This window comes from Streptomyces sp. NPDC041713 (assembly GCF_055591085.1).
The window spans coordinates 1-114,577 of the sequence record NZ_JBVIZY010000001.1 but is presented as its reverse complement, the minus strand read 5'-3'; the positions used below and the strand labels follow the sequence as shown (position 1 = coordinate 114,577).

Sequence of the window (114,577 nt, the reverse complement as noted above, 5' to 3'; positions counted from 1 at the left end):
CCGAACTGACCGCCGTCGGTGAAGCGCGTCGAGGCGTTCACGGCGACCGTGGTGGAGTCCACGAGCTGGGTGAAGCGGCGCGCGGCCCGCTGCGAGGTGGTGACGATGGCCTCGGTGTGCCCGGAGGTCCACAGCCGGATGTGCTCGACGGCCTGCTCCAGGGTGTCGACGACGGCGGCCGCGATGTCGTACGAGAGGTACTCGGTCTCCCAGTCCTCGGTGGTCGCGGGCACGACGGTGGCCTTGGTGCCGTCCGCGTAGGTGAGCACCCGCTCGTCGGCGTGCACAGTCACCCCGGCCTCGGCGAGGGCGTCCAGGGCGCGCGGCAGGAACGCGTCGGCGATGTCGCGGTGCACGAGGAGCGTCTCGGCGGCGTTGCAGACGCTGGGGCGCTGCGCCTTGGAGTTGATCAGGATGTCGACGGCCATGTCGATGTCGGCCTCGGCGTCGACGTACACGTGGCAGTTGCCGGTGCCGGTCTCGATGACCGGGACGGTGGACTCCTCGACGACGGTCCTGATCAGCGAGGCGCCGCCGCGCGGGATGAGGACGTCGACGAGGCCGCGGGCGCGCATCAGCTCGCGGACGGAGTCGCGGTTCTCGCCGGGCACGAGCTGGACGGCGTCCGCGGGCAGGCCCGCGCCGTGCACCGCGTCGCGCAGGACCCGCACCAGGGCGGTGTTCGACGCGTACGCCGACGACGAGCCGCGCAGCAGCACGGCGTTGCCGGACTTCAGGCAGAGGGCGGCGGCGTCCACGGTGACGTTCGGGCGGGCCTCGTAGATGATCCCGACGACGCCGAGCGGGACGCGGACCTGGCGCAGGTCGATGCCGTTGGGCAGGGTCGAGCCGCGGACCACCTCGCCGACCGGGTCGGGCAGGGCGGCCACGTCGCGCACGTCGGCGGCGATGGCGCGGACCCGCTCGGGGGTGAGGGTGAGCCGGTCGATGATGCCCTCGTCGGTCCCGGCCTCGCGGGCCCGCGCGATGTCCTTGCCGTTGGCCTCGACGATCTCGGCGGTGCGCACCTCGAGCGCGTCGGCGATCGCGAGCAGCGCGTCGTCCTTGGCGGAGCGCGGCAGGGGCGCGAGGGTGGCGGCGGCGCCGCGGGCGCGGTAGGCGGTCTGGGCGACCGGCGAGAGGTTGTCGTAGGGCGAGACGGGAGAGAGCGACGTCATGCCCGCAGGGTAATCGCCGCGCGCCGGGCGTCCACCCGGTGTTCCAGTCCCCGAGACCGGCGGAAGGCCCCTTCGCGCCTGTCCGGACGTCGGCTCAAAACGGGTGTACGCCCACGGGGGCGGCCGGTAACGGACCGTAGCCCTCGGCTATCCGCTGGTGATAGGTGTCGCGGCCGATCACCTCGAGCCCCACGATCTCCCACGGCGGCAGCTGCGCGCTCTGCCGGTGCTCGCCCCACAGCCGCAGCGCCACCGCGGCGGCGTCGTGCAGGTCGCGGGCCTCTTCCCAGTAGCGGATCTCGGCGTGGTCCGGCGCGTATCTGCTGGTGAGCAGAAAGGGATGGTCGTGGGCGAGCTGTTCGAGGCCCCGCCTGAGCTCGTCCAGCGGGGCCGCCGCCCCGGAGACGCTCAGCGTGACGTGCCACAGCCGGGGCGTCGGCACCGGCTCACTCTCCCGGCCCTCGCCCTGGTCGCCCTCCCGCGCGCGGTGCGCCTCATTCTCGTACCCCGCACCTGTGGCGACGCTCGTCAGTGCCCGCTCGGCCGGCCCGCGGGACGCCGCCCCCGGACGCACTCGTCTCACGACGGCCTCCCTTACGCATGGTGATGCGGATACGCAATGGTCGTGCGGAACTGTCTTCAACAAAGTTGAGCAGGCCAAGCGGTGCCGCGGGGCGGTTTTGGGGAGTTTCACCTCGCGGGGGCCGGTCCCCGCGGGCCGTGCGCGACGGTTTTCGGCCGGGGCGTGCGGGGCTCGTGGGGCGGGCGGTACGAGCCGACCTGGGCTTTTCCGGCGCTACCCGTGGAGCAGGACCAAGTCGTCCCGGTGCACGACCTCCCGCTCGTACGCAGGTCCGAGTTCGCGTGCCAGATCGCGGGTGGAGCGCCCGATGAGCATCGGCACCTCCTTGGCGTCGAAGTTCACCAGACCGCGCGCCACCGCCCGCCCGTCGGCGTCCCGCAGCTCGACCGGGTCGCCCGCGGCGAAGTCGCCCTCGACCCCGGCGATCCCCGCGGGCAGCAGCGACTTGCGCCCCTCGACCACCGCCCGCACCGCGCCCTCGTCGAGGATCAGGGCGCCCCGCGGCTCGGAGGCGTGCTGCAGCCAGAGCAGCCGGTCGGCGGAGCGCCGTCCGGTGCGGTGGAAGTACGTGCCCGTGGCGCGGCCCGCGAGGGCGTCGCCGGCCTGGCTCGCGGAGGTCAGGACGACCGGGATGCCGGCGGCGGCGGCGATCCCGGCCGCCTCCACCTTGGTGACCATCCCGCCGGTGCCGACGCCCGCCTTGCCCGCGCTGCCGATCTCCACGTGCGCCATGTCGGCGGGTCCGGTGACCTCGTCGATGCGGGAGGAGCCGGGCCGCGCGGGGTCGCCGTCGTAGAGGCCGTCCACGTCGGAGAGGAGGACGAGGAGGTCGGCGTGGACGAGGTGGGCGACGAGGGCGGCGAGCCGGTCGTTGTCGCCGAAGCGGATCTCGTCGGTCGCCACGGTGTCGTTCTCGTTCACGACCGGCAGCGCGCCCATGGCGAGCAGCTGGTCGAGGGTGCGCGAGGCGTTGCGGTGGTGGGCTCTGCGGGCCATGTCGTCGGAGGTGAGGAGCACCTGTCCGACGCGTACGCCGTACCGCGCGAAGGAGGCGGTGTAGCGGGCCACGAGCAGCCCCTGGCCCACGCTGGCCGCGGCCTGCTGGCGGGCCAGGTCCTTGGGGCGCCGCACCAGGCCCAGCGGGGCGAGTCCCGCGGCGATGGCGCCGGAGGAGACGAGCAGGATCTCGCGCTCACCGCCGCCCCGGCTCTTGGCCAGGACGTCGACGAGCGCGTCGACGCGGTCCGCGTCCAGGCCCCCCGACGCGGTCGTCAGGGACGACGACCCGACCTTGACGACGACCCGCCGGGCCTCTGCCACTGACTGCCTTGCCGCTGCCACGCTCTTCCCCAAGTGCTCCCGATGCCCCGGACCGGCATGCTCCGGACCGGACCAGCATGCTCCGGACCTGCAATCTACGTGAGCGCATGGGCGGGGCGCCCACGCGTTTCGAGGAACGGACCCCACCATGGAAAACACATGAGCGTATTCGAGTCAGAGGCAGAAACCGGCCTCGAGGTTCAGTCCCTTTGCCCCTTTATCCGGTGATTGACGTCACGGAAGATTGCTAGTAGGCCACTGCACGTCATACGGTCAGTGGTCGACTTCCCCCCACTCCCCCTTCATCCCCTCCATCCCCGCCAGGAGCCCAAGCCCGTGCCCTCTGCCGGACTCGCCCCCCGACGCATCGTGCAGCTGACAGCGCTGTTCGCGATGTTCGCGCTCTTCGCGACGCAGCTCGCGACCGCGCTGATCCCCTATGTCCCGGTGTTCATCGCCGCGGCGGCCGCGAATCTCGCGCTCGACATCTATCTGCAGTACAAGCAGCCGGGCCTCCTCTCCCTCCTTGGCAAGATCCGCTTCGACGTCACGGTGCGCCAGCTGCTCCGCGACATGCTGATCCTGGTGGGGCTGCTGCGCATCGACGGCATCGAGCCGCTGGCCGAGCAGTCCCCGCTGACCATCGCGCTGCTCGCCTTCTACGCCCTGCACTTCGCCTGCCAGGCCGTCGCCGTCCTGGTGCGCAGGACCCGCTCGCTGCCGATCGTCACGCGCAACATCGACACCTCGAAGCTGCACCTCACGGCCGCGCCGCCGCGCATCCTCTCGCGCCGCCAGGCCCACCGGCTGCTGACCTTCTCGGTCCCGGCGACGGCCGGCCTGCTGGTCACCGCGGGCACCACCGACGCGTACTGGGGCGGCATCGGGCTCGCCGTCTCCCTCGTGCTGATCGGCGCCGGCGCGCTCTACCTCGCCACCTGGCTGCTCCCGAAGAAGCGCGCGAAGAACGACGAGAAGGTCATGGAGTGGCTCGACGCGTGGCTGGCGCAGTACAAGCCGACCGTCGCCATGTACTTCTCCGGCGGCACCACGTCCGCGTACCAGGCCAACATGTGGCTCTCCACCCTCGCCCAGCTCGACGGCAAGCCGCTGATCGTGCTGCGCGAGCGGTTCATGGTGCAGAAGATCGACGCGACCGACGTCCCGATCATCTGCTTCCCGAAGGTCGCGACGATGTTCTCCCTGGAGACCTCGACGCTGAAGATGATGCTGCACCCGGCGAACGCCGCGAAGACCTCGCAGGTGCTGCGCATCCCCACGATCAAGCACGCCTTCATCAACCACGGCGAGAGCGACAAGCTCTCCTCCTGCAACCCGTACGCGAAGGCGTACGACGAGGTGTGGGTGGCGGGCCCCGCGGCCCGCGACCGCTACCAGCTGGCGGACATCGGCGTCGAGGACAAGGACGTGGTCGAGGTCGGCCGCCCCCAGCTGTCCCCGATCCGCCCGTACTCCGGCGCGCCCACCGGTGCGTTCACCACCGTCCTGTACGCCCCCACCTGGGAGGGCTGGGACGGCAACCCGGGCAACACCTCGGTGGTCCTCGCGGGCGAGAACATCGTCCGTGAGCTGCTCGCCGACCCCGGCGTGCGCCTCCTCTACAAGCCGCACCCGATGACCGGCTCGCAGAACCCTGCGGCGGGCGCCGCGAACGAGCGCATCAAGGCGATGATCGCCGCGGCCAACACCAAGCGCTCCGGCGCCCGGCCCGGCGCCGAGGCCGCGGCCGAGCTGGCCCGGCGCACCGAGGAGCTGGACCGGCTGACCGCCCGCTCCTTCCGCAAGAGCGCGGACGAACAGGAGCGCATGATGCTCCAGGGCTCCCCGGACGGCGACCAGCAGGCCGCGGTGGCCGCGGCGACGGCCGCGTGGGAGACCGCGTTCTGGGCGTCCTTCCCCGAGTGGGAGCACCAGATCGTCACGGCGGCGCGCCCCGCGATCTTCTCCTGCTTCAACCAGGCCGACGTCCTCATCAGCGACGTCTCCTCGGTCGTCTCCGACTGGCTGAGCAGCGAGAAGCCGTACGCGGTCGCCAATACGGCCGGCATGTCCGAGGCGGAGTTCCGCGCGAGCTTCCCGACGGCCTCTGCGGCGACGATCCTCACCCCCGAGGCGGACGGCGTGGCGGCCCTCCTGAAGGCCGTGCGCGCCCCGGAGCTCGACTCCCACGCGGAGGCCCGCGCCGAGCTCAAGGAGCACCTCCTGGGCCCCTCGGACCCGCCCTCGCTGGTCCGCTTCAACGCCGCCGCGCTCGCCCTGTGCGCCCAGGCGGACGCCCGCCGCGCCCGCATGGACCAGCGCGTCGACGCGGACATCCCCGGCCAGCGCGCCGCGGAGGAGGCAGCCGAGGAGGCCGAGCAGGAGGCGTCGGAGCAGGCCGAGCAGAACGGCGCGGAGGACTCGGTCACCGCGTGACCTGATACGACACATGAGAGGGCCCCCGAGCTGCTGCTCGGGGGCCCTCTCATGTGTCGGGGCGACCGCTCGCGGTGCCGGGCGCCTTCCCTCGGGAGACGCCACAGCACACGCCGAGCGCGCGACGCCGTCTAGAACGGTTCGAAGTCGTCGTACTCGCGCTGCGCCTCGTCGCGCTCCGCCTCGCGGTCCTTGCGGCGCTGCGCGGCGGGCCGGGGCGCCTCCAGGCGGTGGTCCTCGCCGCGGCGGCCCAGCATCTCGGCGCCGGCCATCATCGTCGGCTCCCAGTCGAAGACGACCGCGTTCTCCTCCGGACCGATGGCCACGCCGTCGCCGTTGCGGGCGCCGGCCTTCATCAGCTCGTCCTCGACGCCGAGGCGGTTGAGGCGGTCCGCGAGGTAGCCGACGGCCTCGTCGTTGTTGAAGTCGGTCTGGCGGATCCAGCACTCCGGCTTCTCACCGCGCACGCGGTACAGCGGCTCGCCGTCGACCTCCTCGCGGGTGACCGTGAAGCCGCTGTCGTCGACGGCCTTGGGCCGGATGACGATGCGGGTCGCCTCCTCCTTCGGCTTCGCCGCACGCGCCTCCGCGACCAGCTCGGCGAGGGCGAAGGAGAGCTCCTTGAGGCCCTTGTGCGCGACGGCGGAGACCTCGAAGACGCGGTAGCCGCGCTCCTCCAGGTCGGGCCGGACCAGGTCGGCGAGGTCCTGGCCGTCCGGGATGTCGATCTTGTTGAGCACAACGATGCGGGGGCGCTTCTCCAGGCCCGCGCCGTACTCCCGCAGCTCGGCCTCGATGACGTCGAGGTCGGAGACGGGGTCGCGGTCGGACTCCAGGGTCGCCGTGTCCAGGACGTGCACGAGCACGCTGCACCGCTCGACGTGGCGCAGGAACTCCAGGCCGAGGCCGCGGCCCTGGCTGGCGCCGGGGATGAGGCCGGGCACGTCGGCGACGGTGTAGACGGTCGAGCCCGCCGTCACCACGCCGAGGTTGGGGACGAGCGTCGTGAACGGGTAGTCCGCGATCTTCGGCTTCGCCGCGCTCAGCACGGAGATCAGCGAGGACTTGCCGGCGCTCGGGTAGCCCACCAGGGCCACGTCGGCGACGGTCTTGAGCTCCAGGACGACGTCCCGCTCCTCGCCCGGCACGCCGAGCAGCGCGAAGCCGGGGGCCTTGCGCCGCGCGGAGGCCAGCGCGGCGTTGCCGAGGCCGCCGCGGCCGCCCTGGCCCGCGACGAAGGTGGTGCCCTGGCCGACCATGTCGGCGAGGACGTTGCCGTCCCGGTCCATGACGACGGTGCCGTCCGGTACGGGCAGGACCAGGTCCTGGCCGTCCTTGCCGGAGCGGTTGTCGCCGGCGCCGGGCTGGCCGTTGGTGGCCTTGCGGTGCGGGCTGTGGTGGTAGTCGAGGAGCGTGGTGACGTCCTGGTCGACGACCAGGATCACGTCACCGCCACGGCCGCCGTTGCCGCCGTCCGGGCCGCCGAGCGGCTTGAACTTCTCACGGTGAACGGAGGCACAGCCGTGGCCCCCGTTACCCGCGGCGGCATGCAGCTCGACGCGGTCCACGAAGGTGGTCATGGTTTGGTGCCTCCTGGGGGTCCCCCCACGCCGTCTAGGCAGAGGGGCGTACGGAAATGTCTTACGTCTAACACGCGAAAGGCGGACCCGCTTCCCGGTACACCGGGAAGAGAGGTCCGCCCTCGCAGAACTCGCTCGACGAGCGACTGGTCAGTCAGTGAAGACGGACTCAGGCGACCGGAACGATGTTCACGACCTTGCGGCCGCGGTGGGTACCGAACTCCACCGCACCGGCGTCCAGCGCGAACAGGGTGTCGTCCTTGCCGCGGCCGACGCCCGAGCCCGGGTGGAAGTGGGTGCCGCGCTGGCGGACCAGGATCTCACCGGCGTTGACGGTCTGACCGCCGAAGCGCTTCACGCCGAGCCGCTGAGCATTGGAATCGCGCCCGTTCCGAGTGGACGATGCGCCCTTCTTGTGTGCCATCTTGTCTCAGTCCCTTACTTCGCAGCCGTGGGGATACCGGTGATCTTGATCGCCGTGTACTGCTGACGGTGACCCTGACGACGGCGGTAGCCGGTCTTGTTCTTGTAGCGAAGGATGTCGATCTTCGCGCCCTTGTGGTGGTCCACGACCTCGGCCTGGACCTTGATGCCGGCCAGCACCCACGGGTCGCTCGTCACGGCGTCGCCGTCGACAACGAGCAGGGTCGAGAGCTCGACCGTGTCGCCAACCTTGGCAGTGGAAATCTTGTCAACCTCAACGATGTCGTCGACAGCAACCTTGTGCTGGCGACCACCGCTGCGCACGATGGCGTACACGCGGATCTCTCTCTCGCTCGGAACGGTGCCCCCGCAGTCCAGCCGCCTGCTCGAAGAGCGGAACGGCCTCTCTCCCGGAACGGGCCGACACGGCCCGGACCACGAGAGGAAAAAGGTTTACAGGGGGTGGCGGTGCATAGGAACACGCCGACGGTCAAGGTTACGGGGCCCACCCGGAAGGGTCAAACCGGCCCCGTCCCTCCTCCGTCCCCGGACGGCCCGGGTCACCTGACGGTGGGCTCGCCGTCCGGCGGCAGCGGCTTGACGCCCTTGCACAGATCCGTCTTGTCGGCGCTGCCCGGCCAGGCCACCGCCCGGGTCCGGTCGAAGTGCGAGCGGTACGTGTCGTGCACCGAGTCGTCGTCGATCTTGACGATCGCCTCGTCGTTCTCGCGCAGCGCGGGCGCCGTGTAGTTCTGCGAGCCGGTGAAGGACATCTTGTTCCGCTTGCCGTCGTACATGCCGTCGATGAGCAGGTACTTCGAGTGGATGATGTAGGGCGTCGTGAGCGGGGTGCCGGGGTGCAGCGGGTCCCGGTCGTCGTTGAAGCAGCGCACCGAGGGGCCGCCCGACGTGTGCAGCTGCTCCCAGGTGCCCGGGGTGCCGCCCTGGCTCTTGGCGCTGTCGGTCTCCGCGTACAGGATGCTCACCGAGCAGCCCGCCTTCTTCAGGGAGACGAGCTTGTCGGCGATCTGCTTGCGGGTGATCTTGAAGATCGCGGCGCGGACCTGGGTGTGCTTCGTGGCGCCGGTCGCGTCCTTGTACGTGCACTGCACGTTGTTCAGGACCGAGTACATGGTGTCGGTCTCGTTGACCGTGCCGTTGCGCGGGAAGAAGTACGACTTGTAGCGGCCGCTGCTGACCGTGCGGTAGTCCCAGTCCTGCCAGCGCTTGCCGACCATGTCCGTGAAGTACTCCGCGTACGCGTCGTACATGGCGGGGTTGTCCGGCAGCAGCAGCGCGTCGTTGTAGAACTTCGTGTGCGCCGACGGCGTCGAGTTCGACGTGGTCTGCACGACCACGTCCCTGGCGCCCTCGACCTCGGAGAACAGCCAGAACTTGTTGTGCATGATCGACTTGCCGTACGCCGGGTTGCCCAGGCAGGACTTGTCGGTCGGGCAGAGCGAGACGAACGACGACTTGGTCGTGTTGGTGCCGAGCGCCGTCCTCAGCTCGTTGTACGAGGTGTTCGTCGGCCGGTCCGTCTTGCTGGTGGAGTCCAGCAGGATCTGCACGTGCACGCCGCGGTTCTTGGCGTCGATCAGCGCGTCGACGACGGTGGCCTCCCACACGTGGTAGACCGCGACCTTGATCGTCGAGCCGGGCACCGCGGAGTTGGTCAGCTCGACCAGCCGGGTGCGGACCGCGTACTGCTCGTCGACGGAGCCCTTGGGGTCGTTGAAGATCGGCCCCTCGGTCCAGGTGGGCCCGGTGTCCGCCGACGCGGTCCCCACGGAGCCCGCGGCCTGGATGCCCGCCGCGGAGAGCACCGTGGCCAGGGCCACGGCCTGGCGGCCGCCCTTGACCGGTTTCACGGCACGGTGTCGTCCCGTGCCTCGCAGGCGCGCGTGCGCCATCTGTCATCCCTCCCCTGACGCGACGCGCGGTCTCCCCAACCGCACGTTCACGTCGCTGTTCACTTATCAGACCGCATGAGTTTTACAGGTATCCCCCGGCACTCCAAGGGAGGGGGCCCCACTTCACGCTTTCGTGCAGCGGAACCCGTTTTTCCGGACAAGCCCCGTACGGGCCCCTACAGACCGGTGCCCCCTGCCCCGCACGGATGCGGAACAGGGGGCACCGGGCCGTGAAGGTCAGCCCTCGTCGCCCGCTCCGGCGGAGACACCGGACGGCGACTGCTCCGCCGCCGCGGTCTTCTTCGCCGTCGCCTTCGACGTCTTCTTGGCCGTCGTCTTCTTGGCGGCCGTCTTCTTGGCCGCGGTCTTCTTGGCGGCCGTCTTCTTCGCCGGCGCCTTCTTGGCGGCCTTGCGCGCCGTCTTCTTGGCCGGGGCGGCCTCCGCGGCGGGTGCCTCGGCCTCCGTCCCGGTCTGCTCGACGGGCTGGTCCGCGGGCTTCTCCGCTGCCTTCTCCGCGGGCTTCTCCGCCGACGGGACGACCATGACGGCCGCCTCCGCGGAGGCGGTCGGCGCGGTGGCCTTGCGGACCGCACGGCGGCGCGGGCGCGGCGGCGCGGCGTCGGCGGCGGGCGCCTCGGCCACGGGCTCGGCCACCGGCTCGGCGACCTGCTCCGCCTTGGGCGTCTCCGCCACGACCACCTCGGCGGCCTCGGGCGCGGTGCCCTCGGCGGCCTTCGGCGAACCGGCCGGCGACGTCGCCTTGCGGACCGCACGACGGCGCGTACGTCCCTTGGGCGCGGCGTCGTCCTGCGCGGGGGCCTCGGCGACCTCGGCGTGTGCCTCCTGGGCCGCCTCGACGGCCTGGGGGGAGCCCACCATCGGGTCCTCGACGGCCGGGGCCTCGGTGCGTGCGACGTCGGACTCGACGACCGGGACCTCGGCGGCCTCGGCCTCCGCCCTGGCGGCGCGCTCGGCCTTCTCGGCCGCCTTCTCCGCGGCCCTGGAGCGACGTCCCGACTTCTTCGCCGACGCCTTCGGGGCGTCCGGCTGGGCGTCCTCCGCCTGCGGGGCCTCCTCGGGAGCGGACTCCGCGCGGGGAGCGCCCGCCGGAGCCGACGCGCGCCGGGTCGCACGGCGCCGCGAACGGCCACCGCGCGAAGCGGCCGCCTCGGCCTCGGCCGCGCTGCTGTACAGCTCCTCGTCGGGGACGAACTCAGGCGCGGGCAGCGCCACCGGGGCGGCGACCTCGGCCTCGACCTCGGCCGCGGTCTCGGTGCCCTCGGCGGCGTCGTCCGTCTCGTGCTCGTGGGTGTGGTCGTGACCGTGGTCCTGCTGGTCACCGCCGCGCCCGCGCTTCTTGCGCTTGCCGCCGCCACCGGCGGAGGACGGCTGCTCCATGTGCACGATGACGCCGCGGCCGTTGCAGTGCACGCAGGTCTCGGAGAAGGACTCCAGGAGACCCTGGCCGACCCGCTTGCGGGTCATCTGGACCAGGCCCAGCGAGGTGACCTCGGCGACCTGGTGCTTCGTACGGTCCCGCCCGAGGCATTCGAGCAGGCGCCGCAGGACCAGGTCCCTGTTGGACTCCAGGACCATGTCGATGAAGTCGATGACGACGATGCCGCCCAGGTCGCGCAGCCGCAGCTGGCGCACGATCTCCTCGGCCGCCTCGAGGTTGTTCCTCGTGACGGTCTCCTCGAGGTTGCCGCCCTGGCCGGTGAACTTGCCGGTGTTGACGTCGACGACGATCATCGCCTCGGTCTTGTCGATCACCAGCGAACCACCGCTCGGCAGCCAGACCTTGCGGTCCAGCGCCTTGGCGAGCTGCTCGTCGATCCGGTACGTCGCAAAGACGTCGACCTCGGAGGTCCACCGCGAGAGCCGGTCGGCCAGGTCGGGCGCCACGTGCGAGACGTAGCCGTGGATGGTCTGCCACGCCTCGTCGCCGCTGACGACGACCTTGGAGAAGTCCTCGTTGAAGATGTCGCGGACCACCCGGACGGTCATGTCCGGCTCCCCGTACAGCAGGCTCGGGGAGCTGGTGGTGGACATCTTGGCCTTCTTCTGGATGTCCTCCCACTGGCCCTGGAGCCGCTCGACGTCACGGCGCAGCTCGTCCTCGCTCGCGCCCTCGGCCGCGGTGCGCACGATGACGCCGGCGTCCTCGGGGACGATCTTCTTGAGGATCGTCTTCAGACGCGCGCGCTCGGTGTCGGGCAGCTTGCGGCTGATCCCGGTCATCGAGCCCTCGGGCACGTACACGAGGTAGCGGCCCGGCAGGGAGACCTGGCTGGTCAGGCGGGCGCCCTTGTGGCCGATCGGGTCCTTGGTGACCTGTACGAGGACCGACTGGCCGGACTTCAGGGCGGACTCGATGCGGCGGGGGCCGTTGGCCATCCCGAGCGCCTCGAAGTTGACCTCACCGGCGTACAGGACGGCGTTGCGGCCCTTGCCGATGTCGATGAAGGCGGCCTCCATGGACGGCAGCACGTTCTGGACCTTGCCCAGGTAGACGTTGCCGACGTACGAGGTGGCCTGCTCCTTGTTGACGTAGTGCTCGACGAGCACGTTGTCCTCGAGGACGCCGATCTGGGTGCGCTCGCCGTTCTGGCGGACGACCATGACGCGCTCGACGGCCTCGCGGCGGGCCAGGAACTCGGCCTCCGTGATGATCGGCACGCGGCGGCGGCCCTGCTCGCGGCCCTCGCGGCGGCGCTGCTTCTTGGCCTCCAGGCGGGTCGAGCCCTTGATGGACTGGACCTCGTCGGCGCCGGTGCCGAGCTCGCGCTCTTCCTTCTTGCGCGGCTCGCGGACCTTGACGACCGTACGCTCCGGGTCGCCGTCGCCCGGCTCGCCCTCGGCGGAGTCACCGGCGCGGCGACGGCGGCGGCGCCGGCGACGGCTGCTGCTGGAGCCGGAGCCGCCCGACTCCGACGCCGACTCGTCGTCCTCGGAGTCGTCCTCGGTCTGCTCGGCGGCGGAGCCGTCCTCGTCGGCGTGGTCCGCCTCGTCGGCGGCGGTGTCCTCGGACTCGCCCGAGGCGTCGTTCTGCTCGCCGTCCTGGTCGGCGGAGTCACCGCGGCGGCGGCGACGGCCGCCACGACGACGGCGGCGGCCCTGGCGCTCGCCGGACTCCTCCGTGTCGGTGTCCGTGTCCTCGTCGCCCTGCTCGCTGGTCTCGGCGGCGGCCTCGTCGTCGGCCGGCCGCTGCTCGGCGGCCTTGACGGGCTCGCGCTCCTCGGCGGCCGCGGGCTGCTCGTCGGCGGCGCGACGGCGGCGGCGACGGCGCGGGGTCTGCTCCTCCTCCGCCACGGGGGCGGCGGGCTCGGCGGGCTCCGGCTCGGCGGCCTCGGCGGCGGCCGCCGCCGCGGCGCGCTCCGGGGTCTGGAACATCGGCTCGGCGAAGACCGGGGCCTGGAAGACGGCGACGGCCGGACGGGCGGGCTTGCGGCCGTCCTCGCCGGACTCGTCACCTGCGGCCTGGGCCTTGCGGGCCTTGTGTCCCGCCGGGGCCGAGAATCCGGCGGCGGCGGTCTTGCGGGTGGCGCGGCGGCGGCGCGGGGCCGGGGCCTCGGTCTCGGCGGCGGGCTCCTCGACGGGGGCCTGCTGCTCGGCGACCGGCTCCTGGGCCTTCTTCGCGGCCTTCGCGGCCTTCGGGGCCTGCTCGTCGGCGGCTGCCTTCGGCTCGCCCGCGGGGGCGGACGCGCCGCGGGTGGCGCGGCGGCGGGCGCGGCGCGGGGCGGGCTCGTCGGCGACCGGCTCGGGCTCGGCCGCGGTCATGTTCTCGACCTCGGTCCTGGCCTCGGCGGCCTCCTCGACGGCGGCCGTCGCCTCGACGGCGGTGCCCTGCGGGGCACCGGCCGGTGCGGAGGCGCGACGGGTCGCGCGGCGGCGGGCACGGGGCGCGGGAGCGGCCTCCGGCTCGGCCTCGGTCTCGGCGGGCGCTTCGGCCGCGGCGGGGGCGGGGGTCTCGGCGGGGGCCGGGGTCTCGGCGGGCTCCGTCACCTGCGCGGCGGCGCCCTGCGGGGCACCGGCGGGGGCGGAGGCGCGACGGGTCGCGCGGCGGCGGGCGCGGGGCGCGGGAGCGGGCTCCGGCTCGGTGACCGGAGCCTCGGTGGCCGCGGCCGCCTCTTCGGTCTCCTCGACCTCGTCGGCGTCGACGGCGTCCTGGGGGGCGGGGGTGGCCGGTATGGCCGGAGCCGCGGCTTCGGCGGCGCCCGTGGGCGGGCCCGCGGGACGCGACGCGGCGCGGCGCCTGCGGCGCGGCGGCAGGGTGTCGCTGGGGGTGTCGTTCTGCGAGCCCTCAGTGGGGTCGTTCGGCTCAAGCATGCGGGCGGTTCTCCCGTCACGCTCCCGGGCGCCGCGCCTGGTCCGGTGATGTCCGCGGCTCGCGCTGTGTGCGCGGGGCCGCCATCCGGGGGCGTGGGCGCCGCACGGGAGCTCTCTGTCTTGTCTCGCCGGTTCCGTACGCCCAAATGCGGACGGCCTGGCGAAAGTCTCGGTCAGTGCGCTGCCCGACCCAGGTGGCTCCCGAGTACGAGGGCTGCGCGGTGACGTACGTCCTTAACGGGGGCCTTCCGGCGCCGGCGCCTTCGCGGCGGCAGTTACGGCGGCCGTGGTTGATGCGGCCGTGACTGCCTCGCGGTCGGGCGCGAGCGGGTCGGTCACCGTGCCGGTCTCTTCATCGAAAAGCCCCTGCGCCAGCCTGGTCACCGCTGCGGGGACCGGCGGCGCCAGGTCGGCCACGGCTCGGAGACCGGACAGGACGTCGTCAGGTCGTACGGCAGGTGTCACGTGCCGAACAACCAGCCGCAGTATCGCACAGGGCTTGTCGGTCGGCCTATCGGCGTCGGCGGCGATCGGCGCTCCGTCGGTGCCCGGGGCCTGGCTGTCGGTGACCGGGACCAGGCTCACGACGGCCTCGCGCGCGTCGAAGGTGCGCATGCCGTTCTTGGTGCGGCGCTGGACCTCGACCTGCTCGGCGGCCGTGAACAGCTCTGCGGCACGCCGGGCCTCGGCGGGTTCCACACCGTCCAGACGCAGTTCCCAGACGGACGCCGTCAGCCGGTCGGCGAGGCCCGAGGTGTGGGACTCGACGGCGTCGACGATGTCGAGGCCGGTGGGCATCGACTCGTCGAGGAGCTCACGGAGCTTGTCCGGGTCGCGCGGCGCGGTGAGCGCGATCTCCAGGTACTCCGCCTCACTGCCCGTGCCGGTGGGTGCGGCATTGGCGTACGACACCTTCGGGTGCGGGGTGAACCCCGCCGAGTACGCCATGGGCACCTCGGCGCGGCGCAGCGCCCGCTCGAAGGCGCGCTGGAAGTCACGGTGGCTGGTGAACCGGAGGCGGCCGCGCTTGGTGTAGCGCAGGCGGATGCGCTGCACCGCGGGTGCGGGCGGCGGGCCTACGGGCTGTCGCTTGCCCAGTGTCGCTCAGTCCTTCGTGAGTGCGGTCGTACTGCTACCTAGAGTACGTGCCTGCGGCGTGTCAGGTTCCCGCCGGGCCACCGGAACGGGTGCGGGCTCGCCGGGCGCCGCCGCCACCGGCACGGGTTCCTTCGGTGCTCCGAAGAGCATCCGGCGTACGTCGGCGCGGGCCTGGCGCACGCTCTGCCGGGCCGTGGCGAGGGCCTGCCGCGTGGTGCGGCCGACGCTGCGGGCGGCCTCGGCGGCGGGGCGCCACACCGCGTCGCGGACGACGTGCCCGAGGGGCGTGAGCACCGAGCGGTACGCCCAGCGCACCGGCTCGACGAAGATCCACCGAAGGAGTCTGCCGAGGAAGCGGCCGACGACGAGGGAGATGTGCCCGGCGACGCGCCAGGCGTGGCCGAGCGCGTCGATGACCTCGCGGGCGACGACGGCGATCGCCCGGCCGACGGGGGCGAGCACCCACCGCCACAGGGCGACCGCGGGGACGACGAGGATCCAGCGGCACAGTGTCGTGACGACGGTCCCCAGGCCGCGCGCCAGCAGGGCGACGCCCGCGCCGATCCCGCGCGCCAGCCAGGCGATCCCGCGCGCCACCCAGGCGATGCCGTGCCCGATGGGCGTCAGCACGCGCGCGTACAGCCACACTGCCGGGATCACGAGCAACACCCGTCCCAGCCAGGCCAGTCCGAGCCCGACCGGGACGACCACGTACCGCCACAGGCCCACCCACGGCCAGACGAAGAGGGCCTTGAAGAGCCAGACCAGGGCGCGCCCCACACCGCGCCCCGCCACCACGGCCCCGGCGCCGATCCCCCGGGCGAGCCAGGCGATGCCGTGCCCGATGGGCGTCAGCACATGCGCGTACAGCCACACCGCGGGGACCACGAGCAGCATCCGCCCCAGCCAGGCGATGCCCGCGCCGATGCCGAGCACCACGGCCGTGGTCCCCCGCCCCAGCAGGCCGATGCCGGCACCGATTCCGCGCGCCACCCAGGCGATGCCGTGCCCGATCGGCGTCAGCACGCGCGCGTACAGCCACGTCAGGGGGACGACGAGCAGGACGTGGCCCAGCCAGGCGAGGCCCTTGCCGACCGGCACGAGCGCATACCGCCACAGGCCCACCCAGGGCCAGACGAAGACCGACTTGAACAACCAGGTCAGCACGGTGGTGACGGCGCGTCCGGCCGGGCGCAGGGCCTTGAGCCACAGGAAGCGGCCGCACACGGCGAGCGCGTCCCACACCAGGCGCACGGGCACGACGAGCACGAGCACCACGATCCGCACCGGGACGCGGATCGCGACGGCGAGGCAGCCCTCGGCCTGCGGCGGGGGTGCCGCGGGCGGCCGCGCGGCCACCGGCTCGGCGGGCTGCTGCGGCTGAGGCCGCTTTTCCAGGTCCATGGTGTCCTAGACGCGCGGGGCGCCGGTTCGGATCCGGGCGGTACTGATCCAGTACCGCAGTTTGCCGCCCCGCTCGTCCTCGAACGTGCCGCCGGCCGCCTCGATGACCTTGCGCGAACCGGTGTTGTCGGTGTCGCAGGTCACCAGGACGGATTCCAGGCCGAGTTCGGCGGCGTACGGGAGGCAGCCGCGCAGCATGTCGGTGGCGTGCCCGCGACGGCGTGCGGTGGGGCGCACGTCGTAGCCGATGTGGCCGCCGTACTCGCGCAGGAAGCGGGTGCCGATGGTGTGCCGGACGGTGAGCCGCCCGAAGTAGTCGGCCCCGTCGACGTACCAGAGGGTGGTGACGGGGACGGAGTGCGGCCCCGCGGGGTAGGCGGCGGCACGCACCTCGGCGACGTACGACGCGAAGACGGCCCGGTCACGCCAGCGGCCCCCGTAGCGGCGCAGGGTACTGCCGAACGCCGTGTCGTCGTCGGGCCCGCCCTGCCCCTCGGCCCGGAGCTCCTGCACAGCGGCGAGGTAGGAGCGGTGCACCCGGACGGTGGGCAGGACGAGATGCGGCATCCGCTCGCGCCGAAGCGCTACTTGACGACCGTCAGCGGCAGAAGCTTCTTGCCGGTCGGGCCGATCTGGATGTGGGTGTCCACCTGCGCTCATACGGACACGGCCCCAGACCCCGCCCTCCGGTCGCTCGACATGAGGGAATCGTACGTGGCGCCCCCGCACCCCGGCCGACCGCGCCTGCCGCAGAACACTGCGGCTCCCCCCGCCGCCTCAGATCTTGCTCAGAAGATCCACCCAGTGATCGACTGCAAGCACCGAGTAACTGTACGTTTCTCCCGACCCGCCTGACCAGGCGAAAATTGCACGAGGGGGACTCATGCGCAGCGCCAAGCCGCCTACCAGGTCGACCGGTTGGCGGTTCTGGAGCACGGGCTCATGAGCGTCCGTCCGCAGCGGGTGGCGTCCGCACTGCTTGTCTGTGCCGCGCTGTCCCTCACGTTGGTGACCGGGTGCACGGGCGACTCCGACGGGTCGGATGAGCCGGCCGGGAAGACGCGTCCGACGGCCGGCAAAACCGCACCGGCCCACGACGAGCAGAAGTTGGGCCGGCGGGTGAAGGAAGCGCTGGGTACGGAGACGATCGACGACAGCGATCCTTCGTTCGTCGAAGCCGGCCTGGAGCGCGTCAGTGATGGCCTTCATGCCCGGCCGGAGCTGGCCAAGGGGACCGCGTACGAGGTGGCGGTCGCGTGTGCGGGGACGGGGAGGATCAGCCTCTCGGTCCGAGGAGTCCGCGGAGGCGGACCCGCCCGGCGAACCGTGGAGTGTGACGGTGTCCCGGCCACCCGGCGGACCGTGGGGACACCGGGACAGCTGGAGATCGACGCCGAGCGGCTGTCCGGCGCCACCGGCATGGTCGGCTGGCGGATCAGCAAGGCCCAGAAGTAGACGGCGCTTGTTGCGCGACGAACGTGCCGGGGACGGTGCGGTGCCCCCGTCCCCGGTACGTCCCGCCAAGGGGCGGGAAGTCGCTACTTGACGACCGTCAGCGGCAGGAGTTTCTTGCCGGTCGGGCCGATCTGGATGTGGGTGTCCATCTGGGGGCACACGCCGCAGTCGAAGCACGGGGTCCAGCGGCAGTCCTCGACCTCGGTCTCGTCCAGGGAGTCCTGCCAGTCCTCCCAGAGCCAGTCCTTGTCGAGGCCGGAGTCCAGGTGGTCCCAGGGCAGGACCTCCTCGTAGCCGCGCTCGCGCGTGGTGTACCAGTCGACGTCGACGCCCACCTCGGGCAGCGTCTTCTCGGCGCAGCGCATCCAGCGCTCGTAGCTGAAGTGCTCGCGCCAGCCGTCGAAGCGGCCGCCCTCCTCGTAGACCGCGCGGATGACGGCGCCGACGCGGCGGTCGCCGCGGGAGAGCAGGCCCTCGACGATGCCGGGCTTGCCGTCGTGGTAGCGGAAGCCGATCGAGCGACCGTACTTCTTGTCGCCGCGGATCTTGTCGCGGAGCTTCTCCAGGCGGGCGTCGGTCTCCTCGGCGGAGAGCTGCGGCGCCCACTGGAAGGGGGTGTGTGGCTTGGGCACGAAGCCGCCGATGGAGACCGTGCAGCGGATGTCGTTGGAGCCGGAGACCTCGCGGCCCTTCTGGATGACGTTCATCGCCATGTCGGCGATCTGCAGCACGTCGTCGTCGGTCTCGGTGGGCAGGCCGCACATGAAGTACAGCTTCACCTGGCGCCAGCCGTTGCCGTACGCCGTCGCGACGGTGCGGATGAGGTCTTCCTCGGACACCATCTTGTTGATGACCTTGCGCATGCGCTCGGAGCCGCCCTCGGGGGCGAAGGTCAGGCCCGACCTGCGGCCGTTCCTGGTGAGCTCGTTGGCGAGGTCCACGTTGAAGGCGTCGACGCGGGTCGAGGGGAGGGACAGGCCGATCTTGTCCTCCTCGTACCGGTCGGCGAGGCCCTTGGCGACGTCGGCGATCTCGCTGTGGTCGGCGGAGGAGAGCGAGAGCAGGCCGACCTCCTCGAAACCGGTGGCCTTCAGGCCCTTCTCGACCATGTCGCCGATGCCGGTGATGCTTCGCTCCCGCACGGGGCGCGTGATCATGCCGGCCTGGCAGAAGCGGCAGCCGCGGGTGCAGCCGCGGAAGATCTCCACGGACATCCGCTCGTGGACGGTCTCGGCGAGCGGGACGAGCGGCTGCTTGGGGTAGGGCCACTCGTCGAGGTCCATGACGGTGTGCTTGGACACGCGCCACGGCACGCCGCTGCGGTTGGGCACGACGCGGCCGATGCGGCCGTCCGGGAGGTACTCGACGTCGTAGAAGCCCGGGATGTACACCGAACCGGTGCGCGCGAGGCGGAAGAGGACCTCCTCGCGGCCGCCGGGGCGGCCCTCGGCCTTCCACTCCCGGATGATCGCGGTCATGTCGAGGACGGCCTGCTCGCCGTCGCCGATGATCGCGGCGTCGATGAACTCGGCGATCGGCTCGGGGTTGAAGGCCGCGTGGCCGCCGGCGAGCACGATCGGGTCGTCCAGCGTGCGGTCCTCGGCCGCCAGCGGAATGCCCGCGAGCTCCAGGGCGGCCAGCATGTTGGTGTAGCCCAGCTCCGTGGAGAAGCTGAGGCCGAAGACGTCGAAGGCGCCGACGGGGCGGTGCGAGTCGACCGTGAACTGGGGGACCCGGTGCTCGCGCATCAGGGCCTCCAGGTCCGGCCACACGCTGTAGGTGCGCTCGGCGAGCACGCCCTCGCGCTCGTTGAGGACCTCGTAGAGGATCTGGACGCCCTGGTTGGGCAGTCCGACCTCGTACGCGTCCGGGTACATGAGCGCCCAGCGGACGTCGCAGGAATCCCACTGCTTGACGGTGGAGTTCAGCTCACCGCCGACGTACTGGATGGGCTTCTGCACATGCGGGAGCAGAGCTTCGAGCTGTGGGAAGACCGACTCGGCAGACATCGCGAACCTTCATGAGCGGGCAGGGGTGACCATCAAGCGTACCCCGGCGTTCACTCGCCCAGCGCCGCCCGCACTTTCCGCCGGGACGCCTCGGCCCACACCGGTGGCAGCTCCCGCTGCCGGTCCGCGCCCGCCGCCTCCTCCTGCCCGTACAGAAGCCCCCAGGTGAAGGCGGACTCCCCCGCCATATGGGCTTGGATGGCGAGGGCCCGCAGCTCCTCGCGGGCGACCACGCTGTCCTGGTGGTCGCCGAGGACGCCCTGCACGGCCTTCATCCGTTCGGCGAACCGGCGGGCGGGCTTGCCGAGCGCCGGGACGGCGGACTCGCCGGCGTACCGGGCGCGCTTGGCGGCCTTGCGGGCGGCGTGCAGGGCGAGGTCGCGCTCGTGGCCCGGGGGCAGGGCGAGCGCGTGGTCGATACGGGCGGCGAGGCGCGCGTAGTCCTTGCGCGCCGCCTTGGGCAGCGCCTTGGCCGGCTTCTTCGCGGCGGCGGGGCGCAGCGGGGGCGCGGCGAGCAGCGCGTCGAGGGTCTCCAGGAGGGCGAGGTAGCGCTTGGACTCCAGGACGGCGACGGTGCGGCCGCGGGCGCCGGTGCGCCGGGCGACGTCCCAGACGCGCAGCCGTCCGCGCACCGGGCCCAGGAGCAGGGTGGCGGGCAGCGCGTCGACGCGGTCGGTGAGGCGCGCGGCCAGGACCTCCTGGTCGCGGGCGACGCCCAGCTCGCCCGCCAGCCACTTGAGCTCGTCGCCCACCGGATCGGTGACGGTGCGGTCGAGGATCTTCCGGTACGACTTGAAGGCGCTGCGCAGCCGGCGGGTGGCGACGCGCATCTGGTGCACGGCGTCGGGCAGGTCGCGGCGGACAGCGGGGTCGAGGGAGACGATCGCGTCGCACTGGGCGCGGAGGTAGCCGAGGACGTGGTCCCCCGCGCTGCCGGAGCCCGCGGCCGCGGCCGCGCGCACCGCTTCGGCGACGGCCTCCTTCTTGCCGGCCTTCTTGGCGCCCTTCTTGCCGCCGCCCACGGCGGTCTCGGTACGGGCCCGGCCGGGGTCGCCGTCCGGCGGGGCGGTCTCCGCGAGCGCCCTGGCCAGCTTGGACGGCGAGGCGGAGCGGCGGGCGCCCGCCTTCCTCAGCTTCTTCTCGACCTTGTCGAGGAGCGCGGGGTCGGCGCCGTCGGCGAGCTCCACCTCGGCCTCGGTCCACTCGGCGGTGCGGGTGCCGGTGTCGGTGCCGGTGTCAGTACCGGTGCCGGTATCGGTGGTGAGCCGTTCGGCGAGCACCCGGTCGACGGCGACCTCGGCGAGCAGGGTGCCGTCCGCGTCCACGAGGTGGCTCAGCGTCCGGGCGGACAGCAGCCGGACGACGGGGACGAGGTCGGCGCCGCGCACCCGGGAGCGCACGAGGCCGGCGAGGTCCGGGGGCACGGTGTCGGAGAGCGGCGCGTGGATCTCGTCGCGCACGCCGTCGGCGAGGGACACCGGCAGCTTCAGGTGCCAGCCCTCGTCGGCGCCGCCGGTGCGGCGCCGCAGGGTGACCGATCCGGCGGCCAGGCGCTGGTCGGCCGTGTCCCAGTAGACGGCGTCGAGTTCCACGACGCCTCTGTCGACGACGTCCGCGACCCCGGCCACACCGGTCAGGTCGGGCAGCGTCGCGTCCGCCCCGACGTCGTACTTCCGCTCGATCTCGCGCTTCGTCTCCGCCATGAATTGAATCTAGACGCGAAAGGGAGCGGCAAACATGGCCCGGACGGACCAGGGTCACTTCTAGGCCGACAGCGGCCGTTGCACCTTGATCGACTGGAGCAGGCCGACGGCCACCCAGACCGCGAACATCGACGAACCCCCGTAACTGACGAAGGGCAGCGGAAGGCCCGCGACCGGCATGATGCCGAGGGTCATCCCGATGTTCTCGAAGGACTGGAAGGCGAACCACGCGATGATCCCGGCGGCGACGATCGTGCCGTACAGCTCGGTCGTCTCGCGGGCGATGCGACACGCGCGCCACAGCACGACGCCGAGCAGCAGCAGGATCGCGCCCGCGCCCACGAAGCCGAGCTCCTCGCCCGCGACCGTGAAGACGAAGTCCGTCTGCTGTTCGGGGACGAACTGCCCGGTGGTCTGGGAGCCCTTGAACAGGCCGGTGCCGGTCAGACCGCCGGAGCCGATCGCGATGCGCGCCTGGTTGGTGTTGTAGCCGACGCCCGCCGGGTCGAGCGCGGGGTTGGCGAACGCCGCGAACCGGGCGATCTGGTAGTCGTCGAGGACGCCCAGCTGCCATATGGCGACGCCACCGGCGACGCCCGTGCCGAGCAGCCCGAACACCCAGCGGTTGGAGGCGCCCGAGGCGAGCAGCACGCCGAGCACGATCATCGCCATCACCATGACCGAACCGAGGTCGGGCATGAGCATCACGATCGCCACGGGCACGGCGGCGAGGCCGAGGGCCTGCAGCACGGTGCGGTGGCCGGGGATGTCCTTGTCGCCGGCGTCGACGCGGGCCGCGAGCAGCATCGCCATGCCCAGGATGATCGTGATCTTCACGAACTCGGACGGCTGCAGCGAGAAGCCGCCGCCGAGCACGATCCACGCGTGCGCGCCGTTGATCGTCGCGCCGAGCGGGGTGAGCACGAGCAGCACCAGGAAGACGGAGATGCCGTAGAGGATCGGCACGGCCGTGCGCAGCGTGCGGTGGCCGAGCCAGACGGTGCCGATCATCAGGGCGAAGCCGATGCCGGTGTTCAGGAGGTGCTTGAGCGCGAAGGAGTACGGGTCGTCGCCGACGAGCTCGGTGCGGTTGCGGGTCGCGGAGTAGACGAGGGCGGTGCCGATCCCGGAGAGCGCGATCGCCGCGAAGAGCATCGGCCAGTCGAGCCGGCGCACTATCGAGTCGCGGGCCAGCAGCCGCGAGACGCCGGAGCGCTCGGGTCCGTACCCGGAGACGGAGAAGCCGTTGCCGGTCATCAGTCCCGCCTCCACTTCTCGGCCGGGGGCCCGGCCAGCTGCTGCTCCTCGGCGGGCGGCTTGGGCGCCGCCGGCTTGTACGGCTTGATCTTCGGGGACTTGATGGAGCCGTCGGTCTCGATCTTCGGCAGCTTCTTCTGCGGCTCGGGCAGCAGCGCCTTCTTCGCGTCCTGCTTGCCCTCGTCGTCCAGGCCGTAGATCGCGTTGTAGATCTGCCGCACGGCGGGTCCCGACGCACCGGAACCCGTACCGCCCTGGGAGATCGTCATGACGATCGTGTAGTCCTTGGTGTACGTCGCGAACCACGAGGTGGTCTGCTTGCCGTAGACCTCGGCCGTACCGGTCTTGGCGTGCATCGGGATCTTCTTCTGCGGCCATCCCTGGAACCGCCAGGCCGCCGTGCCGCGCGTGGCGACGTCGGCGAGGGCACCGTCTATGTCCTTTTGCAGCGCGGCGTCCATCGGCAGCTTGCCGTGGGACGTGGGCGGGATCTCCTCGACCCGCTTGCCGTCGGCACTGACGATCGCCTTGCCGACGGTGGGGTCGTGCAGGGTGCCGCCGTTGGCGATGGCGGAGTAGATGGTGGCCATCTGGATCGGCGTGACGAGGGTGTCGCCCTGGCCGATGGAGTAGTTGACGGAGTCACCGGCGCGCATCTTCATGCCTTCGAGGCAGTTCTCGTAGGCGATGCGCTCGGCGTAGTCGCCGCCGGTCTTCTTGCCCTGCTTGCACCAGGCGTCCTTGTTGGCCTTCCAGTAGTCCTTCTTCCACTGGCGGTCGGGGACGCGTCCGGTGACCTCGTTGGGCAGGTCGATGCCGGTCTCCTTGCCGAGACCGAACTGGTGGGCGGTCTTGTAGAACCAGTCCTTGGGGTGCTTGGCCGGCTTGTTGCCGCCGTCCTTGTTCCACTGGTCGTGCGACAGCTTGTAGAAGACGGTGTCGCACGAGACCTCGAGGGCCTGGCCGAGGGTGATGTTGCCGTGGCCCTTGGACTCGTAGTTCTGGAAGGTCTGGCCGCCGATGGAGTACGAACTGGGGCACGGGTAGCGCCCGTTGAAGTCGTAGCCCGCGTTGACCGCCGCGGTGGTCGGGATGACCTTGAAGATCGAGCCGGGGGCGGCCTGGCCCTGGATGGCGCGGTTGAGCAGCGGGTAGTTGGACTGCTTGCCGGTGAGCCGGGCGTAGTCCTTGCCGGAGATGCCGCCGACCCAGGCGTTCGGGTCGTACGTCGGGTTGGACGCCATGGAGACGACGCGGCCGGTCTTGTTCTCCATGACGACGACGGCGCCCGCGTCGGCCTTGTAGTTCTCGCCGGTGTTCTTGTCGAACTCCTGGCGGGCCTTCTTCATCGCGTCGTTCAGCCAGTACTCGGAGACGGCCTGCACGCGCGCGTCGATGCTGGTGACCACATTGGCCCCGGGCTGGGCCTCGTCGGACTTGGCCTTGCCGATGACGCGGCCGAGGTTGTCGACCTCGTAGCGGGTGACGCCGGCCTTGCCGCGCAGCTGCTTGTCGTACGTGCGCTCCAGGCCGGAGCGGCCGACCATGTCGGAGCGCAGGAACGGCGAGTCGGTGTCCTTGGCCTTGTTGATCTCGTCGTCGGTGACGGGCGAGAGGTAGCCGAGCACCTGGGCGGTGTTGGACTTGCCGGGGGCCGCGTAGCGGCGGACGGCGGTGGGCTCGGCCGTGATGCCGGGGAAGTCCTCGGAGCGCTCGCGGATCTGCAGCGCCTGCTTGGGCGTGGCCTCGTCGGTGATCGGGATCGGCTGGTACGGCGAGCCGTTCCAGCAGGGCTGCGGCGTCTTGGCGTCGCAGAGCCGGACCTTGCCCTCGACCTCTTCGGGCTTCAGGTCGAGGACGTCGGCGAGCTTGGCGAGGACCGCCTTGCCGTCGTCCTTCATCTTCATCAGGTCGGTGCGGGACGCGGAGACGACCAGGCGGGTCTCGTTGTCGGCGATCGGCACGCCGCGGGCGTCCAGGATCGAGCCGCGCACGGCGGGCTGGACGACCTGCTGGACGTGGTTGCCGGAGGCCTCCTCGGCGTACTCGTCGCCGTTGCGGACCTGGAGGTACCAGAGGCGGCCGCCGAGGGTGAGCAGGAGGGAGAAGACGAGGATCTGGATGACGATGAGACGGATCTGGACGCGTGGGGTCCGTCCGGTCTCCGGAATGTTGGTCACTTCTCCCCTCCCCGGGGTGTGCCGTCGAAGTGAGTCGCCGTCACAGGCGCTTGACCCCCTTGATGCGCCCGGCGCGGGCGACCCGGGCCTTGGCGGCCTTGGCCCGGAACCCGCCGCCGCGCTGGTTGCCGATGCGCAGTCCGGTGCCGGAGGAGAGCCAGCCCGCGGAGACGTCGGCCGCCTTGTTGGCGGGCGAGCCCTCCCCCAGCGGGTCGTTCTCGGCGCGCCGGGCGAGCGCGATGATCAGCGGCACCGTGAAGGGCGCGAGCAGCAGGTCGTAGAGGGCCGCGGTGAACAGCAGGCCGACCAGGCCCACATGGCGGGCCGCGGTGTCTCCGACGAGCGAGCCGACGCCCGCGTACAGCAGCGTCGAGCCGATGGCGGCGCTGACCACCACGACGAGCGGTCCGGTGGCGGAGCGGAGTCTGCCGTGGTCGGGCTTGGCGAGCCCCGCGAGGTAGCCGACGACGCAGAGCACGAGCGCGTACCGCCCGGCGGCGTGGTCGGCGGGCGGCGCGAAGTCGGAGAGGAGCCCGGCGCAGAAGCCGACGAGGGCGCCGCCGACGTGGCCGTAGACCAGGGCGAGGCCGAGGACGGTGAGCAGCACCAGGTCGGGGACCGCGCCGGGCAGCTGGAGCCGGGCGAGCACACAGACCTGGATGACCAGGGCGACGACGACCAGGGCGGTGGACAGCAGGATTCGGTTGAGGCGCATGGATCCGGTCTCCTACTGCTCGTTGCCGTCGTCGGCGCCGTCGGCCGGGGGCTGGCCGGACGGGGTGGCCGTGACGGTCACCGTCGGCGTCGGCTTGGGCTTCTCGGGCTTCTTCGGCAGGACGGTGTCGCGCGGGTCCTCGCGCGGCGCCTCGACGACGACACCGACGATGTCGAGCTTGGTGAACCCGACGTACGGCTTCACGTAGACGGTGCGGGTGAGGTCGCCGCCGGAGGGGTCGACGCGGACGACCTCGCCGACGGGCACGCCGGGCACGAACGGCTTGTCCTTGCGGGAGCCGAAGGTGACGAGCCGGTCGCCCTTCTTGACCTCGGCCTTGCCGTTGAGCAGCTGGACGGACAGGTTGCGGTCGCCCTGGCCGGTGGCGAAGCCGAGCTCGTCGGTCTTCTCCATGCGGGTGCCGACGGTGAAGTCGGGGTCGTTGGCGAGCAGGACGGTCGCGGTGCCCGGGCCGACCGTGGTGACGCGGCCGACCAGGCCGTCGCCGTTCAGGACGGTCATGTCGCGCTTGAGTCCGTCGTTCGCGCCGGCGTCGATGGTGACGGTCCAGGAGAAGCCCTGGGCCGCTCCTATCCCGATGACCTCGGCACCCTTGATGCCGTACTGTCCGGCGCCCGCCTTCTTCAGCATGCTGTCGAGCTGCTGCACCCGGCTGCGGTTGCGGTCGTCGCTGCCGAGTCTCGCCTTCAGGGCGGCGTTCTGACGCTCCAGTTCGGCGATGCGGCTGTGGCGCTCTCCGGAGTCGCGTACCGCGCCGATGGCGTTGCCGATCGGGTCGACGGCGGAGGACATGCCCTCCTCGACCGGACCGAACACCGTCGCGGCGCCCCGGCGGGCACCGTCGACCGGTGAGTCCTCGCCGCCGCGGATGTCCACCGTGATCAGTGCGAACGCGATGGCGACCAGCAGTACCAGGAGCAGCCGACTCTCTCGTGTGTCCCTCACGTGCGGCGGCGTGCCTTCCTCAATCGATTCCGTGGACTCTGCGGGATCCACGGGTTTCTGGGGAATTCTTCTGCTGTGCCTCTATATCAACGATCCGCCGCACGAGAGGGCAGGCACTCGTACGGCGGATGTCGGCGCGTCAGATCATCTGCGCGGCTGGGCGTCAAGCACCTGCTGCAACGCCTCGAACTCCTCGACACACTTTCCGGAGCCCAGCGCCACGCTGTCGAGCGGGTCCTCGGCGATGTGGATCGGCATGCCGGTCTCCCGGCGCAGCCGCTCGTCGAGGCCGCGCAGCAGGGCGCCGCCACCGGTGAGAACGATGCCGCGGTCCATCACGTCACCCGACAGTTCCGGCGGGCACTTGTCGAGGGTGGTCTTGACCGCGTCCACGATCGCGTTGACCGGCTCCTCGATGGCCTTGCGGACCTCGGCGGCGGAGATGACGACGGTCTTGGGCAGCCCGGAGACCAGGTCGCGGCCGCGGATCTCGGTGTGCTCGTCGGCGTCCATGTCGTACGCCGAACCGATGGTGATCTTGATCTGTTCGGCGGTGCGCTCGCCGAGGAGGAGGGAGTACTCCTTCTTGATGTGCTGGATGATCGCGTTGTCCAGCTCGTCGCCGGCGACGCGGATCGACTGTGCCGTGACGATTCCGCCGAGCGAGATCACGGCGACCTCGGTGGTGCCGCCGCCGATGTCCACCACCATGTTGCCGGTGGCCTCGTGGACCGGCAGGCCGGAGCCGATGGCCGCGGCCATGGGCTCCTCGATGATGTGCACCTGGCGCGCGCCGGCCTGCGAGGAGGCCTCGATGACGGCGCGGCGCTCGACGCCCGTGATGCCCGAGGGCACGCAGACGACGACGCGCGGGCGGGCGAGGTAGCGGCGCTTGTGGATCTTCAGGATGAAGTAGCGCAGCATCCGCTCGGTGATCTCGAAGTCGGCGATGACGCCGTCCTTCAGCGGGCGCACCGCGACGATGTTGCCGGGCGTGCGCCCGATCATCTTCTTCGCCTCGGCGCCGACCGCGAGGATGCCACCGGTGTTGGTGTTGATCGCGACGACGGACGGCTCGTTGAGTACGATCCCCCGACCCCTGACGTACACCAGCGTGTTGGCGGTCCCGAGGTCGACAGCCATGTCACGGCCGATGAACGACATGTTGTTCCCCATGAGGATGCGTCTGGCCTTCCCTATTGGAGCGTTTGATGGCTTTTTAGGTAGGCGAGGTGGGTGCTGTGTGGCAGTGGAGGCTTCCATCGTAGTCTCGGCTGCGCGAACACGGCGCTAGGGTCTTCGCCATTGTCAGCAGATGATGCGGCGCCTCGCCTTTTCAGACGTGCCATCGGTGGCACGGGTTCCCCCGATCGGGGCTGCATATGCCAGAGGACGGCCGAAATCCCCCGGCCGTCCCCGCTCCGCCGCGCCCCCGTTCTGACGCCACGTCAGAAAATCCTGACGAAGTCTTTCCGTTCCGGGGGCGCGCCGCCTCGGCGGTCTCCCGGCGGGTCAGACGAGACCCGGGAAGAAGATCTTCAGCTCGCGCTCGGCGGACTCCTCGGAGTCCGAGGCGTGGATCAGGTTCTCCCGGACGATGGTGCCGAAGTCGCCGCGGATGGAGCCGGGGGCGGCCGCGATCGGGTCGGTCGGTCCCGCGAGCGCGCGCACGCCCTCGATGACCCGCTCACCCTCGACGACGAGCGCGACGACCGGCCCCGACGACATGAAGGCGACCAGCGGCTCGTAGAAGGGCTTGCCCTTGTGCTCGCCGTAGTGCTGCTCCAGGGTCTCCTGGTCCAGCGGGCGCAGCTCCAGCGCGGAGATCGTCCAGCCCGCCTTGCGCTCGATGCGGCCGATGATCTCTCCGATCAGACCACGACGGACGGCGTCGGGCTTCAGCAGGACGAGGGTGCGCTGGCTCATGTGCGGCTCCAAGAGGTGTTCTCGCGGTCTTCGCGTTCTGTACGACCGCGGGGGTTGCCCGGCACGATACCGAGCCGCTCCGGGCCCGCGTGCCGCAGGGCTGCGGGCTCAGGCCGTCTCGGCCTCGGCGGCCTGCGCGGCGAACCGGGCCTTCGCCTCGTCGACCTTGCGGCCGAAGTGGACCGACGCCCACCACAGCGCGGCGAAGACGGCGCCGAGGAAGAACATCGTCGGCACCACGAAGCCGCTCGCGATCAGCGCGATCTGCAGGGCCCAGCCGAGCTGCACCCCGCCGGGCCGGGTGATCATTCCGCAGAGCAGGAGGCTCAGCAGCATCGCGACGCCGCATACCGTCCAGACCGTGCCCATGGACAGGTCCTCGTCCTTCATGGCGACCAGACCCGCGAAGCCGATCACGAAGAACTCGCCGATCAGCGTCGAAGCACAGAGCATACGCACAGGAATCAGCCCCTCCCCAGGAGCAGTCGGGCCTCGCCGACCGTGATGACGGAACCGGTGACGAGGACTCCACCGCCGGCGTACTCCCCCTCCTCTTCGGCGAGGGTGATCGCCGCCTCCAGGGCGTCGTCAAGGCGCGGCTCGACCTGTACGCGGTCGTCGCCGAAGACCTCGACGGCGAGACCGGCGAGCTCGTCGGCGTCCATCGAGCGGTGGCTGGAGTTCTGCGTGACGACGACCTCGGCGAAGATCGGCTCGAAGGCCTCCAGGAGGCCCCGCACGTCCTTGTCGCCGCTCGCGCCGACCACGCCGATGAGCCGGCTGAAGTCGAAGACCTCGCTGATCGCGGCGGCGGTGGCGCGGGCGCCGGCCGGGTTGTGCGCGGCGTCCAGGACGACGGTGGGCGAGCGGCGCACCACCTCCAGGCGGCCGGGCGAGGCGACCGTGGCGAAGGCCTTGCGGATCGTGTCGATGTCCAGCGGGCGGGCGTGCTGCGAGCCGATGCCGAAGAACGCCTCGACGGCGGCGAGCGCCACCGCGGCGTTGTGCGCCTGGTACTCGCCGTGCAGCGGCAGGAAGATCTCCTCGTACTCCCCGCCGAGGCCGCGCAGCGTCAGGAGCTGGCCGCCGACCGCCACCTGGCGGGAGACGACGCCGAACTCCAGGCCCTCGCGGGCGACCGTCGCGTCCACGTCGACGGCCTTCTTCAGGAGGACCTGCGCGGCGTCCACCGGCTGCTGGGCCATGATCACCGTCGAGTCCGGCTTGATGATGCCGGCCTTCTCCTTGGCGATCTCGCCGGGCGTGGAGCCCAGGCGGTCCGTGTGGTCCAGGTCGATGGGGGTGATGACGGCGACCGAGCCGTCGATCACGTTCGTCGCGTCCCAGCTGCCGCCCATGCCGACCTCGACGACGGCCACGTCGACCGGGGCGTCCGCGAAGGCCGCGTACGCCATGCCGGTGAGGACCTCGAAGAAGGAGAGGCGGTACTCCTCCCTGGCGTCGACCATCTCCACGTACGGCTTGATGTCCTGGTAGGTCTCGACGAAGCGCTCGGCCTCCATCGGGGCGCCGTCCAGGCTGATCCGCTCGGTGATCGACTGCACGTGCGGCGAGGTGTACCGGCCGGTGCGCAGGTCGAAGGCGGAGAGCAGCGCCTCGACCATACGGGCCGTGGACGTCTTGCCGTTGGTGCCCGTGATGTGGATCGAGGGGTACGCGCGCTGGGGCTCGCCGAGGACGTCCATCAGCGCGGCGATGCGGCGGACGGAGGGCTCCAGCTTGGTCTCGCCCCAGCGGCCCGCGAGCTCCGTCTCCACCTCGCGCAGCGCCTTGTCCACCTCCGGGTCGGTGGGGCGGGCGGGGATGTCGCCCTCGGGCGGGCCCGCCTGGGTGCGCAGGGTGCGGCTGCCGGCCTCGATCACCGCGAGGTCGGGATCGCGGTCCGTCTCGGCACCGACGATCTCATCGAAGGGGTCGCCGTCGGCGGGGCGGTCGGCGCTGTCGTCGTGCGGGGGGAACTCACTCACGTACGTCAGTCTACGGAGCGCCACCGACACGCGCCGTCAGGACCTCCGAGTCGGCCCCCGCGGCCTTCGTCGGGACCTTCGGCCCGTCCGATTCGGGACCTTGGTCCCTCCGCTTTCGCGGGTCGCCGGGCAAACTTGGCGATCATGGACATAGGCATCGACCTCGGCACTGCGAACACCCTCCTCTACGTGCGCGGCAAGGGGATCGTGCTCAACGAGCCGTCCGTGGTCGCCGTGCGGGCCGACCGGGGCGGCAAGAGCGGCGTGCTCGCCGTGGGCACGGAGGCCAAGGAGACGATCGGGCGCACGCCCGGGTCCATCACCGCCATCCGTCCGCTGCGGGACGGTGTGATCAGCGACTACGAGGCCGCCGAGGAGATGATCCGGCACTTCGTGCGCAAGGCCGTGCCGGGGCGCAGGCCCCGTACCCGGATGGTCGTGTGCGTGCCGAGCGGGGTCACGCCCGTCGAGCGGCGCGCGATCGTGCACGCGGCGCAGCGGGCCGGGGCGCGGGCCGTGCACATCGTGGAGGAGCCGATGGCGGCGGCCATCGGGGCGGGCCTTCCGGTCGCCGAGCCGCGCGGCTCGATGGTGGTCGACATCGGCGGCGGCACGACCGAGGTCGCGGTGATCTCCCTGGGCGGCATCGTCACGGCCCAGTCGCTGCGGGTGGGCGGCGACCGGCTGGACACGGCCATCACCGACTACGTGCGCAAGGAGCACTCCCTGCTCATCGGGGAGCGCACCGCCGAGGACATCAAGGTCGGCATCGGCTCGGCGTGGCCGGTGCCGGGCGAGGACGCCCTGGAGATGCGGACGTTCACCGTGCGGGGCCGGGAGAAGGTGGCGGGCCTGCCGAAGACCGTCGACCTGACGGCGCGTGAGGTGCGGGCGGCTCTGGACGAGCCGGTCGAGCAGATCATCGCCGCGGTCAAGACGACGCTGGAGGAGTGCCCGCCGGAGCTGTCCGGCGACATCATGGAGCACGGGATCGTGCTCACGGGTGGCGGTGCGCTGCTCCCCGGACTCGACCTGCGGATCGCCTCCGGCACGGGGATTCCCGTCTTCGTCGCGGAGGACCCGCTGGACAGCGTGGCCTTGGGGTGCGGGAAGTGTGTGGAGGACTTCGACGGGCTGGAACGGGTGATGTCAGCGGCGTAGGCCTCCAGGCCGGGGGGACGGTTTCGTCTGCGGGTTGGTGGGGGCTGGTCGCGCAGTTCCCCGCGCCCCTTAGGTAGGCCTCGCGTCCGTCGTCCTCAGGGGGCTGCCCCAGGGGGCGATGCGGTGGACCACCCAGGGGCGCGGGGAACTGCGCGACCAGCCCCCGCCGGGCCGCAGACAAAAACACCCCCAGGGGCGCGGGGAACTGCGCGACAAGCCCCCGCGGCCCGCAGACGAAACGCACCCAGGTGGCCCCCACCCGCAGCAAACGCCACGTCGTCACGTGGGCGTCAGTTCGCCCGGTGAGAGGGTGGCCCGCACCTCGTACACGTCCCCCCGCGGCCCCGCCGCGAACGTGCCGCCCACCGCGCGGATCCGTTCCGCCATCCCCGTCGTGCCCGTGCCCGCCGAGACCGGCGCGGCGGCGGGGGCCGCCGTCGGGAGCGGGTTGCTGACCATGATCCGCAGACGCTCACCCCGCAGCGCCACCCGCACCGTCACCTTCTCCCCCGGCGCGTGCTTCGCCGCGTTCGTCAGGCACTCCTGGACCACCCGGTGCACCGCCGCCTGCCGCAGCGGCGAGAGACGGTGCGCCGCGTCGTCGATCACCAGGTCGACGGGGCTGCCCGCACGGCCACTGCGCTCCGCCAGCTCCGGCAGCGCGTCGAGCCCGGGCGTCGGCGCTCCGTCGGCGGAGCGCTGCACGATGATCTCGTTCAGCATCTGGTGCGCGCTGCGCGCCGTCTCCGAGAGCTCCTCGAACTCGTTCTCGAAGGCGCCGCCCGTGGCCCGCCGCGCCAGCACCTGGGACCGCACGCTCAACAGGGTCAGCTCACGGCCCACGAAGTCGTGCACGTCCCGCGCGATGCGCACCCGCTCCTGCTGGACGGCGTGCAGCGCGTCCGTCTCGGCGCGCTGCGCGGCCAGCGCCTGGACCAGATCCTGCCGGTTCGCCGCGACACCGACGCCCGCCGCGAGCACACCGATCGGGACGACCAGGCTCAGGAAGGAGCCGATCGTGGCCCCCCGGTGCACCGGCCAGCCCGGCAGGTTGAACATCACGAAGGCGAACCCGACGTAACCGATCACTCCGAGCGTGCCCGCGAGACGCCCCCGGTAGCGGCCCAGGGAGTACAGCACGAACTGGGCCAGCGTCAGCTCGTGCAGCCAGCCCAGGAAGAGCAGCGCGATCCCGTACGTCAGCCAGGGCAGCCTGCGCCGCACCAGCAGGGTGGCGGCGCCGGCCGCCAGGGCCAGGACGGCGAGCGGGCCGTTGAGGGAGTTGTCCGCCTCGGCGAGACCGGGGACGTCCAGGCTCATCAGGGCGAAGGCGCTGAGCGCCGTGAGCACGTCCAGCGCGCGCGGTGCCCGGGACCAGCGGTCGACGAGACGGCCGGCCGGGGCCGCCGCCTGGCGTATCGCCTGGGCGGCGGACAGGATGCGCATGCCTTCCATCATCCAAGGTCTTTCGGCCCGTTCCACCGGACTTAGGTCCTTGTTTTGGTGATATGACGCACCCCGGCCGTTTGTGGGTGATAGTGCCGGTCCCTGCACACAACGGGTGTCCTTTCGGCGCGGCTGCCGCACCCAGACCCCACAAAGGGGTCAAATCGGACCATGTGGTATGCCCAGAATCCCGCCAGGCGCACCCATCAGCTCGCCGGCGACGCCGGGGTCCTCCTGTGGACCGCGCTGTGGGCCGCCGCCGCCGTGATCACGTACCGGCTGGCCTGTCTGCTCGCCCTCCCCCGCGCCCTGCAGCAGCACCGTGCGCCGTTGCCGCTGGTCGGCGGCCGGGTGGACCTCGCCCTGCGGCGCGTCGCCGACGCCGTCGACGCGATGGATCCCGTGGCCGTGCGGACCGCCGTGGCCGTGGGCGCGGTCGCCCTCTTCGTCCTGCCCGTCGGCCTCGTCCTGGCCGCCTGGCTGCCGCGCAGGCTGCGCTGGATCCGGCAGGCGGGCGCCGCCCGTGACCTGGCCGCCTCCGACGACGGCCGCGAGCTGCTCGCCCTGCGCACCCTGCTCAGACCGCTCCACGAGGTGGCCGCCACCGCGGCCAACATCGCGGGCGCGACCCCCGGCAGCCTCGCCGAGGGCTGGCGCAACGGCGACCCGCAGACCCTGGACGCGCTGGCCGAGGCGGAGCTCGAACGGCTCGGCCTCGATCTGGTGCCGCAGCCCCCGGAGGAGCTCGGCCCCATCGGTCGGCAGGCCACAGGACCGATGGCCGAGTCCATCACCTGAGCTCGTTCTCCACGGCCTGAGGCCGCGACGGGACACACGAAGGCCCCGGGACCGCTGCCGGTCCCGGGGCCTTCGTGCGCGTACGCGGAGCTACGCGGCCGGCAGGGCCTCCAGCTGCGCCTGCAGGCGGGCGATGTCGGCCTCGGCCTTGGTGAGGCGGCCGCGGATCTTGTCGACCACGTTGTCCGGTGCCTTGGCGAGGAACGCCTCGTTGCCCAGCTTCGCCTCGGCCTGCGCCTTCTCCTTCTCGGCGGCGGCGAGGTCCTTGGCGAGGCGCTTGCGCTCGGCCGCGACGTCGATCGTGCCGGACAGGTCGAGCGCGACCGTGGCGCCGGAGACCGGCAGCGTCGCCGTCGCCGTGAAGGCGTCACCCTCCGGCTGGAGGCGCAGGAGCTGGCGGATGGCCGCCTCGTGCGGGGCAAGCGTCGTGCCGTCGAGGGTCAGGCGGGCCGGGACCTTCTGGCCCGGCTGGAGGCCCTGGTCGGCGCGGAAGCGGCGGACCTCGGTGATGACCTGCTGGAGCGTCTCGATCTCGCGCTCGGCGGCGGCGTCACGGAAGCCGCTGTCGGCGGGCCAGTCGGCGATGACGAGCGACTCGCCGCCGGTCAGGGCCGTCCAGAGCGTCTCCGTGACGAACGGGACGATCGGGTGGAGCAGGCGCAGCGTGACGTCGAGGACCTCGCCGAGGACGCGGGCCGAGACCTTGGCGCCCTCCCCGCCCGCCATGAACGTCGTCTTGGAGAGCTCGACGTACCAGTCGAAGACCTCGTCCCACGCGAAGTGGAAGAGGGCGTCGGAGAGCTTGGCGAACTGGAAGTCGTCGTAGAGCGCGTCGACTTCGGCGACCGTCGCGTTCAGGCGCGAGAGCACCCAGCGGTCGGTGGCGGACAGCTGCTCGGCCGGGGGCAGCTCGCCCTCGATCGTGGCGCCGTTCATCATCGCGAAGCGCGTGGCGTTCCAGATCTTGTTGGCGAAGTTGCGCGAGCCCTGGACCCAGTCCTCGCCGATCGGCACGTCGGTGCCGGGGTTGGCGCCGCGGGCCAGGGTGAAGCGCAGGGCGTCCGAGCCGTACTTGTCCATCCAGTCCAGCGGGTTGACCGCGTTGCCGAAGGACTTCGACATCTTCTTGCCGAACTGGTCGCGGACCATGCCGTGCAGCACGATCGTGTGGAACGGCGGGGTGCCGTCCATCGCGTACAGGCCGAACATCATCATCCGGGCGACCCAGAAGAAGAGGATGTCGTAGCCGGTGACCAGGACGGAGTTCGGGTAGAACTTCGCGAGGCTCTCGGTCTGCTCGGGCCAGCCGAGCGTGGAGAACGGCCACAGGCCCGACGAGAACCACGTGTCGAGCACGTCGTTGTCCTGCGTCCAGCCCTCGCCGGTGGGGGCCTCGTCGTCCGGTCCGACGCAGACGACCTCGCCGTTCGGCCCGTACCAGACGGGGATGCGGTGGCCCCACCAGAGCTGGCGCGAGATGCACCAGTCGTGGAGGTTGTCGACCCAGTCGAAGTACCGCTTCTCCATCTCCTGCGGGTGGATCTTGACCTTGCCGTCGCGGACCGCGTCACCGGCGGCCTGCGCGAGCGGGCCGACCTTGACCCACCACTGCATGGACAGGCGCGGCTCGATGGTGGTCTTGCAGCGCGAGCAGTGGCCGACGGAGTGGGTGTACGGGCGCTTCTCGGCGACGATGCGGCCCTCGGCGCGCAGCGCGCCGACGATCGCGGAGCGGGCTTCGAGGCGGTCCAGGCCCTGGAAGGGGCCGGGGACCGTGATGACCGCGTGCTCGTCCATGACCGCGATGTTCGGCAGCGAGTGGCGCTGGCCGATCTCGAAGTCGTTCGGGTCGTGCGCGGGGGTCACCTTGACGGCGCCGGTGCCGAACTCGGGGTCGACGTGCTCGTCGGCGACGACCGGGATCGTGCGGTCGGTCAGCGGCAGCTTGATCTGCCGGCCGACCAGGTGCTTGTACCGCTCGTCCTCGGGGTGGACGGCGACGGCGGTGTCACCGAGCATCGTCTCGGCGCGGGTGGTGGCGACGACGAGCGTCTCGTCCCCCTCGCCGTACTTGATCGAGACCAGCTCGCCGTCGTCGTCCTGGTACTCGACCTCGATGTCCGAGATCGCCGTGAGACAGCGCGGGCACCAGTTGATGATGCGCTCGGCGCGGTAGATCAGCTCGTCGTCGTAGAGCTTCTTGAAGATGGTCTGGACGGCCTGCGAGAGGCCCTCGTCCATGGTGAAGCGCTCGCGCTCCCAGTCGACGCCGTCGCCGAGGCGGCGCATCTGTCCGGAGATCTGGCCGCCGGACTCGCCCTTCCACTTCCAGACGCGCTCGATGAACGCCTCGCGCCCGAGGTCGTGGCGGGACTTGCCCTCCTTGGCGAGCTCGCGCTCCACGACGTTCTGCGTGGCGATGCCGGCGTGGTCCATGCCCGGCTGCCAGAGCGTCTCGTGGCCCTGCATGCGCTTGCGGCGGGTGAGGGCGTCGATCAGCGTGTGCTCGAAGGCGTGGCCCAGGTGGAGCGCGCCGGTGACGTTGGGCGGCGGGATGACGACGGTGTACGGCGGCTTCTCGCTCTTCTCGTCGGCGGAGAAGTAACCGCGTTCTACCCAGCGCTCGTACAGCGGCCCCTCTACCTCGGCCGGCGCGTACTGGGTCGGCAGTTCGGGAGTGGTCGCTGGGGGCTGCTGCTGAGCGTTCTCGGTCACGCGGTCAGTTTAGGGGGGCCGGGGAGCGGTGCCGAAACCGGAATCTTCGATAACAGTTGCCCGCCGGGCTCCCCATGGGGTCACGGCTTCGTTCAGGATGTCCGGGACACGTCAGCATTACGAGGGGGACCCACGCCATGAGCCACCAGCCAGGCCCGCACGACGGACAGCAGCCGGGCCCGTACGGGGGCGGGCAGCCGGGCCCCTACGGGAGTGGGCAGCCCGGCCCGTACGGGCCGCCCCCGCAGGGCCCCTACGGGCAGCAGCCCTACGGCCAGGTGCCGCCCCCGCCGCCGGGGCCGCCGGCCGGTGGCAGGAAGAAGACCGGACTCGTCATCGGGGTGGTCGTCGCCGTGCTCGCCGTCGCCGGGATCGGTTTCGGCGCGTACGCCGCGTTCGGCGGGGGCGGTTCGGCCTCCGTCGAGGACGACGGGGCGCACAAGCTGGTGCCGCCGGCCTCGGTGGGCGCGTACGAGAAGAGCGACGAGGCGGGTGCCCCCGACGGCGGTCCGCTCGGCTCCGGCGACAAGAAGAACGCCGAGGAGATCGGCATCGAGAACCCGCACAACGTGTCGGCCACGTATGAATCCGGCGCGGCCCTGAAGGGGAAGCAGATGAGCTTCCAGGGGATGTACGGCGACATCGACGACCCGGAGCAGGCCGTCGACGACGGCTTCGTCAAGGCCGACGAGAACACCGAGAAGGAGTCGGCCAAGTCCACCGACGAGGGGGACGAGGTCGATCTCGTCGGCAGCCCCGAGAGCGTCGAGCCGGACGGCCTCGACGGCGCCGTCATGAAGTGCCAGACCGCCCGCATCAAGGACGGCGGCGACGAGACGAAGCTGCCGATCTGCATCTGGGCCGACCACAGCACGTACGGCATCGTGTTCGGCGTCGACGTGGCGGCGATGGCGAAGGGGGATGGTGGCGGCATGGCCGTGGACGACGTCGCCGACTTCGCCGCCGACCTGCGCAAGTCGGCCCGGGTCAAGGCGTAGCGGCGCATTCAGGGGGAAGGCCCGGGGCGGTGCGCCGCCCCGGGCCCTCGTACGTCCGCCCCCTGGCACAACCGTTCAACAACTCCGCATCGATCCCGCCCGGCCGTCCCGCCCCCCGCGCCCATCCGACAGGATGTTCGCCATACATAAGCCTCGGGAGGGACCCCCAGTAATGAGCTACAACCAGCCGGGCCCGTACGGCGGGCAGCAGCCCCAGCAGCCCGGTCCGTACGGGCAGCAGCCCCAGGCCCCGCAGCCCGGCCCCTACGGGCAGCCGCCGCAGGCCCCCCAGCCCGGTTACGGCTACCCCCCGCAGGCGCCGCAACAGGCCCCGCAGCAGGGCGGATACAGCCAGCCCCAGCAGCCCGGCCCCTACGGGCAGCAGCCGCAGGCCCCTTACGGCCAGGTCCCCCCGCAGGCCCCCTACGGGCAGCAGGCCCCGTACGGGCAGGTCCCGCCCCCGCCTCCGGGTGGCGGCAAGAAGAAGACCGGGCTCATCATCGCGGCCGTCGCCGTGGTGGCCGCCGCGGCCGTCGGCGGTTACTTCCTCCTCGCGGGCGGCGACGACAAGGACAGCAAGGGCGGCGGCCCGTCGAGCGTCGCGGGCGGCGGCGTCAAGGACGACGGCCCGCACAAGCTGACCACGCCGCAGACCGTCATGAGCGAGTACGAGAAGAACGGGGAGGGCGACGGCGCCCCGAGCAGCATCGACCTCGACAAGGCCGAGGCGGCCGGGGTGAAGAACCCCAAGGACGTGCAGGCCAGTTACAAGTCGGGCAGCGAGGACAACCCGATGTCGCAGAAGATCCTGAGCTTCGGCGGCGTCTACGGCGACATCGACGACCCGGAGGGCGTCGTGGACCACATGTTCACGAACGCCAAGGAGAAGGACGGCTCGTCGTCGGAGAGCGGCGGCCGCAAGATCACGCTGGTCGGCGAGCCGAAGCAGTACGAGCCCGCCGAGCTCGACGGCGCGGTCCTGAAGTGCCAGGAGATGAAGATCGCCATGGGGTCCGGCACGGGCTCCACGGACACCTCCGCCGGCGCGGCCGGCCCGAGCGAGATGTCCGCGGCGACCTGCATCTGGGGCGACCACAGCACCATCGGCTACGTCGTCACGACGGACGTCGCGGGCGCGGTGTCCGGCAAGTCCGCCGACCTCGACGAGGCCGCGACCACCACGGCCAAGTTCCGCGGCGAGGTGCGTGTGAAGCGCTGACGCCGCGCGGGACGGGCCCCTCCCCCCGTCCCTCACACACCTGACACCTCAGGTCCACGGGGCCCGGTCATCGGACCGGGCCCCGTTGCGTCAGGATGTCAGGAACACATAAGCATTTCGGAGGGGGAACCCCATGAGCCACAACCAGCCGGGCCCGTACGGCGGGCAGCCGCCCCAGCAGCCCGGGCCGTACGGGCAGCCCCCGCAGGGTGTTCCGCCGCAGCAGCCCGGCCCCTACGGCCAGCCGCCGCAGGCCCCCCAGCCCGGTTACGGCTACCCGCAGCAGGCTCCCCCGCCGCAGCCCGGTTACGGCTACCCCCAGCAGGCCCCGCAGCCCGGCCCTTACGGGCAGCCGCAGGCCCCGTACGGACAGCCGCAGGCCCCCTACGGGCAGCAGGCCCCGTACGGGCAGTTCCCGCCCCCGCCTCCCGGTGGCGGGAAGAAGAAGACCGGGCTCATCATCGCCACTGTCGCCGTGGTCGCCGCGGCGGCGGTCGGCGGCTACTTCGTCCTCGCGGGCGGTGACGACGACAAGGGCGGCAAGAAGGACGACTCCACGAACGTCGCGGATGCGGGCATCAAGGACGACGGTCCGCACACCCTCACCACCCCTGCCACCATCCTCGGTGACTACAAGAAGAGCGACGACGACAGCGGCGGCTTCAACGCCAGCGACCTGGCGGCCGCCGAGAAGGCCGGTGTGAAGGACCCGCAGGACGTCAGCGCCGCCTACCAGTCGGGAGACGACAGCAACCCCCTGGGACAGAAGGCCATTCAGTTCATGGGCGTGTACGGGGAGATCGAGAACCCCGAGAAGGTCGTCGACGACATGTTCGCCAAGCTGAAGCAGGACTCACAGGGCAAGGCCTCGGAGACCGGTGAACTGGTCGGCAGCCCCAAGGACTTCAGCACGAGAGCCGCGGCCCTCAAGTGCCAGGAGTCGGTGATCCAGAACGACAACGCCGGCTCCGGCACGTCGTCGGGGCCGAAGGAGATCCACATGCCGGTCTGCATCTGGAGCGACCACAGCACCCTCGCCGTCGTGGTGCCCGTCGAGGTCGTCGAAGCCATGGCGGGCAAGGTGTCGTTCGACAAGGCCTCGGCCACGACGCTCAAGGTCCGCAAGGAAGTCCGCGTCAAGGCCTGACCGACGGGCCGACGAACCCCGCACACGCCGAAGGGGCGCCCCGCGATCACTCGCTGGGCGCCCCTTCGGCGTACGGGTCGAACTGCCTTACGGCTAGGCCGACTTCTGCTCTCCGGCGCCGCCACCCCGCGCCTCGCGCGGCACCAGCGTCGGGTTCACGTTCGAGCGGACGACGTCCGCCGTGATGACGACGCGGGCCACGTCCTTGCGGGACGGCACCTCGTACATCACCGACTGCAGGACCTCCTCCATGATGGCGCGCAGACCGCGCGCGCCGGTCTGGCGGAGGATCGCCTGGTCCGCGATGGCCTCCAGGGCCTCGCGCTCGAAGTCCAGCTCCACGCCGTCGAGTTCGAACAGGCGCTGGTACTGCTTCACCAGGGCGTTGCGCGGCTCCACCAGGATCTGGAGCAGGGCCTCGCGGTCGAGGTTGTGGACCGAAGTGATCACGGGGAGGCGGCCGATGAACTCGGGGATCATCCCGAACTTCACCAGGTCCTCCGGCATGATGTCCTCGAACTGGTCCTTCTCCTCCATCTCGCGCTTGGAGCGGATGGTGGCGCCGAAGCCGATGCCCTTCGCGCCCGCCCGCGACTCGATGATCTTCTCGAGGCCGGCGAAGGCGCCGCCCACGATGAAGAGCACGTTCGTCGTGTCGATCTGGATGAACTCCTGGTGCGGGTGCTTGCGGCCGCCCTGCGGCGGGACGGAGGCCGTGGTGCCCTCCAGGATCTTCAGCAGGGCCTGCTGGACGCCCTCACCCGAGACATCGCGGGTGATCGACGGGTTCTCGCTCTTGCGGGCGACCTTGTCGATCTCGTCGATGTAGATGATCCCGGTCTCGGCCTTCTTGACGTCGTAGTCGGCCGCCTGGATCAGCTTGAGCAGGATGTTCTCGACGTCCTCGCCGACATAGCCGGCCTCCGTCAGCGCCGTCGCGTCCGCGATGGCGAACGGGACGTTCAGCATGCGCGCGAGCGTCTGCGCGAGGAGCGTCTTGCCGGATCCGGTCGGGCCGAGCAGCAAGATGTTGGACTTCGCGAGTTCGATCGCGTCGTCGCGGCCCTGCGCGCCGCCGTTCTCTCCGGCCTGGACCCGCTTGTAGTGGTTGTACACCGCTACCGAGAGGGCCTTCTTCGCGGGCTCCTGGCCCACGACGTAACCCTCAAGGAATTCGTAGATCTCGCGAGGCTTGGGGAGTTCCTCCCAGCGGACCTCGCTCGTCTCCGCGAGCTCTTCCTCGATGATCTCGTTACAGAGGTCGATGCACTCATCGCAGATGTACACACCGGGGCCTGCGATGAGCTTCTTGACCTGCTTCTGACTCTTTCCGCAGAACGAGCACTTGAGCAGATCGCCGCCGTCACCGATGCGTGCCACGAGGTGCTTCCCCTTCGCCTGGGAGACGCCACGTTCAGCGGCTCCTGGTGCCTCATATCCGACGGTACCTTGCCGGGCCCCCCGTTCGGGCCCCCCTTGGCACGGTTCACTTCGACGCGAGTCGTGCACAAACCGTGCCAAGGAGCGGCAGATGCTACAGCCCTGCGCTAGGCGACCGCGGAATTGTTCATCTTCCGGGTGGAGATGATCTGGTCGACCAGGCCGTACGAGAGCGCGTCCTCGGCCGTGAGGATCTTGTCGCGCTCGATGTCGTCGCGGATCTTCTCGATCGGCGTCGTGGAGTGCTTGGCCAGCATCTCCTCCAGCTGCGAACGCATCCGGAGGATTTCGTTGGCGGCGATCTCCAGGTCGGAGACCTGACCGCGGCCGGTCTCGCTGTAGGGCTGGTGGATCAGGACGCGCGCGTTCGGCAGCGCCATGCGCTTGCCCGGCGTACCGGCCGCGAGGAGCACGGCGGCGGCGGAGGCGGCCTGGCCCATGCAGACGGTCTGCACGTCGGGCTTCACGAACTGCATCGTGTCGTAGATGGCCGTGAGGGCCGTGAACGAGCCGCCCGGGCTGTTGATGTAGATCGAGATGTCGCGGTCCGGGTCCATCGACTCCAGGCACAGGAGCTGCGCCATGACGTCGTTGGCGGACGCGTCGTCGATCTGCACGCCGAGGAAGATCACGCGCTCCTCGAAGAGCTTCGCGTACGGGTCGTACTCGCGCACGCCCTGCGAGGTGCGCTCGACGAAGCGCGGGATCACGTAACGGGACTCGGCGGTGGCGCCGGTGAACTCGGCCTGGCCGCTCTCGGCCTGCGCGCGCCCGAGGAGGCCGCTGCCGGGGAAGTTGTTCATCTCTGGTTTCTCCTGAGAAGGGAGGGGCTTGGGTGCTGGCTTCGGGGCGCTGAGCACGGGGCTCAGGCTCCGGTGCCGCCCCCGCCCGGCATGCTGGCGGCGCTGGACATGATGTCGTCGATGAGGCCGTACTCCTTGGCCTCCTGCGGGTCGAACCAACGGTCGCGGTCCGAGTCGCGCGTGACCTGCTCGACGGACTGGCCGGTGTGGTGTGCCGTGAGCTCGGCCATCTTCTTCTTGGTGAGCAGCAGCCGCTCGGCGTGGATCTTGATGTCCGACGCGGAGCCGGCGAGGCCGGCGGACGGCTGGTGGATCAGGATCTCGGCGTTCGGCAGCGCGAAGCGCTTGCCGGGCGTGCCCGCGCTGAGCAGGAACTGGCCCATGGAGGCCGCCATGCCCATCGCGATCGTCACCACGTCGTTCTTGATGTACTGCATGGTGTCGTAGATCGCCATGCCGGCCGTGATCGAGCCGCCGGGGCTGTTGATGTAGAGGAAGATGTCCTTGTCCGGCTCTGCGGCGAGAAGCAGCAGCTGCGCGGTGATCTTGTTGGCGATGTCGTCGTCCACGGCCTGGCCGAGGAAGATGATCCGCTCGCCGAGCAGCCGGTTGTAGACCTGGTCGCCGAGGCCACCACCGATGGAGGGGTCGCCGGCGGCGGAGGGCATCAGATTCGTCACGTATCCACCTGCTCGTCTTACGACGGCGCCGGGCCGTCTCACGTCTTCTTGGGACCTGGGACCCCGCGTGCTCGCCGCTCCGGGGCGGCTTCGGGGACTCCCCTGCCCTCGTATTCATGGACCCTAACGCTCAGCCCCGTCCGGGGAATCCCGCGAAGGCGACTGTTCGCTGTGAGCGCAGGTTCTGGCGGGGGCGCCTTGGGCGGTACGGGGCGGCCCCGTCTGGGCCGCGGGGGGCGGTGGGGGGTGCGCCCCTTCGGGGGCGCGGGGAACTGCGCGATCGGGCCCCGCCGGGCCGCAGACGCGTCTGCCGGGGCCGGGACCACGGCGGGTGCGGGCTGTTTGTGGCTGGGCGCGCAGTTCCTCGCGCCCCTAAAAGCGAGCCCGCCGGCCGGGGCGCGACGAGGCCCCCGGGACTGGTCCCGGGGGCCTCGTCGGGCATGCGTCAGAGCGAAGCTCAGGCTTCGGTCTTCTCCTCGGCGTCAGCCGACTCCGTGGCCTCGACCGTCTCGGCGGTCTCATCCTCGTCGTCCAGGTCGACGACCTCGCCGTTCGTGTCCTTGACCGTGGCCGCCTCGACGACGACCGCGAGGGCCTTGCCGCGGGCTACCTCGCCGACCAGCATCGGGACCTGGCCGCCCTCGACGACGGCCTGGGCGAACTGGTCGGGGGACATGCCGGAGGACTGCGCGCGACGCATGAGGTGCTCGGTGAGCTCCTCCTGGTTCACGTTCAGCTTCTCCTTGTTGACGAGCTCGTCCAGGACGAACTGCGTCTTGATGCCCTTCTCGGCCTGCTCCTTGGTCTCGGCGTCGAACTCCTCCTCGCTCTTGCCCTGGATCTCCAGGTACTTCGCGAGGTCGAGGCCCATCTGGCCGAGCTGGTGGTTGACCAGGTTGTGCTTGCGGGTCTCGATCTCGTCCGCGAGGAGCTTCTCGGGGACGGGGACCTCGACCAGCTCGAGCAGCTTCTCCAGGACGCGCTCCTGGGCCTGCGTGGCCTGGTCGTACTGCTTCATGTTCTCGAGGCGCTTGCGGCTGTCCGCCTTGAGCTCGTCGAGGGTGTCGAACTCCGACGCGAGCTGCGCGAAGTCGTCGTCCAGCTCCGGCAGTTCACGCTTGGCGACCTGGGTGACCTTGACGGTGACCTCGGACTCCTTGCCGGCCGCCGAGCCGCCCTTGAGCTCGGAGGTGAAGGTGGCCTCGCCACCGGCCTCCAGGCCCTTGACGGCGTCGTCGATGCCCTCGAGGAGCTCGCCGGAGCCGATCGTGTAGGAGACGCCGGACGCGACGCCGTCCTCCAGGACCTCGCCCTCGACCTTGGCCTCCAGGTCGATCGTCACGACGTCGCCGTCCTCGGCGGCACGCTCGACCGGGGACGTGGAGGCGAAGCGCTCGCGCAGCTCCTCGACGGCCTTGTCGACGTCCTCGTCGCTGACCTCGACCGCGTCGACCTCGACCTCGATGCCGGAGTAGTCCGGGATCTCGATCGCGGGACGGATGTCGACCTCAGCGGTGAAGTTGAGGGTCTCGTTGTCCTTCAGCTCGGTGATGTCCACCTCGGGCTGGCCCAGGACGTTGAGCTCGGCCTCGTTCACGGCCTCGGTGTAGAACTTCGGGAGCGCGTCGTTGACGGCCTCTTCGAGGACGGCGCCGCGGCCGAACCGCTGGTCGATGACTCGGGCCGGGATCTTGCCCTTGCGGAAGCCCTTCACCGTGACCTGCTGGTTGATCTTCTTGTAGGCCGCGTCGAGGCTGTCCTTGAGCTCCTCGAAGGGCACCTCAACAGTGAGCCGAACCCGGGTCGGGTTCAGGGTCTCCACGGCGCTCTTCACGGTTCGGTCTCCTTGGGGCTGACTTCTTGGGATTCTGCCCGGCTCAGAGACACACGGGCACACAGCTTGCATAGTAACGGCAAGCGGGAGCCGAGCCACAATGCGATCTTGGAGAGGGGTCCCGCGGAGGGGACGGAGAGGCATCCCGTGGGGGACGACGAGCGCGAAGAACGACGAACAAGGTGGTCGGGGTGGCGGGATTTGAACCCACGGCCTTCCGCTCCCAAAGCGGACGCGCTACCAAGCTGCGCCACACCCCGTCGGTGCGACACGTAGGGTACATGCCCGCAGGCCGAACGGCCCCCGGTTATCCGGGGGCAGGTGAGGGGGGCGTGCGGCGAAGGCCCACGACCCGCTACGATGCCTCTCGTGCCGCGGCGTCCGCGCCGGTGGCGCGATCCGTGCGGGCGTAGCTCAATGGTAGAGCCCTAGTCTTCCAAACTAGCTACGCGGGTTCGATTCCCGTCGCCCGCTCTGAATGCCGAAGGCCCAGGCGAGAAGGTGAATCCCTCTCCCTGGGCCTTCGCCGTGCTCGGGGCCGGATCAGGGCTCCGTGTCCCCCGCGTGCCCCTTCAGGCCGGGGCGGCGTTTCAGGGCCTCGATGATCTGGCTGTCGATGCCGTCGGCGATCTCGCGTTCCCGTTGCCGTGAACCGTGCTGGTAGATCAACGCGGCACGGGTCGAACTCTGCCCGAGCCGGATCATTAGCTCACGTGTGCTCGCGTCGGTATAGGACGCCATCGTGTTGCCCGTGTGCCGGAGATCATGGAAACGCAGGCCCTTGATCCCCACATCGGCGCACGCCTTGTGCCACAGCCCATTGAAGTGGTTCCGGCGCGGGATGGCGCCCTTCGCGCCGACGAAGACGCTGCCGTCCCGCCCCGGTTCGGCGAACTGCTTCATGTGCGCGACGATCACCGGCAGGACCGACTTCGGGATGGCGACGGTGCGCTTGCCGGCCTCGCTCTTGGGGGCCTTGTAGATACGCTCCCCGTTGTTCAGCTCGGAGACCGAGCCCCGTACCCGGATCATGCCCGCGTCCAGGTCAACATCCTGCCGGCGGAGCGCGACGAGCTCACCCCAGCGCAGTGCGCAGAACGCCCCCAGCAGCACCAGCGCCCGATAGCGGGGCTGCACGGCGTCCGCCAAGGCGAAGACCTCAAGAACGCTCGCGGTGGGCCGCTCCGGGGTGACGACCGTGCCGCCGTTGCGGATCTGGCACGGGTTACGGCGGATCAGCCCGTCGTCCACGGCCGTACCCAGGATGGTCCGCAGCAGCGAGTAGGCCTTCGCCACCGTGGTCGGGCCGATGCCGTCGTCGAGTCGGGCACGGCGCCAGGTGCGGACCGCAGCCGGCGTGATGTCGGCGACGGACAGCCGCCCGAAGGTGGGCACCAGGTGCACCCGGACCAAGATCCCGTAGAGCTCGCCCGTGCTGCGGGCCAACGGCCGTTCGGCGACCCAGGCCAGCGCGTACTTCTCGAAGGGAACCTTGGCGGCGTCCGGGTCGCGCCAGTCACCCTGACGAAGCTCGGTCTGCACGTCGGCGAGCCAGTCATCCGCCTCACGCTTGGTGCGGAACGTCTCCGGAGCGGGACGGAGCTGACCGTCAGGGCCGACGTAGCGGGCCTGGTAGCGGCCGGACGGCAGCTTACGGACACGACCGAACTGGCGACGCTTGCCGGCCATCAGGCAGCCACCCCCCGCAGGACAGCGCCCCGCCGACGCGGCTCGACCGTGTGACTGGCAATGAACTCACGGACCGCACTTTCGGGGATACGGACATGCCGCCCGACCTTGACGTAGGTGATGCGCCGCTCTTCGATCAAGCGCCGAGGGAAGCGCACCGTCGTACCGAGGATTTCCGCGACCTGATCCACGCTGAGGTACCGCTCATTCATGGTCGAGCTCTCCTTCCTGACGCAGTTCGTCACGTGCTTCACGTGCTGCCTCACGGCCCAGTGCGATGTCGCGGCGGATGTTGGCGGCGAGCCAGGACTCACCCGGGGTGTGGCCGTGGCCGGCGTAGGTCCAGTGGGCGAGCGTGAGCGTGGTGGCCTCGGGGTGCTCGTCGGGGTCGGGCAGGCCGAGGGCGGCGCGTTGTTGGGCAGCGCGGTAGTCGGCGCGGACCTGTCGCAGGGCGCCGAGGGTGGTGGAGTAGCGGCGGGACTTTGAGCTGAAGTGGCCGCGGAAGCCGAGCATGTGCGCCCAGCGGCCCAATGCGCGCTCGGGGTAGTGCGCCTGGAGGTCAACGCAGGCGGTCATGAGTCGCCGGGCATGCGCGGAGATCTCCAAGCGGTCAAGGTCTTCAGCCAGTCCGGTGCCATGACAGCCCGCGCATCGACTGAGCAGCGATCCAAGGCGTGCGTACACGGAGGAGCGGCCTGATCCCTGGCACTTGCGGCAGTGGACCGGAGCGTCAGCGGCGCCGGTGGTCTCGGCGGCCTTGGTGGCGTACTTGGCGACGTAGGAGGCCACGGCCTGTTCGGTGAGGTCTTCGCCGTTGCCGAAGGCGCCGATGGGCTGGACGTCGAGCTGAGTTCCCCATCGCAGGACGCGGGCGGGCTGGTCTCCGACCGGAAGAACGTCGACCTGGACGCGGGCGGCGGCGGCCTGGATGGCATCCGTCAAGAGCCCGAGCGTGGCCCACGGCGGGGGCGGGGAGTCGGGACCGTCGGGTCCGTCGAAGCGGATCACAGCGTGGAAGTGCACGGCTCCGCGCTTTTGGTACTCAGCGACCTTGCCGAAGGAGACGCAGGACTCTTCCCGAGCAGCCTTCTGTGTGAGTCCGGCCCGGTGCGCGATCTGCCGGCGGAGGTAGATCGTGAAGTAGCGCCACAGGTCGGAGGCGTGGTTGTTCCACAGGACCGCGCCCGCGTAGTCGTACGTGCTCGGGTTGAGCGGGGTGCCGAGCTCCGGTGCGGTCTCGCCGTGGTGGGTGCCGCAGCGGCAGGGTCGGTTGCCGGGGCGGTTGTGGACGGGGCCGAAGGACGGGGCGGTGAGGGTGGCGAAGACGCGGGGGTGATCGCGGATGGTGTGCGGGGTTCCCTTGTCCGGGTCGCCGACGAGTCCGGCGCGGATCAGGTGGTAGGTGTCGCCGGCGTAGGTCCAGGCGCAGGAGGGGCAGCGCGAGGCACGGCGGTTGCCGCAGGCGATCCGTAGCCGACCGCCGGGTTCGTTCTCGTTGGAGTAGGAGAACAGTGCCTGTCCGGTGGCGCGGTCGCGGGTGACGGTGGTGCCCTGGAGGTGAATCGGGTCGGAGCAGCCACCGGTACGGCGGATCTGGTCTTGGAGGCGGTCGAAGCCGGGGGCCCCGGCCACCCGCAGAATGTCGGTGAGGGTGGCCGGGTCCAGGCCCGCCAGGGTGGCGGTGTCGCTCACACCAGCACCTCCTGACGGGAAGTCAGGAAGGCGGTGCCGATCCACTGTGTGTAGGCCGGGGGGATCGCCTCCGTCAGTTCCTCTCGAACGTCGGTCCAGGTGATGCCCATGGCGGCCTGCATCTCGGGGACCGTCGCCTTGCCACCGCCGTTGCCGTAGGCGGCGACATAGGGGCCTTCGCGGCGGACACCGTGACGGTAGCCGCGCACGTAGCCACGATGCTTGGGGTGGGCCGGCGAAGGCGTCGACCACCTGCCGAGCTCGAAGTTGCGGTGCCGCAGCACACCGAGCCCGAACGCCTCCCCGCACAGCGACACGTCTTTGCGGATCTTCGCCTTGCCGTTGGGCTGTTCCAACACGTACGGCAGACCGGTCGCGTCCAGCAGCTCACGGGTGGCGGCCACGAGGTCTTCATGAGTTCCGCCCCAGCCCTGCGAGGCGTTCGTGCCGACGGTCAGGGCGCAGCCGGCTTGGCAGGGCGGGGAGGCGTGCACGAGCGTGTAGCGGCTGATCTCGTCGGTGGCGATCAGGTGGGCGAGGTATTCGAGGGCGTCACCGTGGTGGTACGGGAAGGGGTAGCGGGGGCGGTCGGCGATGTCGCAGCCGTCGACCTGGAAGCCGGCGAGGTGGTACCCCCACCCGGCGCCCCCGGAGCAGGAGAACAGATCCAGTACCCGTGTCACGGCGGTCACCGCCCGGTCCGGACGAGCGCGGCGGCCGGGGCGATGTGCCCGGCGCCGTTGCAGGTGCGGCAGGTGGCACGGACGATCACGCGGGAGCCGTCGTGGTGGCGGTCGCCGGTGGTGATCGCCACGACCGGGAACCCGTCGCAGTGGTGGCAGACCGGCATGTTCGAGGCGCGGACAGGCATGATGAGTACAGCCCTTTCGGATTGGAAGATCGGGAAGAGGCGAGCCGTCCGGGGCGGCGGAAACTTGGCGGTTGAGGCCGCCCCGGAGGGCCCTAGTACTTGCGGTAGCGACTCCGTGACCGAACGGGCCGGGAGCGGACCGGAGACTTGCGCCGCGAGCGGGTGCGTCCCTTGACGGCACGGCCGGAAGAGCTGCCCCGCTTGGCGCGGCTGAACGTGTAGCTGAGTCCGCAGCTCGCGGAGAGAACCGCGATGATCGACGCGGCGATGATCTGGACGACGAAGGCGATCACCAGCAGGACGAGCGCGGTCCCGGCGGTGATAGCCAGGGTGAGCAGGATCGGACCCTTGTAGGAGCGGGGGGCTTCCTGGACGATCACGACCTTGGCCTTGTCGGCGTCGGGCGGGATCTGCCGATACAGCTCGGTGGGGATGTGTCCGGCGCGGAACTGCTCATCAGGCAGTTGCATGGGAGGACGCTCCTTCTCAGGCCGTGCAGCGGTGGGTGTTGGCGGCGAGTTCGGCAGCCGCGCGTCCGTGGTAGTCGGTGGAGAAGCCGCAGTTCGGGGCCGTGCAGGCGGCGGTGTGCTTGGTGCGTCCGCGTCCGTCGTTGTAGCTGGCGACCTGGACGGGTCCGATGCGGATCACGTCGAAGAAGCGGTTCGGGCGGGGCATGGTGGATCTCCTTTCGTGTCAGGTGAGTTGGGCGGCGAGCGTGGTGGCGAGTGCTTCGGGCACTCCGAGCCGTATGCGCAGGGTGGCCGCGTCGATGGCCGTACCGGTCCGTGCGTGGTGCTCGGTGGCGACCTTCCGGGCGTGCTCCACCAGCGCCGGCGGAACCCCGGGCGACGCGGTTTCGGGAAGTTCCGGTGCCGAGACCGGCTCCGGGGCGGGCGCGGCGATTTCCTCGCGCTCCGGCGCCGGAACAGGGGCAGACGCGGCGGGCGCGGCGGCCGGAGCGGCGGGCGCCGGCGGGACCGGGGCGCCATCTACGGCAGTTGTGGGTGAGTGGGCCAGGAGCGTGCCGCCGAGGAAGGCCAGCGCGGGCCAGCCGGCGACACCGAACCGCAGCCAGGCCGGGGGGTGTTGCATGTCGAGGAACCCGGCGGTGGCGACGTTGGCGCCGAGCGAGGCGATCAGGGCGATAAGGAACCAGCACCAGGCCAGCCCCGACGGTCCACCACTGCGCAGCCGACGCCAGGCGGCGACCAGCAGCAGGTCGACCGAGATCGGGTAGGCCCAGGCTTTCCAGCCGTCCTGTCCGGCAGCGGCCGCAAGGTCGTGCAGGTGGGCGAAGGACAGCGCACCGGCGATCACGGCTTGCACGAGTACAGCGTCCAGGCGGATCGAGCGTGTCATGTCCTCACCTCCTTCAGAGGGGTTGGGCCGGGGGGCGGGCGGGAGTCATGGCCGGCCACCCGGCCCCGGCGGGATCAGCGGCGGTTGAAGCCGGGGCACCCGTTGACCAAGTGGTCCACGCACTGCGGGCAGTCCCCCTTCAACCCCTTGTGGACCGTGCGGTCGTAGGCGTGGCTCCAGCACTGCGGACACTCGCCTTCGGGGATGGAGTCGGCGGTACGCGGCGACTTTGCAAACAGAGCCACCACAGCCCCCTTTCTCGTTGGCGGCGGATTGTTCAGCTCTGGAGTGCTTCGCCCGAGCCCCAGCACGCCGTGCACAAAGCGGCCTGCTGATCAGCGGTGGCGCGGCCCTTGCGGGCACCGACACGGACGATTTCCGTGATCTCGCCTTTGCCCTTGCACTCCGGGCACCTCTTCGCCCGGGACTTGGCGGCGGGCTTACGTGCGGCCATGAGCGGATCTCCCTTCGGTCTTTTGGCATGGGCGGGGTAGGGACGCGGCGCGAAGACGGTCACGCCAGCCGGAAAAAGGAAGCGGGGTGTTACTCGGTGACCGGGCGCGGAGCCACCAGCGGCGAGGCCGGGGCCGGGGCCACCGTCGGCGCGGTGCGGACCTGCGGCCGGAACGGAGCCAGAAAGGCCAGATCCGGGGTCAGGTGGGCGAACTCGCGGCAGATCGCAGCCGCCTCTGCGGGAGACATGGCGGGGGTGCGGATGCGGGACCAGCCGCCGGAAGCATCACCGGCCACCGCCACCCCGGGACGATCCGGCGGGATCGTCGTCACCGCCTGAACCGCTTCGGGAGCAATGTCCCCCAGGCCCATGTCGCCGGTCTGCTTGTCGTTGACCCGGTGCACCACACGGCCCGTGAGCTGAGCGCGCAACGTGGTGGCGCCCTTGCCCAGATCGGAGCCGAAACGCTGCCCGCAGATCTCCAGATAGATGCCGATGGCGCGGGCCATCTGCGCCAGGCGGACCATCTGCATGACCATGCGGTCCCGGCGTTCCTCATCCCTCTTCGCGGCCACGAGGAACAGCTCCGCCACCTCATCGACCAGCACCACCAGCGGTATCGGCCGGGATGCTTCGGGCAGATCCCACAGGTCCGAGACGCCGTGCAGGTTCAGCAGGTCGAAGCGGTCTTCCATCTCGGTGACCAGCGCATCGAGCAGGGAGGAGGCTTCCGCCGGGGTGGTCGCCAAGGCCGACAGGCGGGGCGCATACGCACTCTGTTCCACCCCGCGCTTGCAGTCGACGCCGACCAGCCCCACCGGCAGCTTCGCGAGGCCGGCCACCAGATTGCGCTGATACACCGACTTGCCCGACTGATTCGCGCCCAAGGTCAAGGCGTGCGGCACCTTGCGATACTCCCGGGCGAAGACCGAGCCGTCCTCCCGCAGAGCGACAGGCACAACCATCGGCCCATCAACCCTCGCGCGGCGGGGCATGCGGACCGTGGCCAGCACGTCGTAGCCGGTCATCCGCAGTTCGACGACGCCCGGCCGGGTCTCCCCCACGATCACCGAACGCACTCCCCAGGCGTGCCGCAACCGTTCCGAAGCCGCCGCGACATCCGCCGGCTCCAGACCGGCAGGAAGCCGCAAGGACACAACCAACCCGGTCGAGGTGGGCCGCACCCGGCGGACCTTCGGAGGCCGTGGTCGAACCTCCCGGCGCCCCAGATTGCGCGTCATGAACGCCCGCAGACCCGAGGGCTGAACCGTCAGCCCACACACCTCCATCGTGGACCGGAAGGTCAACATGAACCGGCCCCAGGCCAGCGGCAGACCCACCAGCGACCAGTACACGCGCGGGGCACGCACCTTCGCGAAGCCGAGCCCCACGGCGACCAGCACGACAGCGGCCGGCAGTAACCAGGTCGTCATGATCAGACCCCCGGCGTGATCGCGACCGCGCGGAACGAGATGCCGTGACGCTTCTGGCCGTTGAACTCGTTCTCCCAGTCACGCGCCTTGAGGCCGACCACGGAGACCGGCGTACCCGGGGCCAGGTCCTGCGGGACACCCGTCTCGGGCACGGCCACCTGGTAGAGGTTGCCCTCACCCTCGTCCGAGACCAGCAGGCCCACCGTCGACAGGCCCGCACCGGTCTCCCGGTCCACGGCCCGCTCACCGGTCTTCTTGTTGACCATCTTCGGCTCCGGCGCAGTCGCCACGAACACGACGGCAGTCGAGAGATCGATCTTGAAGGACGGCATGTGTTACTCCCTGAGTCGATGCGTTAGCGCAGCCCAAAGCAGGCTGACTCTCGCTGTCCTAGGACTGCGAGGCCGTTGGGACGACTATGGCCCGCAGTCCCAGGACTGTCAACAGTCCTGGGACTGTGTTTGACTGGACTCGTCGAGAGGAGTCGCCCAATGGCGCCCAAGTGGCGGCAGCTAGCGGACAAACTGGCTGAAGAGATTAAGCGGGGTGAGCAGGGCAAATACCCGCCGGGAACACAGCTTCCGCAGATCAGGGAACTGGTCGAGCAGGGCGAGGGATCCAAGTCCACCGTCCACCAGGCCTACAAGGCTCTTGAGGCCGAGGGCCTGGTCACTTCATCCCGAGGCCACGGCACCGTCGTACGGCAGCGAGTACCGCTCAAGCGGCTCGGAGTCGCCCGATATGACAAAGCCAAGTGGCGCGACAGCGACGAGGTGGCTTTCATCGCGGACCGGGTGGCGTCAGGGCGCAGCTACCGCCGGAACGAGCAGACCCAAACGGTGAGTCGCGTCGAGGCCCCGCCACTGGTCGCGGCCGCACATGGCCTGCCTGAAGGTGCAGAGGTCTACGCACGTGCTCGCGTCGTGAAGGAAGGCGATCAGCCGACTCACACCCTCACGAGCTACTACCGACCCGAGCACGTCGAGGGCACGAGGATCGTGGACCCGACTCCGGGGCCCGCCGGTCGTGGCGGCGGGTTCAAGGTGCTGTACGACGCCGGGTACGAGATCGACCACATGAAGGAAGAGATCTTCGCTCGCGCCCCGTCCTCAGACGAAGTGAAGCTCCTACAGCTCCCACCGGGCGAGCCTGTCGTAGAGCTCCATCGGACGACCTTCACCGCCTCTGGCACAGTGGTCGAGTTCGCCATTGGTGTACACGCGGCTTCGCGCTTCGCCTGGGAGTACGACTTCAAGGTCCCGGACTCCGCGAAGGGCGAGAAGGGGCAGTAATGATCTCGATGCAGGCATGGGACGACGCGCGGCGCCTGTGGGACTACCACCAGACGGGCCACACCCTGAAGCCTTGCTCAGTCGCGATCGGCTTGGGCAGCCACGATCTGGGCGTGGCCGATACGGCGGTGGACCTGTACAACCGCGGCTTGACCCCCGTGCTTGTGTTCACCGGAGCTACCAGCGCGACCACACGCGAACTCATGCCGCGCGGTGAAGCCGTCCACTATCGGGAGCGTGCGCTGGAACTCGGTGTGCCCAGCTCCGCAGTGCTCGTCGAGACCGAGGCGAGGAACACCGGCGAGAACATCCGCTTCTCGAAGGCCGTGCTCGAATCGGCCGGCATCCCCGTCTCTTCCGTGCTTCTGATCAGCAAGCCATACGAGGAGAGGCGCGCGTACGCCACGGCTCGGAAGCTGTGGCCCGAGGTCGAGATCCTCAGCGCTTCCACCCCGATGACGTTCGGCGAGTACGTCGATTCCATCGGAGACGCCCGCAAGGTCATCGACATGCTTGTGGGCGCACTACAGCGGCTACTGATCTACCCCGAGCAAGGGTTCATGATCAGTCAGAACGTGCCGCACGACGTGATCCAGGCGTACGAGCGGCTGTGCCATGAGGGCTTCACGAGCCGCCTCATCGCCACCGGCCAACGCTCAGCCTGATGAAGCCGTCAACGACTCTCCACTCGGTATCCGTGGCGGGCGTCGTTGTGCGCGAGGACGGACGCGTATTGGTGATCCGTCGCGCCGACAACGGGCGGTGGGAGCCGCCAGGCGGAGTGCTGGAGCGGGACGAGGCCATCGAGGATGGGGTGTGCCGCGAGGTCCATGAAGAGACCGGGGTCAAGGTGCACGTCGAGCGGCTCACCGGGGTCTACAAGAACATGACATTGGGTGTCGTCGCCATGGTCTTCCGGTGCCGCCCGGACGGTGGACACGAACAGCTCTCGGACGAGTCGACCGCCGTCACCTGGCTCACCCCAGACGAAGCCATGGACGCGATGAGCGAGGCCTTCAGCGTCCGCATCGCAGACGCCCTAACCGACAACTTGGCACCCCACATCCGAACCCATGACGGACGGAAGCTCACCGACCCTGGCGGCAACTAGGCCATCGCCCCGAAAGCCAAGGGCTGTTACAAGTTTCTCTACCTCATCAAGCCCCGGCTGCGCTCCGCTCCGCCGGGCGCGCTTCCCGGCTCTGGCTGCGCCCGCGCTCCTGCCTTCGGCCCGCTCGGCGCTGCCGCCGCCGACGCGCGCCCACATGTCGATAGGGCCGGGTAGCCATGAGTCGATCCCCGTACAGAGCGGCCCACGGTCAAGACGATGCCTCCGGCGGGGGATCGGCCGGCACCGGGATGGAGGGGGCGCCGTTCCCGGCTGCGGGTCCGTAGTGGCGTGCGCGGGGTGCTCCCATCCCGTCCGCCATCGACCCAGGCAGAGCCGAGCAGACGCGGCCCATGGCGTCCAGGTCGTTCGTACAGTGGCGCGCTCCACCTGGACGCCATGAACCACGCCCGCTCCACGGTGTGTGGGTCGACGGCGGACGGGATGGGAGCTGGGGAGAGTGGTGGGTTGAGGGGACGAGCTAATCTGCTGCTCAGGGGGTTTTCATGAGCGAGCGAGACCTGTCTGAGTACGAAGAGATGTGGACCACTGAGCGGGAACGGTGGGCCCTCTTCCGAAGCAACATGGGCTATCTGCCGATACGCAGAGGTGACCCGCCTATGGCCGAGGTCATCTGCGATGAAGAACTTTCAGAGCTCGTGGCGGCGAAGATGCTTGCTGCCGGGGTAGCAGTGGTCGTGGACTTCCAGGACTGTCAAGTCCGTGAGTGATGTCTGACACCAACGTCTGACACCAACACCGACGGATTGGCCCGGACGAGGGCGACTCCCGCTGACCGCCACTTCTCCGGGGAGCACGGATCCTCCCGAGTTGCAGAGACGCGGTGATCGACCTGATAAGGATGAGGCCAGAGGTCCAAGTACGCGATGACCGGGGGACGCGCGCATGACGGAGTACACGTGGCCGAACGGTGTGGGGGATCCGACACCCGAGGACATACGACGGGCCTGGCCGGCAACCGTGACCGCGCTTCCAGTGGGCGCCGCCGTGACCGGCAAGGTCATCGGCCGACAGCCATTCGGCGTGTTCGTGGAGATCGACGGGGTGCCCGACGCGGTGGGCCTGGCGGAGATCTTCGGTTCACCGCCCGGAACCGTCCCTCCCCCACTGGGGTTCGCTATCAGTGGGAGCGTGGTCGATCACGCGGAGCGCAACTTCCAAGTCAGGCTCAGACTCGATGACTGGGGAGACGAGCGCGAGCCCCTCCCACTGGAGCCTAACGAGCGCCTTGGCGACCGCGAAGCCCTAAGCGGCTTTCTGAGGCGTCTTCGGCAGGACTATGAAGCGAGTGGCGACCAATGGGAGAACCGGACGCTGGGCAGCTTCCTGGAGGCTCTGGAAGCGTGGGTGGCCGATGCTCCAGGGTGGTACGCGAACCACGGCCAGGAGCTCCCGCCTGAGGGCGACTGGGCGTTCATGGCACGGGCCCTCAGCGCAGCGCGGTTCTACGAGTGACGCCGTGCCCCTTGCGTGCCCGATGAGGAAGCGGCCAACGGGAAACAGCGGGGAGTCTCGGCGAATGGTCCGAGAACCCGCAGGTCAGCGTTACACCAGGTCAGGCCGGGGCCGCGTACGCGATCTTCCAAACTAGCTACGCGGGTTCGATTCCCGTCGCCCGCTCTGTGCGAGAACCCCGGACCTTTCGAGGTCCGGGGTTCTTCGCGTTCCAGGGCTCCTCGCGTTCCGGGGTTCTTCGCGTTCCGGGGGCGGACGGGGCTCGTACGCGGCTCATAACGGCTTCTTTCAGCGCCGCATAGTTCGCCCCCAGGGACGGATCGGGACGAATGCCGGGCGAGCGGAAGGCCGCCGTCCGGGGTCCTGGACGACCGTGCGCCGCTCAGCCCGGTGCCGTGCCCGTCGGCCAGGGCGGTTTCCCGCCTTTCCACTGTGTTGCAGGCATATGCCCCCTTGTGAGGCAGGAAGCACGGACCGGACGATCGGTCCCCTTCACCCGACTTCACGGAGGTTGCGATGACCGAACGACTCTCGCTGGGCCCGGATGCCGCACGGCAGCTGGCGACCGCCACCAAGACCGCCCCGCAGATGCGCGGCATCACGCCCCGCTACCTGCTGCGCGCCCTGCCCTGGGTGGACATCGAGGCCGGCGTGTACCGCGTCAACCGCCGCCGCTCCTTCGTGCTGGGCGACGACCGCGTCAGCACGTACGACGACAACGGCAACGCCCGTGTCGTACCCGGCGACTTACGCGAAGTGCCGTATCTGCGCGAGGCCGACGACGCCGCGCTCGCCGCTCTCGCCGACGCCTTCACGGAGGTCACCTTCGAGGCGGGGCAGGTCGTCGTGCAGGAGGGCGACGCCGCGGACCGGCTGTGGATCATCGTGCAGGGGCGGGCCGAGAAGCGGGTCTCGGGGCGGTACGGCGAGGACGCGCTGCTGGAGGTGGTCGGGGACGGGCAGTTCTTCGACCTGGGCGCGTGGAGCAGGTCCGAACCGATGCCGTACCGCGTGCAGGCGCTCACCCGGGGCACCGCGCTCTGCGCCGAGCGCAGCGCCCTCACGGCGCTCGCGGACCGCGACGAGAGGCTGAACGCGGAGCTGACGGCGTACAACGCGAGCGACCCCGGCACGGCGGGCGGCGAGGTGCCGGTGGACCTCGCGTCGGGGCACGTCGGGGAGCCCGATCTGCCGGGGACGTACGTCGACTACGAGGACGCGCCCCGTGAGTACCACATGAGCCTCGCGCAGACCGTCCTGCGCGTGCACACCCGCGTCTCCGACCTCTACAACGGGCCGATCGACCAGACGCGCGCGCAGGCCAACCTGACCATCGCCGCGCTGCGCGAGCGGCAGGAGTCCGCGCTCCTGAACCACCCCGAGTTCGGCCTCTTCCACAACGTCGCGCCGGGGCAGCGCGTGCAGACCCGCACCGGCGCGCCCACCCCCGACGACCTGGACGAGCTGCTCGCGCGGGTGTGGAAGCAGCCCGGATACTTCCTCGCGCACCCGAGGGCCATCGCCGCGTTCGGCCGCGAATGTACGCGCCGGGGCGTGCCCCCGGTGACCGACACCCGGTTCGGCAGCCCGCTGCTGACCTGGCGCGGGGTGCCGCTGATCCCGTCGGACAAGGTGCGCTTCACGAACGGCGGCGGGATCCACGCGGGCACCACCGAGATCCTGCTGATGCGGATGGGCGAGGCGGAGCAGGGCGTCGTCGGGCTGCGACCCTCCCAGGTGCCGGACGAGGTCGAACCGGGCCTGGCGATGCGGAACATGGGCGTCGACAACAAGGGCATCACGTCGTACCTGATGACGGCGTACTTCAACACCGCGGTCCTGGTGGAGGACGCCGTCGCCGTCCTGCAGAACGTCGAGGTGGCCAAGTACCATGACTATTCCTGACGTTCAGGGCCTGGGACGCGTGCTGACGCCCTCCGTGCCGGCGCCTCCCTCCGCGCCGGCGCCCTCCGCCGCGACGGTCACCCCGCCCCGCGCCTTCTCCCCCGAGGCCGCCCGCCAGGACGTGCCGGTGCTGCACCGCACCGTCAACGGCCACCCGCTCGTCTGGCTCGACAACGCCGCCACCACCCAGAAGCCGCGCCAGGTCATCGAGGCCCTGGCCGGCTACTACGGCACCGCCAACTCCAACATCCACCGCGGCGCGCACACCATGGCCCGCGAGGCGACGGACCTGTACGAGGCGGGGCGCGCCGCGGTCGCCTCGTTCCTGGGCGCCGAGGGGCCGGAGACCATCGCCTTCGTGCGCGGCACCACGGAGGCGATCAACCTGGTCGCGCAGAGCTGGGGGCGGGCGAACCTGGGGCCGGGCGACGACATCCTCGTCCCGGTGCTCGAACACCACTCCGACATCGTCCCCTGGCAGTTGATCGCCAAGGAGACGCGGGCCCGGGTGGTCCCGGTGCCGCTGGACGGGAGCGGGCAGATCGACCGGGCGGCGTACGCGGATCTGCTCTCGTACCGCACCCGGCTCGTCGCGATCAGCCATGCCTCGAACGTCCTCGGCACCGTCCCGCCGGTCAAGGAGATGGCCGCGCTCGCCCACCGCTACGACGCCAAGGTGCTCGTGGACGGCGCGCAGGCGGTGGCCCATCTCCCCGTCGACGTGCAGGATCTCGGCGCGGACTTCTACGCCTTCTCCGGGCACAAGCTGTTCGCGCCCACCGGCATCGGCGCGCTGTACGCGCGGCCCGAGGTCATGGCGGCGATGAAGCCGTGGCAGGGCGGCGGCAACATGATCGAGTCCGTCTCCTTCGACCGGACGACGTTCGCGCCCCCGCCGCACCTCCTGGAGGCCGGCACCGGACACATCGGCGGGGTGGCCGGGCTGCTGGCCGCGCTGGAGTGGCTGACCTCGTTCGACCGGGACGCCGTCGCCTCGTACGAGAACGCGCTGATGGCGTACGCGGAGCGGGCCATGGCCGACGTGCCGGGGCTCTCGCTGATCGGGGCGGCGCCCGAGCGGATCGCGGTGCTGACCTTCACCCTCGCGGGGCACGACCCGGCGACGGTCGCCGACTGGCTGGACCGGGACGGCATCGCGGTCCGCTCGGGCCACCACTGCGCGCAGCCCGCGCTCGCGCACTACGGCCTGGAGTCGGCGGCGCGGGCTTCTCTGTCGCTCTACAACACGTCGGAGGAGGTGGACCGGCTGGTGGCCTCGCTCAGGGCCCTGCAGCGGACTTCCTGAGCGGCGGACCGTGGGGGGCGTGCGCGGCACGCCCCCCGCCTCGGGGAGTGATCAAGGTCTCGGCGTGGACGAACCCTCAGAAACTGATCGAGTTGATGGTCTCCGCCACTTCGTTCAGGAAGCGGTTTATGGAGGGAGCCATGCCGGTCGAGGCGAGGAAGAAGCCGAAGAGCACCGCGACGATCGCGGGGCCCGCCTTGAGCGATCCCCCGCGGATCAGCACCACAAGGATGATCGCCAACAGCAGTACCACTGACAGCGAAATGGCCACACTGATCACACCCTAGGTCGGTCACTCTCCCGGCCCGGGGGGTACGACCCCGCACACCCCCGCCACGACCATCGTGCCACCAACAGGCCCGCTGCATGCGGCCGGTGACACATCGTCGGCCAGAGCTTCGAGGGCCTCGGTCGCCGCGCGGCCCGTGCGCCGCATGAACCGCGCCCCCTCGTACAGCAATTCGACGGTCGGCCCCCGGTGGAAATCGGGCTTGATCGTTGCCGTGGCCACACACGACGTTCGCAGGAAATTCGAATTGTCGCCGTCAGCACATCACGGGCGCGTAACTCCGCAGAACTCCCCGGCCAACCGGACATTTCACCAGAGTCGCCCGCGGGCGTTATGCACCATTTAAACCGGATGAGTTGCGACGTAACGGACAGAAAGTGACCGCATCTCTTTGTCGACTCGGCGCGAATCCAGGGTATCCGGTACCCGATAAGCGGGATTCCACTCCGTGCCGGATCTGTGTCGGACAGAGATTGAGTCGGGATAAGCGATGAGGGTTTTACGAATACGGCGCCTCGACGCTAGGGTGCCTCAGATGTTCCACGCTGCCACCACCCCCAGAGGCGCAGTGCGGTCCCGGGTCGTCTCACCGAGCGCATGGTGGGAGGGCCTGTGACCAACTCGGTGCACCCGCACGGACGCCACCGGGCGCCGCTCCCCCCGGCCCAGGTGCCCGTGGCCGGAGTCCCCACTCCCCGCGCCCACCATCCGACCCCGCAGGCCGCTCCCGCTCCCCCCACCACGAGTGGCCACCGCACGGCACAGAGCGGATCGAAGCCCGCCAAGCAACGCGACGCGTTCTTCGACAACGCCAAGTACCTGGCGATCGTCCTCGTGGCGATGGCCCACGCATGGGAACCCCTGACGGATCACAGCCGCGCCGCCGAGGCGCTGTACATGACCGTCTACACCTTCCACATGCCGGCGTTCATCCTGATCTCCGGCTACTTCTCGCGCAGTTTCGACATGCGGCCCGACCGGCTCAAGCGGCTGGTGACCGGCGTCGCCGTGCCGTACGTCATCTTCGAGGTCGCGTACACCCTCTTCAAGCGGTACGCGGACAACGACCCGAGCCAGCCGATCAGTCTGCTCGACCCCTGGTACCTCACCTGGTTCCTGGTGGCGCTCTTCGTGTGGCGGCTCACCGTGCCGCTGTGGAAGATCGTGCGCTGGCCGGTGCCGCTCGCCCTGGCCATCGCCATGCTCGCGGTGATCTCACCGGACATCGGCGACGACCTCGATCTGCAGCGCGTCCTGCAGTTCATGCCGTTCTTCGTGCTCGGCCTCTTCATGAAGCCCGAGTACTTCCAGCTGGTGCGCCGCCGTGAGGTGCGGATCCTGTCGGTGCCGGTCTTCGCGGGCGCGCTGCTGCTCGCGTACTGGGCGGCCCCGCGGATGACCTCCGTGTGGTTCTACCGCCGGGACAGCGCCCAGGAGTTGGGCGTCCCGTGGTGGGTCGGCATCGTGATGACGCTGGCGCTCTTCGGCTGCTCCGTGGTCCTCACCGCGTGCTTCTTCGCGTGGGTGCCGCGCCGCAAGATGTGGTTCACGGTCCTCGGCGCCGGCACGCTGTACGGCTACCTGCTGCACGGCTTCCTCGCCAAGGGCTCCCGTTTCTGGGGTTGGTTCGAGACCTACGACTGGCTGCACCAGCCGGCCGGCGAGATCTTCGTGACGGTCGTCGCCGCGAGCGTGGTGACCGTCCTGTGCACGCCCCCGGTGCAGCGGATGTTCCGCTTCGCGATGGAGCCCAAGATGGAGTGGGCCTTCAAGCGGGACGCGGCGGCGCTGGCCAGGGAGCGGGCCAAGTCCGGCTAGCGGGACCCCTCGGGGCCTTCCCCGATCCCCAACAGGGCGCGCATGGCGGTGTACTTCACCGTCAGGCGCGCCCTTGTCGTCGCGTCGAGCACGGCGAGGCGGGCGGGGTCCGCGTTGTGCGCCAGGTCCGCCTCCTTCACCAGCCGGGCCCCGTCCGTCGCCAGGATGCGCGCGGCGTACGCCTCCTGCGGCTCGCCCGCGCGCTTGGTGAGCGCCAGGACGATGTCCTTCGTGCGGCGGGTCAGCGGGGCGTCCCTGAGCCACTGTTCGGTCAGGGCGTCGTCCTCGACGGAGTCGTGCAGCCAGGCGGCGGCGATCTGTTCGTCGTCGCCGCCGCGCGAGCGCACGCCGTCGGCCACCGCTCGCAGGTGCTCGGTGTAGGGGCGGCCCGCCTTGTCGGTCTGGGCGGCGTGCGCCTCCCGGGCCAGGGCCGCCACCTCCGCCACCGTCAGCGTCGGCGTCAGTTCCGGTGTCGGCTCCGGCGGCGTGCGGTCCTGGGCTGCGGGCGTCATGCCGCCGACTTTAGGGCCTGTCCGGCGGGTCTTGTCGCGGGCGCGGGGCCTGGCACGCCGATCTGCGGCGTTGTCGTCGGTTGCCAACGCTCCGCGTTGCCGCCCTCCTCCGCCTTGCATCTCGACGCACCAGACCCCGCTCACCAGCACCGAAACGCGCAGGCCACCCGACTACGACCCGACCCGCCGGACAGACCCTAGCGCCGCCCGTGCGGGCAGCGTCGTGGCGGCGAGACCGAGCCCCAGGACCGCGGCCACGAACGACCCGTACACCAGCGGGGGGATGTAAGGGCCTTGGCCGGTCAGGCCGTTCATCATCGGGACGAGCGTGGCCAGGGCGATGGCCGAGCCGATGACGATGCCCGCGCAGGCCACGAGCAGCGCCTCCCAGCGGACCATCCGCATCACCTGGCGGCGGGTGGAGCCGATCAGGCGCAGCGTGCCGAGTTCGCGGCGGCGGTCCAGGACCGTCATCACCAGGGTGTTGACGGCGGCGATCGCCGCGAAGCCGCCGAGGACGGCCGCCATGGTGGTGTTGGCCCAGGCGTTGAGCTCGCGGTCCAGGGACCGGGCGGTGGCGTACCCGTCCCGGTCCGTGCGGGTGCCGAGTCCGGAGAGTGCCTGCGCGGAGCCGCCCCTGGCCCAGATCTCGGCGGCGAAGGACGAGGTGACGTGCCCCTTCAGGTCGGCCGCCGCCATGGTGACCTGGGAGAGGCCGAGGCCCCTGCCGTACGTCGCCACGATCTTCGGCGCCGCCTTGGTGCCGTCGGGCAGCCGGACGTCGAGGCGGTCGCCGGTCGACACGTGCGCGGAGTCGGCGAGGCGGCTGTCGACGGCGATCTCGCCGCGGCCGAGCCGGAGGGTGCCGGTCTCGATCTTGAGGTCCTGCACTGCACGGAGGTCGGCCGCGGTGCCGGTGACGCCCTGCGCCGACGCCGCCTCCAGCCAGCGGTCGCCGCCCGAGCCGACCGGGACGAGCAGGGACGTCTTGAGCAGGCCGACGGCCGAGGTGACCCCGTCCGTCCCGGCCGCCTTCCCGACCGCGTCCGGGGCGAGGCCCGTCTCGGAGGTGACGATGTGGTCCGCGGTGATGCCCGCGCGCTGCTGGTCGGCGGCGACCCGGTCCTCGCTGGTGTGCATGAAGACGAGGACGCTGGAGAAGGCCATGGCGAGCACGATCGGGGTGATCGCGGAGGCCAGCCTGCGGGCGTTCGTACGGGAGTTGGCGGCCGCGAGCGACGCGGGGGCGCCGGCGCCGCGCAGCGGGAGCCCGAACAGGGCGGCGCAGCCGCGGGCGACCAGGGGGCCGAGCAGGGCGACGGCGAGCATGAAGAGCATGACGACGCCGAGCGCCGCGTTGGCCGCGTCCTCGCCGGTGTTGTGCGCGGCGAACCCGGCGAAGACGCCGCCGCCTGCCGCCGCCGCGACGCCCAGCGGCGTACGGATCCAGCCGAGCGGCACCCGCTCCACGGACGCCTCCGTCAGCGCCTGGCCCGGCTTGATGCGTGAGGGCCTGCGGGCGGCCAGGTATCCGGCGCCGAGCGCGGTGAGGACGGCGCCGCCGACGGCGGCGACGAGGGGGATGAAGGAGACGGACAGGTCGACGGCCCCGGGGATCGCGCCCTTCTCCTTGAGCTGGCCGAACCACCAGCGGGCCAGGGCGATGCCGGGTAGCAGGCCGACGGCGCCCGCGAGCGGCGCGACGAGCAGGGTCTCGGTGGCGATGGTGCGGCGGATCTGGCGCGGGGTGGTGCCGATGGCGCGCAGGAGGGCGTACTCGCGGGCGCGCTGGCCGACGGAGAGGGCGACGGTGCCGGCCGCGGTGAACACGGCGGTCAGTGCGGCGATGCCGCCGAAGGAGCCGCCGAGTCCGGTCAACATCTCCTTGGCATAGGCGAGTTCGGAGCCCTCGGCGGCGCTGCGGCCGTCGCCGGTGTGGACCTCGGCCCTGCCGCCGACGGCGTGCGCCACTTGCGCCTTGAGGGTCTCGGCCGACACCCCGTGCTTCGGCAGGACGGCGATGGCGTCGACGCGCCCCGGGTGTCCGGAGAGCCGGATCGCCTCGGCGTCGGCGAACCAGGCGGTGGAGGCGCCCGGGGCGGACCGGACGGTGCCGGAGACCCGGAAGTCGCGCGGGCCTTCGGCCGTGGTCAGCGTGGTGCGCTCGCCGACGGCGGCGCCGGGTGCGGCGAGGACGACCTCGCCGGGGTGCGGGGCACGGCCCGCGGTCAGCTTCTCGCCGGTGAAGGCGGTGGAGCCCCAGCCGTGTGCGGTGACGTCCCTGCCACCGGAGTGCAGGGGGAAGGTGACGTCGGGGACGGCGGTGCGCGCGCCGGGCGCCGAAGCGGCCCTGGTCACCAGGGAGTCGGCGATGCGGGCCCGGTCGGGCAGCGGGGTGGCGGTGTCGGAGCGGTCCTCGCCGCTGCCGGTGGTGAAGTGCGCGGCCTGGTCGGCGGCGGCCACCACGGGGGCGCCGGCGTAACGGGTGGAGGGCATCGAGGCGCGCAGCCCCGTCTCCAGGAGGATGCCGCAGGCAGCCACGATCAGCGAGGCCATCATCAGGGCGACGAAGGTCCCGGCGAACGCCGCGGGCTTGAAGCGGACGGCCGCGCGGGCGAGGCCGTTGGGCCGGTACGCCATTACGCGGCCACCCCCGAGTACGCCGGGGCGGTGCGGGCGGTCAGGGCGGTCATCCGGTCCGCGATCCGCGCGGCGGAGGCGCCGTCGAGGTGGTCGACGACGGAGCCGTCGGCGAGGAAGAGGACGCGGTCGGCGTGGGCCGCGGCGGACGGGTCGTGGGTGACCATGACGACGGTGGCGCCCATCCGGTCGACGGCGGAGCGCAGCAGGCCGAGGATCTCGGTGGCGGTGGTGGTGTCCAGGGCGCCGGTCGGTTCGTCGGCGAAGATCACGTCGGGCTCGGTGACCAGGGCGCGGGCGATGGCGACGCGCTGCTGCTGGCCGCCGGAGAGCTGGCCGGGGCGGCGGCGTCCCTTGTCGCCGAGGCCGACCCGGGTGAGCATCTCGGCGGCCTTGCGGCGGTCGGGGCGGTGGCCCGCGAGGCGCATCGGCAGGACGACGTTCTGTTCGACGGTGAGGGACGGCAGCAGGTTGAAGGCCTGGAAGACGAAGCCCAGGCGGGTGCGGCGCAGCGCGGTGAGCTTGTTCTCGCTCATGCCGGTGATCTCGGTGCCGCCGAGGCGGACGGTGCCCGCGCTCGGCCGGTCGAGGCCCGCGGCGCACTGCAGGAAGGTGGACTTGCCGGAGCCGGAGGGTCCCATGACGGCGGTGAAGCTGCCGCGGGGCAGGGCGAGGTCGATGCCGGCGAGGGCGTGCACGGCGCTTGAGCCCCGGCCGTATTGGCGGCGGACGCCGCGCAGTTCGACGGCCCAGTCGCCGGCGCCGGGCGCCCCGCCGGGGACGCGTACGTCCTCCTCGGCGACTCGGTTCTTCTTCCGCCGCAGCCCCATGTCCCTGTCCACCTCTCGTGACGAATTCGACCTCTCGAACGTACGGAGACGGGGGTGCTGTGGACCATGAGGGCGGCTGGCGAACCCGGGGTGGGGAGAACCCCACCTCGTGCGTTCAGGAAGGCCCCGCCGGTCGTTTGGTAATCTAACTATTGACGCGTTCTTGACGCTTCCTTTGCCAACTCACGTGCGATCTTCCTCGCCATCGTCCACGCCATCCCCACGGGAGGAACGGGCCCATCGGACACGCAGACACCTTGATAGCCATGGGCGGCGCCTTTCTCGCCGCCGCCGTCCTCGCCCGCCTCGGCGGTCGCATCGGACTCCCCACCATCCCCCTCTTCATCCTGGCCGGGATCCTCCTCGGCCCGCACACCCCCGGCGTCGTCCTGGTCTCCGACCCCCACGACCTGGAGATGCTCTCCGCGCTCGGCCTGGTCCTGCTCCTCTTCTACCTGGGCCTGGAGTTCCATCTGGACGACCTCAAGACGGGTGGCCGCAAGATGGCCCTCGCCGGAGGCACCTACCTCGCCCTGAACGTCGGCGCCGGCCTGGGCTTCGGATTCGCGCTCGGCTGGGGCACCTCCGAAGCGCTGGTCCTCGCCGGGGTGCTCGGCATCTCGTCCTCGGCGATCGTCACGAAGGTCCTGGTCGACACGGGCCGGCTCGGCAATCCGGAGACCAAGCCGATCCTCGGCATCATCGTCGTCGAGGACATCTTCCTGGCCCTCTACCTCGCGGCGCTGCAGCCGATCCTGTCCGGCGCGGACAGCCTCTCGGCCGCCGTCCTGGACGGCGGCAAGGCCTTCGGCTTCCTGCTGCTGCTCGCGCTCGCGGCCCGCTTCGGCACCAAGGCCGTGGGGCGGCTGATGGACACCCGGGACGACGAACTCCTGGTCATCTCCTTCCTCGGCGCCGCCGTCTTCGTGGCCGGGGTCTCCGAGTGGTTCGGTGTCGCCGACGCGATCGGCGCGTTCATGGTCGGTCTGATGCTGGGCAGCACGGCGTCCGGCGACCGCATCCGCGCACTGGTCCACCCGCTGCGGGACGCGTTCGGCGCGATCTTCTTCTTCGCGTTCGGCCTCTCCATCGACCCCGGCGACCTGCCCGCGGTGGTGTGGCCGGTGCTCGCGGCGGTCGCGGTGACGCTCGCGATGAACGTCCTGGCCGGACTCGGCGCGGCCCGCGTGTACGGCTTCGGGGCGGGCCCGGCGGCGAACATCTCCACGACCTTGCTGGCCCGCGGCGAGTTCGCCCTGATCCTCGCCACGATGGCGGCGGGCGCGGGCCTCGACGACCGCCTCTCCCCCTTCATCGCGGGGTACGTCCTGCTGCTCGCAGTCCTGGGCCCCCTGGCGGCGGGCCGCTCGGAGTGGCTGGCGCGGGTGCTGCCGGGCGGCTCGGGTCCCGCGCTCGCAGCCGGTGGCGGCACCCCGGAGCAGGCCGAACGGGCCCGGGAGGGCAGCGCACCCTAGCCGGCCCGACCCGCCGAGCCGCCGGGGCTCACGCCTCCCGGCAGATCAGCAGGAGCGCGCGGTCGTCGTTCACGTCCTTCGCCACCGCTTCGATGAGGTGCCAGGCCGCGCCGTGGAAGCCGCCCGCCACATAGCGGTCGGCCTCGCCCGTCAGGCGGTCCATGCCCTCGGCGATGTCGCGGTCGGAGGTCTCGACGAGGCCGTCCGTGAAGAGCATCAGGACGTCGCCGGGGCGCAGCACGCCCTTGACCGGGTCGAACTGCGCGCCGTCGTACACGCCGAGGAGCGGGCCCTGGCCGGTCTTCTCCTCCCAGCGGCCGCTGCCCGCGCTGAGCTGGAGGCCGGGCGGATGGCCCGCGGAGAAGAGTTCGTAGTCGCCGGTCTCCAGGTCGAGGACGAGGTGGATGGAGGTGGCGAAGCCCTCGTCCCAGTCCTGGCGGAGCAGATAGCCGTTGGCGGCGGGCAGGAAGGCGTGCGGGGGCAGCGAGCCGAGCAGCCCGCCGAAGGCGCCGGAGAGCAGCAGCGCGCGCGACCCCGCGTCCATGCCCTTGCCGGAGACATCGGTGAGCACCGCCTCCAGGGTGCGGCCGCCGTTGGTGCGGGCGGCGACCACGAAGTCCCCGGAGAAGGACTGGCCGCCGGCCGGGCGCAGCGCCATCTCGCGGTGCCAGCCGCGCGGCAGCTTCGGCAGCTTGCTCTGTACCCGGATGCGTTCGCGCAGGTCGAAGAGCATCGTGCCGCCACCGCGCCAGGGCACGCCGACCCGGCTGCGGAACTGCGCGATGAGCAGGCCGAAGAAGCCGCAGGCGGCGACCACCAGGACGGTGCCGGGGGTGACCCGCGAGACGCCCTCGGGGTACGGGCCGAGCTGGACCGACTCCACGATGAGGGCCACCGCCGACGCCGCGTACAGGCCGAGCAGGCTGGCGGGGCGCAGCAGCAGGCCGCCCGCGACGATGGGCAGGACGAGCGCGGCCGGCGAGCACCAGACGCTGTTGACGATCGTGCCGCAGGTGATCACGGGGACGGTCAGCAGGAGGCCGGCCAGGGCGACCCAGTCGGAGCCGTCGCCGCGGAAGTAGTCGACCCCGGATTTGCGCAGCACTATGCGGACCCGGTGCAGCCTCTTCTTCATCCGGGCCGTGAACGTGTCGGCCTCGGCCCGCCGCTCACCCCGCTCGCGACGTCCGCGCCGTTCTCCTCGTACCGCCATTGCTCGTGGACCTTATCCAGCGAGCCGCTCCCTTCGCACGGGAGGTCCCGGTTGTCCCCCGTCGGAGGAGCGTCCTGGACGGCCGTGGACGGCCCGTCCGGAGCGTGGAAATCCTGTCGCACCGGGCGTATCGCCCTGGTACTCATGGCATATGACGACAGACGTGCGGGTGCTCGCCGAGGCCGAGTGGGATGCGTGGTACGGCACGCTTGAGCTGGCTTTCGGGGGTGTCGCCGAGTCGGCCGAGGAGCGGGAGCTGTGGCGCGCGCTCACCGAGCGCGACCGGTCGATCGGCGTCTGGGACGGTGCGACGTGCGTGGGGACGGCGGGGGCGTTCTCCTTCCGGCTCTCGGTGCCGGGCGGCGCCCTGGCCGAAGCGGCGGGCGTGACGATGGTCGGCGTCGCGGCCACGCACCGGCGGCGCGGGATCCTGACGTCGATGATGCGGCGGCAGCTGGACGACGTCCGCGCGGCGGGCGAGCCGCTCGCCGTGCTCACCGCGTCCGAGCCGGTCATCTACGGCCGGTTCGGGTACGGCGCGGCCACCCAGCAGCTGAAGGCCGACATCGACACGACCCGGGTGCGGCTGTCCCTGCCGCCGGGCACGGATGACGTACGGCTGCGGTACGCGAAGCCCGCCGACGTCCACGCCGCGTGCGAGGCGCTCTACGCCCGCGTGGTGACGGCGCGTCCGGGCATGCTGGCCCGCCGCCCGGGCTGGGAGCGGCTGCGGCTGCTCGACCCGCCGGGCGAGCGGAACGGCGCATCGCCGCTGCAGTGCGTGGTCGCCGAGCGCGCGGGCGAACTCGTCGGGTACGCGCGCTTCGCCGTGAAGCCCGACTGGGACTGGAAGGGCCCCAAGGGCGTGGTGCACCTGCACGATCTGGAGGCCCTGGACCCGGCGGCCAACGCGGCGCTGTGGGAGTTCCTCTTCGGCGTCGACCTGACGACGTCGGTGCTGGCCCACAGCCGTCCGGTGGACGACGCGGTGCTGCAGCTGGTCTCCGACGTCCGCCGCTGCGACCTGTCGGTGCGGGACGCGCTGCACGTGCGGCTGGTGGAGGTGGGCGCGGCCCTTCAGGCACGTACGTACCAGACGCCCCTGGACGTGGTGTTCGAGGTCGAGGACGCCTTCTGCCCCTGGAACGCGGGGCGTTGGCGGCTCACCGGCGACGCGAAGGGCGCCTCCTGCGAGCGCACCGAGGACGCTCCCGACCTCGCCCTGTCCGTACGGGAGTTGGGCTCCGCCTACCTCGGCGGGGTCTCCCTCACGTCGCTCGCGGCCGCGGGCCGGGTGCGGGAGCTGCGCCAGGGCGCGCTGACCGAGGCGTCGGTGGCCTTCGGCTCGGACGTGGCCCCCTGGCTGCCGCACGGGTTCTAGCGGACGGCCTCAGGCGGGGCGCTGGCAGGTGGGGCACCAGAAGAGGTTGCGGGCCGCGAGGTCCGCGGTGCGGATGTCGTCGCCGCAGAGGTGACAGGGCTGGTTCGCCCTGCGGTAGACGTAGACCTCGCCGCCGTGGTCGTCGACGCGCGGCGGGCGGTTCATCGCCTCGGGGGTGTGCTCGGGCCTGACCGTGTCGATGCGGTTGAGCCGCACGCCCTCGTGCATCAGCTCGACGAGGTCCGCCCAGAGGGTGGCCCACAGCTCCTCGGTGACGTCCTTGCCCGGCAGATACGGGTCGACGCCGTGCCGGAAGAGGACCTCCGCGCGGTAGACGTTGCCGACGCCCGCGATGACCTTCTGGTCCATGAGGAGGGCGGCGATGGTGGTGCGGCTGCGGGAGATGCGGCGGTAGGCCTTCGCCGGGTCGTCCGCGTCCCGGAGGGGGTCGGGGCCGAGCCGGTCGTGTATCGCCTGCTTCTCCTCGTCCGTGACGAGGGCGCAGGTGGTGGGGCCGCGGAGGTCGGAGTGGTACGCGTCGTTGAGCAGCCGGAGCCGGACGGTGTCCGTCGGCGGCGGGGCGGGGGTCTCGCCGAGGGTGTACTTGCCGAAGAGGCCGAGGTGGACGTGGACCCAGCCGGTGCCGGCGAAGCCGAGGAAGAGGTGCTTGCCGTGGGCCTCGGCGGTGTCCATCACCTGCCCGGTGACGAGGGCGGCGCTGTCGCTGAACTTGCCCTGTGGGCTGGTCGCCCGGACGACACGGCCCTCGAACCGGTCCCGGTGATCGGCCGCCAGCCGATGAATGGTGTGCCCCTCCGGCATGACTTTCCTTCACGGTGCGGTGCGGAGGGGCTGGGAATCAGCCCCTCCGGCGTTTGAGGAGCGGGGTCCGGGGCGGAGCCCCGTGGCGGTCCCTACGGCTGGGGGTGGTGGGACGGGATCGGGGGCAGGTCGCCGGATTCCTCGTAAGCCGACAGCATGTCGATGCGGCGAGTGTGACGCTCCTCACCCGAGTACGGCGTCTTCAGGAAGATCTCGACGAACTTCGTCGCCTCCTCCTGCGTGTGCATCCGGCCACCGATCGAGATGACGTTCGCGTCGTTGTGCTCACGGCCGAGCTCCGCGGTCTGCTCGCTCCAGGCGAGAGCCGCCCGTACGCCCTTCACCTTGTTCGCGGCGATCTGCTCGCCGTTCCCGGAGCCGCCGATGACGATGCCGAGGGCGTCCGGGTCCGCGGCGGTCCGCTCCGCGGCACGCAGGCAGAACGGCGGGTAGTCGTCCTGGGCGTCATAGATGTGGGGCCCGCAGTCGACGGGCTCGTGGCCGTGGCTCTTGAGCCATTCGACCAGGTGGTTCTTGAGTTCGTAGCCGGCATGATCCGAGCCGAGGTACACGCGCATGGGTCCGAGTGTGGCACGTCACGCGGCGGGTAGCCGCGACCGGGGCGGTCCTCGATCTCCCAGGTCGGGACCTTGGTCCAGGCCTTTCGTCGGAATACAACGATCCGGATTCAGGACTTCCGTCCCGTTCACCCCTGAGTTTGAATGCGGGGGCTCGTGACCCGAGAACTTAAGGATTCGTCCATGACCTCGCAACCCTCCCTTGCGAAGGCAGACAGCAACCCCCCATCCCCTGGGGATCCGCGGTCTGGCGACAGTGGTGACCATGGCGGCGACGGCCTGAAAGCGGGTCTCAAGAACCGCCACCTCTCCATGATCGCCATCGGCGGTGTGATCGGTGCCGGTCTCTTCGTCGGCTCCGGCTCCGGCATCGCCGCGGCGGGGCCCGCCATCCTCGTCTCGTACGCCCTCGTCGGCACGATGGTCGTCCTCGTGATGCGGATGCTCGGCGAGATGGCCGCCGCACGGCCGACCTCCGGCTCCTTCTCCACCTACGCCGACCAGGCGCTCGGCCGCTGGGCCGGCTTCTCCATCGGCTGGCTGTACTGGTTCTTCTGGGTCGTCGTCCTCGCGGTGGAGGCCACCGCGGGCGCCGTGATCCTCAACGGCTGGATACCCGCGGTCCCGCAGTGGGGCTGGGCGCTCATCGTGATGCTGGTGCTCACCGCCACGAACCTCGTCTCGGTCGGCTCCTACGGCGAGTTCGAGTTCTGGTTCGCGGGCATCAAGGTCGTCGCGATCGGCGCGTTCGTCGTCATCGGTCTGCTCGCCGTCTTCGGCGTGCTGCCCGGCTCCGACAACCCGGGCGACGGCTTCGGACACCTCACCGACGCGGGCGGCTTCATGCCCAAGGGCGCGGGCGCCATCCTCACCGGTGTGCTGATGGTCGTCTTCTCCTTCATGGGCAGCGAGATCGTCACGCTGGCCGCCGGCGAGTCCGAGGACCCGCAGCGCGCCGTCACCAAGGCGACCAACAGCGTCATCTGGCGCATCGGCGTCTTCTACCTGGGCTCGATCTTCGTCGTCATCACCCTGCTGCCGTGGAACGACAAGTCGATCACCAAGGACGGCAGTTACGTCGCCGCGCTGAACTCGATCGGCATCCCGCACGCCGGCCAGGTCATGAACGTCATCGTCCTCACCGCGGTGCTCTCCTGCCTCAACTCGGGCCTCTACACCGCGTCGCGCATGGCCTTCTCGCTCGGCCAGCGCGGTGACGCGCCCAAGGCCTTCGCGCGGACCAACGCGCGCGGTGTGCCGCAGGCCGCCATCCTCGGCTCCGTCGTCTTCGGTTTCGTCGCCGTCTGGTTCAACTACCAGTGGAAGGACACCGTCTTCGACTTCCTGCTCAACTCCTCGGGCGCGGTGGCCCTCTTCGTGTGGCTGATCATCAGCTTCACGCAGCTGCGGATGCGCGGGATCATCCTGCGCGAGCAGCCGGAGAAGCTCGTCGTGAAGATGTGGCTCTTCCCGTATCTGACGTGGGTCACCATCGCGATGATCTCGTTCGTGCTCGTCTACATGCTCACCGACGAGGCGGGCCGCAAGCAGGTGCTGCTCTCGCTCCTCGCCGCCGCGTTCGTGATCGCGTTCTCGCTGGTACGGGAGAAGGTGCGGCCCCGGGCCGCCGTCGAGCAGCCTCCGGCTCGGACCGCGGACCGCGGCGAGCACTGACCGCCGCGACGCCCCGTAGGAACGACGCCCCCGCGACCCTCACCGCGGGGGCGTCGCCGCGTCGCCACTCGGCAGCAGCCAACCGCCTGCCGCCACAGCGCAGTTCGCGGCGCACGGGAATTTCGGTGGAGTCACGGGCGAGCCGACGACGGGTCTGACTCCCGCTGTCACACCCTTGGGGGATGCTGTCCCCGTCGGACGAAACACGCGGCTCGTCAGACGCACGCCGCTCAACGGAGGCTCCCGTGGACTTCACCGCCCAGCGACTCGTGTTCCGGCCGGACGACGCCGGTTACGCGGAGGAACTCGCCGGCATGCAGACCGGCTTCGCGACGCGGCCCGACCTCGTCGTCGGCGCCACGGGCCCCGAGGACGTCGTCGCCGCGGTCTCGTACGCCGCCGGGGCCGGCCTGCCCGTCGGCGTACAGGCCACCGGGCACGGCCTCCCCGGCGCCTTCGAGGGCGGCGTCCTGATCAACACGCGGCGGATGGACACCGTGCGGGTCGACCCCGACGCGCGCACCGTCACCGTCGGCGCGGGCGCCCGCTGGGGCCAGGTCGTGGAGGCAGCGGCGCCGCACGGGCTCGCCCCGCTGAACGGCACGGCGCCCGGCGTGGGCGTCGTCGGCTACACGCTCGGCGGTGGACTCGGCATCCTGGGCCGGGAGTTCGGCTACGCCGCGGACCACGTCCGCTCCGTCGACGTCGTCACCGCGGACGGCGTCCCGCGCCACGTCACGGCCGACGACGACCCGGAGCTCTTCTGGGGCCTGCTCGGCGGCGGCCCGCACCTCGGCGTGGTCACCGGCCTGGAGACCGGTCTGGTGCCGGTCGCCCGGCTGTACGGCGGCGCCCTCACGTTCGACGGCACCGCGGTCGACCCGGCCGCCGTGCTGCGCGGCTACGAGGAGTGGACGCGGACCCTGCCCGACGAGCTGACCTCGTCGCTCGCGGCGCTCGTGTACCCCGACCTGCCGCACCTGCCGCCGCACCTCAAGGGCCGCTATCTCCTCCTGATCCGGGTCGCGTTCACCGGCTCGGCGGCGGAGGGCGAGCGCCTCGTGGCGCCGCTGCGGGAGCTCGGGCCCACCGTCTCGGACACGCTGCACGAGATGCCGTACACCGAGAGCCCCGCCATCCACGGCGACCCGGACTTCCCGCACGCCTACTACGGCGACAACGCGGTCCTCGGCCACCTCGACACCGCGGCGGCCGCCGAGATCCTCGCGCTGACCGGGCCACGGGCGGCCTCGATGCACATCCTGCAGTTCAACCACCTGGGCGGCGCGCTGGCCGGGCCCGCGCGCAACGCCGTGCCCTACCGCGAGGCGGGCTGGCTGGTCCGGCTCCTGTCGCCGCTGGTGGACGGCGTGGACGTGGCGGACCTGCGCGCGGTGCACGCGGCGGCGTTCGGGCACGTGGCGCCGCAGACCCTGGGCCGCTCGCTCAACTTCGTCTTCGGCGGCGCCGACCGCCCCGAGGGGCTCTACGACCCGGAGACGCGGAAGAGGCTCGCCGCGTTGAAGGCCACGTACGACCCGGCGAACCTCTTCCGGCGGAATTACAGCCTCGGCTGACCGGTCCGCGACCGGTGGGGCGACCGGCTCAGCGGTCGAGGAACTTCCACGCCGTGGGCAGCGCGCCCATCGCGAGCGCCGCCTTCAGGGCGTCGCCGATCAGGAAGGGCGTGAGCCCGGCGGCGACGGCCTGGGTCAGCGACATGCCGGTGGCCGCGGCCAGGTACGGCACGCCGACCGCGTAGATGATCGCGGAGCCGAGGACCATCGTGCCCGCGGTGCGCAGCACCGAGCGGTCGCCGCCACGGCGGGCGAGGGCGCCCACCACGGTGGAGGCGAGCAGCATGCCGAACACATAGCCGAGGGAGGGGGCGGCGACGCCCGAACCCGCCTGGGCGAACCACGGCATGCCCGCCATGCCCACGAGGGCGTACAGCGCGAGCGAGAGGAAGCCGCGGCCCGCGCCGAGCGCGGTGCCGACGAGCAGCGCGGCGAAGGTCTGCCCGGTCACCGGCACCGGGGAGCCCGGCACGGGCACCGCGATCTGGGCGGCGATCCCGGTGAGCGCGGCGCCGCCGAGCACGAGGGCGGCGTCCTTCACGCGGGACGCGGGCAGCAGGTCGGCGAGGACCTGGCCGGGGCGGGTGGTGGCAGCGGCGATGCTCATCGGGGACTCCGCGGGGGCGTGGGCAGGTTGGGACGCGATGACGCTATCCCAGGGGCGACCGCCGCCACACGGTCTCCGGGCGACAACCCGGGGGCAAGGCCTTGGTGGGCTCTGCACAAAGAGATGCCCATACACCTTCCGCGGCGTGACGCTCGTCACGGAGGTGAGCGGGTGGGTGGCTCGTTTTGCGCGGGGGGCCGCCGCCCGGGGAGACTGTAGGTTCCTGCCAACTCCTTGAGCACCGAGAGCAGCGTTGAGCACCATGCACGACCCCCAGGCCACGGCCGCCCCGCCCGCCGGCGGGCCTCTCGGTGCCGAGAACGAGCCGCTGTCCGGCGGCCTCAAGCAGCGCCACCTCACGATGCTCGGGCTCGGCGGCGTCATCGGCGCCGGGCTCTTCGTCGGGTCGGGCGCGGGGATCTCCGTCGCGGGCCCCGGCATCGTCGTGTCGTATCTGATCGCGGGCGCGCTCGCGATGTGCGTGATGCGGATGCTCGGCGAGATGTCGGCGGCGATGCCCGCGTCCGGCTCGTTCTCCGTGCACGCGGAGCGGGCGCTGGGCCGCTGGGCCGGGTTCAGCGTCGGCTGGCTCTACTGGTTCCTGCTGGTGGTCGTGCTCGCCGTGGAGGCGACCGGGGCCGCGCAGATCGCCCACGGCTGGGCGCCCGCGGTGCCGCAGTGGGCCTGGGTGCTGATCTTCATGGTGGTGTTCACCGCGGCCAATCTCGCCTCGGTGAAGAACTTCGGCGAGTTCGAGTTCTGGTTCGCGACCCTGAAGGTCTGCGCGATCGTCGCGTTCCTGGTGCTCGGTCTGCTCGCGGTCTTCGGGGTGCTGCCGGACACCGACGCGGTGGGCCTCGCGAACCTCACCGGCCAGGGCGGGTTGCTGCCGCACGGCTGGTCGGGCGTGGTCTCCGGGGTGCTGGCCGTCGTCTTCGCGTTCGGCGGCCTGGAGGTCGTGACGATCGCCGCGGCCGAGTCGGACGATCCGGTGCGCTCGGTGGCCCGCGCGGTGCGCAGCGCGGTCTACCGCATCCTCTTCTTCTACGTCGGGTCGATGCTCGTCATCGTGACGGTGCTGCCGTGGACGGCGCAGCGCGCCGGGGTCAGCCCGTACGTCACGGTCCTCGACTCGATCGGGGTGCCGTCCGCCGGGCAGGTCATGAACATCGTGGTGTTCGTGGCGCTGCTCTCGGCGCTCAACGCGAACCTCTACGGGTCGTCCCGGATGGTCTTCTCGCTGGCCGAGCGCGGCGAGGCGCCGAAGGCGCTGCTGCGGGTGGGCGGCGGCGGGGTGCCGCGCCGGGCGGTGCTCGCCTCGGTCGCCTTCGGGTTCGTGTCGGTGCTGCTCAATCTCCAGTGGCCGGACTCCGTCTTCCTCTACATGCTCAACTCGGTGGGCGCGGTGCTCCTCTTCGTCTGGGCGCTGATCGCCGTCTCGCAGCTGCGGCTGCGCCGGCGCATCGAGCGGGAGGCGCCGGAGCGGCTGGTGCTTCGGATGTGGGCGTTCCCGTATCTGACGTGGGCGGCGCTGGCCGCGATGGCCGCCGTGCTCGTGCTGATGCTGACCGACGACGGCGCGCGGCCGCAGCTGCTGTGGTCGGCGGGGGCGACGGGGCTCGTGCTGGCGGTGGCGGGGCTGCGGGAGTGGCGCGGGAAGCACGTGAACAACAGGTGAACTTGTTGTGCGTGGCCCTTCACGAGGTGTGAGCGTCGTGTCCGTATAGCGGTCAGCTGTTCCCTGTCAGCGGTACCGGCGCTCAGACTGTGGGCCGCTCTCTCCCCCGTCTCGGCTACTGAACAGGGCACGCCCATGTCTCGGACGTCCACCCCGCAGGACACAGCACCTGACGCAGCACCGCAGGCCGACTCCCCGCTCGTCCACGGCCTCAAGCAGCGACATCTTTCCATGATCGCGCTCGGCGGAGTGATCGGAGCCGGTCTCTTCGTGGGCTCCGGGGCGGGCATCGCCGCGGCCGGGCCCTCGATCGTCCTCGCCTACGCGATATCCGGTGCGCTCGTCATGCTCGTGATGCGCATGCTGGGCGAGATGTCGGCCGCGAACCCGGCGTCGGGTTCGTTCTCGGTCCACGCCGAGCGGGCGATCGGCCCCTGGGCCGGCTTCACCGCGGGGTGGGGCTTCTGGTTCCTGCTCTGCGTCGCCGTCGGCCTGGAGGGCATCGGCGCCGCGAAGATCATGGTCGGCTGGTTCCCGGACAGTCCGGAGTGGGTGTGGGTGGCCCTCTTCATGCTGGTGTTCTGCGGCGCGAACCTGACGGCCGTGAAGAACTTCGGCGAGTTCGAGTTCTGGTTCGCCGCCCTCAAGGTCGGCGCCATCACGCTCTTCCTCGGCATCGGCGTCCTGGCGATCCTCGGCATCCTGCCCGGCTCCGACGTCTCCGCCCCCGGCTCCGCGAACCTCACCGGCGAGGGCGGGTTCATGCCGAACGGCACGGACGGCCTGATCATCGGCCTCCTCGCCTCCGTCTTCGCGTACGGCGGTCTGGAGACCGTCACGATCGCCGCGGCCGAGTCCGAGAACCCGGTCAAGAGCGTCGCCAAGGCCGTGCGCACGGCGATGTGGCGCATCGCCGTCTTCTACGTCGGCTCGATGCTCGTCGTCGTCACGCTGCTGCCGTGGGACAACAAGGAGGTCGTCGCCAAGGGCCCGTACGTCGCCACCCTCGACCACCTGGGCATCCCCGGCGCCGGCGAGATCATGAACGTCATCGTGCTGGTCGCCCTGCTCTCCGCGATGAACGCCAACATCTACGGTGCGTCGCGCATGTCGTACTCCCTGATCGCGCGCGGCCAGGGCCCCAAGGTGCTCGGCAAGGTCTCGGGCGGCGTGCCGCGCCTGGCGGTGCTCGCCTCCTCGGTCTTCGGCTTCGTCTGCGTGCTGCTCAGCTACTGGCGTCCGGACGACGTCTTCCCCTGGCTGCTCAACATGATCGGCGCGATGATCCTGATGGTCTGGATCTTCATCGCCGTCTCGCAGCTGATCCTGCGCCGCCGCACCGAGCGCGAGGCCCCGGAGAAGCTGGTCGTGAAGATGTGGGCGTTCCCCTTCCTGACCTGGGTGTCGCTGGCCGCGATGGCGTACGTCTTCTATCTGATGACCGACCAGCCGGACACCCGCAAGCAGCTGCTCGCCACCGGCGCGCTGACGCTGGTGCTCGCGGTGATCGGCTTCGTGCGGCAGAAGGCGGCGGAGAAGCGCGCGGCGGCCGTCTAGCGACCGCGACCGACACGAGGAAGTCCCGGACCGGGTGGTCCGGGACTTTTTCGTGCTCCCCGGCGCCGCTTCTGTTCCCGTTCGGACCTAGGACGAAGGGCTGATCAACTTCGCGGCACTCCTGCTGTTAGCCTGCAGTTGCGAAGGACTTGCAATAAGTTGAGAAACACAACAGCGCACCACAGCAGAGCAGCAGTCGGAGGGCTCGGACTCATGGCCATTTACACGCTTCCTGAACTTCCGTACGACTACGCGGCGCTCGAACCGGTCATCAACCCGCAGATCATCGAGCTGCACCACGACAAGCACCACGCGGCGTACGTGAAGGGCGCGAACGACACCCTTGAGCAGCTGGAGGAGGCGCGCGACAAGGAGACGTGGGGTGCCATCAACGGCCTGGAGAAGAACCTCGCCTTCCACCTCTCCGGCCACATCCTGCACAGCATTTACTGGCACAACATGAACAGCCCCAAGGACGGTGGCGGCGGCGAGCCGCTGGCCGCCGACGGCGTCGGTGAGCTCGCGGACGCCATCGCCGAGTCCTTCGGCTCGTTCGCCAAGTTCAAGGCCCAGCTGACCAAGGCCTCGGCGACGACGCAGGGTTCGGGCTGGGGCGTGCTCGCCTACGAGCCGCTCAGCAACCGCCTCATCGTCGAGCAGGTCTACGACCACCAGGGCAACGTCGGCCAGGGCTCGACGCCGATCCTGGTCTTCGACGCCTGGGAGCACGCCTTCTACCTGCAGTACAAGAACCAGAAGGTCGACTTCATCGAGGCCATGTGGCAGGTCGTCAACTGGCAGGACGTGGCCAAGCGCTACGCCGCCGCCAAGGAGCGGGTCAACAGCCTGCTGCTCGCCCCGTGAGCCAGGGCTGTCGTCCGCTCCCCCGGTGACAGCCCGACAGCGCCCTGCCTCGTGATCGTCTTCTCAACCTTCACCGGGGCGGGCGGAAGAAGGAAAGGCCCCCGTGAGGACGTGACTCACGGGGGTCTTTCGGTTCGCGCCGGTGTTCCGGGGCGTCAGTCGAAGATCGGGCCCTGGGTGCGGGTCCGCTTGATCTCGTAGAAGCCCGGGGTCGAGGCCACCAGCAGGGTGCCGTCCCAGAGCTTCGCCGCCGCCTCGCCCTTGGGGGCGGGGGTGACGACCGGGCCGAAGAAGGCGACCTGCTCGCCGTCGGCGCCGGGGACGGCGATGACCGGCGTGCCGACCTCCTGGCCGACCTTGTCGATGCCTTCCTTGTGGGAGGCGCGCAGCTCCGTGTCGTAGGCGTCCGAGTCCATGTACTCGACGAGGTCGGCGGGCAGGCCCGCGTCCGCCAGGGCGCCGACGACCGCCTCGCGGGTGGGGCCCTCGCCACGGTTGTGGAAACGGGTGCCGAGCGCGGTGTACAGCGTGCCGAGGACCTCGTCGCCGTGCTTCTGCTGGGCGGCGATGACCACGCGGACGGGGCCCCAGGCCTTCGTCTCCAGCATCTCGCGGTACTCCTCGGGGAGATCGTCGAGCTTGTCCTCGTTCAGGACGGCCAGGCTCATCACATGCCAGCGGACCTCCACGTCACGGACCTTCTCGACCTCCAGCATCCAGCGGGACGTCATCCAGGCCCAGGGGCACAGCGGGTCGAACCAGAAGTCGACGGGGGTCTTGCTGCCGTTCTCGGACATGTCTCTCCCTAGGGAATCCGTTCGCATCTGGCCGGGGAAACGTCGGTGGCGCACCAGGGCATTCCCGGATGTCGGGCGCAGACGGCGCATGCGAGGATCGTAGACATTCGTACGAGTCAGGCGAATCACAGACATGCGAGTCACAAAGGAGTGCCGCCCGTGCCCGGTGAGAATCTGTCCCGCGACGAGGCCCGCGAGAGGGCCGCGCTGCTCTCCGTCGACGGTTACGAGGTCTTCCTCGACCTGCGGTCGGCGATCGGCGAGAGCGGTCAGGAGCCGCGCACGTTCCGCTCGGTCACCACCATCCGCTTCCGCAGCGCCGATCCGGGCGCCACGACCTTCGCCGACCTGATCGCGCCGAGCGTCACCGCGGTCTCGCTGAACGGCAAGGACCTGGACCCCTCCGAGGTCTTCGACGGCGCCCGGATCGCGCTTGAGGACCTCGCCGAGGAGAACGAACTGGTGGTGGACGCCCAGTGCGTCTACAGCCGCACCGGCGAGGGCATGCACCGCTTCGTCGACCCCGAGGACGGCGAGGTCTACCTCTACACGCAGTACGAGCCGGCGGACGCGCGCCGTGTTTTCGCCAACTTCGAGCAGCCCGACCTCAAGGCGACCTACCGCTTCCAGGTGCAGGTGCCCGACGGGTGGACCGCGTGGTCCAACGGCGTGGGCGAACTCGTCGACGGCGTATGGCGGTTCGCCGAGACCAAGCCCATCTCGACGTACGTCACGGCGGTCGTCGCCGGCCCCTATCACTACGTGACGGACTCCTACGAGCGCGTCCTCGCGGACGGCACCCGCCTGGAGATCCCCCTCGGCGCGATGTGCCGCAAGGGCCTGGCCCCGCACTTCGACCCGGACGACGTCTTCCTCGTCACCAAGCAGGGCCTGGACTTCTTCCACGACAACTTCGACTACCCGTACCCCTTCGGGAAGTACGACCAGGCGTTCGTGCCGGAGTACAACCTGGGCGCCATGGAGAACCCCGGCATGGTGACCTTCCGCGAGGAGTACGTCTTCCGCGGCAAGGTGACCCAGGCGTCGTACGAGCGCCGGGCCGGCGTCATCCTGCACGAGATGGCGCACATGTGGTTCGGCGACCTGGTCACCATGCGGTGGTGGGACGACCTGTGGCTGAAGGAGTCCTTCGCCGACTTCATGGGCTGCTTCTCGCTGGTGGAGGCCACCCGCTTCACCAACGGCTGGATCACCTTCGCCAACAACCGCAAGGCCTGGGCCTACCGCGCCGACCAGCTGCCCTCCACCCACCCGGTCACGGCCACCATCCATGACCTGGAGGACGCCAAGCTCAACTTCGACGGCATCACGTACGCCAAGGGCGCGAGCGTCCTCAAGCAGCTCGTCGCCTATGCCGGCCGGGAGGCGTTCCTGGAGGGCGCGCGGCGCTACTTCAAGCGGCACGCGTACGGCAACACGACCCTCGCCGATCTGCTCGCCGTCCTGGAGGAGACCTCCGGGCGCGACATGACGAGCTGGGCCCGGGCGTGGCTGCAGACGGCGGGCGTCAACTCCCTGACCCCGCAGGTCATCCTGAACGCGGAGGGCCGCATCACCGAGCTCTCCGTCCTCCAGGAGGCCGCCGAGTCCCACCCCGAGCTGCGCCCGCACCGCGTGGCCGTCGGCCTGTACCGCCGCACCTCCGCCGGCGACCTGGAGCGGTACGCCCGCGCGGAGGTCGACGTCGACGGGCCGCGCACGGTCGTGGCCGAGCTGGCCGGCGAAGAGGCGCCCGAGCTGGTCCTGGTCAACGACGACGACCTGACCTACTGCAAGATCCGCTTCGACGAGAACTCCCTCGCGACGCTGCGGGACCACCTCGGCGACCTCACCGACCCGCTGGCCCGCGCCCTGTGCTGGTCGGCGCTGTGGAGTCTCACGCGGGACGGCCTGATGCCCGCGCGCGACTTCATCGCGTCGGTGCTCCGGTTCGCCGGGCGGGAGAGCGACATCGGCGTCCTGCAGATGCTGCACGCCTGGACCAACTCCGCCCTCACCCACTACGCCGCCCCGAGCTGGCGCGAGGAGGGCGCCCGCACGCTCGCCGAGGGCGCGCTGCGGGAGCTGCGGATCGCGGCGCCGGGCAGCCAGCACCAGCTGACGTGGGCGCGGTTCTTCGCCACGGTGGCGTCCTCGGCGGCCGATCTCCAGCTGCTCGAGGGCCTGTTGGCGGGCAACGCGAAGATCGACGGCCTGGACGTCGACCAGGAGCTGCGCTGGGCCTTCCTCGCCCCGCTGACCGCGCACGGCGTCGCGGGCGAGGACGTCCTGGCGGCGGAGCTGGCCCGCGACGACACGGCGTCCGGCAAGCGGCACCAGGTGCGGTGCCTGGCCGCGCGGCCCTCCGCGGCGGTCAAGGCCCAGGCGTGGGCGGCCGTGGTGGAGTCGGACGCGCTGTCCAACGCCCTGGTGGAGGCGACCATCTCGGGCTTCGCCCAGCCGTCCCAGCGGGAGCTCGTCGCGCCGTACGCCGCGCGGTACTTCGACGCCATCGAGCGGGTGTGGGCCGAGCGGTCCATCCAGATCGGCATGGACGTGGTGCGGGGCCTGTTCCCGCATCTGCAGGGCGACGAGGCGACGTTGGCCGCGGCGGACGAGTGGCTCGCCGGGCACGAGGCGAGCGCGCCCGCACTGCGCCGGCTCGTCCTGGAGGCCAGGGACGACCTGGCCCGCTCGCTGCGGGCCCAGGCGTGCGACGCCGCGGCGGCGCGCTAGAGCGGTGACGTGGTGACGTAGTGGCGTGGTGAGCGGGGCGGCGGTCTTCGCGGGGCCGCCGCCCCGCTCCCTCCCCCTCCACCCCGCCGTTCCGGCCCCCGCCGCAGGTCAGCGACCGTGGGCCGGGCCGGTGCCCATCGGTCGTCGAACGCCCGTGCTTTAGGGCGAGCTTGTCCGGGTTTGTCGACGGGCGTGTAACAGCGGTTAGCGCGGCGGTCGGGCGCGGGAACGACCGGGTCATGAACCACAACACCCCGCTCTCCCCCCTTCCCCTCACGCACCTCGCCGACGCCCAGCTGCGCGTCATGAGCACCGCCCAGCTCGGCGAGCACGGCATCTCCGCGGCGGACGCCGGAGCCCACTGCAGGCCCGGCGGACCGTGGCAGCAACTTCTGCCGGGCGTCTGCCTGTTGCACCCCGGCCCGCCGACCAGCGAGGAGCGGCTGCACGGCGCGCTGCTGTACGCGGGGCGGCCGCCGGCCCCTCCGGCCAGGGCCGTGCCCGCCCAGCCCCGCGCGGGCGAGCCGCACGCACCGTACGCGGACGCGATGATCACGGGGCTCGCCGCGCTCGCCCTGCACGACTTCTCGTCCGCTCCCCCGCTGCTCTCCCTGAACCACATCGACGTGCTGGTGCCGCGCACCCGGCGGCTGCGTTCGGTGAGCTTCGCGCGGCTCGTGCGCGCTCAGGCGATGCCGACCTCGCAGCAGATCACGGGAGTTCCGGTGGCGCCGGTGCCGCGGGCGCTCGCCGACGCCGTGGCGCAGCTCGCCGAGGCGGGCGCGGTGCGGCGGCTGCTCACCGAGGCGGTGCGCGGCGGGCACTGCGAACCGGCGGCGATCGTACGGGAGTTGAACGGCGCGCGGCTGCTCACCCGGCCGCATGTGGTGGACGCCGTCGACTCGCTGCTCGCCGAGGGGCGGGCCATCGCCGAGGACCGGCTGTACCGGATGGTGGCCGAGCACGGGCTGCCCGACCCGCTGTGGAACGTCGATCTGCGGCTGCCCGGCGGCCCGCACCTCGGCGGCGTCGACGCCTACTGGCCCGACCACGCCGTGGCCGTGGAGCTGGACACCCGGGCCCCGCGCCAGGACGAGGACGCCCTCTGGTCGGAGTACGTCCGCAAGCGCGAGCATCTGGAGCGGCTCGGCATCACCGTCGTGCACGTCACGCCGAAGAAACTGCGGGACTCCGTCGAGCAGCAGGCCACCGTGGTGCGGACGGCGCTGATGGCGTCGGTCGACCGCGACCCGGCGGCGTATGTCGTGGTGCTGCCCAGGTAGCGCGGCGAGGCCGTCTTCACCCCTTGCGGAGGATCAGTTCGGTGTTTTTGTCGCCGGGCTCGCCGCCCAACGTGGGCCGTGCGCCGGGGGCGTTGAAGGACAACTCGCGGTAGAGCGCGGCGAGGCCCGTCTGGGAGAGGTCGGTGAAGTCCGTGCGGTGCGGGGCGGCGGACTCGATGAGGGTGGTGAAGACGGAGACCGTGCCGTCGTGGTTGTCGCTGATCTCCACCACCCGCGCGAGCTGCGGGAAATCGATGTGCGACGCGGTGGAGATCTCCCAGAAGGAGCCGTGCGGGGTGGCGTGCGGGGTGATCGCGTTCTTGTGGCTGTGGCCGTTGACCCAGGCGAGGACGGAGCGGTGGCGGCCGAGCAGTTCGACGATCTCCTCGCCGCCGTGCCGTCGCTCGCCGGGGTGCCCCGGGTCGTCGCGGAGGTTGCGCATGGTCCTGCTGGTGTGATGGCTGAGGACCACGACGTACGAAGGACCGCCGGCCCGCCGCTCGTTGGCCTTGAGTTCCCGTTCCAGCCAGCGCAGTTGGGCGGTGCCGAGGGAGCCCTCGTAGTGGCCGCCGGGGTCGGTGGTGTCCAGGCTGATGCCGAGCACGTCGTCGCTGACGCGGAAGGAGTAGTACTGGGTCCCGGCGGCGAGGTTCTCCTCGGTGTAGCCGTGGCCGACGGGGCCGTGGCCCTGGTGGGCCGGGTCGAGGTGCGCCCGCAGGTACTCGGCGGGGGTGAACGGCGCCCTGGACGCGTCCGGCGTGACGCTCCTCATCCGCCGCGCCTCGCTCTTGAGCAGCTCCTTGAAGTGCGCGCCCTTGGGGTCGCGGCCCTTCTTGACCGCCTTCCAGAGGGCGGCACCGCGCTGTTCGTCCAGGGACATCAGCTTCCGGCCGCCGGTGGCGAACTCGGTGAAGTACGGGTCCCGGGGCGCCCAGCAGCCGCCGGGCAGGGCGTCGTGGTTGCCGACCGTGGAGTACCAGGGCAGGCCGAGGCCGGGGCTGTTGACCTCGCGGACGGCGGCGTCAAGGAAGCCGTGCAGCCGCGGGAAGCCGCGCCGCTTGTCGGCGTCGCGCAGGGCGTCGTCCGGGTGCCAGTACAGCGCGAGACCGCTGGCCTGCACGCCTTCGTAGTGGCGCGGGTCGCCGGTGTTGGGGGTGATGCGGCCGCCGCTCATCACCGTGAGGAACCAGTCCAGTTCGGACCGGGAGTTGTTGTCGGTGTTGTCGCCGGTGGTCACGACGCAGTGCAGGGGCGCGCCGGTGGCGGGGGCGCCGCGCAGCGCGTTGACGCGTTCGACGAGCGCGACGGCGCCGGCCACCGACAGGGACTCGTGGGGCCGCCAGGCGCTCGCGGTCTGGGCGCGCAGATACTCGTAGCGCAGCGGGTGCTGGACGTCGACGAGGTGCAGGTCGGTGAATTGCACGAAGGCGGCGAGCGCGGTGCGCCGCCCCTCGCGGCCCGCCCGGGCGGGCGCCAGGTCGCCGCGGACGACGCGCGGCCAGGCGGGCCCGTCGCCCAGCCGACGGTAACCGGTGGTGCCGCGCGGGGCGGCGGCGGTGAGCAGGGTGGTGCCGTTCTTGTACGGGGCGAGGGGCGCGGCGGGGGCGGGCCGGGAGCGCGGGACGGTGGCGCGGCCGGCGGGCGCGGCGTTGCCGGAGCCCGCGCCGGGGCCCAGCGCGTAGCCGACGCCGGCGGAGACGGTGACGGCGCCGGTGGCGGCGAGGAAGGCGCGGCGGTCGAGGCGGGTGACGGTGGAGGCCGCGTCGGCTGCGGCCGTGGCGGTTGCGGTGGCGACAGAGCGTATGCGCGGCATGCGCGGTCTCCCCGGGTGCGAACGCGTCGGCAGTGGTCGCGGGAGGCCCGGGCCCTGGTGCGGCCGGCGAACTTCCCGCTCGTACTGGATCGTTGGCAGCGGGGGTGACCTGTGCGTGAACGAGGCCGCAACGCGCGACGCCGATCACCGTACGTGGATCACCCGGCACCCTGCGCGGTCACGCGGTCCTCTCCGGCCGGAGAGGAAGCGGTCACTCCGTGTTCACCTCGCGGGGAAGGGGAGGCGGGGTACGGGGTCAGCGCTCCCCGTCGGGACGGGGGCCGGGAAGGTGGCCGCTGGCGGGGCGGGTGCGCCACAGGTCGAGGCCGATGTCGACGAGACCGACGCGGTCGAGGTCCGGCACGGCCGTCAGCGGGTGCCAGGCGGCGAGGTCGGTGGACCCGTCGACCTCGTGGCGCAGGGCGCCGCCGGTGACGCGTCCCTCGTACACGAGCCGCAGCCCGTGGAAGTCGGCGACGGCGCCGAGCCGGCGCGGGTAGCGGCGGCGCAGCGAGTCGACACCGAGCAGGGCGATCGGTTCGACGACGTATCCGGTCTCCTCGTCGGCCTCCCGGACGACGGTGTCGTACGGGTCCTCGCCGTGGTCCATGCCGCCGCCGGGCAGCGTCCAGCGCCTGGCGCCGTCCCCGGCCACCCAGCGGGCCAGCAGGACCCGGCCGTCCCGTACGCACACGGCGTAGGCCGCCACCCTCAGTTCTTTCTGCATCCGGTCGACGCTAGGGCCTGTGCGGCTGTCCGCGGCCCATTACGGGTGACGTCCTCGGGTCATGTCCGGCTATGAACTCATCTGTCCCCCATGGCGCTTGGCGGAATGCGTCACGCCCTGATCACAGCTCGGACAACTCTCCCCAAACAGCTGTCACTTGCGTAAGGCTGAGCGGTCATCCGGCCCCGGATTCCGGAACTTCCCGGTCTCCGGTCCGGTATCGACCCTCCTCCCGACCTTCACGCAGGGATGCCGATGCCCAGATCCAGTTCCCGTTCCGGTACGAGCGCGAGACGCGCGCCCCGCCTCGCGATAGCCGTCGGCCTCACCGCCGCGCTCTGCGCGACCGGGGCCGCACCCCTCGCCTTCGCGGCGGACGACACCCCGTCCCCCGTACCCGCGCCCAAGTCCGCGGCCGGCAAGCTCGGTCCGGCCGACGCCGAACTGCTCGCCAACGCCGAGGCGGCTGGCGAGAAGACCGTCACCATGATGGTCGCCACCGCGCCCGGCGCCACCGAGCAGGTCGCCGGCCGGCTCGACGCCGTCAAGGGCGGCTCGGTCGGCCGCACCTACGACAAGCTCGGCTACGTCCGCGCGACCGTGCCGACCGGCGCGGCGGACGCCGCGATCAAGTCCGCGGCCGCGCTGTCGTCGGTGCACGCCATCGACCTGCGCCACGAGATCGAACTGGACGACCCCACCCCGGCGGCCGACCGCGCCAAGGGCGCCGAGTCCGCGGCGCACGGCACGTATCCGGGACCGGGCAGGAGGACCCCGGCGAAGAACCCGTACAACCCGTCCGCCGAGACCGGCGCCGTCGACTTCGTGCAGAAGCACCGCAAGGCCGACGGCCGGGGCGTCACCATCGGCATCCTCGACTCCGGCATCGACCTGGGTCACCCGGCGCTGAAGAAGACCACCACGGGCGAGCGCAAGATCACCGACTGGGTGACGGCGACCGACCCGATCGTGGACGCGGACGGCACCTGGCGCCGCATGACCAACCCCGTCACCGGCCCCGTCTTCACCTGGGACGGCGAGACGTGGAAGTCCCCGGCGGGCTCCTTCCAGGTCAACCGCTTCCGTGAGTCGGCCACCGCGGGCGGCGACGCCAAGGGCGACCTCAACCGTGACGGCGACACCACCGACAGCTGGGGCGTCCTGTACGACCCGGCGTCCGGCACGGTCCGCGTCGACCTGGACGACGACAACGACTTCACCGACGACAAGCCGATGAAGCCGTACAAGGACGACCACCAGGTCGCCTACTTCGGCAAGGACGACCCGGCGACCGACGTCGCCGAGCGCGTCCCGTTCGTCGTCGAGATCCGCAAGGACGTGCCGACCGACCCGTACGGCGGCGACTGGGTCGGCAAGAAGGCCGACTTCGTCAACATCGGCGTCATCGAGTCCGAGCACGGCACGCACGTCGCGGGCATCACCGCGGCCAACGGCCTGTTCGGCGGCAAGATGAACGGCGCGGCGCCCGGCGCCAAGCTGGTCTCCTCGCGTGCCTGCACCTGGACCGGCGGCTGCACCAACGTCGCGCTCACCGAGGGCATGATCGACCTCGTGACGAAGCGCGGCGTCGACATCGTCAACATGTCGATCGGCGGCCTCCCTGCGCTCAACGACGGCAACAACGCGCGCGCCGAGCTCTACAACCGCCTCATCGACACCTACGGCGTGCAGCTGGTGATCTCCGCGGGCAACTCCGGCCCCGGCGCCAACACCATCGGCGACCCCGGCCTCGCCGACAAGGTCATCTCGGTGGGCGCGGCCATCTCCAAGGAGACCTGGGCCGCCAACTACGGCTCGGTCGTGCGGAAGAAGTACGCGATGATGCCGTTCTCCTCGCGCGGCCCGCGTGAGGACGGCGGCTTCGCGCCGGTCATCTCCGCGCCCGGTGCGGCCATCAACACCACCCAGACCTGGCTGCCGGGCTCCCCGGTCGCCGAGGCCGGGTACCGGCTGCCGGCCGGCTACTCGATGCTGCAGGGCACCTCGATGGCGTCCCCGCAGGCCGCGGGCGCCTCGGCGCTGCTGCTCTCCGCCGCCAAGCGCGAGAAGATCGACCTCACCCCGGCGGCGCTGCGCACCGCGCTGACCTCGACCGCGCGCCACATCCCCGGCGAGCAGGCGTACGCGCAGGGCACCGGCCTCATCGACATCGTGCACGCCTGGAAGTCCATCGAGGACGACGCCACCGCGCACACGTACACGGTGCAGGCCCCCGTCGACACCGCCCTCGACCAGGAGCTGAAGAAGCCCGGCACCGGCATCTACGACCGCGAGGGCGGCCTGAGGACCGGCCAGAAGCGGACGTACGACGTCACGGTCACCCGCACCTCGGGCCCGAACCGCGGCATCCGTCACGAGCTCGACCTCGTCAACAACCACGAGGGCACCTTCAAGCTGCTCGGCAAGGGTGACGTGACGCTGGGCCTGAACAAGCCGGTCACCGTCAAGGTCCAGGCGAAGGCGAAGTCGGCCGGGCTGCACAGCGCGATCCTCACCGTCGACGACGAGCGCACCGAGGGCGTCGACCAGCAGATCATGTCGACCGTCGTCGTCTCGGCGCCGCTCGCCGAGCCGGCGTACACCTTCACCGCGTCCGGCTCGACGCAGCGCAACAGCACGAAGTCCTACTTCGTGACCGTGCCCCAGGGCGCCAAGTCCCTGGAGGTCGCCCTCGGCGGCCTGAAAGGCAAGAGCCAGACCCGCTTCATCGCGGTGCACCCGTACGGCGTCCCGGTCGACTCCACCTCGTCGATCGTCTGCTACCCGAACTACGAGAACCCGGCCGACACCTGCCGCCCCGACCTGCGGGCGTACCCGGACCCGCAGGCCGGCGTCTGGGAGATCGAGGTCGAGTCGCGCCGTACGTCGCCGCTGCTCGACAACCCGTACAAGCTGACCGTCGCCGCGCTCGGCGTCGCCTTCGACCCGGCCGTGCAGACGGTGCCCGAGGCGAAGGTCGGCACGCCGGCGCCCGTCTCGTGGACGGTGAAGAACGACTTCGCCGCCGTCGACGGCAAGCTGAAGGGCGGCTCGCTCGGCTCGGCGAAGTCGACGCGGCCCAGCATCAAGCAGGGGGAGACGCAGACCACCGAAGTGGTCGTGCCCGAGGGCGCGGAGCGTCTGGACGCCGCCATCGGCGCGCCCGCGGACATCGCCGCCGACCTGGACCTGGCCGTCAAGAAGGACGGCGTGGTCGTGGGTTCGTCGGCGGAGGGCGACTCGGACGAGTCGGTCAGCCTGACCAAGCCCGCCGCCGGTACGTACACGATCGAGGTGACGGGCTACTCGGTGCCGTCCGGGACGACCGCGTACGACTACCGGGACGTGTTCTTCTCGGGCGCGCTCGGCAAGGTCACCGTCGACGAGACGAAGAGGGTGAAGCTGGCCAACGGCGCGTCGGCGAAGGTCGACGCGCAGGTCGAGGCGAAGGCTCCGGCCGCCGCGGGCCGTGAGCTCTTCGGCGAGGTGTCCCTGCTGAACGCGGGCGGCACGGCCGCGGGCAGCGGCAGCGTGAAGGTCGAGAAGGTCACGCCGTAACCTCCGTCCGCCCCGGCGGACCGCGCTTGAGGAGTCCCGCCGAGATGCCGCGTCAGCGAGCGTCTCGGCGGGACTTTTCCCGTCCGGGGGGGCGTGGGGGCGGGGTCGGCCCCGCCCTCGGGGCGCGGGTGGCCCGCCCGGGGCTCGGCTGCCCCGCCCAGCGCTCGGCTGCCCCGGCCTCAGGGCCCGGCTGGCCCGGCCTCAAGGCTCGGCTGGCCCGCCCTCAAGGCTCGGCTAGCCCGGCCTCGGGGCTCGGCTGGCCCGTCCTCGGGGCTCGGGCCTGCCCGTCCACGGGGCTCGGGTCCACCCGTCCACGAGGCTCGGGCCCGCCCGCCCTCGGGGCGCGGGTGACCCGCCCGGGGCTCGGCTGCCCCGGCCTCAAGGCCCGGCTGGCCCGCCCTCAAGGCCCGCCCTCGGGGCGCAGTCGGCCCGCCCTCGGGGCTAAGGCCCGCCCGTCCACGGGGTTCGGGCCCGCCCACCCCCGGGCTCAGGTCCGCCCTCAGTCGCCCGGCCCCGGCCCCGAGCCGCAGGTGATCTTCCTTGCGGCCGGCAGGGCCTTGAGGATCATCGTGCGCAGGCGGTCGCGTTCCTTGCCGACGGCCCAGTTGGCGGGTTCCGCCGAGCCCTTGTCGACGGTGACCAGGACGTGGTCGCCCCGGCGCAGGCGTGGCTCGGCGTAGCGGTCCATCGGGAAACTGACCGTGTCGCTCCCCGACTCCGGCTTCAGGTGCCGCGTGACGTCGACCGTGACGCGCTCCTCGAGAGCGCCGGGCACCGGGTCGACCGCCGTGACCGTGCCCTCCACGATCAGCCGCGAGCAGGCGACGAAGCCCTCCGGGCTGAGATCCGCGTCGCCGCCGCCCGCGCGGCCCGGCTTGCCGTCGGACGTCGTGCCCCGCGCCGCGCCCTGGTCGCTCCCGCCGCCCTGCCCGGCGTCGACCACGAGCCAGCCGAGGCCGCCCATCATCACCGCCGCCAGCGTGGCCGCGATCGCGCCGGGGGCGACCGTGAACCGGCGCCGGGTCCGGACCCGTCCGGGCGGCGCGAGGCCTGGCGCGGGCCCGAGGCCTGACCCGGGGCCGGCCGCCGCCAGGGTGGCGCCCAGCGTGCCGAGCCGCTCGCGCAGGAGCGCCACGTCCGCGGCCGCCGCCGCGTGGTCGGCGGCGAAACCGGGGTCGCGCAGCGCCTCGGCCGGCGCGGGCTCGCCCGTGATCGCCAGCATCAGCGCGTCGACGTCGTTCTCCGGCACCCTCACACCACCTCCCCTTCGTGCAGGCGGGCCCGCAGGAGCCGTACCGCCGTGTGCAGCCTGCTCTTGACCGTGCCCTCCGGGATGCCGAGCTCCTCGGCGATGGCCCGGACCGGCAGGTCCGCGTAGAAGCGCAGCACCACCGCCTGCCGCTGGGCGGCGGGCAGCTCGCCGAGGCCCTGCGCGACGGCCAGCGAGGTGGCCCGCGCCTCCGCGCCGTCCTCGTCGCCGGCCTCCCGCCACAGCACCGCGAGCCGCTCGCCGAGCCGCTCCTGGCGGCGCCGGGCCCGGTGCCAGTCCATGGCCAGGTTGGAGGCGACGACGGCCGCCCACGCGGACACGTCACGCGGCGCCTCGCGCCCGTCCGCCGCCCGCTCCAGGAGCTTCAGGCGGACCTGCTGCACCCCGTCGGACAGGTCGGCGTGCGGCACACCGCCGAGCGCGAGCACCGCACGGACCCGGTCCTCCTGGGCCGCGTCCAGCGGATCCGCACCCCCGGCCGCCGTCCCCGCCTGCGGCGCGCGGCGCGCCTTTCTGCGCAGCAATGTGCCCCTCCCGTCCCCGCGTTTCCCCTACGACGCCGGGGCGGCCCGGAACGTTCACGGCGGCCGCCCGCGAATGTGGCGTCCCGCACCCCGGACAATGGATTGGACAACGCGGCCCTGGACAGACGCATGATGGAGCAAGCCCAGGCCGGGGTCACCGGGCCGCACGCACATACGGAGGAAGTCCCTGTGAAGGTCGGAATCGTCGGAGCCACCGGTCAGGTCGGCACGGTCATGCGCAAGATCCTCGCCGAGCGGAAGTTCCCGGTGGAGGAGCTGCGTCTGTTCGCCTCGGCCCGCAGCGCCGGCTCGGTCCTGGACGGTGTCACCGTCGAGGACGCCTCCACGGCCGACTACACGGGCCTGGACATCGTGCTGTTCTCGGCCGGCGGCGCCACCTCCAAGGCCCTCGCCGAGAAGGTCGCCTCGCAGGGCGCCGTCGTAATCGACAACTCCTCGGCCTGGCGCCGCCACCCGGAGGTCCCACTCGTGGTCTCCGAGGTGAACCCGCACGCGATCAAGAACCGCCCCAAGGGCATCATCGCCAACCCGAACTGCACCACGATGGCCGCGATGCCGGTCCTCAAGCCGCTGCACGCCGAGGCCGGCCTCGAAGCACTGGTCGTCGCCACCTACCAGGCGGTCTCCGGCTCCGGCCTGGCCGGCGTCGAGGAGCTCTTCGAGCAGGTCAAGAAGGTCGGCGAGGACGCCCCGAAGCTCACCCACGACGGCACGGCGGCCGAGTTCCCCGAGCCCGACAAGTACGTCGCGCCGATCGCGTACAACGTCCTGCCGATGGCGGGCTCCGTCGTCGACGACGGCCTGAACGAGACCGACGAGGAGCAGAAGCTCCGCCACGAGTCGCGCAAGATCCTGGAGATCCCGGAGCTGAAGGTCTCCGGCACCTGTGTCCGCGTGCCCGTCTTCACCGGCCACTCCCTCCAGGTCAACGCCCGCTTCGCGCGGCCGCTGAGCCCCGAGCGGGCCACTGAGATCCTCTCCTCGGCCGAGGGCGTCGTCGTCACCGAGGTGCCCACGCCGCTGGTCGCCGCGGGCAAGGACGACGCGTTCGTGGGCCGTATCCGCAAGGACGAGACGGTCGAGAACGGCCTGGCGTTCTTCATCTCCGACGACAACCTCCGCAAGGGCGCGGCGCTGAACGCCGTGCAGATCGCGGAGCTGGTCGCCGCGGAGCTCAAGGGCTGAGTTCCTGCCGTACGCCGATGGGGGGCGGTCACCGTGTGCCGGTGGCCGCCCCCTTCGCGTACCGGCCGGGCCACACGCGCCGCGGCCCCGCGCACGCCACCGCGACCAGCGCGAGCGCGGCGAGGCCGCCGCCCAGCCACAGCACACCGCCCGCCCCGTGGCCGTCCGCGACCCGGCCGCCGGTGAAGGCGCCGAGCGCGATCGCCCCGTTGAACACCCCGGCGAAGAGCGCGGACGCCGCCTCGCGGGCGTCGGGGGCCGCGGCCATCACCCAGTTCTGCGCGGAGACCGACACCCCGCCGTACGCCAGCCCCCACCCCACGAGCACCGCCACCGACGCGGCGAGCGAGCCGCCCGCGGGCACCATCAGCAGCACCACGGCGGCGAGGAGCGCGCAGATCATCAGCAGCGCCCGGCGCGGATCGCGGGCCGCGACGGCGCCGCCCGCGAAGTTGCCGACGATGCCGGCCGTCCCGTAGGCGAGGAGCAGCACGCTGATCAGTCCCGCGCCGATGCCCGGCACCCGCTCCAGGACGGGGCGTATGTAGGTGTACGCGGCGAAGTGGCCGGTGACCAGGAGCGTGACGGCGAGCAGCCCGGCCCGCAGCCGGCCGACGCGCAGCAGGCCGGGGAAGGCGCCGAGTCCGATCCCCTCGCGGGCGGGCAGCCGGGGCAGCACCGCGGTGAGCAGCCCCGCCACGGCGAGGGCGAGCGCCGCGAGGCCCACGAACCCCCAGCGCCAGCCCGCCAGTTCACCGAGCAGCGTCCCCGCGGGCACGCCGAGCACGGAGGCCACCGCGATGCCGCTGAAGATCACCGCGGTGGCCCGTCCCGCGCCGCCCTCCGGGGCCAGCCGGACCCCGAGGCCCGCCGCGACGGCCCAGACGCCGCCGATGCAGACCCCCACCAGGACCCGCGCGGCGAGCAGGACGCCGAAGCCGGGCGCGAGCGCGGAGACCACGTTGGCGGCGGCGAGCAGCGTCATCAGCGCGGCCAGGACGGTGCGCCGGTCGACGCGGCGCGCGGCGACGGGCAGCAGCGGGGCGGCGAGTCCGGCGACGACGCCGGGCAGCGTGACGGCGAGGCCCGCGGTGCCGTCCGAGACGTGCAGGCCCGAGCCGATGGAGGTGAGGAGCCCGACGGGCAGCATCTCGGTGGTGACGACGGTGAAGGTGGCGGCGGCGACCACGAGGACGGCGAGGAGGGTGCGCGGGCGCGGCAACGCGCCGGTCCGCGTGGGGAGATGGGTGCTCTGTGACATGACCTCCACCTTGTGGGGGTGTCCGCCGGGGAACAACGCGGAAGATCTCATCCTTGTATGAGCCGGATTCATCGACCGGGACGGTCGTCGGGGCGAGTACGGAAGAGGGACCGCGCGTGATGAGCGGCAGGGGACTGGAGATCAGGGAGCTGGAGTGCTTCCTGGTGCTCGCCGAGGAGCTGCACTTCGGGCGGGCCGGTGAGCGTCTCCTCGTGTCGCAGAGCCGCGTCAGCCAGCTGCTCGCCGCCCTGGAGCGGCGGATCGGCGCGCGCCTGGTGGAGCGTACGAGCCGCCGGGTGGCGCTGACCACACTCGGGGAGCGCTTCCTTGCCGAACTCCGGCCCTCCTACGAGGAGTTGGCCGGCGCCGTCGAGCGGGCGAGGGCGGCGGCGCGGGGCGTCGAGGGGACGCTGCGGATCGGCTTCCAGGGGACCGCGGACGACCGTCTGATGCGGGCCATCGGAGTCTTCCAGGAGCGGCACCCGGCCTGTGCCACGGAGGTCGTGGAGATCCTGTTCTCCGACCCGTTCGGGCCGGTGCGTGCGGGCGAGGTGGACGCGGCGGTGGTGCTGCTGCCGGTCGACGAGCCTGATCTCGTGGTCGGACCCGTCCTCGCCGGCGAGCGGCAGACCGTCGCCGTGTCGGTGCGGCACGCGTTCGCGGGGCGGGCGTCGCTCACGGCGGCGGATCTCGCGCAGACTCCGCTGATCTCCGCCGCCGCGCCGGCGCCCGGGTACTGGCGGGCCGCGCACGCCCCGTCGACGGCCGCCCCGGCCGCACCGGCGGTCCGCACGCTCCAGGAGGGCCTGACGCTGGTCGCGGCGGACCGGGGGGCGATGCTCCTGTGCCGTCCGACGGCGGAGTACCACGGCCGCAAGGACGTGGTCTTCGTGCCGGTCGAGGGGGTGCCCGACTCGGTCCTCGGGATGGTGTGGCACCGGGACGGGGAGACGGGCCGGGTACGGGAGTTCGCGCGGGCGCTCGCCGCGGCCGGCCCGCCCTGACCCGACGTGACCCGCCCTGACCCGCCCTGATCAGGGCCTGCGCACCTCGAAGTGGAAGCAGCCGTACTCGACCGCCCGGACGTGCACGAGGACCACGTCCGGGTCGGCGAAGGCCTCCGCGAACGCGGCGTCGAAGCCCTGCTCCTCGTCCCGCGGGATCCGCAGGAGGCGGCCCCCGACGATGTGGCCGTTCCTGTCGTAGCGGCGCAGGGTGCGCAGGGATCCGGCGCGCGAGAAGGGGTAGCCCGTGCGCTCTCCCGTCGGGCCCGCGCAGGGGTCGGCGTGGATGAAGACGGGCCCCTGCTCGTCGTAGGCGCCGGGGGCCGCACCGGTCTCGGCGGCCCAGCGGCGCAGCGGCGCGTACGAGACGAGGGCGACGCGCTCGCCGGGGGCGATGGGCCGCAAACAGCACCGCAACGGGTCGCCGCCCTCGGGGTCGACGTACGGGGCGCAGGACTGCCCGGCGTCATCGGTCTCCCGCAGCCGGCGGAGGGTCTCGGGGGCGATGGGGCGGGGGGTGTACGCGGTGGCCGTGGGGAGGTCCGAGGGGGTGTCCGTGGGGCTGTCCGTGCGGGTGCTGGTCATGGGTCGAGCCTCGCGCGCGGGCGGGGGCGGCGCTGGCGGGATTCGGACGGGGAGTCCGGGGCCGCGCGCGGGTGGCGCTCGACTCACCCTCAAGGCCCCCCGGGCGGCGGTCAGCTCACCCTCAAGGCCCTCCGGACGGCGATCAGCCCACCCTCAGGGCCCCCGGGTGGCGTCAGCCCACCCCCCACGACCCCCGCCCGTTCAGCTCCCGTACGTCCTCGCCCGTCGTTCTGCGGTACGCCGCGTCCAGTTCCGCCAGTTCGGCCGGGGTCAGGACGTCCTCGACGTGGTCGAAGCCGTCCGGTGCGCGCAGGGCGACCGCGTGCAGGATGCGGTCCGCCGGCATGTCGCGGTTGGCGAGGACCAGCGCGTTGACCGGCTCGCGGCGCAACTCCTCGTACGCCCGCAGCCCCGCCTCCCGGTCCGGCGCGCAGTGGGCGAGACAGCGGGCCAGGACGCGGGCGTCGAGGATCGCCTGGGAGCCGCCGTTGGACCCCACCGGGTACATCGGGTGCGCCGCGTCGCCGAGCAGCGTGACCGGGCCGCGGCCCCACCGGGCGAGCGGGTCCCGGTCGACCATCGGGTACTCCAGGATGTGCCGCGTGCCGGCGAGCAGCGCCGGGACGTCGAGGTCGCCGATGCGCCAGCCCGCGAAGTGCGGCAGGACGTCGGAGAGCCGTCCGGAGCGGTTCCAGTCGGCGGGCCCCGCCATCCCGTGGTGCCGGGTCAGCGGGGAGCGCACCTCCGCCACCCAGTTGAGCAGGTCCCTGCCCCGCTCCTGGGCCCGGCGGGAGATCGGGTAGACGACGAGCTTCGCGGTGGCGTTGCTGCCGGCCACCGCGACGGTCCGGCCCCCGAGCACCGGGTGCCAGTCCGCGGTGCCGCGCCACATCCGGACGCCGTTCCACAGCGGCGGCCCCTCGCCGGGGTGCAGCATGGCCCGCACCGTCGAGTGCAGCCCGTCGGCGCCGACCAGGGCCCGTACCCGTACGGCGTACTCCCTGCCCCGCGCCCGGTCCCGCAGGATCACCCGCAGCGCGCCGCCCTCGCGCTCGGCCAGGCGCACGAAGGCGGTGCCGGTGCGCACCGCGTGGTCGCCGATCCGGTCGCGGACCGCGTCGAGCAGGATGAGCTGCAGGGCGCCGCGGTGGATGGAGTACTGCGGCCAGTGGTAGCCGAGGGCGAGCCCGCGCGGCTCGGCCCAGATGCGGTTGCCGTGCCGGTCGAAGTGGACCATCGCGTCGGGGGCGACGGCGGTCGCGGCGAGCTCGCCGCCGAGCCCGAGCTCGGTCAACTCCCGTACGGCGTGCGGCAGCAGGTTGATGCCCACCCCGACGGGGCGCAGATGGTCGGTGGCGTCCACGACGCGGACCTCGATGCCCGCCGCGTGCAGGCTGAGTGCGGCGGTGAGCCCGCCGATGCCCGCGCCCGCCACCAGGACGTCGGTCATGGCCGTCGCGCGGCCCGGCCCGCGCCGTCCGGACGCGAGCCACCCGGACACGGGCCGCCCGGCGGCCCCTCGATCCCCAGCATCTCCGGCATCCCCCTGTGGTCCCTGACCGTCCGCGGGCCGTGGTCGGCGGCCGGAGCGGACCGGTGCGAACGCGCGGAGCGTAACGGCACGGCAGCGGGAGAACAATGGCCCCGGCAGCCATCCGGTGCCCCATGGAAGGATGGCCGGAAACACGACAAGTCACACCCCTGAAAAACCCTGAGAAGTCGCACCCCCGAAGATCCGAGAGACCCGAGACGTCCCCCTCACGAAGGCCCGGACGTCGTACCCGAGGAGATGACCGCGTGCCCGGCACCAATCTGACCCGCGAAGAGGCGCAGCAGCGCGCGAAGCTGCTCACCGTTGACTCGTACGAGGTCGAGCTCGACCTCACCGGCGCGCAGGAGGGCGGCACCTACCGGTCCGTGACCACGGTGCGCTTCGACGCCGCGGAGGAGGGCGCCGAGACCTTCATCGACCTGGTGGCCCCCGCGGTCCACGAGTCGGTGCTCAACGGCCACGCGCTGGACGTGGCCGCGGTCTTCCGTGACTCCCGCATCGCGCTGAAGCACCTGCGGGCCGGCCGCAACGAACTGCGGGTCGTCGCCGACTGCGACTACACCAACACCGGTGAGGGCCTGCACCGCTTCGTCGACCCGGTCGACCAGCAGGCCTACCTGTACACGCAGTTCGAGGTGCCGGACGCCCGCCGTGTCTTCGCCTCCTTCGAGCAGCCGGACCTCAAGGCGACGTTCCGGTTCACCGTGAAGGCGCCGAGCGGCTGGACGGTGATCTCCAACTCGCCCACCCCCGAGCCGAAGGACGACGTCTGGTCCTTCGAGCCGACGCCGCGCATGTCGACGTACGTCACCGCGCTGATCGTCGGCCCGTACCACGCGGTGCACTCGACGTACGAGGGTCCGAACGGCCAGTCCGTGCCGCTGGGCATCTACTGCCGTCCGTCGCTCGCCGAGTTCCTCGACGCGGACGCGATCTTCGACGTCACGCGGCAGGGCTTCGACTGGTTCCAGGAGAAGTTCGACTACGCGTACCCCTTCGCCAAGTACGACCAGCTCTTCGTGCCGGAGTTCAACGCGGGCGCCATGGAGAACGCGGGCGCGGTGACCATCCGCGACCAGTACGTGTTCCGCTCGAAGGTGACCGACGCCGCCTACGAGGTGCGCGCCGCGACGATCCTGCACGAGCTGGCGCACATGTGGTTCGGCGACCTGGTCACCATGGAGTGGTGGAACGACCTGTGGCTGAACGAGTCGTTCGCCACCTACGCCGAGGCCGCCTGCCAGGCGTACGCGCCGGCCTCGAAGTGGCCGCACTCGTGGACGACGTTCGCCAACTCCATGAAGACGTGGGCCTACCGGCAGGACCAGCTGCCCTCCACGCACCCGATCATGGCCGACATCCGTGACCTGGACGACGTCCTGGTCAACTTCGACGGCATCACGTACGCGAAGGGCGCCTCGGTGCTCAAGCAGCTCGTCGCGTACGTGGGCGAGGACGAGTTCTTCCAGGGCGTGCAGGCGTACTTCAAGCGCCACGCGTTCGGCAACACGCGCCTGTCGGACCTGCTCGGCGCCCTGGAGGAGACCAGCGGCCGCGACCTGAAGACCTGGTCGAAGAAGTGGCTGGAGACGGCGGGTATCAACGTCCTGCGCCCGGTCGTGGACGTCGACACGCAGGGCGTCATCACGTCGTTCGCGGTCAAGCAGGAGGCCCCGGCGCTGCCCGAGGGCGCGAAGGGCGAGTCGACGCTGCGGCCGCACCGCATCGCGATCGGCCTGTACGACCTCGACGAGGCGACCGGCCGCCTGGCGCGCACGGACCGGGTGGAGCTGGACGTCGACGGCGAACTGACCGCCGTGGACGCCCTGGTGGGCAAGCGCCGCCCCGCGGTGATCCTGCTCAACGACGACGACCTGTCGTACGCGAAGGTCCGCCTGGACGGCGAGTCGCTGGCCTTCGTCACGGACCACATCGGCGACTTCGAGGCGTCGCTGCCGCGCGCGCTGTGCTGGGCGTCGGCGTGGGACATGACGCGCGACGCGGAGCTGCCGACCCGGGAGTACCTGAACCTCGTCCTGTCGGGCATCGGCAAGGAGTCCGACATCGGCGTCGTGCAGTCGCTGCACCGCCAGGTGAAGCTGGCCCTCGACCTGTACGCGGCGCCGGCGGGCCGGGACGCGGCGCTGGCCCGCTGGACCGAGGCCACCCTGTCCCACCTGCGGTCGGCGGAGCCGGGCAGCGACCACCAGCTGGCGTGGGCCCGCGCCTTCGCGGCGACGGCCCGCACGGACGCGGAACTCGCCCTCCTCGAACGCCTGTTGGACGGCTCGGAGTCGGTCGAGGGACTCGCGGTCGACACCGAGCTGCGCTGGGCGTTCGTGGCCCGGCTCGCGGCGACGGGCCGCCTCGACGAGGCGGGCATCGCGGCGGAGCTGGAGCGGGACAAGACCGCGGCGGGCGAGCGGCACGCGGCGTCCGCGCGGGCGGCGCTGCCGACCCCCGAGGCGAAGGCCGCGGCCTGGGCGTCGGTCGTCGAGTCCGACACCCTGCCGAACGCCATCCAGGAGGCGGTGATCGGCGGCTTCGTCCAGACCGACCAGCGCGAGCTGCTCGCCCCGTACACGGAGAAGTTCTTCGCGGCGGTCAAGGGCGCGTGGGACTCCCGCTCGCACGAGATGGCGCAGCAGATCGCGACGGGCCTCTACCCCGCGCTCCAGGTCTCCATGGCCACGCTGGACGCCACGGACGCCTGGCTCGCCGAGGCGCAGCCGTCGGCGGCACTGCGCCGCCTGATCACGGAGTCCCGCGCGGGCGTGGAGCGGGCGCTGCGGGCGCGGGCGGCCGACGCGTAGCCCTCTGGCCGGGCGGGGGGGGGACGGGTCCTCCTGCCCGGCGTCGGGGTGGGCGTCTTGCCCTGGGCGGGCGGGCCGGTGGCGGGTCGGGGGTGGGTCTGGCCGCCGCTGCGCGGCGGATGCCTTCCCACCCACCCGCCCGTTTGCTCCGCGACGTGACGCTGAGCCGGGTCGGACCGGCCCGCGCCTCCCGCCAGGCGCCCCGGGTCTCAGGCGCGGGCCGCCCGAGCCTGTTGCCCGGCGCCGGGGTGGGCGTCCTGCCCTCGGCGGGCGGGCCGGTGGCGGCTCCGGGGTGGGTCTGGCCGCCGCTGCGCGGCGGATGCCTTCCCGCCCACCCACCCGTTTGCTCCGCGACGTGACGCTGAGCCGGGCCGAACCGGCCCGCGCCTCCCGCCAGGCACCCCGAGCCTCACGCGCGGGCCGCCCGAGCCTGTTGCCCGGCGCTGGGGTGGGCGGGTCGGTGGTGGCTCGGGGGTGGGGCGGGTCGGACTGGCCCGCGTCTCCCGCCAGGCGCCCCGGGTCTCAGGCGCGGGCCGCCCGAGCCTGTTGCCCGGTGCCGGGGTGGGCGTCTTGCCCTGGGCGGGCGGGTGGCGGGTCGGGGGCCGGGCGGGGCGGACTGGCCCGTGTCTCCCGGCTGGTGCCCCGGGTCTCAGGTGCGGGCCGCCCAGGCCTGGCGTTCCGTGCGGACCGACAGGTCGGTGCGGTGCAGGATGCTGTGCGGTCCCTCCGTGTCCAGGAGGCGGTCCAGCGCTGCGATGTCGGCCGGTGCGAGCACGTCGTCGACGGTGCCTCGGATGCGCCGCAGGCCCTCCAGGGCGTAGCGGCCGACCGCCTCGGAGCCCGCGCCGTCGATGTCGACGGTGACCGTGCGTTCGGCCTCGACGGTGAACCCGGCGGCGGTGAGCAGCGGCCCCCAGTCGGCGCCGCGGTGCGGCATGTGCGCGGCGTGGTGGTGCTCGGTGGCCGCGTGGCAGCGCTCCTCCAGGCCGGGCGCCTCCTCCGGCGCGTCCGCGGGCAGGAAGCGGGGGAAGCCCGCCAGCTCGACGACGGCGAGCAGGCCGCCGGGCGCGAGCGAGCCGTGCACCTGGCGCAGCACCCGCGCGGGGTCGGCCATGTGGTGCAGCGAGGCGGACGCCCAGACGAGGTCGGGGGCGTCGAGCTCCGGCCAGGTGGTGTCGAGGTCGGCCAGGACCGTCCGTACGCGCTCGCCCACGCCCCGGGCCTCCGCCTTCTCGCGCAGGCGCCGCAGGTGGGCGTCGGAGGAGTCGACGGCGGTGACGTACGCGCCGGGGAAGCGGTCCAGGAGGGCGAGCGTGCCGGTACCGGTGCCGCTGCCGAGGTCGACGACGCGGCGCGGCGCCTCGGTCAGGGGCAGCCATGCGGTGAGGGACGCGATGTGCTCGGCGAGGACGTCCGCGTCCAGGTCGAGGAGGTCGGACTGGTCGGCGCCGGTGCCGGTGGCGGTGTCGGCGTCGTGGCTGTGGTGGTGTGCGGCGGAGTGGGTCATACGTGCACGCTAAGGCGGTCGCGGGGCGGATCCGCCTCCCCTGCCGGGATGCGCAAGACGATGGCCCTTTCCGCTGCCGAACGCGCAAGCCGCGCGAGCCCCCACGAGCCGAGAGGCCGCTCCAGGACCCCTACGGCTACGACCTGTCCGGCCCGCCGTCCTCCCCGCGCTGATGACCGCGCCGCGCGTCGCGGTCGAAGATGCCCAGGACCTCGCACGGCCCGCCCTCCGCCCCGATGGCGTGCGGCAGCATCGTCGGGAACTCGGCGGACTGGTTGGTCTCGACCCGGAACCGGCGGTTGCCGAGCAGCAGCGTCGCCGTCCCCGACAGCACCACGAGCCACTCCCGCCCCGGATGCGCCCGCATGCGCGAGAGGTTCTCCGGCGGCGGCCCCGTCATCCGCTGGCGCATGACCGTCACCCCGGGTTCCGCCTTGACCAGCCAGCTCATCCGCCCGTGGGCCGCGTCGATGACCGGGCTCGACACCACGTCGTCCGTCGCCGTCTCGACCAGCTGGTCGAGGGTCGTGTCCAGGGCGCGGGCGAGGGTCACCAGCTGGTCCAGGGCCAGCCTGCGCCGGCCGTTCTCGATGCGGCTGAGCGTGGACTGGCTGACCCTGGCCCGGACGGCCAGCTCCTCCAGCGACCACCCCTGCGCGAGGCGCAGCGCGCGGATCCGTTTGCGTACGAGACTGTCCAGCTCGCCGTCCTCTTGCGTCATGAGCGACAGCGTATGCCGGACCGGCAAGGACCGCGGCCCCACCGGCCCCGCTCCACCGACCCCACTCCGGCCCGCTCCACCGCCCCCGCCCTACCGGTCCCGCTCCGGCACCGCCTCCCGCAGGGACCGCAGCACGCGGGACACCGCCGCGCCCGACGCGGCCCCCCTCCGCACCGCCGCGACCACATGGCGGCGCGGGCGGTCCGTCGCCAGCTCCCGCATCACCACCCCGTCCCGCCGCACCGCCGCCAGCCTCGGCACCAGCGCCACGCCCATCCCCGCCTCCACCATCGCGAGGATCGCCGTCCAGCCGGACGCCGAATGGGCCTGTTCCGGGGCGAACCCCGCGCCCTCGCACGCCGCCCGCGTGATGTCCGACCAGGGGCCGCTGCCGCCGAAGATCCACGGTTCGGCCGCCAGATCGGCGAGCCTGAGGTCCGCCGCCGACGCCAGCGGGTGGTCCACGGGCAGCGCCACGTCCAGCGGGTCGGCGAGCAGCGACTCCCGGGTGAAACGGGTGTCCGCGTCGGCCGCGGCGGGCGCCTGGACGGCCAGCGAGAGCGCGATGTCGACCTCGCCGGCCGCGAGGAGCTCGTACGCCCGGGCCGCCTCGGTCTCCCGCACCCGTACGGAGATACCGGGCGCCGCCCCCCGCAGCGCCCGGACCGCCGGCACGACCAGCGCGGGCACGGCGGTCGAGAACGCCCCGACCCGCACCTCCCCCGCCTCCCCCTGCGCGTACGCGGCCAACTCGGCGTCCGCCTGCTCCAGTTGGGCGAAGACCGCCTCGGCGTGCCGCAGCACCAGATGCGCGGCGTCGGTGAGCCTGACCCGCCGCCCGTGCGCCTCCAGGAGCGGCACGCCCAGCTGTTTGGCGAGGTTGGACAGCTGCTGGGAGACGGCCGACGGCGTCATCCGCAGCGCCTGCGCCGTCGCCGTCACGGTGCCCCGCTCGCTCAGCGTGCGCAGGATCTGCAGCTTCTTGATGTCCCACTCGCTCATGAGGCCAACGTACCCACTGGTCAGAAGCGCGGACCCCACCGGCCGCGTCCCCTACTTCGTGCGGGCCGCGCCGAGCACGACCCCGCCCAGGATCAGCCCCATGCACAGCACCTGCAGCCATCCCATCGCCTCGCCGAGGAGCGCGAAGGAGAGCAGGGCGACGCAGACCGGCTGGAGGTAGTAGACGACCCCGGCGCGGGCGGCGCCGATGATCGAGATCGCCTTGTTCCAGGCGAAGAAGGCGACCGCCGACGACACCACGCCCACGTACAGGAGCGGCGAGACCGTGCCGGGCGTCGGCTCGAAGCCGCCCTCGACCGCGAAGTCGACCAGGAACACCGGCAGCAGCATCAGCGCGCCGAGCACGAACGTCGAGAAGAGGAAGGGCAGTCCGCCGATCTCCGCGGGCCTGCGCTTGAGCAGCGCGCTGTACGAGCCGAAGGACACCGCCCCCGCGATGACCCACAGGTCGCCGACCGCGAAGTCCATGGCGAGCGAGCCCTTGCTGACCAGCAGGAGGACTCCGGCGCAGGCGACGAACATGCCGGCCACGCGGCGGGCGCCGAGCCGGGCGCCGCCGAGGCGTTCATAGAGGGCCATCAGGACCGGTGACGCGGCCATGATCATGCCCATGTTGCCCGCGGTGGTCGTCATGCCGGCCTGGTTCACCAGGGTGTTGTAGACGGTGACGCCCAACAGGGCGGCCAGCAGCAGGTACTTGAGGTGCGCGCGGAGCAACGTGCGCTGCCGCCAGGTCTGCCGGACCGCGAACGGCGCGACCGCGGCGATGGCGATGATCCAGCGCCAGAACGCGTGCTGGATGGGCGGGACGCTGTCGTGGAGGGCCCGGGAGGTGACGAAGCTGCCCGACCAGACGACCGTGGCGAGGGCCGCGAGGGCGAGCCCGACGCCGATGGGGCGCGCCGCGGGGTGAGCGGTGGGTGCGGTGCGTGCGGGGGTCCGGTCCAGGAGTGCCACGGGGTATCCCTTGTCTCTCTCCCCGCGCCTGCGGGGTGTCTCGGTTCGGCGGCCGGTCGCGTCGCTTACGGGCGCGTCGCTTACGGGGACCACCGTGACACCCCATGAACCATCAGGTCCATCGAATACTTTTGCCTGCTCTTTTAAGGAAAAGCGAACGATCCTAGAGTGCGTGCTGGGCGAGCGCTCCCCGCACCGCCCCCGCCGCCGCGTCCTCCGCCGCCCACGCCACGTATCCGTCGGGGCGGACCAGGACCGTCGTGCGGCGGTCGCTCGCCCAGTGGGCCGGCACGGCGCGGCCCGTCGCGTGGCCCGCGTCCGCCGGGGAGATGAGCACGAACTCCCCTGCGCGCAGGGCCTCGTAGAGCCGCCCCTCCTTCAGCGCCACATCGGGGACGCGGCGTCCGACGAGGCGGTGCGCGCCCTTCGGGGCGGGGTACGCGATGCCGACTCCGGTGACCTGGCCGACCGCCTTGGCGCGTACCACCGGCACGGTGTTCACGACGGTGGCGACCGCGGCGCGCGCCGCCCGGGTCCACGGGCGCTTGGCCATCGCGAGCCGGACCAGGCCGCCGCTGCTGCGGAGCACCGCCTTGCCGACCGGGTGGCGCTCGGCCTGGTAGGTGTCCAACAGGCCTTCCGGAGCGGTGCCGTTGACGGCGGCGGCCAGCTTCCAGCTGAGGTTGGCGGCGTCCTGGAGGCCGGTGTTCATGCCCTGGCCGCCGGCCGGGGAGTGGACGTGCGCGGCGTCCCCGGCGAGGAAGACGCGGCCCACCCGGTAGGCGGGCGCCTGCCGTTCGTCGCTGTGGAAGCGGGACATCCAGCGGGCGTCGTGCATCCCGAAGTCCCGCCCGAGCGCCTGCCGGACGATGCCCTTGACCTCGTCGAGGTCGAGCGGCGCGCTGTCGGGGACGTCACGGCGGCGGTCCCAGCCGATGACGCGGTGGTAGCCGTCGGCGAAGGGCGCGATGAAGGCGAAGGAGTCCCCGGCGGCGTTGACGGCGAGCAGCGTCTCCGGCGGTTCGGCGAGCCGCACGTCGGCGAGGACGAGCGAGCGGATGACGGACCGGCCGGGGAAGGGCAGGCCGATCGCCCGGCGCACCCCGCTGCGGAGGCCGTCGGCGCCGACCACGTACGTGGCCCGCAGGGTGCTCGACTCGCCGCCGGGGCCGTGGAGTTGGAGCGTCACGCCGTCCGCGTCCTGGGTGAGCCCGGCCACCTCGGTCTCGTACGAGAAGCGCACCCCGGCGTCGACGGCGCGCCGCTCCAGGACCCGCTCGACCTCGTACTGCGCGAGGACGAGGACGTGGCGGAAGCGGGAGGGCAGCCGCGCGAGGTCGAGCGAGAGGCGCTCGAAGAGGCGCAGCTTGCCGAGCGGCTCGCCCCTGGCCTCCAGCTCGTCGGCGAGGCCGCGGGCGTCCAGCTGCTCCAGGGTGCGGGCGTGCACGACCATGGCGCGCGAGAGGTTGCTGATGCCGTGCGCGCGCTTCTCGACGAGGGTGACGGAGACGCCCGCTGCGGCGAGGTCCCCGGCGAGCAGCAGGCCGGTGGGTCCCGCGCCGACGACCACGACGGCGCCGTCGGCCGTACCTGCGGTGTTCGTGGTTCCGGTGGTGCCGTTCATGGCTGCCTCCTGGATGCCAACGCCTGTTGGTCAACGCTTGTTGGCCACCATAGGACTGCACCCATGGAGTGTCAACGCTTGTTGGCCTACGTTTGTTGGCGATCCGGAGACGTCACGCGGCGGCGGTCAGCCCTGCTTCTGCTGCTTGCGGGACTTGTCGCCGACCATCACGAGGCCCGCGATCACCAGGAACAGCACGATGGGCGCCGCGACGTAGAGGCCGAGCGTGTCGATGACGCTCAGGCCGGAGCCCGGGTCGTCGCCGTCGTCGCGGGCCGCGAAGGCGGGGGACGACATGAGCAGCATCATCAGCGTCGTGCCGGAGGCCAGGGCGCCGGCGCGCAGTGCGTTCTTCTTGTCCACGGTGCCAACGTAGCGAACTCCTAAACGGGGTGCGCGTCCGGGGGTGCCGTACGGGGGCTCTCGGCCGGCCCCGCGCCCTCCCGGAACACCGCCATGAGCGCGTGCAGACGCGGGGACGCGGTCAGCTCCTCCAGGGTGACGGGGCGTCCGGCGGCGTCGGCGACGGGCAGGCGCCAGTTGGGGTACTGGTCCCAGGTGCCGGGGAGGTTCTGCGGACGGCGGTCGCCGACCGCGTCCGGCAGCCAGATGCCGATCATGCGGGCCGGGGTGGCCAGCAGGAAGCGGTGCACGGCGCGCACCTCGTCCTCCTCGGAGCCCGTGCCGCCGGGCAGCATGCCGAGCCGGGAGAGCAGACCGAGCCACTCGCGCACGTCGGCGGCGGCCTCGGACCGCTCCTCGGCCAGCGGGCGGGTCAACAGGCCCAGGTCGTGCCGGAGTCGGACGTGCTCACCGGTGAGCCGGGCCGCGGTCGGCGGCAGGTCGTGCGTGGTGGCGGTCGCGACGCAGTCGGCGCGCCAGTCGGCGGCGGGCAGCGGCCGGCCGGTGCCTTCCCAGTCCCGCTCGAACCAGAGCACCGAGGTGCCGAGCACGCCGTGTTCGCGCAGCGTGTCGCGGACGCCCGGCTCGACGGTGCCGAGGTCCTCTCCGATGACGAGGGCGCCCGCGCGGTGCGCCTCCAGGGTGAGGACGGCGAGCATCGCCTCGGCGTCGTAATGGACGTACGTCCCCTCGGTGGGCCGGCGGCCCTCGGGGACCCACCACAGCCGGAAAAGCCCCATGACGTGGTCGATGCGCAGGGCACCGGCGTTGCGCAGCAGGCCGCGCAGGAGGGCGCGGTACGGGGCGTAACCGGACTCGGCGAGGCGGTCGGGGCGCCAGGGCGGCAGGCCCCAGTCCTGGCCGAACGCGTTGAAGGCGTCCGGCGGCGCCCCGACGGTCATGTGCGGGGCGAAGTGGCGCTGCTGGGCCCAGGCGTCGGCGCCGCCGGGGTGCACGCCGACCGCGAGGTCGTGCACGAGCCCGATGTCCATGCCCGCCTCGCGCGCGGCGTGCTGGGCGGCGGCCAGCTGGGTGTCGGTGAGCCAGGCGAGCCGGCTGTGGAAGTCGACGCGGTCCATCAACTCGCGCCGGGCGCGGGCCGTTTCGGCCGAGCTGGGGTCGCGCAGGGCGGCGGGCCAGGAGTGCGGTTCGGGGCCGTACGCCTCGGCGAGGGCGCACCAGGTGGCGTGGTCCTCCAGGGCGGCGCCCTGGTCGGCGAGGAAGGCGCTGTAGGCGGCGCGGCGGCCGGGGCCGAGGGGGACCTCGTGGAGCAGTTCGAGGGCCTCGCGCTTGAGCTCCCAGACGGCGTCCCGGTCGATCAACGCGTCCTCGCGCAGCACCCCTTCGCTCAGCTCGGCGGCCCGGCGGCGCAGCGCGTCGACCCGGTCACGGGCCTCGCCCCGCAGGTACGCGAACTCCGGGACGGCCTCGACGCGCAGGTGCACCGGGTCGGGAAAGCGCCGGGAGGAGGGCCGGTACGGCGAGGGGTCGCCGCCCGGACCCCCGGGCGGGGCGGGCACGGCCGCGTGCAGCGGGTTGACCTGGACGAAGCCGGCGCCCAGGTCGCGCCCCGACCAGGCGACGAGTTCGGCGAGGTCCCCGAGGTCGCCCATGCCCCAGGAGCGGCGGGACAGCAGGGAGTAGAGCTGGACCAGCAGTCCGTGCGCACGCCGCCCGGGGGTCCTGATCCGGTGGGGCGCGACGATGAGGTGGACGTTCGCGTCCCGGCCGTCGGGGGCGCGTACATGGAGGCGGTGCACGCCGTGGGGCAGGGGGGCGGGCAGCGTCCCGGTCGGGCCCCGGTGGCCGTCCGGCCGCGGCACCTCCCAGACCGTGACCCCGCCGTCCTCCGGCTCCACCCGTACCCGGGACCCCGGCGGCAGTCCGGCCAGGGGCGCGCAGGTGGCGGGGAGCGCGGGACGGTCGGGCGCGGTCACGGGCGTCGACGGCGCGGGGGCGTCCGTCCAGGCCACCACCGTCGGCGGCAGCAGGCGCGCGGACAGCTCCGCCTCGCGCGCGGCCAGGGCGGACCCGGCCGCTTCCGGGGTGCTCGCGTCCACGTCCAGCGCGGCGAGCGCCGCGATCACCGCGGCGTCGGCGGCCGGGACGGTGCGCCCCGGGGACGGGGAGTAGGAGGTGGCCACGCCGTAGGAGGCGGCCAGCCGGGTCAGGGCCATCAGACCGCCATGAAGTCCAGGCCCGAGGCCATGCCGGTGGAGGTGGGCTCGCTCGTCAGCGGGGCGGCGTCGGCGAGGGGCGGCTCGCTGGTCAGCGGCGCGGCGTCGGCGAGCGGGGGCTCGCTGGTCAGGGGCGGCTCGATGCAGCCGCAGGAGCACGAGCCGTCGAGGCCCGAGTCGGGGTGGGACACCTGGTCGGGGAAGGAGAGCCGGTCCGGGTAGGAGAGCTGGTCCGGGTAGACGGCTCCGTCGGGGAAGGACACCTGTTTGGAGAGGGCGGAGAGCAGAAGATTCGCGGAAGCGGTCATGGGGGAGCTCCTTCTCAGGGGGCAGGTCTCGGCAGCCCTACCCAATGCGCGGGGTCGCAGACGTATACGTTGCCTCAACGTGTCCTGGGTCACATCCGGTTCCCGTCGCGGGAGTTGTTTCCCCGAGTCCCCGCCGCCCCCGGAAGAACCGGCTCCGAAGCGGTGGCGCCCGGGAAGATCTGCGCGGCGCCGAGGACCGCGCGGGGGTCCGCGGAACGCCCGGTTCCGAGGGGGCGCCGACCCTCGTACCGCCGGGTCCGAACCTCCCGCCGCCAGGATTCGCGCAGGTTCCGCGAAGAATCACCCGACCGATACCGGGTCCCGTTGACACCCCCGTCACGTCGGTGGTGGGCTCGCTGCCACAGTGACGCGAGGGACCGCAAGGACCCCCAGGGAACGAGAACAGGGGCGAGGGCCGTGCAGCTGCGGCGCAGGAAGGGTGCGGCCGCCGTCGGGGTCGCGGTCAATGTCGCGGTCGCCGTGATCGCGGGAGCACTCGGCGGCGCGCCCGGCGCCCTCGCGGCCCCCGGACCACCCGGACCGCTCGGCAGGTCCGACGCCACCGTCACCTCCCCGGACACGGACTCCCGTGCCGGCCTGCCCCCCGTCTGGCCGCGCCCCCAGTCCATGAGCGCCGCCGGGAGCGCCGTCACGATCGGGGACGACGTCGTCCTCGTCGCGCCGGGAGCCGACCCGTACGCCCTGCGCACCCTGCGCGCCCTCCTGCGCGACGCCGGCGCCCGGCGGATCACCGAGGTGCGCGACGGCGACCCGCTCCCCGCGGGCGGCGCCCTCGTCGTCCGCGCGGGCGGGGCCGGCGCCGAACCGGCCCTGCGCTCCCTCGGCGTCCGCGAGCGCGGCGACCTGCCTTCGGGCGGCTACCGCCTGGCCGTCGGCCGCGTCGCCGGGCGCGAGACCATCGCTCTCGCGGGCGCCGGCGCGGACGGCCTCTTCCACGGCGTCAAGACCCTGCGGCAGCTCATCGGCGCGGGGGACGGCGCGCGCCGGGTGCCCGGCGTACGGATCCGGGACTGGCCCGGCACCGCCGTGCGCGGTCTGACCGAGGGGTTCTACGGCACCCCCTGGACCCGCGAGCAGCGCCTCGCCCAGCTCGACTTCATGGGGCGCACCAAACAGAACCGCTACCTCTACGCCCCGGGCGACGACCTCTACCGCCAGGCCCGCTGGCGCGAGCCCTACCCCGCCGAGCAGCGCGCCGACTTCCGCGCACTGGCCGAGCGGGCCCGCGCCAACCACGTCACGCTCGCCTGGGCCGTCTCCCCCGGCCAGGCCATGTGCCTGTCGTCCGACCGGGACGTCGCCGACCTCACCCGCAAGATCGACGCCATGTGGGCGCTCGGCGTGCGCGCGTTCCAGCTGCAGTTCCAGGACGTCAGCTACAGCGAGTGGCACTGCGCGCAGGACGCCGAACGGTTCGGTTCGGGCCCCGCGGCCGCCGCGCGGGCCCAGGCCCGGGTCGCCGACGCCGTCGCCGCGCACCTGGCCCGGCGCCACCCCGGGGCGCGGCCGCTCTCCCTGATGCCGACCGAGTACTTCCAGCGGGGCACGACCGAGTACCGCGCGGCCCTCTCACGCGGCCTCGACCACCGGGTCGAGGTGGCCTGGACGGGGGTCGGCGTGGTCCCCCGTACCATCACCGGGCGCGAACTCGCGGGCGCCCGCGCCGCGTTCGGACCGCACCCGCTGGTCACGATGGACAACTACCCCGTCAACGACTTCGCGCAGGACCGCGTCTTCCTCGGCCCCTACACCGGCCGCCAGCCCGCCGTCGCCACCGGCTCCGCCGCGCTCCTCGGCAACGCCATGGAGCAGCCCGCCGCCTCCCGCATCCCCCTCTTCACCGCCGCCGACTACGCCTGGAACCCGCGCGCCTACCGCCCCCACGCGTCCTGGCTCGCCGCCATCGACGACCTCGCGGGCGAGGACCCGAAGGCGCGCGGCGCGCTGCGGGCCCTCGCGGGCAACGACGCCTCCTCCGTGCTCGGCGCCGACGAATCGGCGTATCTGCGCCCGCTCATGGCCGCCTTCTGGCGCACCCGCACGGAACCGGACCGGGCGGCCGCCGAGGGTGCGGCAAAGCGGCTGCGCGCCGCCTTCGCCGTGATGCGCGGGGCGCCGCGTCATCTGGCCGGCAGCGAACTCGACGGTGAGGTGCGCCCGTGGATCGCGCAGTTGGCGCGGTACGGCGCGGCGGGCGAGGCCGCGGTGGACCTGCTGGCCGCGCAGTCCGCCGGGGACGGGGCGGCCGCCTGGCACGGCGTACGCAGGGTGACCGCACTGCGCAAGGAGCTGAAGGAGGGCGGCGTCACCGTCGGCAAGGGCGTCCTCGACCCGTTCCTCGCACGCGTGCTGCAGGCGTACGCGGCGTGGGCGGGGACCGACGGCGAGCGGGCGACCGACGGGGTGACGGCCCGCTTCGGCCGCACCCGCGCGCTGACCGCGGTGACGGCGCTCACCGACCCCGGCACCAGGGGCACCGTGGAGGCGCACGTCCCCGGCGAGGGCTGGCGACGGATCGGCGCGCTCGCGCGGAGCGGCTTCACGGAGGTCCGCCTTCCGCGGGGCGGCGGCCGTGCGGCGGGAGACGGGCGTGCGGCGGGCGACGGGCGTGAGGCGGGCGCCACCCCGCGGCACGCGGACGCCGTCCGTGTCGTTCCCGCCCACGGCGCGGCCGGCGCGGTCCGGCACCTCGTGCCCTGGTTCGCGGACGGCCCGGCGGCCCGCCTGGCGCTGAGCCGCGCCGAGGCCGACGTGGAGATCGGCGGCGGCCCGAGCCGGGTCACGGCGGAGCTCCGCTCGGTGCGCCCCGCCGACGTGCGCGGAAAGCTGCGGGTGAAGGCGCCGCGCGGCGTCCAGGTGCGGGCTCCCGGTGCGGCCACGTTGCCGCGCGGCACGAAGGTCGACGTGCCGGTCGACATCACGGTCCCGGCGGGCACCCGCGCGGGGACGTACGAGGTGCCGGTGACCTTCGGCGGGGAGAGCCGCACGGTGACCGTCCGCGCCGTCCCCCGTACCGCCGGACCCGACCTGGCGCGCGGCGCGCGGGCGGACTCCTCGGGTGACGAGACGAAGGACTTCCCGGCGTCGGCCGCCGTCGACGGCGACCCGAGGACCCGCTGGTCGTCGCCGGCCGAGGACGGGGCGTGGTGGCAGGTGGAGCTGGCGGGGCCGGTCAGGCTCGGCGAGGTCGTACTGCGCTGGCAGGACGCGTACGCGGCCCGGTACCGCGTGCAGACCTCGGCGGACGGCCGGACCTGGCGTACGGCGGCCACGGTGCGGCACGGCCGGGGCGGCCGCGAGTCGGTCCGGATGGACGCGCGTGACACCCGCTACATCCGCGTGCGGGGCGACCGGCGCGCCACGCGGTTCGGCTACTCGCTCTGGTCGGTGGAGGCGTACGCGGTCGCCGAGGAGTGAGCCCCGACTCCCGCGTACGGCATCCGCTTCGTACAGCCGCGTACGGCATTCGCGTACGTACGGCCGGGTACAACAAAGGCCCGGATCGGGAGCTAGGCGGAGATGCCGTCGATCCGGGCCATCGCGTCGTCCGCGCCGAACGGCTGCAAGTAGGGCAGCCAGCGCGGATCCCTGTGTCCGGTCCCGATGATGCGCCAGGCGAGGCCGGAGGGCGGGGCGGGTTTGTGCCGCAGTCGCCACCCGAGCTCCATCAGGTGGCGGTCGGCCTTGACGTGGTTGCAGCGGCGGCACGAGGCCACCACGTTGTCCCAGGCGTGCTGGCCGCCCCGGCTCTTCGGAATGACGTGGTCGACGCTGGTTGCGACGCCACCGCAGTACATGCACCGGCCGCCGTCGCGGGCGAACAGCGCCCGCCTGGTCAGCGGGACCGGCCCCCGGTAGGGGACCCGGACGAACCGCTTGAGGCGGACCACGCTGGGTGCGGGGACGGTGCGCGTTGCGCTGTGCATGAAGGCGCCGGATTCCTCGAGGCAGAGAGCCTTGTTCTCCAGGACGAGGACGAGCGCGCGGCGGAGCGGTACGACGCCGAGGGGCTCGTACGACGCGTTGAGGACCAAGACATGCGGCACGGCGGATGCCTCCTTGTACGCCGGCGGCGCGTGGCTCGCGCCGGGACGATCTGCAGCCAGTCTCCCCTCATGCCTGGTCGTCGCGCCAGCATGTGCCCGTAACGGCCTTGAAGTGTTTTCGACCACAGCCGGCGACGGCGACGGGACGTCCCTTGGTTCTTCCCCAGGTGAGCACCGTCTCTCCCACGAAGATGACAACGATCCACACACGATGCCCCGTTAGTGTGGTGTGTCTGCCCGGATCCGCGGTTCGTCTCCGTCGAGCCGCTGTCCCCTCCCGGGCAGGCCGCGATACCTGGAGGTACCCGCAGTGCTCTTGTCCGTCCTGTCGGCAGCCGGAACGGACCCGGACGACAAGCCGACGCAGAAGCCGCCCACGTTCGAGGACGCGCAGGAGAGCGCCACGAACGCGGCCAGCTGGGTCGAGCAGAACTGGTCCACCTGGCTCGGCATCGGTCTGCGCATCGTCCTGATCGTCGCGATAGCCCTGGTTCTGCGCGTGCTGGTGCGCCGCGCCATCACCAAGCTGATCGACCGCATGAACCGCACGGCGCAGGCCGTGGACGGCACGGCGCTCGGCGGTCTCCTCGTGAACGTGGAACGCCGCCGCCAGCGCTCGCAGGCGATCGGCTCGGTCCTGCGTTCGGTCGCGTCGTTCCTGATCCTCGGCACGGCCGGGCTCATGATCCTCGGCGCCTTCGAGATCAATCTGGCCCCGCTGCTCGCCTCGGCGGGTGTGGCGGGCGTGGCGATCGGTTTCGGCGCCCGCAACCTCGTCACGGACTTCCTCTCCGGCGTCTTCATGATCCTGGAGGACCAGTACGGGGTCGGCGACTCCATCGACGCGGGGGTGGCCTCCGGCGAGGTCATCGAGGTCGGCCTGCGCGTGACGAAGCTGCGCGGCGACAACGGCGAGATCTGGTACGTGCGCAACGGCGAGGTCAAGCGGATCGGGAACCTGTCGCAGGGCTGGTCCACGGCGGGCGTCGACGTGACGGTCCGCCCGGACGAGGACCTGGAGAAGGTCAAGGCGACGCTGGCGGAGGTCGGCGAGACCATGGCCAAGGACGAGCCGTGGAACGAGCGGCTCTGGGGGCCGGTGGAGATTCTCGGCCTGGACAGCGTGCTGCTCGACTCGATGGTGGTACGGGTCTCCGCCAAGACCATGCCGGGCAAGGCGTTGGGGGTGGAGCGGGAGCTGCGGTGGCGCATCAAGCGGGCGTTCGACGAGGCGGGGATCCGCATCGTGGGTGGCCTGCAGCTGGCGGTGGCGGAAGACCCCGCCGACCCGTCGGCCGGCGTCGCGGCCCCCTCCGCCTACGCCTCGGCGACGTCTCCCCAGTCTCTGGCGGCGTCTCCCATACCGCCGTCGCCTCCGAACATGTCGAAGTAGTCGTGCGGTGCTGGCGTGGGCTGTGTCTTCGGTGGGCCGGTGCCTTTGCCGGGGCCCGGGGCCCGGGGCCCGGCTCATCGTGGGCGGGGGCCACGGTCGGGGCTAGGTCCGGAGGTCACCCTTCGCCGGCCCGGTGCCTTCGATCCCTACCGGGGCCGCCCGGGGTTTTGCGGAGTGTGGCGGTTCCGGGCCGGGAGTAAAGGGCGCCCTTCGGGCGTCGGCTTCGCCGATTCCGCTCCGCTCCACCCTTGACTCCCGCCCCTCCACCGCACGTTGACTTTTGACCCGGACGGCCAGGGGTGGGGCCGACGGGGACCGGAGGATGGGTCATCACCTTTCGCTGCCGGGTGCGGCCCGGCCCATCGTGGGCCGACGCCCCGGTGCGAGCTCGGCCAGCCCGGCGGCCTCCCGCTCGGGCCATCAGCTTTCGCGGCCGAGTGCGGACCGGCCCATCGTGCGCCGACG

The 114,577-nt window shown here is 71.9% G+C and carries 94 protein-coding genes and 2 tRNA genes (1 of these 96 cut by a window edge); 31 read left to right on the top strand and 65 right to left on the bottom strand.

From position 1 onward, the window contains the following. The 3 genes from ACZ6CV_RS00480 to proB all read right to left on the bottom strand — a co-directional run. Nucleotides 1-1,178, bottom strand: the 5' portion of a protein-coding gene (locus ACZ6CV_RS00480) for a glutamate-5-semialdehyde dehydrogenase (protein WP_362369324.1). The gene continues 115 nt to the left of window position 1, outside the view; 1,178 of the gene's 1,293 nt are visible here — the first part of the coding sequence; it begins with the start codon at nt 1,176-1,178; its stop codon lies off the left edge, out of view. Between the two features lie 94 nt (nt 1,179-1,272). Beyond that, a complete protein-coding gene (locus ACZ6CV_RS00475) occupies nt 1,273-1,761 on the bottom strand; it encodes a hypothetical protein (RefSeq protein ID WP_469248449.1) in 489 nt (162 codons plus the stop codon). Nucleotides 1,762-1,974: 213 nt separating this feature from the next. Continuing rightward, on the bottom strand, nt 1,975-3,081 hold the full coding sequence (gene proB, locus ACZ6CV_RS00470; RefSeq protein WP_469248447.1) for a glutamate 5-kinase: 1,107 nt from the start codon (nt 3,079-3,081) through the stop codon (nt 1,975-1,977). A 336-nt stretch (nt 3,082-3,417) separates the two neighbouring features. Here proB and ACZ6CV_RS00465 point away from each other — a divergent pair, with 336 nt between their 5' ends. Then, nucleotides 3,418-5,517, top strand: a complete 2,100-nt coding sequence (locus tag ACZ6CV_RS00465) for a hypothetical protein (RefSeq protein ID WP_469248445.1) — start codon at nt 3,418-3,420, stop codon at nt 5,515-5,517. Between the two features lie 131 nt (nt 5,518-5,648). Here the strand turns inward: ACZ6CV_RS00465 and obgE are convergent, their stop codons facing one another. From obgE to ACZ6CV_RS00425, 8 genes are all read right to left on the bottom strand, one after another. After that, nucleotides 5,649-7,097: a GTPase ObgE gene (obgE, locus tag ACZ6CV_RS00460; RefSeq protein ID WP_469248443.1), complete on the bottom strand. Its 1,449-nt coding sequence runs from the start codon at nt 7,095-7,097 to the stop codon at nt 5,649-5,651. Nucleotides 7,098-7,266: 169 nt separating this feature from the next. Next, nucleotides 7,267-7,521 carry a 50S ribosomal protein L27 gene (rpmA, locus tag ACZ6CV_RS00455; RefSeq protein WP_030564037.1) on the bottom strand — a complete coding sequence of 85 codons (255 nt, stop codon included), beginning with the start codon at nt 7,519-7,521 and terminating at the stop codon, nt 7,267-7,269. A 14-nt stretch (nt 7,522-7,535) separates the two neighbouring features. Beyond that, nucleotides 7,536-7,856 carry a 50S ribosomal protein L21 gene (gene rplU / locus ACZ6CV_RS00450; protein ID WP_055566950.1) on the bottom strand — a complete coding sequence of 107 codons (321 nt, stop codon included), beginning with the start codon at nt 7,854-7,856 and terminating at the stop codon, nt 7,536-7,538. A 224-nt stretch (nt 7,857-8,080) separates the two neighbouring features. Then, complete coding sequence (locus tag ACZ6CV_RS00445) at nt 8,081-9,433, bottom strand: phospholipase D-like domain-containing protein (RefSeq protein ID WP_469248440.1); 1,353 nt, start codon at nt 9,431-9,433, stop codon at nt 8,081-8,083. A 237-nt stretch (nt 9,434-9,670) separates the two neighbouring features. Then, nucleotides 9,671-13,762 (bottom strand): Rne/Rng family ribonuclease, encoded by a 4,092-nt coding sequence (locus ACZ6CV_RS00440; RefSeq protein ID WP_469248438.1) that lies wholly within the window; start codon nt 13,760-13,762, stop codon nt 9,671-9,673. Nucleotides 13,763-13,996: 234 nt separating this feature from the next. Then, nucleotides 13,997-14,818 carry a TIGR03936 family radical SAM-associated protein gene (locus ACZ6CV_RS00435; RefSeq protein WP_469248436.1) on the bottom strand — a complete coding sequence of 274 codons (822 nt, stop codon included), beginning with the start codon at nt 14,816-14,818 and terminating at the stop codon, nt 13,997-13,999. Between the two features lie 48 nt (nt 14,819-14,866). Beyond that, nucleotides 14,867-16,264 carry a hypothetical protein gene (locus ACZ6CV_RS00430; protein ID WP_469248434.1) on the bottom strand — a complete coding sequence of 466 codons (1,398 nt, stop codon included), beginning with the start codon at nt 16,262-16,264 and terminating at the stop codon, nt 14,867-14,869. Between the two features lie 6 nt (nt 16,265-16,270). After that, nucleotides 16,271-16,831: a GNAT family N-acetyltransferase gene (locus ACZ6CV_RS00425; RefSeq protein WP_469248432.1), complete on the bottom strand. Its 561-nt coding sequence runs from the start codon at nt 16,829-16,831 to the stop codon at nt 16,271-16,273. A 375-nt stretch (nt 16,832-17,206) separates the two neighbouring features. On the opposite strand from ACZ6CV_RS00425, the gene ACZ6CV_RS00420 reads away from it, so the two are divergent. Further along, entirely contained in the window at nt 17,207-17,719 is a 513-nt protein-coding gene (locus ACZ6CV_RS00420; RefSeq protein ID WP_469248430.1) for a hypothetical protein, read from the top strand. Nucleotides 17,720-17,802: 83 nt separating this feature from the next. On the opposite strand, the gene ACZ6CV_RS00415 is transcribed toward ACZ6CV_RS00420, so the two are convergent. From ACZ6CV_RS00415 to folC, 10 genes are all read right to left on the bottom strand, one after another. Next, a complete protein-coding gene (locus ACZ6CV_RS00415; RefSeq protein ID WP_469248428.1) occupies nt 17,803-19,728 on the bottom strand; it encodes a TIGR03960 family B12-binding radical SAM protein in 1,926 nt (641 codons plus the stop codon). A gap of 50 nt (nt 19,729-19,778) precedes the next feature. Next, on the bottom strand, nt 19,779-21,431 hold the full coding sequence (locus tag ACZ6CV_RS00410; protein ID WP_469248426.1) for a CYTH and CHAD domain-containing protein: 1,653 nt from the start codon (nt 21,429-21,431) through the stop codon (nt 19,779-19,781). 60 nt (nt 21,432-21,491) lie between these two features. Further along, nucleotides 21,492-22,688: a rod shape-determining protein RodA gene (rodA, locus tag ACZ6CV_RS00405; RefSeq protein ID WP_355808299.1), complete on the bottom strand. Its 1,197-nt coding sequence runs from the start codon at nt 22,686-22,688 to the stop codon at nt 21,492-21,494. Next, the gene (gene mrdA / locus ACZ6CV_RS00400) at nt 22,688-24,868 is read right to left on the bottom strand and encodes a penicillin-binding protein 2 (protein ID WP_469248424.1); all 2,181 of its coding nucleotides are present in this window, start codon (nt 24,866-24,868) and stop codon (nt 22,688-22,690) included. Before mrdA ends, rodA begins: the two co-directional genes overlap by 1 nt. A gap of 40 nt (nt 24,869-24,908) precedes the next feature. Further along, complete coding sequence (gene mreD, locus ACZ6CV_RS00395; RefSeq protein WP_362369287.1) at nt 24,909-25,583, bottom strand: rod shape-determining protein MreD; 675 nt, start codon at nt 25,581-25,583, stop codon at nt 24,909-24,911. 12 nt (nt 25,584-25,595) lie between these two features. Then, nucleotides 25,596-26,549, bottom strand: coding sequence for a rod shape-determining protein MreC (gene mreC, locus ACZ6CV_RS00390; RefSeq protein ID WP_469248422.1), 954 nt, complete (start codon nt 26,547-26,549; stop codon nt 25,596-25,598). Nucleotides 26,550-26,693: 144 nt separating this feature from the next. Beyond that, nucleotides 26,694-27,713, bottom strand: coding sequence for a rod shape-determining protein (locus ACZ6CV_RS00385; protein ID WP_030362602.1), 1,020 nt, complete (start codon nt 27,711-27,713; stop codon nt 26,694-26,696). 348 nt (nt 27,714-28,061) lie between these two features. Continuing rightward, nucleotides 28,062-28,475 carry a nucleoside-diphosphate kinase gene (gene ndk, locus ACZ6CV_RS00380; protein ID WP_362369281.1) on the bottom strand — a complete coding sequence of 138 codons (414 nt, stop codon included), beginning with the start codon at nt 28,473-28,475 and terminating at the stop codon, nt 28,062-28,064. Nucleotides 28,476-28,583: 108 nt separating this feature from the next. Continuing rightward, nucleotides 28,584-28,934 carry a DUF4233 domain-containing protein gene (locus ACZ6CV_RS00375; RefSeq protein WP_469248419.1) on the bottom strand — a complete coding sequence of 117 codons (351 nt, stop codon included), beginning with the start codon at nt 28,932-28,934 and terminating at the stop codon, nt 28,584-28,586. Between the two features lie 5 nt (nt 28,935-28,939). Continuing rightward, complete coding sequence (gene folC / locus ACZ6CV_RS00370; protein WP_469248416.1) at nt 28,940-30,463, bottom strand: bifunctional tetrahydrofolate synthase/dihydrofolate synthase; 1,524 nt, start codon at nt 30,461-30,463, stop codon at nt 28,940-28,942. A 144-nt stretch (nt 30,464-30,607) separates the two neighbouring features. Here folC and ACZ6CV_RS00365 point away from each other — a divergent pair, with 144 nt between their 5' ends. Beyond that, complete coding sequence (locus tag ACZ6CV_RS00365) at nt 30,608-31,624, top strand: rod shape-determining protein (protein WP_469248414.1); 1,017 nt, start codon at nt 30,608-30,610, stop codon at nt 31,622-31,624. 279 nt (nt 31,625-31,903) lie between these two features. On the opposite strand, the gene ACZ6CV_RS00360 is transcribed toward ACZ6CV_RS00365, so the two are convergent. After that, nucleotides 31,904-33,070 carry a sensor histidine kinase gene (locus ACZ6CV_RS00360; protein WP_469248412.1) on the bottom strand — a complete coding sequence of 389 codons (1,167 nt, stop codon included), beginning with the start codon at nt 33,068-33,070 and terminating at the stop codon, nt 31,904-31,906. 171 nt (nt 33,071-33,241) lie between these two features. Between ACZ6CV_RS00360 and ACZ6CV_RS00355 the strand changes: the two genes are divergently transcribed. After that, complete coding sequence (locus ACZ6CV_RS00355; RefSeq protein WP_362369267.1) at nt 33,242-33,868, top strand: hypothetical protein; 627 nt, start codon at nt 33,242-33,244, stop codon at nt 33,866-33,868. Nucleotides 33,869-33,958: 90 nt separating this feature from the next. Here the strand turns inward: ACZ6CV_RS00355 and ACZ6CV_RS00350 are convergent, their stop codons facing one another. Then, entirely contained in the window at nt 33,959-36,583 is a 2,625-nt protein-coding gene (locus tag ACZ6CV_RS00350; RefSeq protein WP_469248409.1) for a valine--tRNA ligase, read from the bottom strand. A 137-nt stretch (nt 36,584-36,720) separates the two neighbouring features. Here ACZ6CV_RS00350 and ACZ6CV_RS00345 point away from each other — a divergent pair, with 137 nt between their 5' ends. The 3 genes from ACZ6CV_RS00345 to ACZ6CV_RS00335 all read left to right on the top strand — a co-directional run bounded on the left by ACZ6CV_RS00345 (nt 36,721) and on the right by ACZ6CV_RS00335 (nt 39,947). Continuing rightward, nucleotides 36,721-37,581 (top strand): hypothetical protein, encoded by an 861-nt coding sequence (locus tag ACZ6CV_RS00345; RefSeq protein ID WP_469248407.1) that lies wholly within the window; start codon nt 36,721-36,723, stop codon nt 37,579-37,581. Nucleotides 37,582-37,753: 172 nt separating this feature from the next. Beyond that, nucleotides 37,754-38,800, top strand: coding sequence for a hypothetical protein (locus ACZ6CV_RS00340; RefSeq protein WP_469248405.1), 1,047 nt, complete (start codon nt 37,754-37,756; stop codon nt 38,798-38,800). 133 nt (nt 38,801-38,933) lie between these two features. Then, nucleotides 38,934-39,947, top strand: a complete 1,014-nt coding sequence (locus ACZ6CV_RS00335; RefSeq protein ID WP_469248403.1) for a hypothetical protein — start codon at nt 38,934-38,936, stop codon at nt 39,945-39,947. Nucleotides 39,948-40,040: 93 nt separating this feature from the next. Here ACZ6CV_RS00335 and clpX read toward each other — a convergent pair whose 3' ends face one another. The 5 genes from clpX to ACZ6CV_RS00310 all read right to left on the bottom strand — a co-directional run bounded on the left by clpX (nt 40,041) and on the right by ACZ6CV_RS00310 (nt 44,964). Further along, nucleotides 40,041-41,327 (bottom strand): ATP-dependent Clp protease ATP-binding subunit ClpX, encoded by a 1,287-nt coding sequence (gene clpX / locus ACZ6CV_RS00330; RefSeq protein WP_355808261.1) that lies wholly within the window; start codon nt 41,325-41,327, stop codon nt 40,041-40,043. Between the two features lie 167 nt (nt 41,328-41,494). Beyond that, nucleotides 41,495-42,190 (bottom strand): ATP-dependent Clp protease proteolytic subunit, encoded by a 696-nt coding sequence (locus ACZ6CV_RS00325; RefSeq protein WP_362369252.1) that lies wholly within the window; start codon nt 42,188-42,190, stop codon nt 41,495-41,497. A 62-nt stretch (nt 42,191-42,252) separates the two neighbouring features. Continuing rightward, nucleotides 42,253-42,858 carry an ATP-dependent Clp protease proteolytic subunit gene (locus ACZ6CV_RS00320; RefSeq protein WP_362369494.1) on the bottom strand — a complete coding sequence of 202 codons (606 nt, stop codon included), beginning with the start codon at nt 42,856-42,858 and terminating at the stop codon, nt 42,253-42,255. A 469-nt stretch (nt 42,859-43,327) separates the two neighbouring features. After that, the gene (gene tig, locus ACZ6CV_RS00315) at nt 43,328-44,704 is read right to left on the bottom strand and encodes a trigger factor (protein WP_469248401.1); all 1,377 of its coding nucleotides are present in this window, start codon (nt 44,702-44,704) and stop codon (nt 43,328-43,330) included. Between the two features lie 183 nt (nt 44,705-44,887). Further along, nucleotides 44,888-44,964: transfer RNA gene (locus tag ACZ6CV_RS00310), tRNA-Pro, on the bottom strand. A 143-nt stretch (nt 44,965-45,107) separates the two neighbouring features. On the opposite strand from ACZ6CV_RS00310, the gene ACZ6CV_RS00305 reads away from it, so the two are divergent. Further along, nucleotides 45,108-45,178 (top strand) — tRNA-Gly (locus ACZ6CV_RS00305). Nucleotides 45,179-45,247: 69 nt separating this feature from the next. On the opposite strand, the gene ACZ6CV_RS00300 is transcribed toward ACZ6CV_RS00305, so the two are convergent. The 12 genes from ACZ6CV_RS00300 to ACZ6CV_RS00245 all read right to left on the bottom strand — a co-directional run bounded on the left by ACZ6CV_RS00300 (nt 45,248) and on the right by ACZ6CV_RS00245 (nt 52,534). After that, a complete protein-coding gene (locus ACZ6CV_RS00300) occupies nt 45,248-46,393 on the bottom strand; it encodes a tyrosine-type recombinase/integrase (RefSeq protein ID WP_469248399.1) in 1,146 nt (381 codons plus the stop codon). Continuing rightward, nucleotides 46,393-46,605: an excisionase family DNA-binding protein gene (locus ACZ6CV_RS00295; RefSeq protein WP_469248397.1), complete on the bottom strand. Its 213-nt coding sequence runs from the start codon at nt 46,603-46,605 to the stop codon at nt 46,393-46,395. Before ACZ6CV_RS00295 ends, ACZ6CV_RS00300 begins: the two co-directional genes overlap by 1 nt. Continuing rightward, nucleotides 46,598-48,085: a replication initiator gene (locus ACZ6CV_RS00290; protein WP_469248391.1), complete on the bottom strand. Its 1,488-nt coding sequence runs from the start codon at nt 48,083-48,085 to the stop codon at nt 46,598-46,600. Before ACZ6CV_RS00290 ends, ACZ6CV_RS00295 begins: the two co-directional genes overlap by 8 nt. Further along, on the bottom strand, nt 48,082-48,777 hold the full coding sequence (locus tag ACZ6CV_RS00285) for a DNA methylase (protein WP_469248389.1): 696 nt from the start codon (nt 48,775-48,777) through the stop codon (nt 48,082-48,084). Before ACZ6CV_RS00285 ends, ACZ6CV_RS00290 begins: the two co-directional genes overlap by 4 nt. Then, on the bottom strand, nt 48,774-48,956 hold the full coding sequence (locus ACZ6CV_RS00280) for a hypothetical protein (protein ID WP_469248388.1): 183 nt from the start codon (nt 48,954-48,956) through the stop codon (nt 48,774-48,776). The genes ACZ6CV_RS00285 and ACZ6CV_RS00280 overlap by 4 nt, the downstream gene beginning before the upstream one ends. 92 nt (nt 48,957-49,048) lie before the next feature. After that, nucleotides 49,049-49,426, bottom strand: coding sequence for a hypothetical protein (locus tag ACZ6CV_RS00275; RefSeq protein ID WP_469248386.1), 378 nt, complete (start codon nt 49,424-49,426; stop codon nt 49,049-49,051). Nucleotides 49,427-49,442: 16 nt separating this feature from the next. Further along, nucleotides 49,443-49,631 carry a mobile element transfer protein gene (locus ACZ6CV_RS00270; protein WP_469248383.1) on the bottom strand — a complete coding sequence of 63 codons (189 nt, stop codon included), beginning with the start codon at nt 49,629-49,631 and terminating at the stop codon, nt 49,443-49,445. A gap of 18 nt (nt 49,632-49,649) precedes the next feature. Continuing rightward, entirely contained in the window at nt 49,650-50,315 is a 666-nt protein-coding gene (locus ACZ6CV_RS00265; protein WP_469248381.1) for a DUF2637 domain-containing protein, read from the bottom strand. Nucleotides 50,316-50,389: 74 nt separating this feature from the next. Further along, nucleotides 50,390-50,560 carry a pRL2-8 gene (locus ACZ6CV_RS00260; protein ID WP_469248379.1) on the bottom strand — a complete coding sequence of 57 codons (171 nt, stop codon included), beginning with the start codon at nt 50,558-50,560 and terminating at the stop codon, nt 50,390-50,392. Nucleotides 50,561-50,592: 32 nt separating this feature from the next. After that, nucleotides 50,593-50,769: a hypothetical protein gene (locus ACZ6CV_RS00255; RefSeq protein WP_469248378.1), complete on the bottom strand. Its 177-nt coding sequence runs from the start codon at nt 50,767-50,769 to the stop codon at nt 50,593-50,595. Nucleotides 50,770-50,858: 89 nt separating this feature from the next. Beyond that, on the bottom strand, nt 50,859-52,202 hold the full coding sequence (locus tag ACZ6CV_RS00250; RefSeq protein ID WP_469248376.1) for an FtsK/SpoIIIE domain-containing protein: 1,344 nt from the start codon (nt 52,200-52,202) through the stop codon (nt 50,859-50,861). A gap of 2 nt (nt 52,203-52,204) precedes the next feature. Continuing rightward, nucleotides 52,205-52,534: an SCO3933 family regulatory protein gene (locus ACZ6CV_RS00245; protein WP_469248374.1), complete on the bottom strand. Its 330-nt coding sequence runs from the start codon at nt 52,532-52,534 to the stop codon at nt 52,205-52,207. Between the two features lie 159 nt (nt 52,535-52,693). Between ACZ6CV_RS00245 and ACZ6CV_RS00240 the strand changes: the two genes are divergently transcribed. The 7 genes from ACZ6CV_RS00240 (at nt 52,694) to ACZ6CV_RS00210 (ending at nt 59,289) form a co-directional block, all read left to right on the top strand. Then, nucleotides 52,694-53,494, top strand: coding sequence for a GntR family transcriptional regulator (locus tag ACZ6CV_RS00240; protein ID WP_469248373.1), 801 nt, complete (start codon nt 52,694-52,696; stop codon nt 53,492-53,494). Beyond that, nucleotides 53,494-54,159: a YdcF family protein gene (locus ACZ6CV_RS00235; RefSeq protein WP_469248372.1), complete on the top strand. Its 666-nt coding sequence runs from the start codon at nt 53,494-53,496 to the stop codon at nt 54,157-54,159. Before ACZ6CV_RS00240 ends, ACZ6CV_RS00235 begins: the two co-directional genes overlap by 1 nt. Next, nucleotides 54,159-54,605, top strand: a complete 447-nt coding sequence (locus ACZ6CV_RS00230) for an NUDIX domain-containing protein (protein WP_469248371.1) — start codon at nt 54,159-54,161, stop codon at nt 54,603-54,605. Before ACZ6CV_RS00235 ends, ACZ6CV_RS00230 begins: the two co-directional genes overlap by 1 nt. Before the next feature lie 503 nt (nt 54,606-55,108). After that, nucleotides 55,109-55,333 (top strand): hypothetical protein, encoded by a 225-nt coding sequence (locus ACZ6CV_RS00225; protein WP_469248369.1) that lies wholly within the window; start codon nt 55,109-55,111, stop codon nt 55,331-55,333. 175 nt (nt 55,334-55,508) lie between these two features. Beyond that, the gene (locus tag ACZ6CV_RS00220; RefSeq protein ID WP_392816126.1) at nt 55,509-56,078 is read left to right on the top strand and encodes a DUF7660 family protein; all 570 of its coding nucleotides are present in this window, start codon (nt 55,509-55,511) and stop codon (nt 56,076-56,078) included. Between the two features lie 516 nt (nt 56,079-56,594). After that, nucleotides 56,595-57,983, top strand: a complete 1,389-nt coding sequence (locus tag ACZ6CV_RS00215; RefSeq protein WP_469248367.1) for a family 2B encapsulin nanocompartment shell protein — start codon at nt 56,595-56,597, stop codon at nt 57,981-57,983. Further along, entirely contained in the window at nt 57,970-59,289 is a 1,320-nt protein-coding gene (locus tag ACZ6CV_RS00210) for a SufS family cysteine desulfurase (RefSeq protein WP_469248365.1), read from the top strand. Before ACZ6CV_RS00215 ends, ACZ6CV_RS00210 begins: the two co-directional genes overlap by 14 nt. A gap of 76 nt (nt 59,290-59,365) precedes the next feature. Here the strand turns inward: ACZ6CV_RS00210 and ACZ6CV_RS00205 are convergent, their stop codons facing one another. Then, the gene (locus ACZ6CV_RS00205; RefSeq protein WP_055570088.1) at nt 59,366-59,560 is read right to left on the bottom strand and encodes a hypothetical protein; all 195 of its coding nucleotides are present in this window, start codon (nt 59,558-59,560) and stop codon (nt 59,366-59,368) included. Nucleotides 59,561-60,190: 630 nt separating this feature from the next. On the opposite strand from ACZ6CV_RS00205, the gene ACZ6CV_RS00200 reads away from it, so the two are divergent. Beyond that, nucleotides 60,191-61,396, top strand: a complete 1,206-nt coding sequence (locus tag ACZ6CV_RS00200) for an acyltransferase family protein (RefSeq protein WP_469248363.1) — start codon at nt 60,191-60,193, stop codon at nt 61,394-61,396. Here ACZ6CV_RS00200 and ACZ6CV_RS00195 read toward each other — a convergent pair. From ACZ6CV_RS00195 to ACZ6CV_RS00185, 3 genes are all read right to left on the bottom strand, one after another. After that, entirely contained in the window at nt 61,393-61,908 is a 516-nt protein-coding gene (locus ACZ6CV_RS00195) for an HD domain-containing protein (protein ID WP_469248361.1), read from the bottom strand. The genes ACZ6CV_RS00200 and ACZ6CV_RS00195 overlap by 4 nt on opposite strands. A gap of 171 nt (nt 61,909-62,079) precedes the next feature. Next, nucleotides 62,080-64,548 (bottom strand): ABC transporter permease, encoded by a 2,469-nt coding sequence (locus ACZ6CV_RS00190; RefSeq protein WP_469248359.1) that lies wholly within the window; start codon nt 64,546-64,548, stop codon nt 62,080-62,082. Then, nucleotides 64,548-65,378, bottom strand: a complete 831-nt coding sequence (locus ACZ6CV_RS00185; protein ID WP_469248357.1) for an ABC transporter ATP-binding protein — start codon at nt 65,376-65,378, stop codon at nt 64,548-64,550. Before ACZ6CV_RS00185 ends, ACZ6CV_RS00190 begins: the two co-directional genes overlap by 1 nt. Nucleotides 65,379-65,644: 266 nt before the next feature. Between ACZ6CV_RS00185 and ACZ6CV_RS00180 the strand changes: the two genes are divergently transcribed. After that, nucleotides 65,645-66,853, top strand: a complete 1,209-nt coding sequence (locus ACZ6CV_RS00180) for a cation:proton antiporter (RefSeq protein ID WP_469248355.1) — start codon at nt 65,645-65,647, stop codon at nt 66,851-66,853. Between the two features lie 28 nt (nt 66,854-66,881). Here the strand turns inward: ACZ6CV_RS00180 and ACZ6CV_RS00175 are convergent, their stop codons facing one another. Continuing rightward, nucleotides 66,882-68,066 (bottom strand): PP2C family protein-serine/threonine phosphatase, encoded by a 1,185-nt coding sequence (locus ACZ6CV_RS00175; RefSeq protein ID WP_355808235.1) that lies wholly within the window; start codon nt 68,064-68,066, stop codon nt 66,882-66,884. 151 nt (nt 68,067-68,217) lie between these two features. Here ACZ6CV_RS00175 and ACZ6CV_RS00170 point away from each other — a divergent pair, with 151 nt between their 5' ends. Further along, nucleotides 68,218-69,447 (top strand): GNAT family N-acetyltransferase, encoded by a 1,230-nt coding sequence (locus ACZ6CV_RS00170; protein ID WP_469248353.1) that lies wholly within the window; start codon nt 68,218-68,220, stop codon nt 69,445-69,447. A gap of 9 nt (nt 69,448-69,456) precedes the next feature. Here the strand turns inward: ACZ6CV_RS00170 and ACZ6CV_RS00165 are convergent, their stop codons facing one another. Further along, nucleotides 69,457-70,269, bottom strand: a complete 813-nt coding sequence (locus ACZ6CV_RS00165; protein ID WP_469248351.1) for an Fpg/Nei family DNA glycosylase — start codon at nt 70,267-70,269, stop codon at nt 69,457-69,459. A gap of 92 nt (nt 70,270-70,361) precedes the next feature. Continuing rightward, nucleotides 70,362-70,847: a ribose-5-phosphate isomerase gene (locus tag ACZ6CV_RS00160; protein WP_469248349.1), complete on the bottom strand. Its 486-nt coding sequence runs from the start codon at nt 70,845-70,847 to the stop codon at nt 70,362-70,364. Between the two features lie 183 nt (nt 70,848-71,030). Between ACZ6CV_RS00160 and ACZ6CV_RS00155 the strand changes: the two genes are divergently transcribed. Then, entirely contained in the window at nt 71,031-72,521 is a 1,491-nt protein-coding gene (locus ACZ6CV_RS00155; RefSeq protein WP_469248347.1) for an amino acid permease, read from the top strand. A 314-nt stretch (nt 72,522-72,835) separates the two neighbouring features. Continuing rightward, nucleotides 72,836-74,098, top strand: coding sequence for an FAD-binding oxidoreductase (locus ACZ6CV_RS00150; protein WP_469249573.1), 1,263 nt, complete (start codon nt 72,836-72,838; stop codon nt 74,096-74,098). A 28-nt stretch (nt 74,099-74,126) separates the two neighbouring features. On the opposite strand, the gene ACZ6CV_RS00145 is transcribed toward ACZ6CV_RS00150, so the two are convergent. Further along, a complete protein-coding gene (locus ACZ6CV_RS00145; RefSeq protein WP_469248345.1) occupies nt 74,127-74,705 on the bottom strand; it encodes a biotin transporter BioY in 579 nt (192 codons plus the stop codon). 262 nt (nt 74,706-74,967) lie between these two features. Here ACZ6CV_RS00145 and ACZ6CV_RS00140 point away from each other — a divergent pair, with 262 nt between their 5' ends. The 3 genes from ACZ6CV_RS00140 (at nt 74,968) to ACZ6CV_RS00130 (ending at nt 78,804) form a co-directional block, all read left to right on the top strand. Then, nucleotides 74,968-76,383: an amino acid permease gene (locus tag ACZ6CV_RS00140; RefSeq protein ID WP_469248344.1), complete on the top strand. Its 1,416-nt coding sequence runs from the start codon at nt 74,968-74,970 to the stop codon at nt 76,381-76,383. A gap of 135 nt (nt 76,384-76,518) precedes the next feature. Continuing rightward, on the top strand, nt 76,519-77,940 hold the full coding sequence (locus tag ACZ6CV_RS00135) for an amino acid permease (protein WP_469248343.1): 1,422 nt from the start codon (nt 76,519-76,521) through the stop codon (nt 77,938-77,940). Nucleotides 77,941-78,153: 213 nt separating this feature from the next. Further along, nucleotides 78,154-78,804 (top strand): superoxide dismutase, encoded by a 651-nt coding sequence (locus ACZ6CV_RS00130; RefSeq protein WP_358776033.1) that lies wholly within the window; start codon nt 78,154-78,156, stop codon nt 78,802-78,804. Between the two features lie 155 nt (nt 78,805-78,959). Here the strand turns inward: ACZ6CV_RS00130 and ACZ6CV_RS00125 are convergent, their stop codons facing one another. Then, nucleotides 78,960-79,601 carry a mycothiol-dependent nitroreductase Rv2466c family protein gene (locus tag ACZ6CV_RS00125; RefSeq protein WP_362369206.1) on the bottom strand — a complete coding sequence of 214 codons (642 nt, stop codon included), beginning with the start codon at nt 79,599-79,601 and terminating at the stop codon, nt 78,960-78,962. 159 nt (nt 79,602-79,760) lie between these two features. Here ACZ6CV_RS00125 and pepN (ACZ6CV_RS00120) point away from each other — a divergent pair, with 159 nt between their 5' ends. Together pepN (ACZ6CV_RS00120) and ACZ6CV_RS00115 are read left to right on the top strand one after the other, a co-directional pair. Further along, the gene (gene pepN, locus ACZ6CV_RS00120; protein ID WP_469248341.1) at nt 79,761-82,337 is read left to right on the top strand and encodes an aminopeptidase N; all 2,577 of its coding nucleotides are present in this window, start codon (nt 79,761-79,763) and stop codon (nt 82,335-82,337) included. A 239-nt stretch (nt 82,338-82,576) separates the two neighbouring features. Continuing rightward, the gene (locus tag ACZ6CV_RS00115) at nt 82,577-83,620 is read left to right on the top strand and encodes a hypothetical protein (protein WP_469248340.1); all 1,044 of its coding nucleotides are present in this window, start codon (nt 82,577-82,579) and stop codon (nt 83,618-83,620) included. Nucleotides 83,621-83,636: 16 nt separating this feature from the next. Here ACZ6CV_RS00115 and ACZ6CV_RS00110 read toward each other — a convergent pair whose 3' ends face one another. Next, entirely contained in the window at nt 83,637-85,433 is a 1,797-nt protein-coding gene (locus tag ACZ6CV_RS00110; protein WP_469248339.1) for a TIGR03767 family metallophosphoesterase, read from the bottom strand. A 256-nt stretch (nt 85,434-85,689) separates the two neighbouring features. Next, a complete protein-coding gene (locus ACZ6CV_RS00105) occupies nt 85,690-86,160 on the bottom strand; it encodes an NUDIX hydrolase (RefSeq protein ID WP_469248338.1) in 471 nt (156 codons plus the stop codon). A 255-nt stretch (nt 86,161-86,415) separates the two neighbouring features. Between ACZ6CV_RS00105 and ACZ6CV_RS00100 the strand changes: the two genes are divergently transcribed. Continuing rightward, on the top strand, nt 86,416-89,718 hold the full coding sequence (locus ACZ6CV_RS00100) for a S8 family serine peptidase (RefSeq protein WP_469248337.1): 3,303 nt from the start codon (nt 86,416-86,418) through the stop codon (nt 89,716-89,718). Between the two features lie 499 nt (nt 89,719-90,217). Here ACZ6CV_RS00100 and ACZ6CV_RS00095 read toward each other — a convergent pair whose 3' ends face one another. After that, the gene (locus ACZ6CV_RS00095; RefSeq protein ID WP_469248336.1) at nt 90,218-90,967 is read right to left on the bottom strand and encodes a hypothetical protein; all 750 of its coding nucleotides are present in this window, start codon (nt 90,965-90,967) and stop codon (nt 90,218-90,220) included. A gap of 2 nt (nt 90,968-90,969) precedes the next feature. Further along, nucleotides 90,970-91,512: an RNA polymerase sigma factor gene (locus ACZ6CV_RS00090; RefSeq protein WP_469248335.1), complete on the bottom strand. Its 543-nt coding sequence runs from the start codon at nt 91,510-91,512 to the stop codon at nt 90,970-90,972. Between the two features lie 189 nt (nt 91,513-91,701). On the opposite strand from ACZ6CV_RS00090, the gene ACZ6CV_RS00085 reads away from it, so the two are divergent. Continuing rightward, nucleotides 91,702-92,718 (top strand): aspartate-semialdehyde dehydrogenase, encoded by a 1,017-nt coding sequence (locus ACZ6CV_RS00085; RefSeq protein ID WP_469248334.1) that lies wholly within the window; start codon nt 91,702-91,704, stop codon nt 92,716-92,718. 28 nt (nt 92,719-92,746) lie between these two features. On the opposite strand, the gene ACZ6CV_RS00080 is transcribed toward ACZ6CV_RS00085, so the two are convergent. Then, nucleotides 92,747-93,979, bottom strand: a complete 1,233-nt coding sequence (locus ACZ6CV_RS00080; RefSeq protein WP_469248333.1) for an MFS transporter — start codon at nt 93,977-93,979, stop codon at nt 92,747-92,749. A gap of 119 nt (nt 93,980-94,098) precedes the next feature. On the opposite strand from ACZ6CV_RS00080, the gene ACZ6CV_RS00075 reads away from it, so the two are divergent. Continuing rightward, entirely contained in the window at nt 94,099-94,983 is an 885-nt protein-coding gene (locus ACZ6CV_RS00075; RefSeq protein WP_469248332.1) for a LysR family transcriptional regulator, read from the top strand. A gap of 30 nt (nt 94,984-95,013) precedes the next feature. Here ACZ6CV_RS00075 and ACZ6CV_RS00070 read toward each other — a convergent pair whose 3' ends face one another. Together ACZ6CV_RS00070 and ACZ6CV_RS00065 are read right to left on the bottom strand one after the other, a co-directional pair. Then, on the bottom strand, nt 95,014-95,568 hold the full coding sequence (locus ACZ6CV_RS00070) for a DUF1203 domain-containing protein (protein WP_469248331.1): 555 nt from the start codon (nt 95,566-95,568) through the stop codon (nt 95,014-95,016). A gap of 172 nt (nt 95,569-95,740) precedes the next feature. After that, nucleotides 95,741-97,018, bottom strand: coding sequence for a flavin-dependent oxidoreductase (locus ACZ6CV_RS00065; RefSeq protein ID WP_469249572.1), 1,278 nt, complete (start codon nt 97,016-97,018; stop codon nt 95,741-95,743). Between the two features lie 347 nt (nt 97,019-97,365). On the opposite strand from ACZ6CV_RS00065, the gene pepN (ACZ6CV_RS00060) reads away from it, so the two are divergent. Next, nucleotides 97,366-99,933, top strand: a complete 2,568-nt coding sequence (gene pepN, locus ACZ6CV_RS00060) for an aminopeptidase N (RefSeq protein ID WP_469248330.1) — start codon at nt 97,366-97,368, stop codon at nt 99,931-99,933. A gap of 649 nt (nt 99,934-100,582) precedes the next feature. Here pepN (ACZ6CV_RS00060) and ACZ6CV_RS00055 read toward each other — a convergent pair. The 8 genes from ACZ6CV_RS00055 to ACZ6CV_RS00020 form a co-directional block, all read right to left on the bottom strand. Continuing rightward, entirely contained in the window at nt 100,583-101,440 is an 858-nt protein-coding gene (locus tag ACZ6CV_RS00055; RefSeq protein ID WP_469248329.1) for a class I SAM-dependent methyltransferase, read from the bottom strand. Between the two features lie 136 nt (nt 101,441-101,576). Continuing rightward, nucleotides 101,577-102,161: a helix-turn-helix domain-containing protein gene (locus ACZ6CV_RS00050; RefSeq protein ID WP_469248328.1), complete on the bottom strand. Its 585-nt coding sequence runs from the start codon at nt 102,159-102,161 to the stop codon at nt 101,577-101,579. Between the two features lie 90 nt (nt 102,162-102,251). Next, nucleotides 102,252-103,163, bottom strand: a complete 912-nt coding sequence (locus tag ACZ6CV_RS00045) for a LysR family transcriptional regulator (RefSeq protein ID WP_469248327.1) — start codon at nt 103,161-103,163, stop codon at nt 102,252-102,254. A 51-nt stretch (nt 103,164-103,214) separates the two neighbouring features. After that, a complete protein-coding gene (locus ACZ6CV_RS00040; RefSeq protein ID WP_469248326.1) occupies nt 103,215-104,141 on the bottom strand; it encodes a DMT family transporter in 927 nt (308 codons plus the stop codon). A 163-nt stretch (nt 104,142-104,304) separates the two neighbouring features. Beyond that, complete coding sequence (locus ACZ6CV_RS00035) at nt 104,305-105,765, bottom strand: FAD-dependent monooxygenase (protein ID WP_469248324.1); 1,461 nt, start codon at nt 105,763-105,765, stop codon at nt 104,305-104,307. Nucleotides 105,766-105,891: 126 nt separating this feature from the next. Beyond that, nucleotides 105,892-106,128, bottom strand: a complete 237-nt coding sequence (locus ACZ6CV_RS00030) for a hypothetical protein (protein WP_362369158.1) — start codon at nt 106,126-106,128, stop codon at nt 105,892-105,894. 20 nt (nt 106,129-106,148) lie between these two features. Then, nucleotides 106,149-108,344 carry a 4-alpha-glucanotransferase gene (gene malQ, locus ACZ6CV_RS00025; protein WP_469248321.1) on the bottom strand — a complete coding sequence of 732 codons (2,196 nt, stop codon included), beginning with the start codon at nt 108,342-108,344 and terminating at the stop codon, nt 106,149-106,151. Continuing rightward, complete coding sequence (locus ACZ6CV_RS00020) at nt 108,344-108,652, bottom strand: hypothetical protein (protein ID WP_469248319.1); 309 nt, start codon at nt 108,650-108,652, stop codon at nt 108,344-108,346. The genes malQ and ACZ6CV_RS00020 overlap by 1 nt, the downstream gene beginning before the upstream one ends. 417 nt (nt 108,653-109,069) lie before the next feature. Here ACZ6CV_RS00020 and ACZ6CV_RS00015 point away from each other — a divergent pair, with 417 nt between their 5' ends. After that, nucleotides 109,070-112,090 (top strand): beta-N-acetylglucosaminidase domain-containing protein, encoded by a 3,021-nt coding sequence (locus ACZ6CV_RS00015; protein ID WP_469248317.1) that lies wholly within the window; start codon nt 109,070-109,072, stop codon nt 112,088-112,090. A 92-nt stretch (nt 112,091-112,182) separates the two neighbouring features. Here the strand turns inward: ACZ6CV_RS00015 and ACZ6CV_RS00010 are convergent, their stop codons facing one another. Then, nucleotides 112,183-112,719, bottom strand: a complete 537-nt coding sequence (locus tag ACZ6CV_RS00010) for an HNH endonuclease (protein ID WP_150184145.1) — start codon at nt 112,717-112,719, stop codon at nt 112,183-112,185. A 310-nt stretch (nt 112,720-113,029) separates the two neighbouring features. Between ACZ6CV_RS00010 and ACZ6CV_RS00005 the strand changes: the two genes are divergently transcribed. Next, nucleotides 113,030-114,112 (top strand): mechanosensitive ion channel family protein, encoded by a 1,083-nt coding sequence (locus tag ACZ6CV_RS00005; protein WP_469248315.1) that lies wholly within the window; start codon nt 113,030-113,032, stop codon nt 114,110-114,112. Nucleotides 114,113-114,577: the final 465 nt, after the last annotated feature.

Excerpts from the sequence above, each read along its gene's own strand:
- obgE (WP_469248443.1), bottom strand. The coding sequence starts at position 7,097 with ATGACCACCTTCGTGGACCGCGTCGAGCTGCATGCCGCCGCGGGTAAC.
- rpmA (WP_030564037.1), bottom strand. The coding sequence starts at position 7,521 with ATGGCACACAAGAAGGGCGCATCGTCCACTCGGAACGGGCGCGATTCC.
- ACZ6CV_RS00445 (WP_469248440.1), bottom strand. The coding sequence starts at position 9,433 with ATGGCGCACGCGCGCCTGCGAGGCACGGGACGACACCGTGCCGTGAAA.
- ACZ6CV_RS00440 (WP_469248438.1), bottom strand. The coding sequence starts at position 13,762 with ATGCTTGAGCCGAACGACCCCACTGAGGGCTCGCAGAACGACACCCCC.
- ACZ6CV_RS00430 (WP_469248434.1), bottom strand. The coding sequence starts at position 16,264 with ATGGACCTGGAAAAGCGGCCTCAGCCGCAGCAGCCCGCCGAGCCGGTG.
- ACZ6CV_RS00425 (WP_469248432.1), bottom strand. The coding sequence starts at position 16,831 with ATGCCGCATCTCGTCCTGCCCACCGTCCGGGTGCACCGCTCCTACCTC.
- ACZ6CV_RS00420 (WP_469248430.1), top strand. The coding sequence starts at position 17,207 with ATGAGCGTCCGTCCGCAGCGGGTGGCGTCCGCACTGCTTGTCTGTGCC.
- ACZ6CV_RS00415 (WP_469248428.1), bottom strand. The coding sequence starts at position 19,728 with ATGTCTGCCGAGTCGGTCTTCCCACAGCTCGAAGCTCTGCTCCCGCAT.
- ACZ6CV_RS00410 (WP_469248426.1), bottom strand. The coding sequence starts at position 21,431 with ATGGCGGAGACGAAGCGCGAGATCGAGCGGAAGTACGACGTCGGGGCG.
- rodA (WP_355808299.1), bottom strand. The coding sequence starts at position 22,688 with ATGACCGGCAACGGCTTCTCCGTCTCCGGGTACGGACCCGAGCGCTCC.
- mreD (WP_362369287.1), bottom strand. The coding sequence starts at position 25,583 with ATGCGCCTCAACCGAATCCTGCTGTCCACCGCCCTGGTCGTCGTCGCC.
- ACZ6CV_RS00385 (WP_030362602.1), bottom strand. The coding sequence starts at position 27,713 with ATGTCGTTCATCGGCCGTGACATGGCTGTCGACCTCGGGACCGCCAAC.
- ndk (WP_362369281.1), bottom strand. The coding sequence starts at position 28,475 with ATGAGCCAGCGCACCCTCGTCCTGCTGAAGCCCGACGCCGTCCGTCGT.
- ACZ6CV_RS00365 (WP_469248414.1), top strand. The coding sequence starts at position 30,608 with ATGGACATAGGCATCGACCTCGGCACTGCGAACACCCTCCTCTACGTG.
- ACZ6CV_RS00360 (WP_469248412.1), bottom strand. The coding sequence starts at position 33,070 with ATGCGCATCCTGTCCGCCGCCCAGGCGATACGCCAGGCGGCGGCCCCG.
- ACZ6CV_RS00355 (WP_362369267.1), top strand. The coding sequence starts at position 33,242 with ATGTGGTATGCCCAGAATCCCGCCAGGCGCACCCATCAGCTCGCCGGC.
- ACZ6CV_RS00345 (WP_469248407.1), top strand. The coding sequence starts at position 36,721 with ATGAGCCACCAGCCAGGCCCGCACGACGGACAGCAGCCGGGCCCGTAC.
- ACZ6CV_RS00340 (WP_469248405.1), top strand. The coding sequence starts at position 37,754 with ATGAGCTACAACCAGCCGGGCCCGTACGGCGGGCAGCAGCCCCAGCAG.
- ACZ6CV_RS00335 (WP_469248403.1), top strand. The coding sequence starts at position 38,934 with ATGAGCCACAACCAGCCGGGCCCGTACGGCGGGCAGCCGCCCCAGCAG.
- ACZ6CV_RS00325 (WP_362369252.1), bottom strand. The coding sequence starts at position 42,190 with ATGAACAACTTCCCCGGCAGCGGCCTCCTCGGGCGCGCGCAGGCCGAG.
- ACZ6CV_RS00320 (WP_362369494.1), bottom strand. The coding sequence starts at position 42,858 with ATGCCCTCCGCCGCCGGCGACCCCTCCATCGGTGGTGGCCTCGGCGAC.
- ACZ6CV_RS00300 (WP_469248399.1), bottom strand. The coding sequence starts at position 46,393 with ATGGCCGGCAAGCGTCGCCAGTTCGGTCGTGTCCGTAAGCTGCCGTCC.
- ACZ6CV_RS00295 (WP_469248397.1), bottom strand. The coding sequence starts at position 46,605 with ATGAATGAGCGGTACCTCAGCGTGGATCAGGTCGCGGAAATCCTCGGT.
- ACZ6CV_RS00280 (WP_469248388.1), bottom strand. The coding sequence starts at position 48,956 with ATGCCTGTCCGCGCCTCGAACATGCCGGTCTGCCACCACTGCGACGGG.
- ACZ6CV_RS00275 (WP_469248386.1), bottom strand. The coding sequence starts at position 49,426 with ATGCAACTGCCTGATGAGCAGTTCCGCGCCGGACACATCCCCACCGAG.
- ACZ6CV_RS00270 (WP_469248383.1), bottom strand. The coding sequence starts at position 49,631 with ATGCCCCGCCCGAACCGCTTCTTCGACGTGATCCGCATCGGACCCGTC.
- ACZ6CV_RS00265 (WP_469248381.1), bottom strand. The coding sequence starts at position 50,315 with ATGACACGCTCGATCCGCCTGGACGCTGTACTCGTGCAAGCCGTGATC.
- ACZ6CV_RS00255 (WP_469248378.1), bottom strand. The coding sequence starts at position 50,769 with ATGGCCGCACGTAAGCCCGCCGCCAAGTCCCGGGCGAAGAGGTGCCCG.
- ACZ6CV_RS00250 (WP_469248376.1), bottom strand. The coding sequence starts at position 52,202 with ATGACGACCTGGTTACTGCCGGCCGCTGTCGTGCTGGTCGCCGTGGGG.
- ACZ6CV_RS00245 (WP_469248374.1), bottom strand. The coding sequence starts at position 52,534 with ATGCCGTCCTTCAAGATCGATCTCTCGACTGCCGTCGTGTTCGTGGCG.
- ACZ6CV_RS00240 (WP_469248373.1), top strand. The coding sequence starts at position 52,694 with ATGGCGCCCAAGTGGCGGCAGCTAGCGGACAAACTGGCTGAAGAGATT.
- ACZ6CV_RS00235 (WP_469248372.1), top strand. The coding sequence starts at position 53,494 with ATGATCTCGATGCAGGCATGGGACGACGCGCGGCGCCTGTGGGACTAC.
- ACZ6CV_RS00230 (WP_469248371.1), top strand. The coding sequence starts at position 54,159 with ATGAAGCCGTCAACGACTCTCCACTCGGTATCCGTGGCGGGCGTCGTT.
- ACZ6CV_RS00225 (WP_469248369.1), top strand. The coding sequence starts at position 55,109 with ATGAGCGAGCGAGACCTGTCTGAGTACGAAGAGATGTGGACCACTGAG.
- ACZ6CV_RS00220 (WP_392816126.1), top strand. The coding sequence starts at position 55,509 with ATGACGGAGTACACGTGGCCGAACGGTGTGGGGGATCCGACACCCGAG.
- ACZ6CV_RS00215 (WP_469248367.1), top strand. The coding sequence starts at position 56,595 with ATGACCGAACGACTCTCGCTGGGCCCGGATGCCGCACGGCAGCTGGCG.
- ACZ6CV_RS00210 (WP_469248365.1), top strand. The coding sequence starts at position 57,970 with ATGACTATTCCTGACGTTCAGGGCCTGGGACGCGTGCTGACGCCCTCC.
- ACZ6CV_RS00195 (WP_469248361.1), bottom strand. The coding sequence starts at position 61,908 with ATGACGCCCGCAGCCCAGGACCGCACGCCGCCGGAGCCGACACCGGAA.
- ACZ6CV_RS00190 (WP_469248359.1), bottom strand. The coding sequence starts at position 64,548 with ATGGCGTACCGGCCCAACGGCCTCGCCCGCGCGGCCGTCCGCTTCAAG.
- ACZ6CV_RS00185 (WP_469248357.1), bottom strand. The coding sequence starts at position 65,378 with ATGGGGCTGCGGCGGAAGAAGAACCGAGTCGCCGAGGAGGACGTACGC.
- ACZ6CV_RS00180 (WP_469248355.1), top strand. The coding sequence starts at position 65,645 with ATGGGCGGCGCCTTTCTCGCCGCCGCCGTCCTCGCCCGCCTCGGCGGT.
- ACZ6CV_RS00175 (WP_355808235.1), bottom strand. The coding sequence starts at position 68,066 with ATGGCGGTACGAGGAGAACGGCGCGGACGTCGCGAGCGGGGTGAGCGG.
- ACZ6CV_RS00170 (WP_469248353.1), top strand. The coding sequence starts at position 68,218 with ATGACGACAGACGTGCGGGTGCTCGCCGAGGCCGAGTGGGATGCGTGG.
- ACZ6CV_RS00165 (WP_469248351.1), bottom strand. The coding sequence starts at position 70,269 with ATGCCGGAGGGGCACACCATTCATCGGCTGGCGGCCGATCACCGGGAC.
- ACZ6CV_RS00160 (WP_469248349.1), bottom strand. The coding sequence starts at position 70,847 with ATGCGCGTGTACCTCGGCTCGGATCATGCCGGCTACGAACTCAAGAAC.
- ACZ6CV_RS00155 (WP_469248347.1), top strand. The coding sequence starts at position 71,031 with ATGACCTCGCAACCCTCCCTTGCGAAGGCAGACAGCAACCCCCCATCC.
- ACZ6CV_RS00150 (WP_469249573.1), top strand. The coding sequence starts at position 72,836 with ATGCAGACCGGCTTCGCGACGCGGCCCGACCTCGTCGTCGGCGCCACG.
- ACZ6CV_RS00145 (WP_469248345.1), bottom strand. The coding sequence starts at position 74,705 with ATGAGCATCGCCGCTGCCACCACCCGCCCCGGCCAGGTCCTCGCCGAC.
- ACZ6CV_RS00140 (WP_469248344.1), top strand. The coding sequence starts at position 74,968 with ATGCACGACCCCCAGGCCACGGCCGCCCCGCCCGCCGGCGGGCCTCTC.
- ACZ6CV_RS00135 (WP_469248343.1), top strand. The coding sequence starts at position 76,519 with ATGTCTCGGACGTCCACCCCGCAGGACACAGCACCTGACGCAGCACCG.
- ACZ6CV_RS00130 (WP_358776033.1), top strand. The coding sequence starts at position 78,154 with ATGGCCATTTACACGCTTCCTGAACTTCCGTACGACTACGCGGCGCTC.
- ACZ6CV_RS00125 (WP_362369206.1), bottom strand. The coding sequence starts at position 79,601 with ATGTCCGAGAACGGCAGCAAGACCCCCGTCGACTTCTGGTTCGACCCG.
- ACZ6CV_RS00115 (WP_469248340.1), top strand. The coding sequence starts at position 82,577 with ATGAACCACAACACCCCGCTCTCCCCCCTTCCCCTCACGCACCTCGCC.
- ACZ6CV_RS00110 (WP_469248339.1), bottom strand. The coding sequence starts at position 85,433 with ATGCCGCGCATACGCTCTGTCGCCACCGCAACCGCCACGGCCGCAGCC.
- ACZ6CV_RS00105 (WP_469248338.1), bottom strand. The coding sequence starts at position 86,160 with ATGCAGAAAGAACTGAGGGTGGCGGCCTACGCCGTGTGCGTACGGGAC.
- ACZ6CV_RS00100 (WP_469248337.1), top strand. The coding sequence starts at position 86,416 with ATGCCCAGATCCAGTTCCCGTTCCGGTACGAGCGCGAGACGCGCGCCC.
- ACZ6CV_RS00080 (WP_469248333.1), bottom strand. The coding sequence starts at position 93,979 with ATGTCACAGAGCACCCATCTCCCCACGCGGACCGGCGCGTTGCCGCGC.
- ACZ6CV_RS00075 (WP_469248332.1), top strand. The coding sequence starts at position 94,099 with ATGAGCGGCAGGGGACTGGAGATCAGGGAGCTGGAGTGCTTCCTGGTG.
- ACZ6CV_RS00070 (WP_469248331.1), bottom strand. The coding sequence starts at position 95,568 with ATGACCAGCACCCGCACGGACAGCCCCACGGACACCCCCTCGGACCTC.
- ACZ6CV_RS00065 (WP_469249572.1), bottom strand. The coding sequence starts at position 97,018 with ATGACCGACGTCCTGGTGGCGGGCGCGGGCATCGGCGGGCTCACCGCC.
- ACZ6CV_RS00055 (WP_469248329.1), bottom strand. The coding sequence starts at position 101,440 with ATGACCCACTCCGCCGCACACCACCACAGCCACGACGCCGACACCGCC.
- ACZ6CV_RS00050 (WP_469248328.1), bottom strand. The coding sequence starts at position 102,161 with ATGACGCAAGAGGACGGCGAGCTGGACAGTCTCGTACGCAAACGGATC.
- ACZ6CV_RS00045 (WP_469248327.1), bottom strand. The coding sequence starts at position 103,163 with ATGAGCGAGTGGGACATCAAGAAGCTGCAGATCCTGCGCACGCTGAGC.
- ACZ6CV_RS00035 (WP_469248324.1), bottom strand. The coding sequence starts at position 105,765 with ATGAACGGCACCACCGGAACCACGAACACCGCAGGTACGGCCGACGGC.
- malQ (WP_469248321.1), bottom strand. The coding sequence starts at position 108,344 with ATGGCCCTGACCCGGCTGGCCGCCTCCTACGGCGTGGCCACCTCCTAC.
- ACZ6CV_RS00020 (WP_469248319.1), bottom strand. The coding sequence starts at position 108,652 with ATGACCGCTTCCGCGAATCTTCTGCTCTCCGCCCTCTCCAAACAGGTG.